This window comes from Vallitalea okinawensis (assembly GCF_002964605.1).
GTDB lineage: Bacteria > Bacillota > Clostridia > Lachnospirales > PQDH01 > Vallitalea_A > Vallitalea_A okinawensis.
Genome location: NZ_PQDH01000001.1, coordinates 865,073 through 980,415 on the forward strand (window position 1 = coordinate 865,073; position 115,343 = coordinate 980,415).

At 34.0% G+C, this 115,343-nt stretch carries 96 protein-coding genes (2 of these 96 running past the window's edge); 28 read left to right on the forward strand and 68 right to left on the reverse strand.

The annotated features are described in order from the left end of the window. The 13 genes from C1Y58_RS04050 to C1Y58_RS04110 all read right to left on the reverse strand — a co-directional run. Window positions 1-1,493, reverse strand: the 5' portion of a protein-coding gene (locus tag C1Y58_RS04050) for a sensor histidine kinase (RefSeq protein ID WP_105614693.1). It extends 307 nt beyond the left edge of the window; the window shows 1,493 of its 1,800 coding nt (coding positions 1-1,493); the start codon lies at window positions 1,491-1,493; the stop codon falls past the left edge of the window. Next, window positions 1,456-2,151 (reverse strand): response regulator transcription factor, encoded by a 696-nt coding sequence (locus C1Y58_RS04055; protein WP_170311509.1) that lies wholly within the window; start codon window positions 2,149-2,151, stop codon window positions 1,456-1,458. The genes C1Y58_RS04050 and C1Y58_RS04055 overlap by 38 nt, the downstream gene beginning before the upstream one ends. Before the next feature lie 135 nt (window positions 2,152-2,286). Beyond that, window positions 2,287-3,279: an AEC family transporter gene (locus C1Y58_RS04060; RefSeq protein WP_105614695.1), complete on the reverse strand. Its 993-nt coding sequence runs from the start codon at window positions 3,277-3,279 to the stop codon at window positions 2,287-2,289. Between the two features lie 27 nt (window positions 3,280-3,306). Continuing rightward, a complete protein-coding gene (locus tag C1Y58_RS04065; RefSeq protein WP_105614696.1) occupies window positions 3,307-4,335 on the reverse strand; it encodes a TRAP transporter substrate-binding protein in 1,029 nt (342 codons plus the stop codon). 156 nt (window positions 4,336-4,491) lie between these two features. Next, window positions 4,492-5,220: an SDR family NAD(P)-dependent oxidoreductase gene (locus C1Y58_RS04070; protein ID WP_157949939.1), complete on the reverse strand. Its 729-nt coding sequence runs from the start codon at window positions 5,218-5,220 to the stop codon at window positions 4,492-4,494. 12 nt (window positions 5,221-5,232) lie between these two features. After that, a complete protein-coding gene (gene kduD / locus C1Y58_RS04075) occupies window positions 5,233-5,994 on the reverse strand; it encodes a 2-dehydro-3-deoxy-D-gluconate 5-dehydrogenase KduD (RefSeq protein WP_105614698.1) in 762 nt (253 codons plus the stop codon). 9 nt (window positions 5,995-6,003) lie between these two features. After that, window positions 6,004-6,846, reverse strand: coding sequence for a 5-dehydro-4-deoxy-D-glucuronate isomerase (gene kduI, locus C1Y58_RS04080; RefSeq protein WP_105614699.1), 843 nt, complete (start codon window positions 6,844-6,846; stop codon window positions 6,004-6,006). After that, complete coding sequence (locus tag C1Y58_RS04085) at window positions 6,836-7,351, reverse strand: TRAP transporter small permease (protein WP_105614700.1); 516 nt, start codon at window positions 7,349-7,351, stop codon at window positions 6,836-6,838. The genes kduI and C1Y58_RS04085 overlap by 11 nt, the downstream gene beginning before the upstream one ends. Window positions 7,352-7,378: 27 nt before the next feature. Next, window positions 7,379-8,659, reverse strand: coding sequence for a TRAP transporter large permease (locus tag C1Y58_RS04090; protein WP_105614701.1), 1,281 nt, complete (start codon window positions 8,657-8,659; stop codon window positions 7,379-7,381). A 92-nt stretch (window positions 8,660-8,751) separates the two neighbouring features. Then, window positions 8,752-9,831 (reverse strand): TRAP transporter substrate-binding protein, encoded by a 1,080-nt coding sequence (locus tag C1Y58_RS04095; protein ID WP_207655700.1) that lies wholly within the window; start codon window positions 9,829-9,831, stop codon window positions 8,752-8,754. Between the two features lie 53 nt (window positions 9,832-9,884). Next, window positions 9,885-10,289: a cupin domain-containing protein gene (locus C1Y58_RS04100; RefSeq protein ID WP_157949940.1), complete on the reverse strand. Its 405-nt coding sequence runs from the start codon at window positions 10,287-10,289 to the stop codon at window positions 9,885-9,887. Window positions 10,290-10,678: 389 nt separating this feature from the next. Continuing rightward, the gene (locus tag C1Y58_RS04105) at window positions 10,679-13,012 is read right to left on the reverse strand and encodes an AraC family transcriptional regulator (protein WP_170311510.1); all 2,334 of its coding nucleotides are present in this window, start codon (window positions 13,010-13,012) and stop codon (window positions 10,679-10,681) included. A 138-nt stretch (window positions 13,013-13,150) separates the two neighbouring features. Next, entirely contained in the window at window positions 13,151-13,834 is a 684-nt protein-coding gene (locus C1Y58_RS04110) for an SIMPL domain-containing protein (protein ID WP_105614704.1), read from the reverse strand. Between the two features lie 195 nt (window positions 13,835-14,029). Between C1Y58_RS04110 and C1Y58_RS04115 the strand changes: the two genes are divergently transcribed. The 3 genes from C1Y58_RS04115 (at window position 14,030) to C1Y58_RS04125 (ending at window position 15,695) form a co-directional block, all read left to right on the forward strand. Then, entirely contained in the window at window positions 14,030-14,332 is a 303-nt protein-coding gene (locus C1Y58_RS04115) for a hypothetical protein (protein ID WP_105614705.1), read from the forward strand. 122 nt (window positions 14,333-14,454) lie between these two features. Further along, on the forward strand, window positions 14,455-15,249 hold the full coding sequence (locus C1Y58_RS04120) for a helix-turn-helix domain-containing protein (protein WP_105614706.1): 795 nt from the start codon (window positions 14,455-14,457) through the stop codon (window positions 15,247-15,249). Between the two features lie 83 nt (window positions 15,250-15,332). After that, window positions 15,333-15,695: an SHOCT domain-containing protein gene (locus tag C1Y58_RS04125; RefSeq protein WP_105614707.1), complete on the forward strand. Its 363-nt coding sequence runs from the start codon at window positions 15,333-15,335 to the stop codon at window positions 15,693-15,695. A 92-nt stretch (window positions 15,696-15,787) separates the two neighbouring features. Here the strand turns inward: C1Y58_RS04125 and C1Y58_RS04130 are convergent, their stop codons facing one another. Then, window positions 15,788-17,188, reverse strand: a complete 1,401-nt coding sequence (locus tag C1Y58_RS04130) for an aminotransferase-like domain-containing protein (RefSeq protein ID WP_105614708.1) — start codon at window positions 17,186-17,188, stop codon at window positions 15,788-15,790. Between the two features lie 128 nt (window positions 17,189-17,316). Here C1Y58_RS04130 and C1Y58_RS04135 point away from each other — a divergent pair, with 128 nt between their 5' ends. Both C1Y58_RS04135 and C1Y58_RS04140 read left to right on the forward strand, forming a co-directional pair. Next, the gene (locus C1Y58_RS04135) at window positions 17,317-18,720 is read left to right on the forward strand and encodes a pyridoxal phosphate-dependent decarboxylase family protein (RefSeq protein ID WP_105614709.1); all 1,404 of its coding nucleotides are present in this window, start codon (window positions 17,317-17,319) and stop codon (window positions 18,718-18,720) included. A gap of 103 nt (window positions 18,721-18,823) precedes the next feature. After that, entirely contained in the window at window positions 18,824-20,656 is a 1,833-nt protein-coding gene (locus C1Y58_RS04140; protein ID WP_105614710.1) for a glycoside hydrolase family 127 protein, read from the forward strand. A 73-nt stretch (window positions 20,657-20,729) separates the two neighbouring features. Here the strand turns inward: C1Y58_RS04140 and C1Y58_RS04145 are convergent, their stop codons facing one another. From C1Y58_RS04145 to C1Y58_RS04155, 3 genes are read right to left on the reverse strand one after another with little or no spacing between them, the layout of a single operon-like run. Further along, on the reverse strand, window positions 20,730-21,560 hold the full coding sequence (locus C1Y58_RS04145; protein WP_408646587.1) for a carbohydrate ABC transporter permease: 831 nt from the start codon (window positions 21,558-21,560) through the stop codon (window positions 20,730-20,732). Window positions 21,561-21,565: 5 nt separating this feature from the next. Beyond that, entirely contained in the window at window positions 21,566-22,462 is an 897-nt protein-coding gene (locus C1Y58_RS04150; protein ID WP_105614712.1) for a carbohydrate ABC transporter permease, read from the reverse strand. Window positions 22,463-22,520: 58 nt separating this feature from the next. Beyond that, the gene (locus C1Y58_RS04155) at window positions 22,521-23,861 is read right to left on the reverse strand and encodes an ABC transporter substrate-binding protein (protein WP_105614713.1); all 1,341 of its coding nucleotides are present in this window, start codon (window positions 23,859-23,861) and stop codon (window positions 22,521-22,523) included. 275 nt (window positions 23,862-24,136) lie between these two features. Here C1Y58_RS04155 and C1Y58_RS04160 point away from each other — a divergent pair, with 275 nt between their 5' ends. From C1Y58_RS04160 to C1Y58_RS04170, 3 genes are all read left to right on the forward strand, one after another. Beyond that, on the forward strand, window positions 24,137-24,874 hold the full coding sequence (locus C1Y58_RS04160) for a response regulator transcription factor (RefSeq protein ID WP_105614714.1): 738 nt from the start codon (window positions 24,137-24,139) through the stop codon (window positions 24,872-24,874). A gap of 2 nt (window positions 24,875-24,876) precedes the next feature. Next, complete coding sequence (locus tag C1Y58_RS04165) at window positions 24,877-26,655, forward strand: sensor histidine kinase (protein ID WP_170311511.1); 1,779 nt, start codon at window positions 24,877-24,879, stop codon at window positions 26,653-26,655. A 91-nt stretch (window positions 26,656-26,746) separates the two neighbouring features. Beyond that, window positions 26,747-27,253 carry a cupin domain-containing protein gene (locus tag C1Y58_RS04170; protein ID WP_105614716.1) on the forward strand — a complete coding sequence of 169 codons (507 nt, stop codon included), beginning with the start codon at window positions 26,747-26,749 and terminating at the stop codon, window positions 27,251-27,253. 102 nt (window positions 27,254-27,355) lie between these two features. Here C1Y58_RS04170 and C1Y58_RS04175 read toward each other — a convergent pair whose 3' ends face one another. Beyond that, on the reverse strand, window positions 27,356-28,657 hold the full coding sequence (locus tag C1Y58_RS04175) for a hypothetical protein (protein WP_105614717.1): 1,302 nt from the start codon (window positions 28,655-28,657) through the stop codon (window positions 27,356-27,358). A 135-nt stretch (window positions 28,658-28,792) separates the two neighbouring features. After that, window positions 28,793-29,767, reverse strand: coding sequence for an NAD-dependent epimerase/dehydratase family protein (locus C1Y58_RS04180; RefSeq protein ID WP_105614718.1), 975 nt, complete (start codon window positions 29,765-29,767; stop codon window positions 28,793-28,795). 236 nt (window positions 29,768-30,003) lie between these two features. Between C1Y58_RS04180 and C1Y58_RS04185 the strand changes: the two genes are divergently transcribed. Next, window positions 30,004-30,963 carry a tRNA dihydrouridine synthase gene (locus C1Y58_RS04185; protein ID WP_105614719.1) on the forward strand — a complete coding sequence of 320 codons (960 nt, stop codon included), beginning with the start codon at window positions 30,004-30,006 and terminating at the stop codon, window positions 30,961-30,963. A gap of 438 nt (window positions 30,964-31,401) precedes the next feature. Continuing rightward, complete coding sequence (locus C1Y58_RS04190; protein ID WP_105614720.1) at window positions 31,402-31,713, forward strand: DUF2958 domain-containing protein; 312 nt, start codon at window positions 31,402-31,404, stop codon at window positions 31,711-31,713. Window positions 31,714-31,806: 93 nt separating this feature from the next. Here the strand turns inward: C1Y58_RS04190 and C1Y58_RS04195 are convergent, their stop codons facing one another. The 14 genes from C1Y58_RS04195 to C1Y58_RS04260 all read right to left on the reverse strand — a co-directional run bounded on the left by C1Y58_RS04195 (window position 31,807) and on the right by C1Y58_RS04260 (window position 50,357). Beyond that, a complete protein-coding gene (locus C1Y58_RS04195) occupies window positions 31,807-34,725 on the reverse strand; it encodes a DEAD/DEAH box helicase (RefSeq protein WP_105614721.1) in 2,919 nt (972 codons plus the stop codon). 13 nt (window positions 34,726-34,738) lie between these two features. Further along, window positions 34,739-35,140 carry a (deoxy)nucleoside triphosphate pyrophosphohydrolase gene (locus C1Y58_RS04200; RefSeq protein ID WP_105614722.1) on the reverse strand — a complete coding sequence of 134 codons (402 nt, stop codon included), beginning with the start codon at window positions 35,138-35,140 and terminating at the stop codon, window positions 34,739-34,741. Window positions 35,141-35,336: 196 nt separating this feature from the next. After that, entirely contained in the window at window positions 35,337-36,323 is a 987-nt protein-coding gene (locus tag C1Y58_RS04205) for an HNH endonuclease (RefSeq protein ID WP_105614723.1), read from the reverse strand. A gap of 321 nt (window positions 36,324-36,644) precedes the next feature. Beyond that, the gene (locus C1Y58_RS04210; protein ID WP_105614724.1) at window positions 36,645-36,854 is read right to left on the reverse strand and encodes a hypothetical protein; all 210 of its coding nucleotides are present in this window, start codon (window positions 36,852-36,854) and stop codon (window positions 36,645-36,647) included. Between the two features lie 491 nt (window positions 36,855-37,345). Further along, a complete protein-coding gene (locus tag C1Y58_RS04215; protein ID WP_170311512.1) occupies window positions 37,346-38,770 on the reverse strand; it encodes a WG repeat-containing protein in 1,425 nt (474 codons plus the stop codon). A 560-nt stretch (window positions 38,771-39,330) separates the two neighbouring features. After that, window positions 39,331-40,101 carry a hypothetical protein gene (locus tag C1Y58_RS04220; RefSeq protein ID WP_105614726.1) on the reverse strand — a complete coding sequence of 257 codons (771 nt, stop codon included), beginning with the start codon at window positions 40,099-40,101 and terminating at the stop codon, window positions 39,331-39,333. 192 nt (window positions 40,102-40,293) lie between these two features. After that, window positions 40,294-41,067, reverse strand: coding sequence for a hypothetical protein (locus C1Y58_RS04225; RefSeq protein ID WP_105614727.1), 774 nt, complete (start codon window positions 41,065-41,067; stop codon window positions 40,294-40,296). Window positions 41,068-41,393: 326 nt separating this feature from the next. Continuing rightward, window positions 41,394-42,155: a hypothetical protein gene (locus C1Y58_RS04230; protein WP_105614728.1), complete on the reverse strand. Its 762-nt coding sequence runs from the start codon at window positions 42,153-42,155 to the stop codon at window positions 41,394-41,396. A gap of 494 nt (window positions 42,156-42,649) precedes the next feature. Further along, window positions 42,650-43,498: a ketose-bisphosphate aldolase gene (locus C1Y58_RS04235; protein ID WP_105614729.1), complete on the reverse strand. Its 849-nt coding sequence runs from the start codon at window positions 43,496-43,498 to the stop codon at window positions 42,650-42,652. Between the two features lie 121 nt (window positions 43,499-43,619). Beyond that, complete coding sequence (locus tag C1Y58_RS04240) at window positions 43,620-44,537, reverse strand: AraC family transcriptional regulator (RefSeq protein ID WP_170311513.1); 918 nt, start codon at window positions 44,535-44,537, stop codon at window positions 43,620-43,622. Window positions 44,538-44,633: 96 nt separating this feature from the next. After that, window positions 44,634-45,665: a TIM barrel protein gene (locus tag C1Y58_RS04245; protein WP_105614731.1), complete on the reverse strand. Its 1,032-nt coding sequence runs from the start codon at window positions 45,663-45,665 to the stop codon at window positions 44,634-44,636. Window positions 45,666-45,723: 58 nt separating this feature from the next. Beyond that, window positions 45,724-46,647, reverse strand: coding sequence for a carbohydrate kinase family protein (locus tag C1Y58_RS04250; protein WP_242985339.1), 924 nt, complete (start codon window positions 46,645-46,647; stop codon window positions 45,724-45,726). Between the two features lie 119 nt (window positions 46,648-46,766). Then, a complete protein-coding gene (locus C1Y58_RS04255) occupies window positions 46,767-49,004 on the reverse strand; it encodes a glycoside hydrolase family 3 C-terminal domain-containing protein (protein WP_105614733.1) in 2,238 nt (745 codons plus the stop codon). Window positions 49,005-49,028: 24 nt separating this feature from the next. Next, window positions 49,029-50,357: a glycoside-pentoside-hexuronide (GPH):cation symporter gene (locus C1Y58_RS04260; RefSeq protein ID WP_105614734.1), complete on the reverse strand. Its 1,329-nt coding sequence runs from the start codon at window positions 50,355-50,357 to the stop codon at window positions 49,029-49,031. 302 nt (window positions 50,358-50,659) lie between these two features. Between C1Y58_RS04260 and C1Y58_RS04265 the strand changes: the two genes are divergently transcribed. Next, on the forward strand, window positions 50,660-51,463 hold the full coding sequence (locus tag C1Y58_RS04265; RefSeq protein ID WP_170311514.1) for a helix-turn-helix domain-containing protein: 804 nt from the start codon (window positions 50,660-50,662) through the stop codon (window positions 51,461-51,463). Window positions 51,464-51,815: 352 nt separating this feature from the next. Here the strand turns inward: C1Y58_RS04265 and C1Y58_RS04270 are convergent, their stop codons facing one another. After that, a complete protein-coding gene (locus C1Y58_RS04270) occupies window positions 51,816-54,464 on the reverse strand; it encodes a PEP/pyruvate-binding domain-containing protein (protein ID WP_170311515.1) in 2,649 nt (882 codons plus the stop codon). 165 nt (window positions 54,465-54,629) lie between these two features. On the opposite strand from C1Y58_RS04270, the gene C1Y58_RS04275 reads away from it, so the two are divergent. Further along, window positions 54,630-55,256 carry a TetR/AcrR family transcriptional regulator gene (locus C1Y58_RS04275; protein WP_157949944.1) on the forward strand — a complete coding sequence of 209 codons (627 nt, stop codon included), beginning with the start codon at window positions 54,630-54,632 and terminating at the stop codon, window positions 55,254-55,256. Between the two features lie 82 nt (window positions 55,257-55,338). Continuing rightward, window positions 55,339-56,223: a GNAT family N-acetyltransferase gene (locus C1Y58_RS04280; protein WP_105614738.1), complete on the forward strand. Its 885-nt coding sequence runs from the start codon at window positions 55,339-55,341 to the stop codon at window positions 56,221-56,223. A gap of 1 nt (window position 56,224) precedes the next feature. Here C1Y58_RS04280 and C1Y58_RS04285 read toward each other — a convergent pair whose 3' ends face one another. Next, entirely contained in the window at window positions 56,225-56,557 is a 333-nt protein-coding gene (locus C1Y58_RS04285; RefSeq protein WP_105614739.1) for a winged helix-turn-helix transcriptional regulator, read from the reverse strand. A gap of 111 nt (window positions 56,558-56,668) precedes the next feature. Between C1Y58_RS04285 and C1Y58_RS04290 the strand changes: the two genes are divergently transcribed. Continuing rightward, complete coding sequence (locus C1Y58_RS04290; protein WP_105614740.1) at window positions 56,669-57,157, forward strand: lactoylglutathione lyase family protein; 489 nt, start codon at window positions 56,669-56,671, stop codon at window positions 57,155-57,157. A gap of 367 nt (window positions 57,158-57,524) precedes the next feature. Here C1Y58_RS04290 and C1Y58_RS04295 read toward each other — a convergent pair whose 3' ends face one another. Continuing rightward, window positions 57,525-57,893, reverse strand: coding sequence for a hypothetical protein (locus C1Y58_RS04295; protein WP_105614741.1), 369 nt, complete (start codon window positions 57,891-57,893; stop codon window positions 57,525-57,527). Between the two features lie 561 nt (window positions 57,894-58,454). Here C1Y58_RS04295 and C1Y58_RS04305 point away from each other — a divergent pair. Next, window positions 58,455-59,099 carry a hypothetical protein gene (locus tag C1Y58_RS04305; RefSeq protein ID WP_105614743.1) on the forward strand — a complete coding sequence of 215 codons (645 nt, stop codon included), beginning with the start codon at window positions 58,455-58,457 and terminating at the stop codon, window positions 59,097-59,099. A gap of 114 nt (window positions 59,100-59,213) precedes the next feature. Then, window positions 59,214-59,561 (forward strand): hypothetical protein, encoded by a 348-nt coding sequence (locus tag C1Y58_RS04310; RefSeq protein WP_105614744.1) that lies wholly within the window; start codon window positions 59,214-59,216, stop codon window positions 59,559-59,561. A 118-nt stretch (window positions 59,562-59,679) separates the two neighbouring features. On the opposite strand, the gene C1Y58_RS04315 is transcribed toward C1Y58_RS04310, so the two are convergent. The 3 genes from C1Y58_RS04315 to C1Y58_RS04325 form a co-directional block, all read right to left on the reverse strand. Beyond that, complete coding sequence (locus tag C1Y58_RS04315) at window positions 59,680-59,898, reverse strand: hypothetical protein (protein ID WP_105614745.1); 219 nt, start codon at window positions 59,896-59,898, stop codon at window positions 59,680-59,682. Window positions 59,899-59,913: 15 nt separating this feature from the next. After that, complete coding sequence (locus tag C1Y58_RS04320) at window positions 59,914-60,333, reverse strand: hypothetical protein (protein WP_105614746.1); 420 nt, start codon at window positions 60,331-60,333, stop codon at window positions 59,914-59,916. Between the two features lie 180 nt (window positions 60,334-60,513). Next, a complete protein-coding gene (locus C1Y58_RS04325; RefSeq protein ID WP_105614747.1) occupies window positions 60,514-62,520 on the reverse strand; it encodes a glycoside hydrolase family 36 protein in 2,007 nt (668 codons plus the stop codon). Window positions 62,521-62,671: 151 nt separating this feature from the next. On the opposite strand from C1Y58_RS04325, the gene C1Y58_RS04330 reads away from it, so the two are divergent. After that, window positions 62,672-63,508, forward strand: a complete 837-nt coding sequence (locus C1Y58_RS04330; RefSeq protein ID WP_105614748.1) for an AraC family transcriptional regulator — start codon at window positions 62,672-62,674, stop codon at window positions 63,506-63,508. A 345-nt stretch (window positions 63,509-63,853) separates the two neighbouring features. On the opposite strand, the gene C1Y58_RS04335 is transcribed toward C1Y58_RS04330, so the two are convergent. The 21 genes from C1Y58_RS04335 to dnaN all read right to left on the reverse strand — a co-directional run bounded on the left by C1Y58_RS04335 (window position 63,854) and on the right by dnaN (window position 92,542). Beyond that, the gene (locus C1Y58_RS04335) at window positions 63,854-64,639 is read right to left on the reverse strand and encodes a hypothetical protein (RefSeq protein ID WP_105614749.1); all 786 of its coding nucleotides are present in this window, start codon (window positions 64,637-64,639) and stop codon (window positions 63,854-63,856) included. Between the two features lie 179 nt (window positions 64,640-64,818). Next, window positions 64,819-66,447: an extracellular solute-binding protein gene (locus C1Y58_RS04340; RefSeq protein ID WP_105614750.1), complete on the reverse strand. Its 1,629-nt coding sequence runs from the start codon at window positions 66,445-66,447 to the stop codon at window positions 64,819-64,821. Between the two features lie 131 nt (window positions 66,448-66,578). After that, the gene (locus C1Y58_RS04345) at window positions 66,579-67,457 is read right to left on the reverse strand and encodes a carbohydrate ABC transporter permease (RefSeq protein WP_105614751.1); all 879 of its coding nucleotides are present in this window, start codon (window positions 67,455-67,457) and stop codon (window positions 66,579-66,581) included. A 34-nt stretch (window positions 67,458-67,491) separates the two neighbouring features. Next, window positions 67,492-68,400, reverse strand: a complete 909-nt coding sequence (locus C1Y58_RS04350) for an ABC transporter permease (RefSeq protein ID WP_242985323.1) — start codon at window positions 68,398-68,400, stop codon at window positions 67,492-67,494. 163 nt (window positions 68,401-68,563) lie between these two features. Beyond that, complete coding sequence (locus C1Y58_RS04355; RefSeq protein ID WP_105614753.1) at window positions 68,564-70,687, reverse strand: helix-turn-helix domain-containing protein; 2,124 nt, start codon at window positions 70,685-70,687, stop codon at window positions 68,564-68,566. Window positions 70,688-70,937: 250 nt separating this feature from the next. Then, the gene (locus C1Y58_RS04360) at window positions 70,938-71,474 is read right to left on the reverse strand and encodes an HAD family hydrolase (protein WP_105614754.1); all 537 of its coding nucleotides are present in this window, start codon (window positions 71,472-71,474) and stop codon (window positions 70,938-70,940) included. Between the two features lie 48 nt (window positions 71,475-71,522). After that, window positions 71,523-72,518 (reverse strand): ABC transporter ATP-binding protein, encoded by a 996-nt coding sequence (locus C1Y58_RS04365; RefSeq protein ID WP_105614755.1) that lies wholly within the window; start codon window positions 72,516-72,518, stop codon window positions 71,523-71,525. Window positions 72,519-72,533: 15 nt separating this feature from the next. Then, window positions 72,534-73,589 carry an ABC transporter ATP-binding protein gene (locus tag C1Y58_RS04370; RefSeq protein ID WP_105614756.1) on the reverse strand — a complete coding sequence of 352 codons (1,056 nt, stop codon included), beginning with the start codon at window positions 73,587-73,589 and terminating at the stop codon, window positions 72,534-72,536. Between the two features lie 13 nt (window positions 73,590-73,602). Further along, on the reverse strand, window positions 73,603-74,796 hold the full coding sequence (locus C1Y58_RS04375) for an ABC transporter permease (protein WP_105614757.1): 1,194 nt from the start codon (window positions 74,794-74,796) through the stop codon (window positions 73,603-73,605). Beyond that, window positions 74,796-75,782: an ABC transporter permease gene (locus C1Y58_RS04380; protein ID WP_105614758.1), complete on the reverse strand. Its 987-nt coding sequence runs from the start codon at window positions 75,780-75,782 to the stop codon at window positions 74,796-74,798. Before C1Y58_RS04380 ends, C1Y58_RS04375 begins: the two co-directional genes overlap by 1 nt. A gap of 91 nt (window positions 75,783-75,873) precedes the next feature. Further along, complete coding sequence (locus C1Y58_RS04385) at window positions 75,874-77,979, reverse strand: ABC transporter substrate-binding protein (RefSeq protein ID WP_157949945.1); 2,106 nt, start codon at window positions 77,977-77,979, stop codon at window positions 75,874-75,876. A gap of 304 nt (window positions 77,980-78,283) precedes the next feature. Next, complete coding sequence (locus tag C1Y58_RS04390) at window positions 78,284-79,165, reverse strand: AraC family transcriptional regulator (RefSeq protein ID WP_105614760.1); 882 nt, start codon at window positions 79,163-79,165, stop codon at window positions 78,284-78,286. A 159-nt stretch (window positions 79,166-79,324) separates the two neighbouring features. Beyond that, window positions 79,325-80,776, reverse strand: coding sequence for a DEAD/DEAH box helicase (locus tag C1Y58_RS04395; RefSeq protein WP_105614761.1), 1,452 nt, complete (start codon window positions 80,774-80,776; stop codon window positions 79,325-79,327). A 136-nt stretch (window positions 80,777-80,912) separates the two neighbouring features. Beyond that, window positions 80,913-82,490: a response regulator gene (locus tag C1Y58_RS04400; protein ID WP_170311516.1), complete on the reverse strand. Its 1,578-nt coding sequence runs from the start codon at window positions 82,488-82,490 to the stop codon at window positions 80,913-80,915. A 10-nt stretch (window positions 82,491-82,500) separates the two neighbouring features. Then, window positions 82,501-84,222, reverse strand: coding sequence for a sensor histidine kinase (locus tag C1Y58_RS04405; RefSeq protein ID WP_105614763.1), 1,722 nt, complete (start codon window positions 84,220-84,222; stop codon window positions 82,501-82,503). 34 nt (window positions 84,223-84,256) lie between these two features. Then, window positions 84,257-85,105, reverse strand: a complete 849-nt coding sequence (locus tag C1Y58_RS04410) for a carbohydrate ABC transporter permease (protein WP_105614764.1) — start codon at window positions 85,103-85,105, stop codon at window positions 84,257-84,259. An 18-nt stretch (window positions 85,106-85,123) separates the two neighbouring features. Then, window positions 85,124-86,011 (reverse strand): carbohydrate ABC transporter permease, encoded by an 888-nt coding sequence (locus C1Y58_RS04415; protein WP_105614765.1) that lies wholly within the window; start codon window positions 86,009-86,011, stop codon window positions 85,124-85,126. Between the two features lie 101 nt (window positions 86,012-86,112). Further along, complete coding sequence (locus C1Y58_RS04420; protein WP_105614766.1) at window positions 86,113-87,498, reverse strand: carbohydrate ABC transporter substrate-binding protein; 1,386 nt, start codon at window positions 87,496-87,498, stop codon at window positions 86,113-86,115. 208 nt (window positions 87,499-87,706) lie between these two features. After that, window positions 87,707-90,133, reverse strand: coding sequence for a GH116 family glycosyl-hydrolase (locus C1Y58_RS04425; protein WP_105614767.1), 2,427 nt, complete (start codon window positions 90,131-90,133; stop codon window positions 87,707-87,709). Window positions 90,134-90,445: 312 nt separating this feature from the next. Continuing rightward, entirely contained in the window at window positions 90,446-91,246 is an 801-nt protein-coding gene (locus C1Y58_RS04430; protein WP_105614768.1) for a MerR family transcriptional regulator, read from the reverse strand. A gap of 201 nt (window positions 91,247-91,447) precedes the next feature. Further along, complete coding sequence (dnaN, locus tag C1Y58_RS04435; RefSeq protein WP_105614769.1) at window positions 91,448-92,542, reverse strand: DNA polymerase III subunit beta; 1,095 nt, start codon at window positions 92,540-92,542, stop codon at window positions 91,448-91,450. Between the two features lie 296 nt (window positions 92,543-92,838). On the opposite strand from dnaN, the gene C1Y58_RS04440 reads away from it, so the two are divergent. The 5 genes from C1Y58_RS04440 to C1Y58_RS26770 all read left to right on the forward strand — a co-directional run bounded on the left by C1Y58_RS04440 (window position 92,839) and on the right by C1Y58_RS26770 (window position 96,690). Further along, entirely contained in the window at window positions 92,839-93,885 is a 1,047-nt protein-coding gene (locus C1Y58_RS04440) for a DUF2785 domain-containing protein (protein ID WP_105614770.1), read from the forward strand. A 28-nt stretch (window positions 93,886-93,913) separates the two neighbouring features. After that, window positions 93,914-94,246, forward strand: a complete 333-nt coding sequence (locus C1Y58_RS04445; protein WP_105614771.1) for a cupin domain-containing protein — start codon at window positions 93,914-93,916, stop codon at window positions 94,244-94,246. A gap of 131 nt (window positions 94,247-94,377) precedes the next feature. Continuing rightward, window positions 94,378-94,998: a TetR/AcrR family transcriptional regulator gene (locus tag C1Y58_RS04450; protein WP_157949946.1), complete on the forward strand. Its 621-nt coding sequence runs from the start codon at window positions 94,378-94,380 to the stop codon at window positions 94,996-94,998. 95 nt (window positions 94,999-95,093) lie between these two features. After that, window positions 95,094-95,897 (forward strand): alpha/beta fold hydrolase, encoded by an 804-nt coding sequence (locus C1Y58_RS04455; RefSeq protein ID WP_157949947.1) that lies wholly within the window; start codon window positions 95,094-95,096, stop codon window positions 95,895-95,897. A gap of 115 nt (window positions 95,898-96,012) precedes the next feature. After that, complete coding sequence (locus tag C1Y58_RS26770; protein ID WP_207655702.1) at window positions 96,013-96,690, forward strand: 4Fe-4S binding protein; 678 nt, start codon at window positions 96,013-96,015, stop codon at window positions 96,688-96,690. Window positions 96,691-96,762: 72 nt separating this feature from the next. Here C1Y58_RS26770 and C1Y58_RS04465 read toward each other — a convergent pair whose 3' ends face one another. Next, window positions 96,763-98,382 (reverse strand): vanadium-dependent haloperoxidase, encoded by a 1,620-nt coding sequence (locus C1Y58_RS04465; RefSeq protein WP_105614774.1) that lies wholly within the window; start codon window positions 98,380-98,382, stop codon window positions 96,763-96,765. Window positions 98,383-98,683: 301 nt separating this feature from the next. Between C1Y58_RS04465 and C1Y58_RS04470 the strand changes: the two genes are divergently transcribed. Together C1Y58_RS04470 and C1Y58_RS04475 are read left to right on the forward strand one after the other, a co-directional pair. After that, window positions 98,684-99,958, forward strand: coding sequence for an MFS transporter (locus C1Y58_RS04470; RefSeq protein ID WP_330404382.1), 1,275 nt, complete (start codon window positions 98,684-98,686; stop codon window positions 99,956-99,958). 2 nt (window positions 99,959-99,960) lie between these two features. After that, complete coding sequence (locus tag C1Y58_RS04475; protein WP_105614776.1) at window positions 99,961-102,534, forward strand: PEP/pyruvate-binding domain-containing protein; 2,574 nt, start codon at window positions 99,961-99,963, stop codon at window positions 102,532-102,534. 86 nt (window positions 102,535-102,620) lie between these two features. Here the strand turns inward: C1Y58_RS04475 and C1Y58_RS04480 are convergent, their stop codons facing one another. The 7 genes from C1Y58_RS04480 to C1Y58_RS04510 form a co-directional block, all read right to left on the reverse strand. Then, window positions 102,621-104,252: a type 2 periplasmic-binding domain-containing protein gene (locus tag C1Y58_RS04480; protein ID WP_105614777.1), complete on the reverse strand. Its 1,632-nt coding sequence runs from the start codon at window positions 104,250-104,252 to the stop codon at window positions 102,621-102,623. Window positions 104,253-104,293: 41 nt separating this feature from the next. Then, entirely contained in the window at window positions 104,294-105,172 is an 879-nt protein-coding gene (locus tag C1Y58_RS04485) for a carbohydrate ABC transporter permease (RefSeq protein ID WP_105614778.1), read from the reverse strand. 11 nt (window positions 105,173-105,183) lie between these two features. Beyond that, window positions 105,184-106,098, reverse strand: coding sequence for an ABC transporter permease (locus C1Y58_RS04490; RefSeq protein ID WP_105614779.1), 915 nt, complete (start codon window positions 106,096-106,098; stop codon window positions 105,184-105,186). 203 nt (window positions 106,099-106,301) lie between these two features. Beyond that, on the reverse strand, window positions 106,302-107,318 hold the full coding sequence (locus C1Y58_RS04495) for a Gfo/Idh/MocA family protein (RefSeq protein ID WP_105614780.1): 1,017 nt from the start codon (window positions 107,316-107,318) through the stop codon (window positions 106,302-106,304). A gap of 211 nt (window positions 107,319-107,529) precedes the next feature. Further along, window positions 107,530-108,030 (reverse strand): peptide-methionine (S)-S-oxide reductase, encoded by a 501-nt coding sequence (locus tag C1Y58_RS04500; RefSeq protein WP_105614781.1) that lies wholly within the window; start codon window positions 108,028-108,030, stop codon window positions 107,530-107,532. Between the two features lie 68 nt (window positions 108,031-108,098). After that, on the reverse strand, window positions 108,099-109,316 hold the full coding sequence (locus C1Y58_RS04505) for an FAD-dependent oxidoreductase (protein WP_157949948.1): 1,218 nt from the start codon (window positions 109,314-109,316) through the stop codon (window positions 108,099-108,101). A 10-nt stretch (window positions 109,317-109,326) separates the two neighbouring features. Then, window positions 109,327-110,313: a helix-turn-helix domain-containing protein gene (locus C1Y58_RS04510; protein ID WP_157949949.1), complete on the reverse strand. Its 987-nt coding sequence runs from the start codon at window positions 110,311-110,313 to the stop codon at window positions 109,327-109,329. Window positions 110,314-110,651: 338 nt separating this feature from the next. Between C1Y58_RS04510 and hypB the strand changes: the two genes are divergently transcribed. The 4 genes in view from hypB to C1Y58_RS04530 are tightly spaced (at most 54 nt apart) and all read left to right on the forward strand, a layout consistent with a single transcriptional unit that may run on beyond the window. Next, on the forward strand, window positions 110,652-111,317 hold the full coding sequence (gene hypB, locus C1Y58_RS04515) for a hydrogenase nickel incorporation protein HypB (protein ID WP_105614784.1): 666 nt from the start codon (window positions 110,652-110,654) through the stop codon (window positions 111,315-111,317). Between the two features lie 4 nt (window positions 111,318-111,321). Then, window positions 111,322-114,096 carry an FAD-dependent oxidoreductase gene (locus C1Y58_RS04520; RefSeq protein WP_105614785.1) on the forward strand — a complete coding sequence of 925 codons (2,775 nt, stop codon included), beginning with the start codon at window positions 111,322-111,324 and terminating at the stop codon, window positions 114,094-114,096. A gap of 30 nt (window positions 114,097-114,126) precedes the next feature. After that, entirely contained in the window at window positions 114,127-114,468 is a 342-nt protein-coding gene (locus C1Y58_RS04525) for a hydrogenase maturation nickel metallochaperone HypA/HybF (protein ID WP_105614786.1), read from the forward strand. Between the two features lie 54 nt (window positions 114,469-114,522). After that, window positions 114,523-115,343, forward strand: the 5' portion of a protein-coding gene (locus C1Y58_RS04530) for a DUF5692 family protein (RefSeq protein WP_105614787.1). Its footprint extends 106 nt past the window's final position; the window shows 821 of its 927 coding nt (coding positions 1-821); its start codon is at window positions 114,523-114,525; its stop codon lies off the right edge, out of view.

Sequence of the window (115,343 nt, forward strand, 5' to 3'; positions counted from 1 at the left end):
CTATAAAATTGAACAGGGTCCATTGGTAATAAAACATCTTCTTCATCCATCACAACACTGAAATCATACTTTTTCTCTTGATTATACACATCAAAATGATCCTTTAATCTTTCAAAACTATCATGAATGCTAGTAGTCATATCTTTTGACTTGGTAGCTCCTATCTTTAAATAGCTGTTTATATTCTCAGTCATTTTCTCCAATTCTTTAGTTGCTTCTAAGCCAGTCTTCATATATTTTTTTCTTTGCTCAAAAGGCATATCGTAATGCTCAATTATCTGGTTACTGCTCTTAATGACTGAAAGAGGTAACTTCAGATCATGGCTAATTCCCCTCAAAAGGGATATTCTTTCAAATTCATGCTCCTTTTCTTTGAGAGATTTGACTTGTTTCATATAACGTAAAAAGAAAATTAAAATAAAGCTAGCTAAATAAATAACTGCTCCAATATAGGTTATATGAAAGAGAAAATCGACGGTTCCTTTTGGCATTTGATTTGTATCCATAAAATCTTTATAAAAGGATGTTGAACTATAAATTACATTATTAAGCAGAATGATATGTCTAAATTCTTTTTTCATAACAATACCATAGAACTGAACAATAACTCCAATACAAGTGGTTCCCAATACGACTGTACCGAACCAATTAACATAGATCTCTAAGTCTAACATAGCCAAGGATATAGCTGCAAGAAAAATGTATACTGCTACCCTTTTTCTTCGTCCTAGTTTTATATCATATATATTCATGGTAATAAAAATAGGCAAGAAAATATTAAGCAAACTGGTGATATTATTAATAGACTGATAATTTTTTGATGTGACCTTAAAAATCTCAGTAATAAAAAATAATTCCCCAAGTACAATCACTTTAAAAGCAGACATGAAGCCAATGAATGCAAGTAATAAAAAGTATTTGGAATAACGGTTACTTAAATAGAATATTAGACTCGTTAATCCCATAGAAGCAAAGCATAAAAAAATAAAACAGTAGTTGATGGTTCTTACTTCAGTGTAATGATCCATATGCTTTTTCTCTGCTAGGTAAAAAGTTGTTAACTGCAGATTTTCACCTCTTAAAGTGAGTTTTACACTATCTGTAAAATCAAATAGCTTATAAGCAAAATCATCGTTAAAGGTCGCTTCTCCTCCAACAGTATTTTGAGAGACTAATACACCATCTATATAAATCTCATGTGGATATTTAAGATAGTCAAGTAATAGAGATAGTTCTTTTCCCTCTTGATTAAATATGTTAAGGACAATTTCATCATCTTGAATAGTCAAGTCTTCAATTGTATAAAGACCATCAGAAAAAGAGTTATTCACCGTTATTGTATTATTTGTAGTTCCTATGTAGTGACTAATATTTCTGTTGACTATATCGAGGGCTAGAATGATTAAGCCAATACTGAGAACAGCTATACTCAGTACTAAGATAGCTTTGATATATCTATTTACAGTCAATTTCATTTTTAAATTGTACAACATCTAACTGATAACCCTTTCCGTAGATAGTTTCAATATAAACCCTCTCGCTTCTTATGTATGCTAAATTATTTCGTAATCTTCCGATAAAAGTTTGAATGCGATGACTTTCATCTATATCTGTATCAAATATCTCTTTTTTATCAAGATAAGTCTTTTGTAGATATTTTTGATGAAGTAATTTAAATATCTTCACTTGACTTGGTGAAAGAGTAACTATCTTCTCCTTGCATCTGAGTTCACATAAATCTAAATCAAAGACTATATCACCAATATGATATACCCGCATGTTTGACATAACACGCCTTCTAATAGCATTGAGTTTATACACTAATTCCTTTAAATCAAAAGGCTTCGTTATGTAATCATCAGCACCATTTTCATAGCAGATGCGCTTACTTTCTATATCATTTAGTGCAGTTAACATCAAAATTCTTGCACATAAACTCTTTTCTCTGATTAAAGGGATTAACTGGTACCCACTGCCCCCTGGGAACATGATGTCTAGTAAAATAATATGAAATTGATCCGATTTAATCTTCTTCTTAGCTTCAGAGAAGTTTAATGCACTGACTGACTCATACCCCTCAAAACCTAGAACATCAACAATATTATCATTTAGTGCTTTATTATCCTCTACAACCAAAACTTTTAGTTCCATACCATTTCTCCTACTTTTTGAAAGCCTTTTCATGTATATCCATCTTACTACAAAACCTGTAATATTAAAAGGGATTCACTTAAAAAAAGCTACAAAACTCAGTTAAGTTTTGTAGCTTCAAATATTCATTACTCTCTAAGCCAGTATCACCTGATTAAAAATAAGGATGATGACAGGTATACTGATAATGGCTGCTACTGTTGTAACTACAGCTATTTCCAAAGCATACTGATAATCAGCTCCGTATTCAGAAGCAATTGCTACTGTTATGGTACTTGATGGCATGGCTGATTCTAAGAGAATAACTGTTATAGCTATAAGTGATATCTCCAAAGGAAGAAGTACAAGAAATCCCATCATAATAAAGGGAATAATTAATAGTTTTATCCCTACTAATATCCAAATAGATTTATCTTTTAGTATTTTAGTTAACTGTTTGAAATCAATATTAGCCATGGTTAATCCAATAAAGATCATGGATAAGGCTACCGTCATATCACCTACCGGTGAAAAAGTTAGATATATGTAATCATAAATACCCTTAACCTCAGGATTACTACTCATCAGTGAATCAATATCCAATACTATGGCTAAAATACCTATGGCAAAGGCAATTGTACAAGGATTGAGTAAAGACTTAAAAATCTCTCTCTTATTGGATATATGATGTTTATTAAATAGATAGACTCCCAATGTCCATATGAAGGTAGAGCTTACTAAATAATAAATTAAAGCATAAACCAATCCTGTATCACCAAAGAGTGATTGCATTAATGGAAAGGCTAAAAAAACTGTATTGCCTATAATCAGCTGCGCTAGGAATACATTTCTTTTCTTAGCTGTCAGTTGAAGTCTGGTCAAAGCTAAGACCCCAGTACTATAAGCTAATAGATGGATTGCAATTGCAAATCCAATAATGGCTAACCCATCTGTCCATATGGAACTAGGAAACTTATATTTAGTTAGTGATAGAACTGTTAGAATAGGAAGGGTTATATTCACTATTATTTTGGAAATCGTCTGGCTTGCGTTTTCAGGTAATATCTTTTTTTTCTTTGCATACATACCAATCAAAGTCAATAGAACTAACATGCCAATCTGTTCTATGATAATATTGACTTGTTCCATTTGTAAGCACCTCTATTTCAACCCTTTCTAGTTGGTTTCTTCCACCATCTCTAGAAAGGTCTCTACATTTTCTTTACCAGCGTAAACAGAAATAACATCATTCGCATATTGCATTTTTGCTTTAAATAACTCTCTGTCTGGATAGGTAATTTCCATACCTTCTTCTTCCAATTTTATAATAATTTCTGCTTCTTGTTTTTGCATTTCTTCTCGCATCCAATTGCCTGCTTTTATACTCTCTTCTCTAATGATAGTCTGTTGTTCTTTTGTTAATTGGTCCCAAACTTCCTTACTAATAATATGAACCATGGAATTATAAACGTGTTGAGTCAGGGCTAAATATGGTTGGACTTCGTATAAATTATTATGATATATAACTGCTACGGGATTTTCTTGTCCATCAACGACTCCTTGTTTAAGGGACATATAAGTTTCTGGGAAAGCGATCTTAGTTACATTAGCACCTAGAGCTTCCATAGCTGATTGCAGTTGAATTTCTGGTGGTGTTCGAAGTCTCATACCTTCAACATCCTCAGGCCTATTAATGGGTCTTAGATTGTTAGTAATATTTCTAAAACCGTACTCCCAATTAGACAAGAAAATAAGACCTTGCTTCTCTAGATCACCTTCAACCCATTCCTTAAATGGTCCATCTAGCACCTTATAAGCATGTTCATAATCTTTGAAAGCAAAGGGAATCATGACTGTAGAGAACTTTTTTGAATATTTATCTAGAGCCCCTTGTGTTGGTAAGCTCATGTCAATAGCTCCTACAATATTTTGTTCCAGCATTTCTGGTGGTGAACCTAATTGGTTGTCAGGAAATACAGTCACTTTGATGCTACCATTGGTTCTTGATTCAACAGCTTCTGCAAACTTCTGAGCAGCAATATTACCAGGATGGTCCTTAGCAGCATAATGACCTAATTTCATCTCTATAACTTCTATAGGCTCTTTTACCTGATCTATTTCAGATTCCTTTTCGGATACACATCCTCCCAGACTAAAGGTACTTATAATTGTCAACCAGCATAATACTAAGAATAATTTGTTCAAAATTATTCCACCCTCCCCCAAAATCTCTATCAATCCCCATTGAATAGTAACAAGTTATCATACCCTCTTCATACTTTTATCATATCATATTTACAATAATTAGACACGTTTTTCTAATGGAAATAAGACAGTAAACTACTGTCTCATTTCAGCTAATTACCTGATCCATGCACCACCATTAACATCAATGTTTTCCCCGTTTAAGAAATCATTTTCTATACACAGTTTAATTGCTGATACTATATGCTTTGGTTCACCGTTCTTCTTCAATGGGTTACCACTAGCCCAAGCATCCATTTGCTCAGGAGTGGATACTTTCTTATGGAATGGGGTATCAATGACTCCTGGCGATACAGTATTTGTTCTAATCTCAGGGGCTAATTCTTTAGAAAGCCCTCTTGTAAAGACATCAACAGCTCCTTTTGCTGCACCGTACATGGTTGCACCTGCAGCACCATGGCGAATAACAATGGAGGAAATGTTGACGATATTGGGATCTGTACCTTTTCTAAGTAATGGTATGGCTAATGATGTAATCTTAAATAGTGAAAAAGCATTCAACGTAAATACCTCTTCCATTAATGACCACTCTAATGCATCAGCTGCTTGTCGTCTAACTAATCCACCAGCATTGTTTATTAATACATCCAAATAATCCGTTTTTTCTTTTATAGCTTCTATCAAAGCCTGACAATTTTCCTCTGTAGTAATATCACACTGAATGATTTGTGCTGTTCCACCAAGTGCTTCTACCTCGTCTGCTACTTTCATTGCCGCTTCTTTGGATGAATTGTACACCAAAAACAACTCATTTCCTTTAGCCAGATCTCTTGCTGCTTCTGCACCAATACCAGTACTAGCCCCTGTTAATAAAATCTTCTTCAATTTGATAACCTCCTATCTTGCTAACCATCCACCATCAACAGCTACTGTATAACCGTTGATATAATTAGCTGCTTCTGATGCCAAAAATACGGCTGGTCCAGCTACATCTTTTGGATCTCCCCATCTATTTGCTGTTATTCTATCTAAAATTGCTTTATTTCTATCTACATCTGCTCTTAATGCAGCAGTATTATTGGTTGCCATATAACCTGGAGCGATAGCATTAATGTTAATGTTGTATTGAGCCCATTCATTGGCTAATGCTTTCGTAATTCCCATAACAGCACTTTTGCTAGCTGTATAGGATGGCACTCGAATGCCACCTTGGAAGGAAAGCATGGAAGCAATATTAATGATTTTGCCGCCAGTACCTTGCTTTATAAATTGTTTGGCAACTCTTTGTGAAAAGAAAAATAAGGTTTTTATATTGATGCTCATTACGTCATCCCAATCCTTTTCAGTAAAATCTATAGCATCTTCTCTTCGAATGATCCCTGCATTATTAATGAGAATATCAACCTTACCATACTTCTTTACAACTGCATCTATAATACTATCTATTGGCTCCGTGGTTAATAAGTTAGCCTTGATTCCTAAATAGCTTCTACCAAGCTTTTCTACTAATGCTTTTGTTTCATCTGCTTCAACATAGTCTACACCTACAATATCAGCTCCAGCTTCTGCAAGACCTACAGTCATCCCTTGACCAAGTCCAGTGCTGCAACCAGTTACGATAGCTACTTTACCTTCTAAACTAAACTGTTTTAAAATCATAATAGCCTCCTATCTCATGGTCTTCATATCCACATGATCCATATCGTCAAAAGTCTGATTCTCACCAACCATTCCCCAGATAAATGTATAAGCCTGGGTACCACATCCTGAATGAATGGACCAGCTAGGAGAAATAACCGCTTCTTCATTGCGAACAACAATATGTCTTGTCTCTGATGGTTCACCCATGTAATGGAATACAGCACTTTCTTCTGATAAATCACAGTACATATAAACTTCCATTCTTCTTTCATGAGTGTGACAAGGCATGGTATTCCATACATTACCTTCTTCTAACTTGGTTAATCCCATGGATAATTGGCAACTCTGCATTACTTCTGGATGAATGTATTGAAAAATAGTTCGCTTATTCGAATATTTCCTATCACCAATAAGTACTTGCTTCGCCTTCGTCATATCAATATGAACATTTGGATAGGTCCTATGAGCTGGAGCACTTAGAGCATAGAATTTAGCTGGATTACCACTGTCATCACTACCAAAGACGATATCTTTTGCACCCATTCCAATGTATAAACCATCTCTTGGATTCAACTCATACTCTGTCCCATCTACTGTAACAGTTCCCTTACCACCGATGTTGATCATACCTAACTCTCTTCGCTCTAAGAAATAAGTTGTTCCTAGATTTTTCATGGTATCTATGTCATCATGGATGGAAATCTCTTTATCTGCCGGACAGAAACCCATGGTTATAATGCGATCAATATGACTATATACTCTCTTGACAGTATCTTTCGTAAATAAACCGCTAATCAAAAACTCTTCTCTTAATCGATCCGTTGTATAATGCTTTGCATCTTTTGAATTTGATGGTTCTCTAATAATCATTGTAAGCCTCCTTACTTCTCAAGTCTTTTCCAAACAGCAATGCTGTATAAATGATGATATCCTTGAATGCATAGATAGCCATAACAGCTGCTGATAATGGAAGACATAAATAAAAAACTTTTCGTGATATTTTAAATATGGGCGACCACGCTGTAGCGCGTGCAATTAAATCCATACTGAACCAGAATAAGAATAATACAAAAATAAGACCTAGTATATTAATTCCCAGTTCAACAAAGTACTCTATTTTCGTATTAGAATACTTCTCTACTATAAAATCAATTCTTGAATGATCTCTCCTCTTCCATAGAAAAGCTGCACCAAAAAAGCTTAAATAAGCAAATGACAATTCTACAATCTCATCAAACCATCCCATGGAGTAAACAGGAACAAATCGAAAGAACACGTTAAGAGACAGAAGAATAAATAGAGTAATGAGACATATTAAAGTGATACTCTTCAGAGACGCATCGATTACTTTATCAATCTTTGCTAATATATTCATTTAAAATAACCTCCAACTGTCACACTACTAACCAAATATACTTGGTAGAATGAGAGAAATTTGTGGTATAAATGCTACTGATAATAACACTAAGAAGATTCCTAGCATATAAGGCAATACTTCTTTACTCAAAGCACCGACTTTCACATCACTGATACTAGCCACTGCATAAAGGCACATACCTACTGGTGGAGATAGCAACCCAATCATAGATGCAAGAATCATGATGACTCCAAATTGAATAGGGTCGACACCTAGTTGAAGAATAATAGGCATGAAAATCGGTATGGTAATCAGTAACACTGCAATGCCTTCCAAGAAACAACCTAGTACAACAAGGATCATAATGATGATTAATAAAATAATGTACTTATTATCACTAATAGAGGTAAGTCCTCGAATGATTCCTTCTGGTATCTTCAGATAGGTTAATAACCATCCAAAGAATCCTGCTGCTGATATGATAAACATGACCTTGACTGTATGTACCACAGTATTGGTAAGTATTTTTATTAAGTCCTTCAATTTTATTTCTTTATACACAAGCCCACCTAAGATCATGGCATAAATACAAGCTATAATAGCTGCTTCAGTTGCTGTAAACCAGCCACTTAAGATACCTCCAATGATAATGATGGGGGTCATCAAAGGTAGAATAGCCTTTTTAAAAGCCTCTAGACGAATTGATAAAGGCTTTTTTTCTTGCCTTGGATAATTTCTTTTACGGGATACAAAATAAACAGCAAAACACATGGTTACTGCCATTAAAATACCAGGTATAAAACCTGCTAAAAATAAGCTTCCTACGGAAACACCGGTCATTGCACCGTATATAACAAAAGGAATACTCGGTGGTATAACTGGTCCAATGGTGGATGACGCAGCTGTAATAGCTGCTGAAAATTGCTTGTCATAGCCGCTATCTGTCATGGCTTTTATTTCAATCATACCTAACCCTGCTGCATCTGCAACAGCAGCACCTGACATTCCCGAGAAGATAACACTGGCAAGTATATTAACCTGCCCAAGCCCTCCCCAAACATGCCCTACGCAGGACTCTGCAAAATCAAATATCTTCTTGGTTATGCCTCCAGTGTTCATTAGATTACCTGCTAAAATGAAAAAAGGTATGGCAAGTAACGTAAAACCAGTTGTAGAAGAATACATCCTTTGAGCCATCATGAGTAAATTCTGTCCTTCGCCTAATGCAATGAAAGCACCAATTGATGTAATTCCCAAACTTACTGCAATGGGTACACCCAGTAGTATCAATCCCACTAACACGATAAAAATTAAGAATGCTATCAATTATTTCACCTACTTGTTTGATCATTTAAGTTATTATTAATTGATCAATGCGACTAATTGTCGCATTGATCCGATTTATATCTTGATTCTATTTATTGATTGTCTTCGCACATTTTTAAGAATGCATCAACATTTTCTTGACCTGCATAATCAGCGATTGCATCATAAGCTGGTTGCATTTGATCTTTAAATAATGATCTGTCAGGATAAGTAACTTTCATACCTTCTGCTTCTAACTTGCTGATTAATTCTTGATCTTGTTCTTGCATCATGGTACGCATTTTATTACCTGCATTAATACTTTCTTCCTTCACAATGGCTTGTTGCTCTTCAGTTAGAGTATCCCATGTCTTTTTGCTCATAACGTTAACCATAGAGTTATAAACATGTTGTGTAATGGCTAAATTGTCTTGTGCTTCAAATAGATTATTGTAGTAGATAACGGATAATGGGTTTTCCTGTCCGTCAACAACACCTTGCTTCAAAGACATGATTAATTCACTGAATGCAATTTGTGTTACATTAGCACCTAAAGCTTCCATAGCTGCCTGTAATTGAACTTCTGGTGGTGTTCTAAGTTTAAGACCTACTACATCATCAGGTGAGTTAATCTCACGCTGATTATTGGTAATATTTCTAAATCCCCAATCCCAGTTAGATAAGAATACCAAACCTTGAGCTTCTAAATCTGGTGATGCCCATTCCATGAAAGGACCATCTAAAACTTTATAAACATGGTCATAATCATTGAATACAAATGGCATCATAACCGTTGCAAACTTTTGTGAATACTTGCTTAAATGACCTTGAGTTGGTAAGCTCATATCAAGGGCTCCAAGGATATTTTGCTCTAATACTTCATCTGGGCTTCCTAACATATTGGCTGGATAAACTTCGATAACAACTTGACCTTCTGTTCTCTCTTCAACCTTTTCAGCAAATTCATTAGCCGCGATATCAGCTGGGTGTCCTGCTTCTGCATAATGTGCTAACTTAATAATTATTGGATCTGATACTGGTTCAGCTGCTGGCTCTTCTGCTTTCTTTTCAGTTTCCTCTGTACTTGCTGCTGTTTTTTCTGATGCAGGCTTTTCTTCTGCACCACATCCAACAAAACTTATTAACATGACTACTGCTAATACTAAACTCATGATCTTTTTCATTTTTAACATTTTGTTTCTCCCCCTATATAAGTTTCTAAATTATATATAGCAAAATAAAATGATTACTTTTTCTTTGGATAAACCCCATTCTCATCTGGATAAGTACCTTGCTCCTTCATTAATTCAACATGTGATACGCGAGGTGGTGCAAATATATCAATTGCTTTAATACCTGTTGGTGTATGTCCTCCATGTGGTACTCCTGGTGGATGTACGCAAACGTCTCCAGCTGTCATCCTTATTTTCTTACCACCTACCTCATGCTCCTCAATACCTTCGAGAACGATCATAATTTGTTCTGCGTCATGGGTATGTATTGGAAAAGTTGCTCCCTCTGGTACTTCAATAAAACTCACCATTAGATTGTCACCAACTAAAAACTTAGTCGTAATATTTTCTTCAGGTACAATAACTGTATCTGGTAAATCCTCAATGCTGTATACATATTGTTTGTTGTTTTCTGACATGTTACATGCCCTCCTTTTTAAGTTGTTGCTTGGCATCTCAAGTGCCTTGCGTACTTTAATGCTGACATGATTTGAGCCCCTTTTCTAGCATCCCTTTTTATACAGTCATTGACCTTTTTTAATATGACAGCTTTAAAAAACCCTTGTTTTAAGGGCTTTCTATGGCTCAACCATCTTTTTTTGCAACACCCATCATTATTTATCATCTAGCCATTTACAAGAAAAGTATGGTTCCTTGCTTGATTATTTCGTGTAGCGAAATATATCAAAAGTAATGAGGTTCGATGCCTAATTACCTTTATAAGCAAAACGCAGTACTTTCCTACACTAAAATACAAAAAAGCTTTACTCTGCATTTATACAAAGTAAAGCTTTTGTTAGTTGATTATTTAATTTTTTTCCTGTGTCCGTCGATAAGCTGCAGGCGTTATATGCTCATATTTCTTAAACATCCTTGTAAACTGTAAGGAATTATTATAACCTACTAGTTCAGCTACTTCTTGAATAGTGTTACTAGAATGTAATAACAATTGCTTTGATTTTTCAATTTTATAAACTGTTAAATACTCTTTGAAATTAACTTTCATTTCTTCCTTAAATAATTTAGATAGATAGGGCACTGTTACACCCATTCTTTCCGATAGTTCTGTTAAACTTAAATCCTTCATATACCCTTCTTCAATGATTTTAAGAACATCCATGATCATTGGATTTGTCTCTTTTGCATTAGCAGATTGAAGGAAATTAAAGATATTGGTCATAAATCGAATAATCCAATTAGTGGCTTCATCAATATTCGTAAATTTGTGTTCAAACTCAGCGAAGCTGCCACTTAACTCCTCTAAGTCAGATGCATTCACATATTGAATTTCATATAAAAATCCAATGATAATATTCAAGACATCTTTATAATAATAGGCATAGTCTCTTACATAACCTAAATCACTTTTTATAACTTTTTGCAATTCCAATACAATGGTCTTACATTCTTCTAAGGAAAATGAACGCATACTGTTGTTTAAATACTTTCTATAGTCATAGGAAAGCCTTTTTGCTCCTGTTCCCTTTTCTAATTCTTTACTCTTAATAATCTGCTGACTGCCTAAAATTAAGTTGTATTTCAATGCTTCAAAACTTTCTTCATAAACTTGTTGTATATGATCAAAAGCAACCTCTTGACTTAATGCAATGGTCATCTTTCTATCAAACTTTGAAAGCATCGCTTTTTGTATTGTCTCAGCTTTCTGGTAATTCTTTTGACTATAGACTTCCTGACTATTTTCATGGTCAGTTCGCAATATTAGAATCAATCGATCATTCACTTCATAATAGTGTTCTACTATCTCATCTTTGGTAAATAGCTGATACACTTGGGCAATAAGATTTTGACGAACTTCATCATGTTTCTTCACTTCTTCATCTCTCATGACTTCTTTAAAACCTAAATCTATAAGTAAAATCTGATAATAATCATCTTTTGCTATATCATAACGCTTTAATTGAGTAGTCAATTCTGCCTCATCAATTTTTTCTCCTCTAATTAATCGATAGAAGAAATACTTTTTCAGTTTAGCTGCATTGGTTTCTTGTTGGATGCGTAATTCAGTAATTTCATTTTCAATCAATGATTTTAGCTGTTTTTGATCACTTAGCTCATCTCTTAAAGTATGGATGCTCAGATTAATATCAGCAAACTCATTCTCACCTAATAAGAAATAATTTAACTTGGCTTTTTCTTTTACTTCCTCTCCCATTAAAGCATGTTGAATCAACTTAATAGGATTATAGATACCTTTTGACATTGCTAGAGCTAAGAAAAATGCTACTACTAAGAACAAACCACTTAAGAAAAGTGTATTGTAGCGTATCACTGCCATCTTCTCATTGATTTCACTGGTATCCACTAAGGCTAAATACTTCCACTGATTATAATTAGAAGTCACCAAGGATAGTAAGTATTCTTTATCGTCAATTTCAACTTTCTGGTAGTTTTCATCCTCTTCGAACCAATCATAGTTAATGTTGAGATCTATAAGACTATGAAAACCCTTATCCGTATTTAAAATGATTTTTCCTGTTTGATCTGCAACTAGAATGAAGCCTGTTTTCTTAATATACATCTCATTAATGATACGATTGAAATCATCATTCTTTAGTTGTATAACAACAAAGCCCTCTAATTCATTACCATTGGTATAAATAAATCTTACAAACTGCAACCCATCAAATTGAGCCCAAAATACCCCTGTCGCATTGGGTTCTATCCACTTTTGATCAGAATATTGATCCGCCATTTTCTTTAAGTAATCAGGTGTCTTAACGGATACAGCAGGATGTTCTGTCTTTTTAGTTGATATTAATAAATCATTGGATATACTATAAATCGATATTTCTTCAATATAAGGTGTACCACCTAGGAAGTTCAGTGATACATCATAGACTTGATCAAGTACCTCATATTCTTCATATATATTAGGGTCAAGGTTACTATGAAAGAATTTCAGAACTTGATTATTGACACTAATCTGATAAGAAATATTCTCTGTCTGATGAATAATGGTATCCGAAGCCACTTTTGTTTGCTGCAAAATCTGATGATTAGCAAGCTTCGTTTCCTCTTCGATGAATTCTTTCGTTATATTATAATTAACTATCATGATAATTAATGCAGGTAACACGATAACAGCAAGTAACATGATAAATAGTCGTTTAAATAATCCCATTCCCCTTACCCCCAAATTATAGCCCGTCCTAGTTTTCATTATATTATCTAACTTTTTGATAGTCAATATAAGAAAGGACCACAAAACTCAGTTGGTTCTATGGTCTAAAATATAATCTTATATCTAACAGGTTTAGAATTATAATATTTGAAATTCTGTGCTTACTCTACCTTGAACTAGGACCGTACCAGTTTCTGTGGTCTCAGATTCTGATAGTACTAGAAAGCCGCCTCTATATCTCCCTTGCTGTAAAACACTACTAGTTTCTTGCAATTTAACAGGTTCTTCACTAATGACCATGCCATGTGATTCAGCAATATTCATAGCTTTTTCAAAACTGTCAGTTACAGCTAAGTCTAATGCTTCATCATAATATTCCTTATAGTTACTAACTCTAAACTGCATATCCTGCTGTATGTTGGCACCACTTTCAATGGCGTCATTAATGATCTTATCTGCATTTTCAATATCCCTTACGTTTATTTGAACTAATTGTCTCACTTCATAACCTTTAAATGTTTTTCCGCCCTGGGTATAATCATAATCAGGTCTCACCAGATAGGACACTGTTTTAATATCTTTATCTTCAACACCGTTAGCTTTAATACTACTAATCACTTTACTCATTATTTCTTGATTCTCGTTCTGTGCTACCTTTGCATCTTCCCCCATGGTTACTACTCCAGTTGATATTTGAACGATATCAGGCTCAACTGTCATACTTCCTATTCCTTCTACACTAATAACTCTCTCACAGTCATATCTACTCTCTTTGCCTCTTGGAGGTCGATATGGATTATAGTATGGCATATAAGGATTCAAGTTTCTCACCTCAAAAATTTCGTCATGATTATACTATATGAAATAGAATGATAAGTTGCCATTTTACATATCTCATTAATCCAACACGATATTAACACTATATAAATTTTTGAAAGCACTTTAAGTGTCGCATTTTTACAAGTATTACTTTATATCTTCATGTAGAATAAAATTATCAAATTTTGGAGGTGCTATATGAAAGAAAAAGGATGTATAGAAATAATAACATTTAAGCTCATTGATCATGTAAAGGACCAACAAGCTTTTGATGGATTTAAGGTGCTTGATGAATTCCAGAAGAAGTCTGCTGGTTCTGGATACTATGGAATGGATATTGCTAAGGTAGGTGAAGGTCAATGGACTTTAGTAATACACTGGCAATCGAAAGAACTTGAAAAAGAAGTAAGTTCAAAAATGCTGAAAAGTGATGAAACTAAGAGTTTTAAGATGTTGATTAATAATAAAACAGTTGTTAAAAATGTATATCCCTATTACTAAAAATGAAATAACTAAAGAGTATATTTTCTTATGAAATGTACTCTTTTAGTTGATATATGATAAAATAAATTATGTTTAATTAATACTATAAAAATGTGAGGTGAACAATAATTGGAGTAAAAATGCAATTCTTTAATAACGTTAATCCATTACTGGAGAAGTTTATTCGCCATTATTGGTATGTTTATGCTGAAGAGAATGAGTCATTTAAGCAAAAGTTGTTGTTGCCTATGGATCATGTTGATTTAATTATGACTCTGGGAGATTCATTTATTTATGCTAGAAATGAAGAAAAATATGAACCGGAAAGCATACATATTCATGGCATAAGAGAGAGTTCAGTACAAATAACTCAACCAAGAAAGATTCAAGCCTTAGGAATTAGTTTTACGCCATGGGGGTTTTATTTCTTGGCAAAACAACCAATGAACCAGTTTATTAATAAAATTGTAAATCTGAGTGTTATAAATCATTTGCTATGGAATGAGTTATTTGCTCATATGATGGAATTTAATAATCCTTCTGAATTCATAAAAACAATAGAGCAATCATTGATAAAGTACATTGAAACTAATGAACGAGAAGAACTTGACTGTAAAATCATTGAGGATTTTTTACAATGCTCAACTATAAAAGATTATTGCGAAATTAATGGAATATCAATACGGAGATTAGAACGTATTTTTACAAAATATATCGGCACAAGTCCCAAAAAGTTCATGGATATTATAAAATTTGAAGAATCAGCGAGAGGTGTTATGAATGACAAGGCATCTAGACTAACAGATCTTTCATATAAGTACGGGTACTATGATCAGCCCCACTTTACTAAAGTTTTTAAAGGTTATACTTATTATTCACCAAGAGATTTCCAGTCAAAAAAACCAGCATTAAAATCAGATTTGCATTATGAATAGCATCACTTTTTTTATGTTAGTGTGATATTCTGAAAATTTTATGATATAATTATTTCACTAAGATAAATAAAGGAGTTTTTAACATGCGTCACAAAATCAGACCCAGTAAACAAATGTCTAAGTTCACTTTCTTTATTGGTATCCTTTTTTGTATCATTGGTGTTATCTTTTTAGTTTTTGCAGCATCATCAGGTATCTTCATTGGTGTACCGTTCTTGTTAATATGGACAGGTATAGCTGTCTACATTACATATTATCATTATAGGAATGGCTTCACTGATAACCCTATTGGGCTCTATGATATAGATGTTGAAGAGAGTAACCCAAAGAAAGAAGAAAATTTCGGAGATAAGCTTAGAGAATTAGAACAATTAAAAGCTGATGGTCTCATTACAGAATCTGAATACAGAAAGAAACGTTCAGAAATAATGGATAAAGAATGGTAAGAGTAAAGATAAATGATATCTTAAGAGTGGAGTATGAAAATGATACCCCACTCTTTTTTATGTTCATACTGCATTACGCAGTTAAATTAAGACTACACGATAATACTTCTTTCATTTTGATGATTATCTAAAACTTCCTTAACTATTTGAAGTCCCTCATTCATCTCCTCTATGCTTTTAGGCGAACTTATAGCAATTCGTAAGGCATTATGTTCCGTGTTTAATCCTATAGAAAATCGTTTTGATGAAAAAACTTGAACACCCTTTTTGTAGCAATCATTTTCAATTATGATATCATCCAGCTGGCTAGGTAGCTTCACATATCGAAACATGCTGAACTGTGAGTGAAGTATATCATATCCTTTCATGGTTTCATTAAATATTGTATTTCTTTTCTTCAGTTCTTCTAATTTTATTTTAATAATTTTATCATACAAAGATGTCTTTATAAATAGAGATACAATTTCTGCATTCAATGGAGAAGCCATCCAAGTTAAACTATTAAGCACTTGTACAAGTTTTTTAACATAATGCTTTGGTGATCTTATATAGGAAATCCTTAGTGCAGGACTTAAGGCTTTAGAGGTGCCATGGATATAAAAACTTTGCTCTGGTAATAAGTCTGTTAGTGACGTAGTCAACTCTACCTCTGTAAAACTAAAGGTACCATCTTCTATCAAAAGCATATGATTCTTCTTGATGACTTCACTCAACGCTTCTCTTCTTTCAATAGGCATTGAAATACTGGTTGGATTATGACAGCTGGGTATAAGATATATTCCTTTTACCTTTTCACGTTGACAGATTTTATTTAGGTCATCCACATCCATACCATCCCTATCACTTTTCACAGGAATAAGTATAATACCAATAAGGGAAGTTATATTTTTAATCCCTGTGTAGGTAAAAGAATCTACAGCAATTCTATCACCTTTATTAAATAACCCCATTAATAAAACAGAGAGTGCATTTTGTGACCCAGATGTTATAAGTATATTATCAGGTTCTGTAAGGATACCATTCTTGGTAAGCCATTGTGAAGTAATATAACGGTGTTTACTATGACCTTCAGGTGGTGCATATTTTAATACTAACTTATAGTCAACTAATTCATTTATTCGTTTCATTTCTATTTCAATATGCTTGTTGATCTGGTATAAAGGTAGAACTGATCCCATCTCGATCACATGATCTTCCTCTTTAGATAATACATTATCTGGAATGCCTGCATTACTCGTTACAAATGTGCCACTACCTATTATTCCTTTTATCAAACCTCTTTCTTCACATCGTTTATAGGCTCTCGTAACTGTACTATGATTAATATTTAAGTAATTTGCAATAATTCTTTGTGGTGGTAATTTCGCTCCACTGCTCAAAACACCTTCTTCAATATCTTTTGCGATGCATTCTGCAATCTGTATATACAATGGGGTATTTGATTTTTCTATCTTTGGAACCCAAGTAATTTCATTCCCATAGTAATCGATCATTATTTAATCTCCTTTGTATTACATACAATTAAGTAATTGTACTAGTTAGAAAGATGCAATATACTGGTATTGTATCACACATTCATAAAAATTCTAGTCTATATATATTCAATTAAGGAGGTAATATCATGCAACATAGATATAGAAGTAAAATTCTAGACGAAATACGCAATCACTCATTGGATTCTGACCTAAAATTAGCTCACCAATTTGCCCTTGATTACATCAATAATGTAGATGATATGCCTGTTTTCCCAAAACCTAATGATTTAGACAGTCTTAAGGTATTTGATAGTCCATTAGGAGATGAACCAGAAAAAACAGAAGATATTCTAACTCAGCTACACCAATATGGAAGTCCAGCAACTGTTGCTCAGACAGGTGGACGTTACTTTGGTTTCGTCTGTGGTGGCATATTACCATCTGCTCTAGCTTCTAAATGGTTAACTGATGCTTGGGATCAAAATCCAGCTATGTATGTATTATCGCCGGTTGCATCAAAGATTGAGGCAGTAACAGAAAAGTGGTTAATTGGCTTGTTAGGATTGCCACCTGAAACAGTGGCTGGCTATGTCAGTGGCAGTTCAACTGCTACAATTATTGGATTAACTATAGGAAGGAATTATCTCTTAAAGAACCTAGGATATGATGTCTTTGGGCAAGGATTATTTAATGCTCCTGAGATAAAAGTTGTTCTTGGAGAAGGAGCCCACTCCACAATTTATAAAGCTCTCTCCATTATCGGTTTAGGTAATGAGCGGATTCACAAAGTACCATGCGATGACCAGGGGCGTATTCAAGTTGACCAAATGCCTCCTCTAGATCATAAAACCTTGTTAATCCTACAAGCTGGTCATGTGAATACTGGCAACTTTGATGACTTTCAAACTTTATGTACCATGGCAAAAGAAGCTGGAGCCTATGTCCATGTGGATGGTGCTTTTGGTCTATGGGCTGCTGCTAATCCTGAATTTAAACACCTAACAGATGGTGTTCAATTAGCTGACTCTTGGTCAGTTGATGGTCATAAGACATTAAATACCCCTTATGATAGTGGTATCATTCTATGCAGACACAGACAACTATTAATTAATTCCATGCATATGGTCGGGTCATATATTATCCTCAGTGAAGATCGAGACAACATGCTGTACACTTCTGAAATGTCCAGGAGAACAAGGGCAATCGATTTGTGGGCTACACTAAAAGGATTAGGAAGAAAAGGTGTTGCTGAACTTGTATGGGAACTTCACAAGAAAGCAGTCTACTTCGGTGATCTGCTTAAAGAAGGTGGTTTAGATATGCTCAATGACATTGTATTTAACCAAGTTCTTGTACGCTTTAAATCCGATGAAAAAACAGATACTCTTATTAAGATGGTCCAAGACTCTGGCGTCTGTTGGTTAGGCGGTGCTAAATGGCAAGGTCAATCTGTCATGCGCATTAGTGTAAGTTCCTATAAAACGACCTATGAAGATATAGATACATCTGCTGAAGATATTCTTAGACTGGCAAGAGAATTAGATAGTTAGAAGTATAAATAGTACACCTTTTATACCTCTATGTCTACTTACAATAGTTATCCAGAGTGCTATAATAATATCACGTTATAGAACTAATAAGGAGGATAATTAGATGACTGTAGATATAAAAGCTAATGGAAGCTGTAGACAGATTCCTTTTAATAAGGTACATATTACTGATGCATTCTGGACAGAGCGTATGAAAGTGCACCAAGATGTAACCCTTGATCTCTGTATTAAACGATGTGAAGAAACAGATCGTATTAAAAACTTCATAACTGCATCCAAAGGTGAGAACAAAGGTGCATATGTTGGCAGATTCTACAATGATTCAGACGTGTATAAGGTTCTTGAAGGTGCAGCCTACTCACTCATGCATCAGGAAAACAAAGAACTTGAGAAGAAAATAGATGAGATTATTGGCTACATAGGTAGCGCTCAAGAAGAAAATGGCTATCTTATGGCTTATTATACAGTGGAAGAGCCTGAGGGGCGTTGGACAAATCTAGACCGTCATGAAATGTATTGTGGCGGTCACCTAATAGAGGCAGCTGTAGCTTACTATCAAAGTACTGGTAAGAGAAATTTTTTAGATATCGCATGTAAGCTTGTTGATCACTATATGGACACTTTTGGTCCAGACAAACGCAACTGGGTGCCAGGTCATGAAGAAATCGAACTTGCTCTTGTTCGTTTATATGAAGTTACTGGTGAAGAGAAGCACTTAAGATTCGCATACTGGCTCTTAGAACAACGAGGAAAAGGTTATGGCAGTAATGAAGGGGATGTTAAGTTTGAACCAACAGCGGAACATATTTCTCACCCTGAATATTATCAAAACAATGTACCTGTTAAGGATATTGAAAAGGTTGTAGGTCATGCAGTTCGAGCAATGTACCTCTATACAGGTATGGCTGATGTGAGTAAATATGTGAATACTGACTATGAGCATGCTCTTCGTAGAGTTTGGGATAACGTGGTCAATAAAAACCTATACATTACAGGAGGTATCGGTCCATCTAAAAAAAATGAAGGTTTTACTGTGGATTATGATTTGCCTAACAAGACTGCTTATTGTGAGACATGTGCCGGTATTGGTTTAACACTATGGAACGCTCGTATGTCTTGGTTAGAAGGTCATGGTAAGTACATGGATGTTGTTGAGAGATCACTCTATAACAACATCATTGCAGGATGGGCTCTAGGCGGTGATACTTTCTTCTATGTCAATCCATTAGCAGCAGATGGTACACATAATCGCAAGCCATGGTATAATACAGCTTGCTGTCCAACTAACTTATGCCGTTTTATCCCTTCTATTGGACAATATATCTACTGCATAGACAATGATGAAGTTGTAGTGAATCTCTTCATTGATAGCGAAGTGGAAATGGCATATAAAGGTCATAACCTGCGTTTAATCCAAGAAACAACTTACCCGGTTAGCTCGGTTATCAAGTTAAGACCAGAGTATGAAGGTAAGGAACCTGTTCAATGTCGTTTAAGAGTACCTGAGTGGTGTAATAGCTTCACTGTTCAAGTGAATGATAAAGAGGTATTAGCACCTGTCACAAATGGCTATATCCAAGTAACATGTGAAAATGGCCAGACTATTGAGTTGAACATGGATATGCCTGTACGTCTTGTTCTTGCTAATGAGAAAGTAACAATGAATGAAGGAAAAGTTGCCATTGTAAGAGGTCCCATTGTGTATGCTCTTGAACAACAAGACCAAGATCAGCCACTAGCGGACATTAAAATACCATCTAATGCTCTATTCAGAGTAAGTAATGAATCTATAGGTGGTTTACCTAAAGTAATTTGTTACAGCCGCGATGGACAAAAGCTTGCTACTTGTATTCCTTACTTTACGTGGAACAATAGAGGCGAAGATGCTATGCAAGTATGGTGTGTTGAGGAGAAAGCAGAATCTCTCTATTATTAAGCATTAGAAAATATATGAATAAATGAAAAGGCTTATTTCAGTTCATGAAGTAAGCCTTTTGCATTTAATCTTCCTATCCTTTTAACCCAGATGTACTTACCCCTTCCACAAAGTGTTTTTGTAAGAAGAAGAAGATAAGTGTCGGTGGTATGATGGATACAAGTGACATTGCTATAACAGAATTCCAATTCGTTTGGGTTGTAATATCTAGTGACATACGTAAACCTAGTGGCAGAGTAAACTTCTCAACGCTATTGATGTAAACAAGAGAATTGAAGAAATCATTCCAACTCCAAATCAGTTCAAATAATCCAGCAGATATGATAGCAGGTTTACAGATTGGTACTAGTATTTGAGTTAATATCCTAAAGGAATTACAACCATCTATCTTAGCTGCCTCATCCAAATCCCTTGGTATGGATCGAATAAATTGTACTAACATAAAAACAAAAAAGGGCTTTGTTGCAAAGGCGGCTGGTACAATAAATACGCGATAAGAATCAATCCAACCTAAGTTTTTGAAAAGTAAGTACCTTGGTACCATAACTACTGCATTGGGTAACATGAGAGTTGATATAAGTATAATAAATAAAGTCTTCTTAAATGGAAATTGGAATCTTGCAAAACCATAAGCAACAAAAAGACTTGATACGATGGTACAAAGTACTGTAGGTGTTACAACTTTAAATGTGTTTAAGTAAAATGTTGAGAATGAAACTTGACCATTACCTTTCCATCCATTGATAAAACCTTCTAAAGTGAAACTCTTAGGAATTAAACTGAAAGAAGATAAAATCTCTTGATTATCTTTAAAAGCATTGGATATGAGTATTAATAATGGACTCATCATAATGAATGTAAATAGGATTAATAAGGTATAAGTAAAAATCTTTTTATGTCTCACAAGCATTAGAAATCACCTCCATCACCATAATGAACCCACATACTTGATTTCTTAAATAAAATGAATGTAAATATTAATATGATAGCAAATAATACCCATGATAACGCTGATGCATAACCCATCTTAAAAAATTTAAAAGCATTGTCATAGAGTAACATACCATAAAGGTAGGTTGACTTCATTGGACCACCATTGGTGATAATAGCTGCTGAAGTATATTCCTGTAAACAGTTAATCATCTGCATGATCAGATTAAAAAAGATAATTGGTGATAATAGTGGTAGTGTGATGTTAAAGAAACTTCTAATCTTACTAGCACCATCTATCTTGGCAGCCTCATAATAAACTTGTGGTATGTTTTTTAAACCTGCTAGAAATAAAACCATGGATGAACCAAACTGCCATACAGTCAATAAACCTATATTATAAATAGCTAGATCTGGATTTCCAATCCATTCCACAGGACTTATGTTAAATACTTCAAGAATCTGATTAATAATACCCGTATAGCCAAAAATAAAACGCCATACAATAGCTATCCCTACGCTACTACCTAAGATTGAGGGTAAATAAAACATGGTTCTAAAACCGTTAATAAATTTCAATTTCATATTAAGTATGAGTGCAACAAATAAAGCAAATCCCAACTTAAGTGGTAAGGCAAATAGTGCATATGAGAAGGTCACTTTGAGTGAATTGAGGAATTCACGGTCTTTAGTCAATATCTTGATATAGTTATCTAATCCAACAAATTCAGGTCTTGCAATAATCGGATACTCGGTAAAAGAATAAATAAAAGACGATACAATTGGATATAATTGAAAAACTAGAAAACCTATAATCCATGGCATTATGTATAGGAATGCTATATAGTCCCATCTCTTCTTGTTTGTTTTTAGCATAGCTACTCCTTTCTTAACAAAGCAGATAAATACTTTTATCTGCTTTGTTAATATCAATCTATTTAATTTCTTCTAATACAGTATTCAAATCTTCAACTAATTTGTTTGCAGCTTCTTCAGGTGTAAGATCTTTATAAGCAACACGTTGCACCATGTCTTTTAACATCTGTTTTACTTGTTGATTAGTCATTGGAACGCTTTCCTTAATGCCTGCCTTTTCTACAGATAGATCAATGGCTTTACTTTGAATTGGAGACAGTTCTTCAGCTTCTAATAATGCATCTTTCGCTAAATAACTTGATGGAATACCACGAATTGTTCCAAGAAGCAAAGCTGCATCTTTATTGTTAAAGAAGTATTCTACAAACTTAGCTGCTTCCTCTTTTTGATTACAATCATTATTGACCGCAATCAATTGAGATGGTCTAACGACAATCCCTGTGTTCGCAGTATTGTCCATAATAGGTATTAAGCTCGTATCATATTCAATATTTTCATCAACAATATAGGCAGATATTGTACTAGCCCAATTCACAGCAAGTCCAACTTTACCCTCTATCCAGTTTGGTGTCTCAAAATCTTTACCGCTATATGCTGCTAATTGTGATTCTGGAATAACAACATTGTTCTCTACTAATTGGTTATAGTACTCATATGCCTCTTGCAAATCAGCTACGTCAAAACCTAAAGTATAATCATCTTTGATAAATTTATCCCCAGCTTTTTGAACAACATATTTCTCAACTAGCACAAATCCATCAGTTAGTAAATAATAGTCGCCGCCTTGTTCATGAAACTTTTTGCCAAGTTCAAGAATATTATCCCAATTCCATTCTGTATTTGGATCAATGCCTGCTTTATTTAGTGCATCGTTATTTTGAATCATTATTGAGCCATTTATTCCTGTAGGAAGTCCTACAACTTGATCATTGATCATACAAAAATCTTCAATGAATTTTTGGTCAAAAGTATCCGTATTAATTGTATCCATAGTGTTCATGTCAACAAACATATCTTTATCCTTAGAAAATTCGTAAATCCAAGGTTGATCAATCTGCATAATATCTGGAGCAGTACCACCAGCAAGTTGAGTTGTTAACTTCTGATAATAACCATCCCAACCACTATACTCTGCCTTAATTTTTACATTTGGGTTTAATCTTTCATACTCTTCAATTAATGCTAGTGTTCCTTCATGCCGAGATTCTCCACCCCACCATGAGAATCTTAAAGTAATGGGTTCGTCTTCTTTTTCACCCTTGTCAGCTTTTTCTTCTGATTGTTGCTGATTGGTATTTTCATTTGAAGAACTGTCCTCAACTGTGTTATCTTTACTACAGCCAGCCAAAAAAGAAACCATTAACATAACAACACATAAAAAACTTAATATTCTTTTCATTTCATATCCCCTTTCCTTTTCGTAAAAATATGTCCTGAGATTCACATTCCCTCTGTGAACTCTTCATGTTAGGGAAATTCATTTGATCCTAACACAACTCTATTATAGTTAATTTTTATTTCAACTAGTATGACTCTTAGCTATAAAATGGTATCATATTTTAATTACTTTAAAAATATTTTTTCAGAAGGTATCATTTTCTACGATATTCTTCGTAGCTTATGTCCCTATCTTAAGATATCATACTTTGATATAATACAAATGAGGTGATATGGATGTACCGTTTACTTATTGTTGATGACGAATATGAAATACGCAATGGGCTTAAAAATTATTTTCCATGGGAAACCCTTGGGTTCCAAGTTGTCCAAGATTGTTCAAATGGAAAAGAAGCCCTTCAATACATCGATAATAATCCTGTTGATGTTTTATTATGCGATATTAAACTCCCCTTTATGTCTGGAATAGAAGTTGCCCAAACATTATATGAGCAGAAATCACCAATAACTGTTTTATTTTTGAGTGGCTATAGAGATTTTGAATATGCAAGGCAAGCGATTAAATACAATGTCAAACACTATCTTGTGAAACCTACCAAATATGATGAACTTGTCAACATTTTTACAGAGGTAAAGAAAGATTTAGATAAGGTCTATAGAGAAAAAGCTGAAAACGATTTTGCCTATTACGATGATCTTGTTATTAAAGTCAAACGCTATATCAATGATCAGCTGGACATTGCTAACCTAAATGAAGCATCTCATATTGTAGGGCTTACCCCTAACTACCTTTCAAAAATCTTCAAGGATATAACAGGTATCAATTTTTCTCATTATTTATTAGATGTGAAGATGCAGAAATCAAAAGAGTATCTGATGAGTACACAGCTTAAGACATATGAGATCAGTGATAAATTAGGATATGGTAACCCTAAGAATTTTACTCGTACATTCAAAAAACATTTTGGAATGTCTCCCAGAGAGTTTCGTAATAAAAAACAGCTGAGGTCATGAATATGAAAAAGAAATTTTTTATTAAAAATTTAATAACATTTATTATACCTATTATCATCCCTGTTATTGTATTGGGTACTTTAAGTATTACATTACTGACCATCTATAACTCCAAATCCATTAGTAATAATACCATCAACTCTTTGGAGAAAACGAAACAAAGTGCAGATATCATTTTTCAAGAATCTGATGGCATTTTATTAAATTTTACCCATAGCATTAAAATTGCTACTGCAACTAAGAACATACTGAATACGGACTCTTATTCCTTGTATGATATTCAATCTTTAGGTTTAATTAAAAATCTACTTTATTCAACCACCACAGCTAAACAATATATCCATTCCATTTACGTTTATATGAGTCAACCAGACAAATCTAACCCAAGAGTACTGACAACGACGGTAGATTTAGTTGTTCTGAATCAGATGGTAGATACAGATTGGTATGATACTTACAGAACTGAATTAGTTGACAAATCCCTTTACAGTGAATCACGGCCTATGATGTCCTACGCCTTTGAAACAGAGCCGGTACAAGTCCTTACCATCTATCGTAAACTTAATACTACCTATGCACCTAATGAGAATGGTGTTGTGGTATTAAATCTTAACCAAGATTATGTTGATCATCTATTGACCAATCAAAGCGCTTATAAAGAGCAAAAAGTATTGATTCTCAATGGTTCTAGGGAGGTCATCTCGAAAAGTGATAACGTGACTGATGAAGACATTCAATACTTTGAAAATAATGAGATCAATGATGATGCTCAGGAAGAAGTCAAAATCAATGGGGAAGATTACTTACTCTATCATGCTAAATCAGCTAATAAGAATTGGACCTATGTAACACTATCCCCTAAATCATTAGCATATAAATGGTCCTATCCTCTTTATGTTATCGTTATTTTGGTTATCCTCATTTCATTTTTTATCGCTCTCATCTTAACCTATCTCATAACGAAGAGAAATTATAACCACTTACTTAATATCGTTGATATGTTGGAATATGCAGGTTCTAAAAAAAAGCTTCCACCAATAAAAGATGCTAATAATGAGTATGAATTCATTACTCAGAACATCATCAAGACCTTCTTAGAGCAGCAGTATTTAAAAAGTGAACTAGCTACAAGGAAATATAAACTGAAAGCAATGGAACTATTAGCTTTGCAGTCTCAGATGAATCCACACTTTTTATTTAATACGCTTGAGACGATTAAATGGAAAACCATTCAGTTAACCGGCAGTAGTAATCAAGCCTCTAAAATGCTGGAGCATCTGTCGGATATTCTCAGTTATACGCTGGAATATACAGATGATATGACCACTTTAGATGAGGAGATCAAATACACCAAAGACTACCTCTCCATCATGAGAATACGATACCCTGATAAGTTCTTTGTGACTTGGGATTATGATGAAACATATAAAGACTTACCTATCATCAAGTTATTGTTGCAACCCTTAATTGAAAACAGCATCTATCACGGCATTAAAGAAAAAGAAGGTATCAGTGAGATTAAGATTAAAATCAAAGTAAGACAAGATTGTATAGTTGTTCATCTGTATGATAATGGATTAGGCATGACTGAAGAGAAGTTAGCCCACATAAGGCATATGATGAGGAATAAGCACCCCCTTCAATCCAAGCATGTTGGTCTCATTAATACTTGCAAACGCATACAACTGGCTTATAATGATCAAGCTACTATTTACATTTACAGTGAGTTGGGAGAAGGGACGCTTATTAGTATGAAGTTGCCTGTTCAAAAGAAAATCTAACAAGCATGTCATGAATGAAAAAATAGATTAGTTTCACTTTTCTCTTATATAAGACATATGATATTTTGAGACTTTGAAAGGATTTCATAATATGAGAAATAGAGTATTTCGACCATATCCTTATCCTTACTGGTTCTATAGACCAATGCATCAACAACATACAAAAAGACAAAATGCAGAACTTAAAGACTATGGACCTGAGCCATTTGTAATCGATATTGAAGAAGCTACTGTTCAAAACGATAACTATCGAACAGCTTTATGGACGGGTGATCATCTGCAGCTTACTTTAATGAGTATCGATGTGGATGATGATATCGGATTAGAGGTTCATCCTAATGTTGACCAATTTCTACGCATAGAAGAAGGTGAAGGGCTCGTTAAAATGGGGAATAGTAAAGATCAGTTAGATTTTGAAGAAGAGGTAGAAGACGATTTTGCTATTATTGTACCTGCTGGAACATGGCATAATGTCATCAATACAGGTGACAAACCACTTAAATTATACTCCATTTATGCACCACCTCAGCATCCATTTGGTACAGTTCACGAAACTAAAGCCGTTGCAGAAGCTGAAGAAGGAAATCATGGTTCATGATCATGACATCAGAATTATTGGGATAAGTCAATTGACTTATCCCAATATTATTTAGAATCTTTATGATTCTTCTTACTTCATTTAATTTAATTCCTATTTACTCTACTTAATATTAATCTCAAGGGACTTAAATGTACTTTCAATCTCTTTGTCAGCAGTTCCTTTATCACTGTAATATAATTTTTCTCCATCAATGATGAGCTCTACGCCATAGGTTTCACCAATAATCTGTACATTACCTTCTGAATCTCCTTGATAAATCATTGCTTTTATATGTTCTGAAGCATCCCAAATACCAAATTCATATATAGTATCATAAAATGCATCCGTAATTTCATCCGCAATAAAAAAGCAGTTATCATATATGACATTTAGACTTCTTATAAAATATTTCTTGTTCACATCAGGTGTGATCATGGTCACCTTTCCTGTAGCAATTTCGACTCTAGCAACCACATCACTTCCTAATCCAACCCTAAGATCCATTCTAGGATATAGTGAATTCAAAACGACATAAATATAGTCTTCTGTAACTTGAAAGGAACCTTTGGCTTTATAATCTTTAGTCAATTCATGTTGTTTCAGATCCATTAGCAACTTTGATTCTCCTGTTTGATGGCTAAGTTGATATATAACTCCATCCTTCAATGAGTACATATGATCTTTATTTGCTGATATTATATATACAACACTATCGTCATATACAGTAAGCTTTTCCTCCTCTAAATCATACCTAAGTAAATAATACCATACTCCGGTTTCAGATTCAGCATCCTCTGATTTACTCTTAAAATAAACAGCCCCCTCATGAACAATAGGTGTAAAATCTGTTACGATATCTGCTTCCACAAGAAGTGAAAATTGCTCAGTATTTATATTATAACTATACAGTCCTGCAGATGAATCTTCTGAATTATTACCTGCCTTAACTAAGATATTTGGATCAACAACGAGATAAACTGTACCATCTTCAGATAAAAATGGCGCGTATTCTACTAATGAAAAGCCTGGAAAACCCTTGGTAAAGTCTGAATGTTCTATTATTGCCTTAAACTCTTGGCTAACATTATCAAAAACACTGAATTCAAAAGGACTGCCTTTAGATCCAAATGCAGGTACAAAATTATCACCATACTTTGTTGCACCTATGTAGTATTTTGACAACATACACCTGACTACCATATCATAATTGGAATTGTAAAAATTATTGAAACTAAAGTCATACACTGCTTCATCATTTTCCAACAATATATCTTCTTTTGACTTAATGTTATTATTTTGTTTGATTGTTGATTGATAAGGGTCTTTTGCATCTATCTTTTCTTCAGTACTGGATGCATATATAATACCTGAAGACAGAAAAATTATTCCAACAAATATGTATAATAAGACTCTCTTTTTCATATTCCACCTCTTACATTTATTTATATTTATAAGATACTTTGCTATTATATCATACAGAAATACCATTGTAAAATTTCCCCACAATAAAAGAAACATGGTAACTCAAAGTACGGTTACCATGTTCTACTCACTGATCTATTTCATTAGTTTCATCATTTCTGTTGGATTTAATCCAACTGCTAAGTCATTGGCATCACCTTTATAAGCTTTATACCACTCTAAAGCTGAAAGAAGTGTTTCTTCAATAAGTCTTGTTTTCAATCCCGCTTTTAGAGCTTTAGTTATATCAACACAGTGAATACCAACAGCCATTGTCTCATCATAACATAATGGAAAGGCTTGGCTTTTCTCTATGCCATGTTCTAGAAGCCATTGTTCATTCACTTTCTTCAATTGGCACTCAGGATTAATGAACTTATGACAGTCTTGAATAAACTCTTTGAAAGTATAGGATTGTTCTGGACCTGTTAATAGATATATGCCATGTAATTCCTTTTCTAGCCCATGAATAATAAATGCTGCTAAATCCCTAACGTCGATAAATTGAAAACCTAAATCACCGGTTTCTGGTACAATCATCTCTTCCATGGCATCCATCATAACTGGCCAATAAGTAAATCTATCTGTATGGTCTCTCTCTCCAACAATAAAACCTGGCCGGATGATGAGACTGTTCTCATGCCCCAACATATCCGTCAATACCTTCTCACAGCCAACCTTCAACGGACCATATGTTCCTCCAGTAATCTCTTTTGAATCAAAATCAATGCCGCAAGTAGGATCTGTTTCTTTAAAGTGAGCTATGCTTAAATCACACGTAGAAATGGTAGAAACAAGTAAGTACTTTTTAATGCTGTCGCCTAGAGCTCTTACTGACTTTTCAACCTGATGAGGGAAATAAGCGCATGTATCGATAACTGCATCAAAATCCATTCCCTTTACTTTTTCCATATCTTCATTCCTATCACCAGTTATGCATGGAAATTGGGGCAATAGCTCTTTGTAGGTTTGACCTCTGTTAAAAAAGGTGACATCATGCCCTCTTTTTTCTGCTTCTAAGGCAATGTGATACCCAATAAATTTTTTACCACCAATAATAAGAATCTTCATGACTTCTCCTCCTCAACTTTTACCAAACTATATGCTTTTAAAATTTAAAGCATGCAATATTATATTTATTATAAAAGATTTTCCAAAGCATCACAACCAAGATTACTTACTTAAATATGTTTACATCTGTAAACTAATTCATATTTCCTGCTTACTCTATTTTCCCCTTTATTATTTATCTCGAATATGTTTTAATAAGGGGTAGTGATTGTTTAGAGAAATGGAGAAGAATTATTATGAAACTTTTTTTGGCACCTATACAGGGTTTAACTATTGCTTATTATAGAAATATATATGCCGATCTTTTCGGTGGAATAGATGCCTATTATGCACCCTTTATCACGACTACCAGTATGAGGAAAACCAACTCCTCACTTTTTAAAGATGTATTGCCAAGTGTCAATGATGATACGCTTACGGTAGTACCTCAACTCCTTGGTAATAATGGAGCTGATTTTCGATTTTTTGCTTCAACCATTGCCAAGATGGGTTATAACGAGATCAATTGGAACATTGGTTGCCCTTACCCAACAGTGACAAAAAAGAAAAAGGGGTCTGGTATCATGCCCTATCCAGATATGATCAAAGCCGTTCTGGATGAAGCTTGTTTAGATGATTCTTATCAAGTAAGTGTAAAAATGCGATTAGGCTTGCATGATCTTGAAGAAGGCATGGAGGTAATAGAACTACTCAACGACTATCCTCTGAAGGGTGTCATTATCCATGGACGTACAGGTGATCAAAAGTATGAAGGAACCGTTAATCTCGAAGGATTTGAAAAGCTGTATGCCGCCTGCAATCATAAGGTCACTTATAATGGAGATATCTTTACTTATGATGACTTCAAGAAGATCAGTAACCAATTCCCATCCATCGATAATTTCATGTTAGGTCGTGGTGCTCTTAGAGATCCTTTCTTACCATCCATCATTAAAAATAATGGTGTCTACGAAAAGAATGAAATAGAAAAAATAAAAGAGTTTCATGATTCTGTTTTTAACTATTATGAATCCATACTTTCAGGCGATAAACACCTATGTGATAAAATGAAAGAATTCTGGATTTATCTTTCCATACATCTTGATTCCAGTGGGAAGCTTTTCAAGAAGTTTAAGAAGTGTAAAACAAAGAAGGGTTATTTAGATGTTGTTGATCGAGTTTTTGATTCAACGATTACATGGAGAAAATCACTTTAAGATGAATACTCTATTATCATCACATCATAAATCAGTTGGATAAGCATTTATTGCTTATCCTCTATCATAGTTATTGGTATATTGTAATGTTAAATAACCTATAATAACTTCAACTTATTAGTAGATTGTAATCATCATTAGATGGTATAACCTGAATTAATCAAGATTACAGGTGAAGTACTTAATCACAAGGTAGACTTATGCTAAACGATTCTAAAAATATGTTAGCTAGATAAGAGTTGTATGGTATACTAAAAGAAGGTAGCAAATCACCATTCAGATATTAACCACTTCTTATAATACTCTTATAATATTTTTCTAAGATTCTACAATAACTTCTGTTAGATTATTCCCTACTTTTACGTTTATGTCCTTGAGAATGCACTACAAGTGAAATGTGTCTAAGATGTTATTCAAAAGATAATAGGAGGTAAACAGATGGAAGAACAATTATTCAGTGATAAAATAGCCGCGCAGAACAATGTTCCAAAGTTATTTTCCCAGGACGGTCATGAACCCCCTACTGCCTATCTCAAGTTCTTTGACGAACTTAGTTATTGGACATGGTATGTGCTAGAAGCTGAGAAGCAGGGAGATGGTGATTATATGTTTTATGGTTATGTCGAAGGATTGGTCAATGAATTAGGCTATTTTTCCTTAAGTGATTTGAACAGCATTAATGAAAAGTGTACTCGAGTAAGGCGCGATTATCATTTTAAGCCAACCCCTTTGGCACAAATAATAAAATAGTATTCTCAAAACGCAATTTAGCAAAAATTATATATAAAAAAAATTGCCCCTACATTGAAATTTTAGGAGCAACTTTTCTTGGCATCTGAATTACTAATGAATAATATAATGATAGATATCATCTCGTATAGGCGTGTGAAGCCGATAAGTGATTTCAACAGCGTTTTTACTTGTATTAGCCATTGTAAATTCCTCCGGCTCACCAACAGTGTTTATTCTTCCTAAGTAATAAAATTCCTTTGAAACTTTATCATCTTTGTTTTTTCGAACAAATAATAGCATGTTTACCTGATCTTCTTGTGCATTGTATGCTTGAACAACATCTGGTGAAGTTTTTGTTCTTCCCGACTTAGAAATAGCAATCAGTTGAGAAGGTGATAAGAACCTATCTTCATAATTAATTGTGGAACTAATATCATCTTCTTTATGGTAATTAATAAAAACTGGATATGTTTTCGTTTTTTTATGATATTTATAACCACCGATATTCGTAGCGACTTCACACTTTTCCCATTCTAATAGTCGACAGACATCTTCATAGGTGTATTTTTTATAGAGTACGAAATTCGTATTATTATGTCTATGAGAATAATCTCGTTCATAACGATTGATACCAAAAGTAATGAGTTTCTTTACGTGAGTAGCAAAGTAAGGATCACGTAACAACTCCTTAAAGATAGGTGAAATGCAATAGTCATCACCGTCATTAGTAATAAAAAGGCATTTTTCAAAAGTCTGTTTTCCCGTTCCTGAGGGGAACTCATTAGTAAGAACATTTACGATTGAGGTTTTTGTGTGTTCTGTGAAATCAATATTATAGTTATCTTTCATGACTTTCTCTAATCGTGAGAGAGCATGATAATCATTTTCCATAATGAGCTTAATTAAGTATAACTCGTGGATACGTTTCCCTGATGCCAGTTTACGACAAATGAATTCCATGAATAATTCTTGACATTCCGAAAAAGTCAAGTCATAATCTTTCTCGTACTTTTTTAGAAACATATGGTACGACCCTAGACTCTTGTTTTCAAAAATTCTTAAAGGATCAATGGATTCATAGCTATCAAAATCACTAAGTTCAGGTATGTGACCTAATTTATCTTTTAATTTTATGTAATTTTCCTTTATAAATTTAATTTGGTTAAACTTTACTTTATCCAAGGAATTAAAAATTCTTCTTTTTGATACTTTATCAAAATTAATGGTGGAACATCCCGGGATAACCCGATTACCTTCCACTACATATCTTCTATAGTTATCCTTGTTAAATGTTCTATCACCCGAAAGTGCTACTGGAATCAAAAAGTTATTATCATAATTTCCAACAAAATCAATAATAACAACGTAATCCTTACAGGGATGTTTTCTCAGACCACGTCCCAGTTGTTGAACAAATATGATAGCCGATTTAGTAGCTCTTAGCATGATAACTTGATTAACGCTCGGTATGTCCACACCTTCATTGAAAATATCTACGGTAAAAATATAATCCAAAGAGTTGTTAGTCTCATCTTGTTCAAGACGTCTTATTGCCTCTTTACGATCATCTTGGCTATGATCCCCTGTTAATGCAAGTGTCTTAAATCCTCGTTCATTAAATTTATGTGAGAGTTCTTTTGCTTCTGCTGTATTACTGCAAAAAACCAATCCTTTTACGCGATTGCCGGAATATCCATAGAAATGAGCTTTATCAATTATATGAGAAACCCGGTGGTTTTCAACAAGGTATTTAAATGCAGTATGTTCGTCTATGACCTTTCCGTTAACGTATACATCTTGGATTCCAAAATAATGAAATGGACAAAGAAGATCTTCTTCAAGTGCTTGTTGTAGTCTTATCTCATATGCAATGTTATAATCAAACAGTTCAAAGATATTAAAATCGTCGTTTCTTTCAGGAGTCGCTGTCATGCCAAGTAAAAACTTTGGCTGAAAGTAATCAATAATTTTATGATAACTTTTTGCTCCTGCCTTATGTACTTCATCAATAATAATATAATCAAATTGCAATTTATCAAAGAGAGAGAGAGTATTTTCTTTACATAAAGACTGAATCGTTGAAAATATAAATTCTTTGTGAATATCTTTTGAATTCCCGGTCAATAAGCCCATGGATTTGGTGTCTCCAAAAACATTTTTATAACTTTCTATTGCTTGCTTAGCAATTTGTTCACGATGGACAATGAACAACGCTCTGGAAGGATTGACATTTCTAAGATCAAAAGCGGATAAGTAGGTTTTACCAGTACCAGTTGCTGAAATTAACAAGGCTTTACTCTTTCCTTGAGTCCGCATTTTACCAAGGCAGGCAATGGCTTCTACTTGCATTTTATTAGGTTTAAGTTTGTACTGTGAAAGCGAAGGTACTTTACTTTTCCTAACATACTCACGTTGTTGAAGGTAGATTTTTTCATAAGCATTAATCCACTCCATCGTTAATTCCTTGGAATCTTCCCACATGAGTTGGAAGTCTTGAATAACTTCCTCGGTTAATGCACCTTCTTCTAAAGATGAGATACGTACATTCCATTCTTTATTTTTTGTTAAGGCAGTTTGAGTGAGGTTAGAGCTACCTATTATAATTTTATAACAATCTTCATGTTCAAATATATAGCCTTTTGTATGAAAAGCATCTCGGTCATACATTTTCACATTTAAGTTGGTAAAGGATAATAAACGTTTTAAAGCAGTAGGTTCACTAAAACTCAGATAATCTGTTGTTAAGATTTGTCCTTTTACACCTTTTTCTTCTAATTCTTTTAATGTTTGAAGAATGGGGGTAAGACCGCTATTTGTAATAAATGCCACAGAAATTCTAAAATGCTTACAATTCTCAAGTTCAGAGATAATATGGCTAAGAACTTTACTGCCATGTTTATAGTCATTTATGAGTAGACGGGGATTGAGTGCTAAATTTCCTTCTACAGTATTATCAATTAAACTATTTTTTGCAGATATCAAGATTTCTTCTTTAATGCTCAATGGAGCAGCAGTCGTATTAATGTTCATCTTTTATCACCTACTAATCTTTTACTTCACTTTTTAGATGTTCAATAAATGGAACATCTGCTGGTGCCCAATTTAGAGAAGTGAGATGTTCTCGTTTTAACCAGAGAAGAGTAGCATGCTCTTTGGCGATAGGCGTACCAGATGTAATTTTACATTTGATAGCTATTAAGTTTACTATAAAATTGTCATATTCGTGGGTATGCTCATTGTAAATATTGAAGGCTTCAATGGTACAATCCAGCTCTTCTTTGATTTCTCTTTCAATAGCTTGTTGAAGATTTTCTCCTTCTTCAACTTTACCGCCAGGAAATTCCCATGTATTTGGTAGTGGCATCTGCAAAGAACGAAGTGCACAAAGAATTTCTGTATGAGGGTTTTCAATTATTGCACAAACCACCTTTATTTTCTTTTTCATTTCGTATCACCTCATAACTATTTTAGCAGATATTTGATAAATATAATAGATCCTGTTCTAAATGGTCCTCTCAATGATGATGTCACATATTAAATAATACAAAAACGACTATCCTTAAAATCTTTCTTTAATTATATTTTTCATCAGAATCTCTAACTCATTTATTATATGTAGCTATACTTTTTCTCCAATTTTACTAACTTTGACATGCTATCCAAAACTTCTGAACATAATTATTATCTACTGCCAGTTGAAGCTCCTGAACAACTTTATTCCTTTTATGATTGGTAAAAGTTTGTAATAACTCCTTATTCCGTTCTTCTAATTTTCTTATAGAGTTCTCATTTGGGATAATATTGTTTTTCATAGAATTGCACCCTCTATGAGCGTATACCAAATTCCACAAATCATCTGAATATAAATATGACCATGGTATAACATGGTCTATAGACAATAATCCCTTTTCAATTTTCGTATCACATATAAAGCAAATATGATTTGGATTATACATATCAAGATACTTCATATATTGATTTAATGGTTTTCTTCTTATTTTAACATCGTCTATAATTCGTACCTTCTTACATATTCTTGGAGTACTATTAAATGTCTCCAGAATCAGCGACCATCTGTAGTTAATTGTATCAAATATCTGCAGAGCATTATCCTTTAGTGTTTTTAAATCTTTTGCTTGAATAAATAAACTAGCATCACCTTTCTCATATTGATATATATCTTCAAGTTTCTTCCCACCTAGGTTTAAAAACCTGTAACTCACATCAGCTTTTAAGACTGTAGTTATTTTCTTTATAGTACTTCGAAAGTGCTTATTTAAGGCTATGTCATTAACTAATACATGTTGTATTTTTTCAAATCTTATCGGTTGTTTTGTTTCTAGTGACTGATACTTATCTATAAGCACCTTCGTGAGAGTGAGAATCTTAGGTGGTCTTAATGGATTACTCCCTTGAATAAGGTTAAAAAAGATTATTTGATTCCAATAATATTTTATAACCTTATGGGCAATCGCTTCCAATGATATTTCGTACGTTTCACAAATATTACTATAGTCAGCTTCAAGTGCTATTTCAACTATTGCTTTTGCCCATGCCATTTTATATGTATTATCATAATTACAATTTCTTAAAATATCGTACCAACTGCTCAAAAAAGTACTATTCATTTCGTCTCCTCTTCAATTGATTGTATTCTTTAGACAATTCATCTTACTTACTACTAATATCCTTCCTTTATTATTTTAAAATTTCACCAATTAGTCGTAATATATTTATCCATATCATTATTAATATTTCTCTTAATCCTTAATTGTCTACTTCTATTACCAGTAGAACTGAATATATGTCTAGAGTCTCTTCAGAAACTTTAGATACCTACCAAGGAGTTATCCTTTCTAGGAGAAAACATTAAAATATAGGTATTAATTGCATTAACTATATTAAACCATTATATATATGATGTGTCTAGTTTTGATTAATGGGATTTTTTATGTATTTAAAAAAGCCTTACCTTCAATTGTATTATAAAAGGTAAGACTTATATTTATAATATGAATCTTTTTGGACCTATGATACTTGATTCTAGCTTCATAATCACTTGTGATCTTTTGAAACTCTTCAAAGCTGATTTCATCTTTTACAACAATCACATCTGTATGTGTTGTTCTTCTTGATGGAGTTGGTTTTACAAAAATCATCTTTCTTTGTCATATTGAAATTTCAGCCCTAATAGAATGTTAATTTTATCCATTTGCATTGCTCCTTTTTCCCATTTTTTAGTTAATTTGAACTTACCATAATTTACACTGTGATCACTTCAGTAAAATGGCTTAATCCTCATGAAATAAGCCTTCCAAGCATTTGTAAAAATCAGGTGAACATAGCTTAAATATGATCAGTTCTTTGGTTAATTGAAGTAATAAAAATCCACAACTCTCCTAATAGGGTCGTGATGGATTTTATATTAAAGCAACTATCTTGATTAAATTAATCTATAAGATACAACTTTAATTATCATATATATTTAAGTAACAGCATTGACTAATGTTTTGTTTACTAAAATACTATTATTCTTAGTTATTAACTTGTAAATTACTGAATAACAATTCATAATCTCATAAATCCTCCTTTTCATAAAAAAACGCCTAGGAGTATTTACCTAAGCGATCAATGATATTTATTAAGTCCTTTACTTACTAAGCTGAAATATCAGCTTACCGGTTGTATCAATGAAACCCCATATACCATCTTTTATTACAATAGCCCGTCCATTGTGAAAGTTCTCTACATCATCATATTCTATCTCTGTAATCAAATTACCATTCATGTCAATGAAGCCCCATTTACCTTCCACTTCTAAAACCTGAATAGGTTCTCCTGGGCTAGGAGCACCTGGGGGAATGCTGTTTGGATTAGCCTCTCGCCATTCATACCAATCCATGTAACCCCATTTCTCGCCATACCTTACAGCTGCCAGTCCCTCGTAGAAACCATATGTCCCATCCCACTGAGGTTCTGAAATTACCTTACCTGTTATATCAATAAATCCTACCCCGTCATCTGTAATTACAGTACTTACCCCTTTTTCAAAACTGCCTCCTACCCATGGAGACTCAAAAGGTACCTGACCATTCATATCGATGTAGAACTTTTTATCATCTTTCAATGCAACACCTATTCCATCTGAGAAATCACGAGCATAGTCGAGCTGGTCTATAATTACCTCACCTGTCATCGTATTTATGTAACCATAGTAGTCACCTTTCCTCACAATACTCGGCATCTCATAAGCCATATAATTCCGGTCTATCTGATCCCATTGTGGTTCTGAAATTATCTTACCAGTACTATCAATAAGACCATATTTACCATCCTTTGATATAACAGCTATTCCCTCATGAAAATCGCCAATATAATCCCACTGAGATTCAAAAAGCACCTTGCCGGTTATATCTATGACGAAAGTTTTATCATCCTTCTTTGCTAAAGCTATCCCATCAATGATGTCGTCAATATAATCCCACTGAGGTTCTACAATTACATTACTAGTTATATCAATGAGACCATATTTATCATTCACAACAATCGTACCTACTCCATTTGCGAATCCCTCGAGCACATAGTTTGATTCTAAAGTTATTGTTTTTCCACCACTAAGAGTGTAGATTTTTGAACCATCCTCCATCCTAACATATGGTATGGCGTATGCAGGCATTACGTACGCCCCCAAGGGAAATTCTGAAGATGAAACCTGTTTTCCAGTTGTTATATCATATATGTATATGTAGGTACCATCTGTTATAGGAATCCATTTCTCAGTTATAAAACCCATTATACTATTCCACTTAGGTTGAATAATCACCCTTCCTGTTGCTACTTCTAATAACCCTAGTCCCTTGCTACCCTTCATGGTCGCCAACTCCAATGACTTAAAATACACAGCCTCCCACTCAGGTTCAACAGTTATATTACCGTCTTTATCCACAATGCCATATTTACCGTCTTTTTCAAAGATGGCATAATCGCCGACGAAATTCTCAATAGAATCCGCATATACAGGTATTGTACCTAGAATTAATGTAACTAAAATCAACATCGAAATAATTCTTCTCATAATTTGTAACTCCTTTCTGTAATTGATCAAAGATGCTGCTGCTCCAGCAGTCGTCATAATAAGGCATTTTCGACCACATTACCTTCTTTTCCAATAATATACGATTATAGTATAGTATACTATAAAAAGGTCTGAGTAACAAGAATTCACCTTATTCTGGGAGTAAAAAATTAATATGATCCGACCATTGAGGTACATATAGATGTTGTATTTATTTACCTTAGCTCTTTGAGTATATTTTCAATATTGATAATCCCGTGACCGTATATAGGATCATAACCCTTATTGCCATAATCTATAGATGAGGTTATTAATAAATCGATAAATTGAGTTACGTCAACAATAAAAATCCACGACTTTCCTAAAGAATTGTCGTGGATTTTTAATTATTCTCTATACCCTCACTAAATGTTTAATTATATACTCTTTATAAATTGCATCATGCATCCAATTGCTTAACTAGCTGTTCTATCTGTTCCACATTCATTCCACCAAATATCAGCATTGTCCATAAGGGAATAGATGATGTTATTTATGCATTGATGTATCTACCTCTATTTTTATTCTGGACCATTACTATTAAAGTTAAATAGTAGTTCTTTACCTCTATAAAATACAGTATTAAGCCAATTACCTCTACAGCTGGTTAAAGTAAGGCATTCAATAGTAACCTTCCTTACATTTTTACTATAAAACCCTACATCATTAGATAGTCCAGAAGTTGGTCCTTTGACAAGGAATTTTAAGCAAGAGCAATTATCAAGTTCTACAATAATAGTCAAGAGGCATTCGTCAGTACTTGGCTCTAAATCTATATCCATTAAAAGTTCAGAAGGTTGGGCACTCTGGAATATTACCTGACTTTGGCCACCATTTATGGCGAATGATGAACTCTCTCTAAAAGAGGTTTCTACAGGACATTCACATTTACGATATTTTTCTGATCCTCTTAAAACGGGTACTACATTCCAAAATCCAAAACAAGTTCCTCCATCCAAGTTATCACTTTTACATTCTATCGTTACTTTTCGAGCTTGTTTAGCAATAGCAATAATTTCATTACTTACGCTAAATGTATCATTCTTAGGAATTTCAAACTCCAAATTCTCTTCATTTTGTAATTCAACACATACAAGTATATCGCAGTCATCTGAGGAAGTAGACTTTGCAACACTCAACCAAATTTCAAATGGTTCATCGCTCTCGAAAATTTTTAAGCATTCTCCACATTCTAAGTTAAAACTACCACCAGTCCCTCTCGTACTATTGACTGTACATTCGCATTCACGTTCACATATATTATCAGATTTGTGTCTATCTTTATACGACATAAAATCACCTCATCCATTATCGCTTAGTATAATATATGCTTGTACAATTCTGTTGGTGCAATGGGCTGGCTGAACAACAAAAACTAAACAGCTGCAACCTTGTTGAGTTTAGGGTATTAGCTGTTTAAAACTTTTTATTGTCATAGGTATCTACTTAACAGGGTGCAATTCAAATGATGATGTATCCTACTTCTAATTTGTTAAAAATTGATTACTAATGTCAAATATTAGTTCTTTACCTCTATAAAACACATAGTTAAGCCAATTACCTCTACAGCTGGTTAAAGTAAGGCATTCAACAGTAACCTTCCTTACATTTTTGCTATAAAACCCCACATCATTAGATTGTCCTGAAGTTGGTCCTTTGACAAGGAACTTTAAGCAAGAACAATTATCTAATTCTACAGTAATAGTCAAAAGGCATTCGTCTGCACTTGGCTCTAAATCTATCTCCATTAAGAGTTCAGAAGGTTCACCACTCTGGAATATTACCTGACTTTGGCCACCATTTATGGCGAATGATGAATTCCCTCTTAAAAAGGTTTCTACAGGACATTCACATTTATGGTATTTTTCAGAGCCTCTTAAGATGGGGGCTATAGCCCAAAATCCAGTACAAGTTCCTCCATCCAAGTTATCACTTTTACATTCTATCGTTACTTTTCGAGCTTGTTTAGCAGTGGCAATAATTTCATTAGCTGCGCCAAATGTATCATTCTTAGGAATTTCAAATACTAAACTTTCTCCATTTTGTAATTCAATACATACAAGTATATCGCAGTCATTTGAGCTAGTATCCTTTGATACACTCAACCAAATTTCAACTGGTTCATCGCTCTCGAAAATTTTTGAGCATTCTCCACATTCTAAGTTAAAACTACCACGAGCCTCTATCGTACTATTGACTGTACATTCGCATTCACGTTCACATATATTATCAGATTTGTGTCTATCTTTATACGACATAAAATCACCTCATCTATTATCACTTAATATAATATATGCTTGTACATTTCTGTTGGTGCAATGGACTGGCTATGCCAGAAATATCTTATTGTTAGTGACAAGACAATTACAAATTAGGCTAAACTGGTGCAAATATGTCTGTATTCCGTTCTGCAGCATTACATGATAATAGTTAGATGAGATAACGATAGATTACAACAAAAACTAAACAGCTACGGACCTGTTGAACTAGGCCATAAGCTGTTATAAAATTCTTTATTGTTTTAGATGTCTATTTGACAGGATGCAGTTTACTATAGAATATGATGTATCCTATCTCTAATTCGCTAAAATTGAGCATTAAAGTTAAGTAGTTCCTTACCTCTATATAATGCAAAGCTAGTCCAAACACCTCTACAGCTCGTTAAGGTAAGGCATTCGAGAGTAACCTTCTTAACATTTTTGCTGTAGAAAGCTATATCATTAGATTGTCCTGACGTTGGTCCTTGAACAAGGAATTTTAAGCAAGAGCAATTATCTAGTTCTACAATAATAGTCAAAAGGCATTCGTCAGTGTTTGCATCTAAATCTATCTCCATTAAAAGTTCAGAAGGTTCAGCACTCTGTAATATTGTCTGACTTTGGCCACCATTTATCGCGAAAGATGAACTCCCTCTTAAGAAAGTTTCTACTGGACATTCACATTTACGGTATTTTTCAGAACCTCTTAATATGGGGACTATAGACCAAAATCCATTACAAGTTCCTCCATCCAAGTTATTACTTATACATTCTATCGTTACTTTTCGAACTTGTTTAGAAGTAGCAATAATTTCATTGCTTACGTTAAATGTATCATTCTTAGGAATTTCAAACACCAAATTCTCTTCATTCTGTAATTCAACGCATACGAGTATATCACAGTCATTTGAGGTAGTGCTCTTTGATACACTCAACCAAATTTCAACCGGTTCATCACTCTCGAAAATTTTTAAGCATTCTCCACATTCAATGTTAAAACTACCACCAACATCTACCGTACCATTGATAGTACATTCGCATTCACGTTCACATATATTATCAGTTTTCTGTTTATCTTTATACGACATAAAATCACCTCATCCCATTATCACTTAGTATAATATATGCTTGTACAATTCTATTAGTGCAATGAGCTGTCTATGCAAAAAAGATTTTATAGTTAGTGACAAGGCAGTTGCAAATAAGGATAAACTAGTACAAATATGCCTGTATTTTATGATAATTACATAGGAATAGAGAAAAAGAAGTAACTAAAAATCCACGACTCTTCTAGGATTGTCGTGGATTTTTAGTATTCTCTTATACTATCTAAATGCTTTAATTTTATATACTGTTCAAAGCACTCTTTAAAAATCATTTCGCCTTGTCAGTTCTTTTTCATGTTCCAGTTATAGATCATGTCCTACAATTTTAAATTCATAAGCATCTGTACCACATTCTCCAGATTCTCAACCTTAATAGTATTTCATCCTCTTCAATCTCTGGATATCTACTCTTGAACTTCAAAATTTCTTAGAGCTGCCAACATTGCTACACTACCTTTATTCATCATCTAATTTCCTTATAGTCTACAATTACTCATAAAAGTAATTAAATGTTCTTTTACACTTTTATAAACTGCATTTTCAATTAAGTCATACATAACAGTATAGGTTAGTTTATTATCTAAATTAACAACCATATCAACGACATCACCAACAATTTGCTGCTGGATTGCTGTCGCAACGTTTATTTTCTGTATTCCAATTTTAATTGTTTTCCTAAAATCATCTTTTGATATGCCTGAGCCACCATGTAATACTAATGGCACTGAAGTCGCATTATCAATTTCAGCTAATCTACTAAATTGTAAATTAGGTTTATCTAGATAGGGACCATGTGCATTACCAATTGCAACAGCTAGAGCGTCTATATTAGTAGATTCAACAAACCTTCTAACAGCATCAACATCAGTTGACATCATTGCAATAGCTTCATTGCCATCTTCACTGCCACCCACTCGTCCAAGTTCAGCCTCACAAGTTGCATCATACATATCTGCTAATCGTTTTGCTTCAATGGATATTCTTATATTTTCTTCTAGACTAAGCGAAGCTCCATCAAACATCACTGATGAAAAACCAATTTCTAATGCTTGTCTAATGTGATCTAAATCTTCTCCATGATCAAAATGAACAGCAACAGGTACTTTAGAATTTCTTGCAGCTTCAATCATAGCTGGACCTAAAAGCTCAAGTGGAGATTGTTTAAGCTGAACTTGTGCTAATTGCAGTATAATTGGTGAATTCAACTCTTCCGCAGCTCTAATAGCACCTTTAACAGCATCAATACTTAAAGTATTAAAAGCTCCTACTCCATATCCATTTTCATCAGCATGTTTTAATATTGTACTCATATTTACTAATGGCATATTTATCTCCTTAAATTTTCGATTATTTCTACTTACTCTATACAATACTCCAAAAAAAAATCCTAATCCTTGACTATGCAGTCATTATTATATGACAATATTGCTAATCAGAATTAAGAAATTAGATGTAATTGTTAAGCAAATCAATTGCTTCTTTCCTATCGAAAGTTTTGTGTTTTGAATCTACAATATGGAATAATTGATATTTTTTATTTAAAGCATTCTTTCTGATACCAGTTGCTGTGAGAGAATATTCTTCTTTTAATAATTTATTCAAATACTTTATATCCGAGAATCCACATTTTTCTGATATCGCCAATATATTTTCGTCTGTTTTTAGAATAAGATTAATGGCCTTTTCCATTCTAATTTTATTAAGGAAGTTTTGAAAATTAATTCCCAATTTTTCTTTTATAAAATGTGACATTCTGTATCGGCTCAAGTATTCATGATCCGCTAAATCCTGTAATGTAATTTTTGTGCTATAGTTCATATAAACATATGAGATGATTCTCTGGACTCTTTCTAAATCGATATCTTTTAACTTCTTCTGATTTTTATCTAGTATTTGATATGGAAGTTCATTAAACATATCCGACATGAGTAGATTTAGATATCCTACAGATTTCATAAGTTCGTGTGAATCCCCTTTAAATACAGCAATCATGATAGATGCCATCTTACGTTTCATACGAACAGATAATTCATGATTCACACCGATATCCTTGATATTAAATTGAATTTGAGATAATCGTTTAAAATATTTACTCACAATATCTTCATTTATTTGAAGTGCTAAAATTAAGTTTTCTTCATTTGTCTCCTTCAAACAATGAACATCATTAGTATTTAGTATAAAAATTTCACCTTCTTGTAAAATTCGATCACCAATATCTAATTGTAAAATCACTGATCCTTTCAGTACCCACAAAATCTCTAATTCTGAATGCCAATGGTATTCTCTAAAACCAATATTTACGATAAAGGCTTTAAACGGTAATCCTTCGAAATGTTTTATAATCTCATATTCATATTGCATTAGTTGTCCCCCACATATTAAGAAAAATGACTGTTTAAAACCAGTCATTTTTACTTAATATTATATCATTTCTTTGCTTCATCAGCAATTTATGATCTACAAACCTAATAGTAATTCAATTACATACATTTCTAAAGCTTCATAGTTTCTTTCTTCAATATACTTCTTTTGAAGTTCATAATCAAATTGCTTAACTTTCTCTTCCATAAGCCTAACAACTCTCATACTGTTCTCTAAATGTCTATAACAATCTTCAATTTTTTGTGTTCTCATTGCTTTAACATCAAGACCAACATACTCACCATTCTTACCAAAGTCGTTTTCCACAAGCACTCTAACTTGATTAAAGGCTTGTCGCAAGTTTTCTGATCCAAATGACTTATCTTGATCATATTTCATTCCATTTTGATCATTTAGGTGAACACCCCAAAGTTTATCAAAAGATAATGCAAATGCCATTTCATTTGCTGGATCAATACCTGCAAGTATAGCATGTGCACTTTCTAATAAACCACCAACTCTGCTAGGATCATTCGTTCTTGAAGAAATACCCATTACATGACCTATTGTTGGACAGAAACTTCTATCGATGGGCTCGTTTGGTTTTGGTTCAATTAAAACCTTAATGTTATCGTCATAATCAAGCATTTTGTTGATTGAATCAACTAAGTGATTAACACCTACTACTGGGTCTTTACTCTCATAGCATAGTGTACCTTCTCTAGCTAACCATAGCACTATTTTGTCACAGTCCAATTCTTTAGCAATATCAATTGATCTATACGATCTCCACATAGCAAAATCTCGGTCTACCTGGCTCATAGATGTATATCCACCATCATGTGTATGATCATCTTCCCACAACCTAGGTGCAACAAATTCTGCTTTTAAACTATACTTATCTAATAAAGCTTTTACTTTTCTGGCTTCTGCTTTTATCTCATCTTCTGTTAATTCATTCATATTTGGTACTGCATCATCATCATGGAATTGAATAGCACTAAAACCCAATTCTGAAAATCTTTTAATTTTTTCCTCAAAAGAAATGCTATCTCTTACTGTTGGACCGAAAGCATCTCCTCCTTCATGTACATTCCATGGACCTACTGAAAACTTAAATTGACTCATATTTTCCTCCTGTTTTTATATTATATTTAAACACTTCGTTCTTTTAGATAATTAAGTTTTATCTGTAATTGGCTATAAATTGCTTTACTTTTGTTTTATGCTCAATACCCGTTGAAGCGCCTACTGACCTAACACAAAAGCTTCCAACTGCTAAAGCAAATTCTAATGACTCCTCAATACTCATATCTTCACATAACCCAGTTATAAAGCCAGCCACAAACGAGTCACCCGCACCATTGGTGTCTACGACATCAACTTTAAAAATTGGATACTCAAACACCTTATTGTTACAATTTGCATAACAACCATCACTACCACATTTAATAATTACATTTTTTGACCCCTTAGATTTAAATAAGTCTACAATATCCTCAAGTTTTTTAAATCCACTCAACATAACTGCTTCTTCATAACTTGGCATAAAATAATCAACATATTGCAAACATCCTTCAATTTTTTCAAACCATGCCCCTGTGGAATCCCATGCAGTGTCTAGAAGAGTTGTTTTGTTCATAGATTTTACTTTTTTTAAGAATTCAACTGTTTCTTGACCATCAAATTTTGTCATTAATAAAGATCCTGCTACGAAAATTATGTCACTTTCCTTTATAGTATCCCAATCAATATCTGACTTTCCAAAAATCCCATTAGCTCCAATATTGTGTAAAAAACTTCTTTCACCATTTTCTTGACTTAATACTATTGAAGATGATGTTGCTACTTTACTTTGAGTTTTAATCCCCTCAACACGCACACCAACTTCTTTTAATTTACTAACTAGAAAATCACCAAATGCATCTTCTCCAACCAATGAGCAAATAGTTGCATTTACACCTAATTGTGCTAAATCGATTGCTACATTTACTGCACAGCCGCCTGTATGCATCGTTACACTATCTATCAATTCGAGCTTTCCCGGTTCTGGTATTACTCGGATTGGTTTTACCACTACATCAGCTACAGCTATACCTACGCAACACACTCTACTCAAGTTCTCACCTCCTCTTCTCTCTAAATACAGTATAAAAAAAAAACACCTCCAAATCTTTGGAAGTGTTGTCATCATATTATGACAATATTGCTAATAATCTTACCCAACAATTATGCATTCAACTGCTCAACTAACTGCTCTATCTGCTCTTCTGTCATACCACCAAACATTAACATTGTTCTTAAGGTAAAGGATGAGGTCATTTCTTTGGCTCCTTCTGCATCGAATAGACCAGTGGATTCAAAGGCTTCTTTCATACCTGCTACAACTTGTTGTACAACAGTTGCTCCTATTGGATGTTCCATAAGATCATCTAGTGAAGAATTCATGGTATAAACTTTCTTTACTTTCACAGTGGATTCTACTTTGATTGTTGTACTTAAAGGTAACTCTACAGATGAAGTTCCTACGAGGATTTCAAAGTCTCCAGTTTCTACATGCCAGTCTTTGATAGCCACGTTATAATATGCAAAAGCTCGTTTTCCTAGAACAAAGGTCACCTCTTTTTCTTCACCTGGTGCTAATTCCACTTTTGCAAACTCTTTAAGTTCTTTGATTGGTCTTTTCAAAGTAGACTCTATATCCCTTACATAAAGCTGTATAACTTCTTTACCAGTTACTTTACCTGTATTCTCCACACTTACCTTTACAGTAACCTCGTCAGTATCTTTCATTTCTTTTCTGTCTACTTGGATGCCTTTGAATTCAAAGTTTGTATAGCTTAAGCCATGACCAAATGGGAATAATGGCTTCATTTTCTTAGCATCATAATAACGATAGCCTACGAATATGCCTTCATGATAAGTAACTTGATTAGCTTCTGTTGAGAAGAGTTCGCTTGGGTTATCTTCTAATTGCATTGGGAAGGTTTCAGCAAGTTTACCAGATGGATTTACTTTTCCATATAGAACGTCTACAACTGCACCGCCACTTGCTTGACCACCTAGATAACCTTCTAAGATAGCTTCAGTACTGTTAATCCATGGCATTTCAATAGCTCCACCGTTAGATAATACTACAACTACTTTTTGATTAGCTTTATAAAGTTCTTCTATTAAATGTACTTGATTATCGGGTATCCTTAAATGTTTTCTGTCGTAACCTTCTGATTCATAACGCTCAGGTAGACCTGCAAAGATCACCACTACATCATTTTCTTTGGCTAATTGAATGGCATCAGATTCTAAATCCTTATTTATATCATCAGATAGTAACTCATATCCTTGACTATAGCTAACATCCCCCATATCCTTTATTTCATCCCAAGTATTGTGTAAAAATGTTGGGTTGATATGAGAACTTCCACCACCTTGATATCGTGGATTTTTTGCTAGCTCGCCAATGACTGCTACTTTTTGCTCTTTCTTTAATGGCAATAACTCTTGGTCGTTCTTTAAGAGCACCATGCATTCACCAGCTACTTGACGTGCAAAGGCATCATGTTCTTCTTTATTGAAAGTCATCTCTTTTGCATTCTCAGTACCTTTTAGTGCTAATTCAATTACTCTTCGTACTACTTTATTTAAATCTTCTTCATCTAATCTTCCATCTTTAACGGCTTGAATAATCTTGGCATCATTACGACCACCATTGCCAGGCATTTCTAAGTCCATTCCTGCTTTGATACCTTCAATACGATTATTTTCAGCACCCCAATCGGATACCACTAAACCTTCATATCCCCATTCATCTCTTAGGATTTCAGTTAACAAGTTACGATTGTCTGCACAGAACTCACCATTAAGCTGGTTATAGGCACACATCACAGTCCAAGGTTCTGCTTCTTTTATAGCCGTCTCAAAACTAGCTAAGTAGATTTCTCTTAAAGTTCTTTCATCCACAATTGTGTCAACGCACATTCTTTTGAACTCTTGATTATTAGCTGCAAAGTGTTTGATGGATGTACCAACGCCTTGACTTTGTACACCTAATATATGATGCTTTGCCATCTGTGAAGATAGGTAAGGATCTTCTGAGAAGTACTCAAAGTTTCTTCCGCATAGTGGAGAACGTTTTATGTTGACACCAGGTCCTAATAAAACGGCAACATCTTCTGTTTGTGTTTCTATTCCTAACGCAACACCGACTTCTTCGATCAACTCCCTATCCCATGAAGATGCTAGCCCCGCACCTGAAGGAAAGCATGTTGCTGGAACTGATTCATTAAAACCAAGATGATCCGCATCTCCTGCTTGCTTTCTTAATCCATGTGGACCATCTGTTACCATCACAGATGGAATACCTAATCGTTCTATAGGTTGTGTTGTCCAGAAATCTTGACCTGAACATAGGGAAGCTTTTTCTTCTAATGTTAATTCTGCAATGAGTTGTTCAATTCTTTCTTTCATATTCTCTATACCTCCATACCTCTATTATGCATTCTTTACTTTCATTTCTTCAATCATTCTTCTTACATCAGATTCTTTTAGTTTATAGAATAACCCTACGATGATCACTGCTATTATAAGTCCAACTGCAGGATATATGGTCATCATTTTCCACAAACCATCAAGGGCTCTTTCACTTTGTTGTACATTAGGAACATACCCGTAATAACCTAATAGTACTGTACCAAAAAAGCCTGCAAAAGCTGTTCCTAGCTTTACTGAGAAAGTTTGCACTGAAAATGTAATACCTTCATTACGTCGTCCTGTAACATAGGCACCGTATTCTACACAATCAGCTGAGAATAGCCCCATCATAGTCCCTGGTATCATAAGACCAATACCTTTTATAGCGCTTAAGACTAAGAAGAGTGCAAAATTCTCGTAACCAATGAAGTATTGGGCAACACAGGTAACAATGCCTAATATAACTGCTGTCATGTAGATATTTTTCTTACCAAATTTTCTAACTAAAGCTGGAAGAATTACTGGTATAACAAGCATTGGGGACATACCTATAAAGCTTATAATCATAAATAATTCTAAACTACCTAAATTGTAAGTAGCAAAGTATATTCCTGCAACGCTTGAAGTATTCAAACTCCCCATTATAATAAAAGCTAAGTAAAATATCATTAAGTACTTATTGCTTGAAATTGCTTGAATCATACTTTTTAAGTTTACTGTCTCTTTACGTTCATAAACAATTCGTTCTCTAACTAAAAATCGAACAGGTAGCATAACAGCAAATGCTATAACCATTAACACAATCGTGGCTGTTGTCCATCCTAATGCTTCAATAATCGGTGCACCTAATGCAGCTGCTATAAGAGCTGCAATACCGGCTGCAAATCGACCTATGGAAATAAGACTAACACGTTCATCTATATTATCAGTCATAACTGTAGCAATTGCAAAGATTGGAACATCACTTATTGTATAGATCATGCCCCATAGTATATATGTGATATAGGCGTAAACCAAATTAGAAGTTGATCCCCCACCTACATTCCAAAAAACTGCTATAGTCGCTATAGGCATTAACACAATAACGGCATTAATCCATGGCTTAAACTTACCACTTTTAAAATTAGAGCGATCCACTATAGCTCCAAGAATAGGATCATTAACGGCATCCCATACTCTAGCAACTAAAAATAGTGTACCTACTGCCGCCGGTGCTAAGCCAACAATATCTGTATAAAACATGGTCAAATATTGTAATACGAATATAAATATGATGTTTTGCCCAACAAAAAATCCCCCATACGCCATACGTTCTGCTCTACTTGTGAGAAACTTCTCTTTGATACTCATCCCTACCACTCCCTGTATATAGTATATTGTTGTCCATCATGTACTCATCCAACTCGATCGAATTAGTTATATTGTACAACTTTTTTGAATTAAGTTATATCATACTGTTTACTATTTTTTGTTCTATATTTTACTTTAAAGATTCCACATTAAAACATGTGAAAATCATGAGTGTCTGATGTGTAGTATTATATAAATTGTACTATAGCATTAAATAAGGAATTTTTTAAGCTATTATACTTAGTCCAATCTGTGCTATACTAATGACAATAGATGAATTACATTCTTTAGGTGGTGATGGAGTGTTTATAGGCAATATTAATTTAAAGGAAATACAAGAATCTTTTAATATGACTGATATCATGAAGGAAAGTAAACAACTCGAAAAGGATGATACTCTACTTGATTCTCATCACCCTTATGCTTTAGAGAAAAGATTGAACCTTGCATTAATAGAAGGTAATATTGAAGAAGTTGAAAAGATAGCACGTGAATACAGCAGCTATCCAACACCAGTGCTGTGTCAAGGTAATCCTGTTCGTTCAAAGAAGAATAACATGATTTGCAGCTGTGCTCTTATTACAAGGGTTGCCATGAAAGCTGGATTAGAAGAGAAATACGCTTATTACTTAAGTGATCTATACATCAATAAGATTGAATCACTTGAAGATGAAGAAGCATTAAATTATTTAAATGCTGTTATGCTCATGGACTTCATGAGTCAAATTAAAAGTGGGATTGTTCATCGAAAGACACCTACATCTCCACTTATAAAGAATACCCTTCATTACATTGATCAGCATCTATATGATGACTTATCATTAACTCAAGTTGCTGAGGATCTTGATGTTAATAGTAGTTATCTATCAAGAATTTTTAAACAAGAAGTTGGGATTCCTTTTTCAGAATACATTCATCAGAGTCGTATCAAGAAGGCTCAACATCTCCTCTTGCTAACGGAACTCTCTATTGTGGAAATCTCTAATAAGCTTGGTTATACAACTCAAAGTCACTTTACTAAGATATTTAAGAAGATTTGTGGTATGACACCTAAGCAATATAAACAAGAACATGTGAAACAACTTTCACAGGAGAAAGATGATTAAAGTGAATTGACATCTCTTATCTTGAGATTTATAATAAAAGTATAAAGTGCCAACGATAAACGGTTGGTCCAATAGTGGTTATAATTTTTAACAACCGACTAATGGCAGTTAGCGGTTGTTATTTTTATGTAGAATCTGTTCTATTAGTATTAATAGTATTACCAATATAATCAAATACTCCATAATATGCACCCCCTTTTTATAAGGGAGTGACCAACCGCTTACCGTTATGTTAGCACTCATCAAATTATACTATACATATCCATTGTGTACAAATTATTAGTCATTATTATTTAAATCACTCAATAACAGAACTTCTTTTCCAAACCATCTATTATTAATTGAATGTACCTTAATCTTCAAGTATTTTTATCAATCCTCTACCACCGTCTATTTCCACCAATTGACCATCTTTTAATATATCCATGACATGATCGATACCTGCTATACAGGGCTTACCGTATTCTCTTGCCACTAAGGCTCCATGTTGTAGTAAACCGCCTACTTCAAGTAATATGGCGGAAGCATTGATGAATAGTGGTGTCCATCCTGGATCTGTTGCTCTTGTTACCATGATTTCTCCTGGTAGTAAAGGTTTTTCATCGGGTGTCTTTAGAACTTTCACGCGACCTACAACTACTCCTGGTGAAATAGGCTGACCTACTAATTCCCCTTCTTTTGGTTCTACCTGTGGAAGTCTTAATATCTTACCTCTTGAATCGATTAATTTAGGGAATTCATTAACTTGCGCTAATAATCGGTAATAAGGTTTCTTTTCATCAATTATTGCAGCTACATCTTCTTTACTCATATGGAATGCTTCATCTACCTCATGAAGTTTAAGCCAAAAGATATCTTCACTCTTATTAATCTTTCCTTCATACAATAATTGCTTACTTTTACGCATAACTACTTGACGTACTGCATCGATTGATCGGATATACCAGTATTTTAGTTCTTCACGTTTACCACCTAAGGCTACCAAGTTTCTATAATGTTTCTTAAGCTTTTTGCGATCTCTAGCACCTAATTGTTCTAGAATCTCTACATAGGTCTTTTCTCTTAATTCTTTAGCCTTATTATAGATTTCATATGGACTATCTTTTTGGTCTATAAAAGACATTCTTTTAATCTGTTCGAAGATACTTCTAGCATCTTCATAAGGTCTAGTTGTAGCAATGTCCAGTTCATTGGTTGTTCTTGAACCGTATAACTTAATATATTCATTCCACTTCTTTTCAAGTGTTTGCTCTAATTGATGATTGTCTAGCATCTTCTCAAACTCATGATATTCTAGGTTCTTTACTTGATCAAATTGGGAGATATCGTACATCATTAATCCCATGTCAATGGTGATATTATTAGGTAAGGATCTTTGTAATAAATGCATTTTCTCTTCATGATCTTGAAAGTTCTTTTTAAGGATTTTCTCAATTCTATTTCTAGCTATTTCAGCTGCAAATGTCATTGCCATCATTTTGTTCAATAGGACAAGGAATTCATTAAAGATTAAGGTTGGCGCATCCGATAGTTTCATTTCTTTATTCATAATGTCTTCAAGGTAATTCTCAAAGTCATCTTCATAAGTTTGATACCATGCTTTATATTGGGCAGGGTCTTTCGCTGCCTTCATGATGTATTTAACCGTACCAATATTATTCTTAATAGCACCCCATATAGTACCCTTCATGGCATCTGGCATCTTCTTAGGTATATACTCACTTATATCAAGGGCTCTGATCAGTTCAGCTGATCCTATATCAGAAAATCTTGCTCCTTTAATCACTTTTTCTTTACCTTGGAACTTAATCATGATGGAAAGATTAGCATACATCCTCCCCCCTAGCGTGCAAGCCATTCCAGATTTAGCATTTGTAACATCCGCTTTACCAACCATGTTCTTAAACATAACTCTTTGGGTTTTATCAATGCAGTCACACCCCATAACGGATATAGGCGTGGTAATACCTTGCTTGGTTAAGCTTCCATCGAGGTATAATAATTTTGGCTCTCCTGGTTCAGTTAACATTTCTTTTGGTAAAGGGATATAAGTGGTTATAGGTCTTGATTGCAGGATATAAAGCTCATTACCACTAAACGCCCACTCAATATCAACAGGAAAACCGTAGTAGTCTTCTATATCATTTATTAATTTCGTTATTCTTATTGCTTTCTGATCATCTATGGAATACATCTCTTGGCTTCCTGCAATTATTTTTGTTCCTTCTTGTTCACTTAGAATAATAGCCTGTTCTTTTGATCCCAATGTTTTTTCTATTATTTCTTCACGATACTTATCCACAATGAATTCATCAGGTGTGACTAATCCAGAAACAACACTTTCACCAAGACCGGTATTAGCATTAATCACTGCTTCATCATAACAGTTATTCAGTGGATTCAATGAAAATCCAACTCCTGATGAACTAGAATTGATTTGCTTTTGTATGATGACTGCTATTCTAAGGATGCTGGTATCAAATCCGTTTTGATGTTTGTAATGAAATACCCTTTCATCCATGCATGATATAAAAGCCTTTTTGATGCACTCATAGATGGTATCTTTTGTGGCACCAAGAAATGTCTCATAGCCACCTGCAAAAGAAGCTCCGCTTAAATCTTCCTCTGGTGATGATGATCTAACTGCATATCTGTCATCCATCCCTAGATCTTTTAATATTTCATCGATAACTTCCTTCTGCTCTTGGCTATACTCTAATGCCGTTGCGTATTCTTTTAATTCCACTGCCATTTCTTTAAAGGCTTTTGGATTATTGGCATTGCTCTGAAATGTCATTAGCTCAGTGATTTGTTCTAACCATTCCTCAAAAAACTTAACTGTTAAAACACTACCTCCTGGTACATTAAATCCACCTTGAGTCATTCTTATTAACGACCTAGCTTTTCCACCTACTTCAGATATTTTCACATCTTCCTTCGTTTCAAAACTATAATATAACTTTGCATTCTCCTGAGTAACAGAATTATAGTATATTGTCATCATGTAGCCTCCCCTCATGAATAACTACTCATAATTTGAGTATATGCTCATATTTTATTTTTGTCAACTGTTTCAGCAGAAATATCATATCTATATCTTTCTTGATTTTCTACTCCTATTATGATATTATGAGTGCAAACTCAAAATATGAGGAGCGAATCAAAAATGTCCACTATAGACTCCAGAAAAGCTAAACGAATACAAAGAATTCAAGAAGAAATTTTAGAAGCTGCTGCTACTGTTATCAGCCAGAAGGGCTTTAAAAGTGCTACAACAAAAGAAATTGCTAAAGAAGCTGATATGGCAGAAGGCACTCTTTATAATTATTTTAAAAATAAGAATGAAATTTTAATGACCATCGTTGAAAGATATGTGAATAATAAACGAGATTTTAATGTTTCTACAGAAGTTGAATCTGTTCAAGAATTTATTCTCAACATGTATAAACAAAATGCTGATATTGATCAAGAAGCTAAGGCTAGAGATCGAAAAATTATCAAGGCTCTTATTCCAGAACTGCTTACTGATAAGACATTAGGACCTATGTATTATGAGCGAATTGTAAAGCCATATCTTGAAACCCTCGAAGAAAAGTTAACGATTCTAAAGAGTAAGGGAATTGTTGAAGATTTTGATGTTAAAATACTTTCAAGATTACTTTATACATCACTTATTGGATATGCTATTCTTGAGATCAATGGTGATCCAGAGGTTGCTGAAGCTACTAATGAATTTAAAAGTGCTTTTGCTCATACCTATGTTGACGTGTTTGGTAGGGGGATGGGTAAGTGAGGCACTCATTCTATAATATCGAGTTTTAATCTATGATATATTAAGACATAAAGATAATTAATATTAGGCGGTGTTTAATGTTATGGATAAATGTACCTGCACTACAGTAAATAGCGAAAAATTTGCAATATATCATACTATTTATACAGATTCCAATATATTTTTGAGATTTGATTGGAACGAGCGCGTGAATGTATTTAAATCGAAGGTAAATAGCTATTTTGTTTTTTTAAAAGATAAATTAATTGGCGGATTTATATTATTAGATGATCAAGTAAGTTATCCTTTTATGTACCCACCATTTAACGACAGGATGTTATTTTGGAAAATCGTTTTGGACTTTGCTTATAAAACCTGTTCTAAAAATGAACTATATTTAACTAATATATCCGATCTGGATGTTAATCTATTAAATAAACAATTTTCAGTAACGATTAAAATGACTCAACGAAGAATGCTTCGACCAACAGAACAAAGCAATGTTGTTCTTTGTAAAAATTTCTATTTTGACGAACCAACCATAAAAGATATTCCTAATATTGTACAGACTGTTTTTGAAGCACATTCCTCTGGCTTTACCTCAAAATACAAAGCACCTGATAAATCGGAAATTGAGAAAGCAATTAATATGCGATTTCAAGCTTTTTTGCAGACTGAATCGTTGCACCTAAGTACAATTGTTAAAGATATTGATAATCATGACCTAGTAGGAGTATGTATTGCAGGGATATACCCTGACTCACCGAATAACTTTTCAACCATTCATCAAGTTTCTGTAATACCAGAATATCGTAGAAAAGGAATTGCAGAAGCTATGATGCTTAAAACAATAAACATTGCACACACGATCTCCCCTGTTATTACCTTAGGTGTTATGGTGGGAAATCCAGCAGAACAGTTATATACTAAACTTGGTTTTTCTTCTGGTCCAAGCTACAGTAATCTAACCTACACTTTTCAAGGATAATCTACTTTATATCTTTACCCCAAGTGTGCATCAACTGCAGTATAGGCATAACTGTTTGTCCTCTTTCAGTCAGAGAATATTCTACTTTAGGAGGTACTTCATTGTATTGCTTTCGAATTATTAAATTATCTTTTTCCAATTCTCTGAGTTGTTGACTCAACATTTTGTGAGCGATGCCAGGAAGCATCTTTCTTAACTGATTGTATCGTAGTGTTCCATCTGTACCAAGGTGCCACAATATAACAGGCTTCCACTTCCCACCTATAATGGACATGGTTCTTTCGATGGAACAATCTAATTTTCCTTTTTCATTAACTTCTATTTTATCTTTCATTTTCTCTGCTCCAACTAACTTTTTAGTTAGTATATAACTAAAAAGTGCATACTAGTATTGTATTTCTTTTAATGTTATACTTGCCTCATTAAAAATAAGGAGTGATTCTATATGTATCCTAGAACCTTTTCTCATATTGGATTATCTGTCCCTAACCTCGACGAAGCTGTTAAATTCTATAGTGAAGTAATGGGTTGGTATGTATTGATGGAACCAACAGAAATTACTAAAGATGATTCAGCTATTGGTATTATGTGCAACGACGTTTTCGGTGAGGATTGGGAAAGTTTCCGCATAGCCCATTTATCAACAGGTGATAAAATCGGTGTGGAGATCTTTGAATTCCCTCATAATGAAAAGCCAGAAAACCATTTCGAGTATTGGAAAACTGGACTTTTCCATTTTTCTGTTCAAGATCCTGATATTGAAGGACTTGTTGCAAAGATCGTTGAACATGGTGGTAAACAAAGAATGCCTATTCGTGAGTACTATCCTGGAGAGAAACCATTTAAAATGTGCTATGTTGAAGATCCCTTTGGTAACATCTTTGAAGTTTATAGCCACAGCTATGAGATGACATACTCTGCTGGTTCTTATTAATATATTCTTCATTCCATTACATTTTATCATATTAAGTTACAAAACAAAACAATCCATAGATATAGACTATTTTTCTATGGATTGTTATATCATAATACTTTACAAAATTTATACTATAACTAATAAATAAATTTTACCTACAAAAAAAATCTGGCCTATTTCAGGGTTATCACTAAATACATCAACGGCATTACAAAGTCTTTTAACTTGGTCGGTTACTTGTACAGGAACTTGGTCGGTTTTTGATAATTCCCTAACGCATCATGAATTGCCTGAAATTAAACAACTATATATATCAAATATGATATATATAGGATAATCTTTCTTTATTCACTACACTGATCATATCGTAGTTCTCACTATATGTTTATCTGGAAAAGTAACGTGCAACTAAATAAGTTATTAGTATTATAGGGCTAAAGACTAACAAAGGTGTTATGTCTTGCTCTTTTATAGCAATACCTATGAAGTTAATAATCATTATGATTATTATAAAATTGATGAACACTCTCACTTTGGGTTTTACATGTTCGACAGCATAATTTTGAATTACCTCATCAGTTACCTCTTTCTTTTCTAAATATCTGATCAATTTACCAAAAACAAATATAAGTACCAGAAGCAAAAAATATGCTGGTAACATAAGATTGTACGTAGCCTCTGTAAAAATCGGTAATAATACACTTCCTACTAACACAATTATAAAATATATACGAAAAACTTTTAACATTTTCATTCTACTCACCCCTAATATTATTTCACATTACCAAGTAGATCAATGTGATTTTTTGAATAATTGCTACATCTTATTTCAAATATCTATTAATAGTCTTTATAATCCTTTTTCCAATAAAAACTACTCCGCAAACTACAGCAAGTACATCAGTAATCTTATCTGGCAAAATAGATATTACTATAACACAAATAATCACTCCTAAAACTGTGTAACCAATATATTCAACTGTATATATCAATTTGTTCCACCATTTACCCACTCACATCTTCATCCTCGCTCATATATTCTTAATCACTTAAGATTATACTTTGATCTTGATTTTACTCCAAAGGTAATTTGTGGCAAGAGAATTACGTACTTGAAATTAATTATTAAATACTCTTAATATAAATAAGTAAGATCTATTTATATCCCCTAAATTAAAGCTACTTTTCTATTCAACTTCACAAATTCCAAATTCATGTATATTGTGATATAATTTGTACAAATAGGTCACGAATTCAAACTCAATTTGAGCCCTAAAAATAACTATATTAATTTCAAAATAAGGAGTGTTAAAAAGTGAATACAAAAGATATCATTAATAAGACTTTAGGTAGAATAGCATTAATAGTCGTACCATTATTCTTTGCATTATCAGAACTTACTCATCCAATAACACAGGATACAATACTAGGAGAAATAAATAGCGCTAAGGATAACAGTCTGAAGTGGCTGATATCTCATTTATTTGTCCTTGTAGCTATCATCTTTTTACCTTTTTTAATCAATAAATTAATTTCTTACATAGATGAAAAGAAAATAAAAACAACAATACTAGGTGTGTTTTTATCATATGCTGGAATTATTGGTGTGACTGGTCTACTAGCCTATGACTTTATACTTTGGGATGCTTGGAAAGTAGGTAATAACGAGGTGATTGGAGAATTCTTAGAAATACTTAATTCATCTACTTTTGGTATATTATTTTTAAGCTATGGACCAATCTTATTCATACTGGGCTTTATTATACTTGTTTTATTGATGATGTCATCTGCTAACGTTAAAAGGTGGAAAACAGTTTTGGTTCTAATTGGACTTTTAATTTACGGGTTAGCCGGTCCATTGGTACCAGTTCCTAATGGTCATATATTAGTATGTATTGGTGCTTTAATTATGTTAACAGGATTAATTGGTGTTCTAAAAGAAGACTTTTCACAAAGCTAAAGTACCAAATCTCCATGTAGTTATAGTCATGTTTTACAAAGTGAGTGGTTATACTACCTAAACCTTTTGGAATAAGATAAACTATAGAGTTAAATTATTTTTAGGAGGTATAACATGCAATATTCTTCTAGTATTAAGATTAATCTTTTAAAAGTTCATAGCAATGTAACCGTAGTTAACAGTTACATAAGTAATTATTTTGGTACTGAAATAAAGAAGTTTCTAAGTTCGGAAAATATTGCTTTCACTTTCACTAGAGATCACGTCGTTCCCTGCATTTGCTTTAACTTTCTTATAATCTCTCAAACAGAATATCTAGCACAAAATATCTTAAATAATATTCTCAATCAGATATCCGATATACCTCACATGCCATTCAAAAAAGAAAACTATAATTTAGAAATACATGAAACAGAATCCTCAAATCTCCATATTGTATTCAAAATCAAGAAGATAAGCTAAATGTGAAAAAAGAAATAGCTGGATTTAATCTAACTATTTCTTTAGCTCTACGGTTTGAAGGTTTGTCAAATTCTATACAGTTTAAAAGACCCCAACATTCTTATGATGTTAGAGTCCTTCATTTTGTACTGTTAAAATATTCTTCGGTTACTTTTAGCTGTCTTCTCAATATTTCTTCCCACAAATTCCGTGGTATTTCTTTTGACCCTCTTGATACTTTAGTTCTTTTTAACTCCCCATTAGACATTCGCTTTCTAAAAAAATAATGATCCGTATTTTTATAGAGTTCCCAATTATCTCTTTCATAAAATCTTTTTAGTTCTTTCCACGTTGGCATACGATTCCCCTCAATCTACTTTTCTTCTAAATTAAGTAGTTCGCTAATTTTGTCTTTTTCATGGGCGTGGGCTAGTGTTTTGTATATATAGGGGAAATGTTCTCTTCTATTAGATGAGTGATAATACAGTGAGAATTCTTCTATATATTCTTCTGCATACTCTAATAAATCATCAATCAATTTTTCTTTTACTCCATCTTTCGTTTCATCATTTGCAACAAGATCAATTTCATTAATAGTCGCTGTATAACTCCCATCTTCTTCTGCAATAATGTGACCGGACATTGAATACTTAGATAATATTAAGTCCAATTGCTCAATTGAAAGAACTGTAAATATATCTCTACTCCTTTTGACAAACGCTGGTTTCTTACGCATAACATCGTCTATGAAAGCTCCCCAATTTTTACGAACTTCTGTAGAACTTTGAATCATTTAGTACCACCTACCTATTCTACTTATAGTATACACAACGTACACTTTGTACGCAACCTATTATGCCCAATTTAACAATAATTTATAAAAGAATAGATGTTTTTATGCCAAAAGATAAATTATAGTCAACGACTTAAGGAACCCATCTAAATAAAATGATTTAGACGAGCTCTCTCTTATTTAAGCTATTGTAATAAGCAATTTGATACTACCATGTAGTGGTATATGACAAGCTGGAAGGGTATCAGTCACTTTAAATTCTCCTAGAACCTGACCAGTCTTTTGATTTGTAACCCTATAACTACTCTGATCATCCTGCTCTCCTATTAATTCAGATAACCTCCAACTCTCCTGAATACCTTCTGATTCCTCTCTCCAATTGACAATGGTTACTTCATGGGTTGTAGAATTAATTTTCTTCTCTAAAATATGTGGGTAAAGATTATTAAAGAGATCTCTTGGGACAGCTCCACTACTTTCTTTGTTGTAGTTCTTAAGAGCTTCTTTAATTATAATAAGTTTATCATCACTTAATTGGGAAAGATCATCCCCTAATAAAAAAGTACCGTTTAAGGCTTTGAAGAGATCGATAATTGTTTCTACTTCAAGGTTGTTGAAGCTTCCTCTTTCGTCCTTCTTATGACCAGCAATATAACCAGGTGTCCCTTCAGTTTCATCTCTGAGAATGATACAATCTGGATCATTGACCCACCATTTCTTATTCATCCAATACCTCAAGATATTTTTCTTGAATGTGTTTCTTACACTTGACCACTTAGCCGTTATGTCATTACTGGTCCGATTGATATCGGCTATGTCAAGGGTTGGACCATATTGTCCTCCACAGGCTATCATGGTTACATCATTACCTATCCCCCTTCGAATAGCTTCCATACCTAATCGTAAAGCCTCTGCCCGTGATACTGGATTCTTAAATTGAGCCTGTTCATAGATAGCTACAGCTCTTAAGAAATCTACCTTCACCACTTCAAATCCCCATTCCTTTGAGACTCTCTTAAATACATTAGTAATCCATTGATAAGCTTCTGGTATAGATGTATCTATGATATATCCATCAATATGACATCTGAATACAATGGGTTTATCACTAGAATCATGCAATAACCACTCAGGATGATTCAGGTGTATCTCACTTCGTGGCTCTACCCAAAAGGGCGATAACCATAAACCTGGTTTTAGCCCATAAGACTTAATCTGATCTGCCATCCATTTCATACCGTTACTAAATTTATGATTAGCATACCAATCTCCCAATCGTTGTTCCCATCCCATATCAATTAGCATCACTTCCAGCGGTAGATCGTACTGCTTTATTATTTCTGCATTTGCTAGTACTTTTTCTTGAGTGATGTTTTCATAAAAGAAGTACCAAGAGCACCAGCCTAGTTGAGGTAATTGCCTCCAATTTTTATCTAGACCTTGACTACTGATTTCGGCGTAGTGTTGTATAGCTTTAAAATCCTGTTCAAAGGAAATCATAACTGACCCAAGGTTATACTCTTCGTCACTAGACAGAGTCATATTATCTAATGGAACATTTATTGACAGTGACTCAAAGTTTTTTTCATCTCTAGAACATATGAAGTTATGGCTAGAGAATTCCTGAGTTGGTTCAATAGAGCCAAGAAGTATGGATTGACCAGTGCTTTCTGATTTTAATACAGTGAGGTATTGGCTATTAATAGATACCTGATCTTGTTGACTATCAATATAGGTTATTTTACCTAACTCATCACCTTGTCCTATGACTTCTTTCAAATCATAATCAGGATCTTGGAATTTATAAATGGATACTGTATCATTTTTCCTTATACCATTTTTATACAGTATCCAGTCATCAATACCTTCTCCAAGTACCATTGTCTCATTAGCGATACTGAGTGGTGATACTGATTGAATACATATATTCTTTTGGGATCTGTTAATAACGGTCATACTTAAATAGGCTATTGGATCTGTATGGTCTAACTTAACTGAATAGTTGACTCTTACCCCGTCTTCCCACTCAAATGTGTAGGTATCACCATTATGTTCTACTAAATAGGCATTTGAACTGCATAACAATTTATTTGCTAAGTGAATAGAAAAGCTGAACCCTTGAAAACCATAACCATTATTAAGAAGCGTCATTCTATTATTGTCTATTAATCCATGTTGTAGACTCAATGTACTACCTCCAATATCATCATTATTGAGTAAACGGCCATTTATCTACCATCATTATAATAATGGAACAGGCGGTAATCAATTGTATAATGACTGATGAACATGGTATAATGACTGTTAATGACAGGTTTTTAGAGGGAGGTTCTTATTCGTGTTTAAATCTAATGAAACAACTATTATTGATATGCAATTTGATAAGATACTTTCCTCAGATTTGGATTTATACTTTAGTGGCAAGCAAGCTTGTCCTCCTAATCATTATAGAAGGGGCGTAAGAAACTACTATATTATTCACTACATTGTAAAAGGTAATGGTATCTATAAAGTCGATAATCAAACATATCAACTACATGAAAATCAAGGTTTTCTCATTACCCCCAATACGCTGACAGAATATAAGGCTAGTGAAGCTAACCCTTGGGAATACAATTGGGTTGCATTTAATGGAACTAAGGCTAAAGAGTTTTTAGATGACGTGGGATTGAATCAAGAAAATCCTGTCTTTACTTATGACAAAGATATGCAGTTGCATGATTGCATGAATGCTCTTTATGATAGCTTTAACAACTATAGATCCAACTCTTACCATAATAAAAGTCTTCTCTATCAATTTTTTTACCTTTTATCAGCTGGAAAGAAGCATAACCCAGAAGAAAAAAACTCAAAAGCTTATCAACAAGATTATATCGAGCAATCTATCCAATATATCCATCAGAACTTTTCTAGGAAGTTGACCATTGATGAGGTAGCTCAATATGTTGGTATAAGTAGAAAGTATTTATATCAGTTATTTAGTACTCACCTGAATATATCACCACAGAAATATTTAATAGTGTATCGCTTAAATCATGCTTGTAATTTACTTGAAAAAACGTCTTTAACTATAACAGAAGTTGCAGACTCAGTTGGCTATAGTGATGGTTATTTATTTTCTCGCATGTTTAAGAAGTACATGAATCTATCACCTTCTAATTGGAGGAAGCATTAAACAGAATTTAAAGAGCTTCACAATTGAGGTATTAGAAAAATAATGTTATTCTATTATTATCTAGTTAATTATATAAGTGGATCTAGTCAGTATTAACTATTTTCAATAATAGCGTAATTACATTTGAATAAGATAAGGGTGAAGTAATTGAATAATAATAGCATCAATATAATCAGTATAGTATTAATTTCATTTTTAGTATTCATTGTTGCAGGTTCTATTTTCAAAACCGATACACCAGTAACAGATTTTATGTTATCCGTAATTGCTGTAACTTATTTATATAATACTTTTTATAAAGATAAAAAATAAATTCTAGTGCTCATTTAATCAATTAAAGACCTCTCAGTGAGAGGTCTTATTGCTTAAGAATTCGCTAAATTCTTCTGTTATTTTGTAGTGTGCCAAATAGCCATCCATATACCCTATCTCAGGATAAAAGCTTAACTTGATTCTCAGTCCATTGGTTAGATTCAAGTAGAAATCTCTTTGTCCTTCTAGGTATGCATCGTAGCCATTTTGCCATTGTTCTTCTGTTACGTCTCCAAATGCATCCTCTTCATATTGATCAGAACCTACATCCTTCATATCTTTATATTCTGAATAGAAGTGTTCAATATATTCTTTATCCTTAAAAATATTGACGGTTTGAGGTACAGTTATCCCTATCTTATTCACTGCATAAGGAGAAAACTCTTCGATGCAAACAATATCTTCTGGGCTGGTCACATTGTAGACTTCTAGAATTCTCTTAGCATCATTAGGTTGATCATCGATAAAGTTACAAAAACCGAATACTTGATACAGGCCTTTTTTATCCACCACTACAATCGCGTTACTATTAAAAGCTTTATATTCATATACTTTGGAATGATCGTATGCTGAATCATGACCTATGGTTCCTGAAGGTATTTCATAGATTTCATCACCTAAATCCTCTTGAGTAATTTCCCTATAGATATCATGCACTTCTAAATACTCATCATCTAGGTATTCATAATAGGCATTATTGTATTCAAATAGGGTTATAGGTTCAACTTCTCCCTTAGAGGTATCTTTTCTCATTATTCTTGAACAACCACTGACAATCGTACTAATTAACAGTAACATTAAGATTATCTTTACTTTCATTTATATCACCACCCATCTTTAGACGCTACGATTCAATCATTTGTTCCATAAACTGTATAATCAATTTAATTACTACCATTCTAACATAAGTGAGTACAAAGCCGCTATACTCCATCATAGGAACATAGCGGCTTAATACTTCATGGATTATAATACCAGATCACTAATTTTTTTACCTTCTAATTCATGAATCGATCATAAGCAGTCTGATAAATCTCCATTAAACGATCATAGCCCATTTTATTAATTTCTTTAATATAATCATCCCATTCTTCTTCAATGCCACCATTCATCATCCACTCAGCTGCTTTTCGATCGACATATGTATAGATATCACCATACAATGTTGACAATTCTGTAGATTCTTCTGGTGCCCAAGTCATCATTGGGAATGTATTTTCAATTGGTTCAATTAAGTCTCCGTATAGATCATCATAACTTGCTTTTAGCTTATGGAAATCAGCATCTAAAATTTTATCTTGTAGTTCTTCTGAGAAATAAACTGGTGCTGGGTCAGCAACACCCTTGATCCATTTCCATTCATCTGGATTTTTGGTATCATCAGCTGGTGGTAAAATGCTGTAGGTTCCGTCATCATTTTTCTTAGTACCTTCTCCAAATGAACCAAAGAAAGCTTGTACAGTCATGTCTTCACCATACCACTCATTAATCCAACGCATCGTTGCTTCAGGATTTTTATTTGTTCTTGGTATGACAAATGGATTCTTAACAACTGTTGTTTGCATTAACTCGTTTGTAATCCCTCTATGACCATTAGGTCCTTCAAGTGGTAATAATACTTCATATTGATCAGCCCATTGTCCTACCATTTGTGGCGCTGTCCAACTTGTGATAACTCCAACTTTTGCTCCACCGTTAGAATCGACTTGTCCGATAGTCCAAAAGTCAGTTGCTGTAAAGAGTTCAGGATTAATCAACTCTTCCTCCAGAAGACGGCGCATATATTTCATTGCTTCTTTGTATTCCTCTGTTATAGGTGTAAATCTTACTTTACCATCACGAATATCCATCTTTTCGTTAACAAAGTTTGCTGTATTTGTTATACCAAATGCATTAAATAAGTCTTGATAGCTGAACATTCCACTGGGATCAGTTGTAAATGGTAATTCATCATTTGGATCACCATTACCGTTGGCATCCTCTTCTTTAAATGCTTTAAGAACACTATAAAATTCTTCAGTTGTTGTTGGCATATCCAACCCTAAGTTATCTAACCATGTTGTATTAATAATCCATGCATTATTAACTTGAGGTCTAAATGGACGGTATGATGGTAAGCTGTATATATGTCCATCTGGAGCAGTTGCAATCTTCTTTAGAATTGGTACTTCTTCAAACATTTTTTGTACATTGGGAGCGTATTGAAGATAGTCATCTAATGGATAAAAATACTCTTTGTTATTTAAAATATCCACATCTTTAAGACCTTCACCACCCAATATAACGTCTGGTAAATCTCCACTGGCTAGTACAAGGTTAACCTTTGTTCTAAAATCATCACCTCCAATGAATTCTACATCGATTCCGATATTGGTTAATTCTTTTAAATTCTGAATTGAAGGCATAGACTCAAGTGACTCCGTTTGTGTTGCCCCTGCAAACATAACGCTTAATGTCATTTCTTCATCAACAATAGGGTAACCTGTCTCATTAAAATTAGCTGTTACCTGTATATTTTTGTCATCATTTGTTTCTGTATTACTATTCGTATCTGTTTCTCCAGAACAACCTGTGAATACTAAGGTTGCACCAAGGCATAACGCAATAATCTTTTTGTAGATTTTCATATGAATCTCTCTCCCTCTCCCTTTAATTTGGTATTAATATAATTGAAGATAAACAAAGTATATAAGCTTATCTATTATATTTCTTTTGTTTGATGTAAACCTATCCTCCAGTAAGCATTAATCTATTCCAATTATTCTTTTATTGCTCCAATCATAACGCCTTGTACAAAGTACTTTTGCATGAATGGATAGATGATAATAACAGGAAGTGATGCCAAAACAATTATTGAGTATTTCATGAGTCCTGCTATACGTTTTGCCTGAATGGCACTTTCACCACCACTATTGGATAAGGTTTCGCCTTCCAATAAGATTGATCGTAAAACTAATTGCAAAGTATTCAGTTCTTCATCACGTATATAAATGAGTGCTTTAAAATATTCATTCCATTGTGCAACCGCATAATATAATGTGATTACAGCAATAATTGCTTTCGATAGTGGCAATACAATGCTGATGAAGAATCTAAAATTACCACATCCATCTATTTTAGCAGCTTCTAGTAAGCTACTTGGTATACTTCTCGTAAAAAAGGTTCGCGTAATGATTAGATTATATATATTTAGACAAAATGGTAAGATCATTACCCATGGTGTGTTATATAAACCAATATTTTTTATTAACAAATAAGTAGGTATAAGTCCTCCATTAAAGAACATAGTAAAAGTCATAAAAAACATAAATATTTTCCCTGCTTTAAAGTCCTTACGTGATAAGGCATATGCAGCTGGTAATGTAAAAAGTAGACTGCAAGAAGTACCTGCTATTGTATAAAAAATTGTATTTCGATACCCTATCCACAATCTGGAGTCTTGAAAAACCCTTATGTATCCTTCCCAGGATAGATCCACTGGAAATAGATAGACCTGCCCGGCTTCAACTGCTACTGGTGAACTTATTGATGCAATGATAACAAAATATAGTGGATATAAAGACAGTATTAATGCAACCGCTGCAATGACATATATAACTACTGTAACTACTGTATCTTTCCTAGACTTCATATTCATGATCCCTCTCCTCTCTTAATTCAAATGCTTTCCATTAGAATAGATTCATACCACCTTTTTTCTTGGCAATTTGATTGAGGGTTACCAACAATATAAAGTTGACTATTGTATTAAATAGACCAATAGCTGCTGAATAACTATATTGAGCTTCTATCAATCCCACCTTATAAGTGTAAGTATTAATAATCTCTGATACGCCTACTGTTAAATCATTTTGCATGAGTAATACTTTCTCAAAGCCTACATTCATCAGATTACCGCTTGCTAAAATCAACAAAATAATCATGGTTGGTATAATGCTTGGTATATCAATATAGATAATTTTATGCCATTTGTTTGCTCCATCAATAGATGCTGCCTCATACAGGCTAGGATCAACGGATGACAAGGCTGCTAAATATATGATACTGTCCCAACCAGTTCTTTGCCAAATTCCAGAAAAAACATACAGGCTTTTAAACCATCCTGGTTCAGCCATAAAATTTACTGGATCGCCACCGAAAAACACAATAATATTATTAATAATTCCATTAGCTGGTGATGTAAATAATTGCATCATTGCTACAACTACAACAACAGAAATAAAATATGGCATATATGTTACTGTTTGAACTGTTTTTTTAAATTTAACAACTCGTATTTGATTCAATACTAAAGCTAATATAATTGGAAATGGGAAGCTGGCTATCAAAGAATAAACACTTAGTGAAAGTGTATTCCACAAAATCTCTGTAAACCTATAAGATTCAAAGAATTTTATAAAGTACTTAAGCCCTACCCATTCACTTCCCATAATTCCCTTTACTGGACTAAAATCTTTAAATGCTATTTGTAGTCCATACATTGGAAAATAGTGAAATACGAGTAACAGGATCACTGAAGGCAGTACTAAACAATAAAGTTCCCACTGGTTTTTGATATGTTGTGTAAGTTTAGTCAACATCATAACCTCCTTTGCAACTATCATACATCGCCGTTTATGTGATAACAACATCCATATTATTAATGACCTACAAATTATGAAAGTACACATGAAAAGAGATTAAAAACCCCAAATCATAGGGCTTCTAATCTCTTTCATATTTTGATTTATTCATAATTTGTCTTTAGTCAGTTATAAGTTTTTCTCTATGTTGAGTCGGTGTCATACCAATATATTGCTTAAAATTTCTAGTGAAGGTTGCTGTTGACGCAAAGCCAACTGCAACAGAAATCTCTTTAATGGACATAGAATCATTCCGTAATAATTCTTTTGAGTGATCAACCCTTAACTGATTGAGATATTCTTTAAAACCAAAATTTGTATGACTCTTGAAATAATGACTTAAATTCGATTGTGTCATATTAAACACTTCTGTTAACACAGATAGAGATAGAGTATCATCGTTATAGTGATTGTTGACATAAAATAGAATATCCTCGATTTTCCGGTATTCATTCTCTGTCGTAACATCTTCAGTTATTTTATGTTTATTGATAGTAGCATAGGCATCATCCAGTATTTTAATCATATCGCTTACTGCAGTATTCTTATCATAGAACTTTCTTGTATTTTCTATTTCTTTCTTGCTAAACTCACCAATGATACGATATAAATTGTATAAGATCATACGGGTCATCATTATACTGTTTTGCTTATAGGATGCAATGTTAATCAGATTCCTATACTCATTATTGGCTTCAGTCAATTCATTTCTTAATAACATTGTTCGGAAATAGAACATACTCTCCAATGGATAGGACTTTTTCGTATTCATCCGAGGTACTTTTTCATAAGACATAACGCCTTCTTCATCATTAAATATCTGATACTCTACTACCGATAAAGCCTCAATGTACGCATCATTCATATGTATTAAATCTGAATAAGTTTTGCTTTTACCAATATATATTTCGTACTTATTATCTAGTTTTACAATATCATATATTGTCTGCAATAAGGAGTCTAATGCGTTCTTATTCTTACTACCAGATAAAAATAAAACGGTATTTTCATTAAATCCATAAGTAAAATCTCCTGTGACCTGAGAATTCAAAGGAAATGCAATTTTATCCACACCTGGTATGTTATCAATTTGTTCTCGATCTCGTCGAGCAAATCTAAACATGGTAACATTAAAATATGGTCCATTAAGTTCAAGGTCGAAAGTTTTTGCTTTTAGATTAAATGCACTAACTGATTTTATTTTTCCATTAATAACATCCCTAATTAAATTATGCTTATATACATATTTATAGTCGTCCATCAGTTTATTGATATGGCTTTGTACCATTTGGAACTCATTTTCATTATATTCCCTATAATTATCACCAACTAGTGAGTATAGTAATTGTTTGACAGGTTTATAGTTATGACTAGCTAGGATATAAATTAAAAAAGCTTCTGCTAAAATAATTAAAACAATGAATAGTACTGTCATCTGATTTTCACCATTAATATGATTCACAATCTTACCGTATGGTGCTAAATAAATATAATGTAAGCTATTAACTTGTGACTGTTCTTTAAGTACTAAATATTCAATTCCCTCATAGGTCAAAGTCTCAGTCTGATTCTCTTCACTATGATAATAAATGTTTTCAATATTTACTATGTCGGCGTGTCTATTCTCAAACAATAAATTATTATCCTTATCTAAAATAAATAACATACCATCTAAGTTGTCAGTTGATGCAATATTAGCAATTGTTTTTGCTGTAACTGCTATTATAACCTTGCTGTCTTTAAGGCCAGGTAAAACAAAAAGAATCTGCTCTTCACCAGTAGGTTTCACATAAACCTTTTTAATATCACCAGTGTTTAAATCATTAATATCAATATATTTTTCCTCAAAATCTTCTCTACTGTGAACCCCCTCATCACTAACCAAGTAATTCTGTCCTTCATACCAAAGCAATAATTTTTCAACGGTTAGATTTGCAGAAACGTATTTTTTTATTTCTTCGACTCCCAAATAGCGACTATAGGGTTCCCTATTAAGGGCATAGTTCGTTAATTTAGGCTCTTGACTGATCACTACAGGCAGTTTGTTAAATTCTTCCATTTCTAAATCAAAGGATTGTCTGATATCCGATAACTTACTGTTTTCTCGACTCAAAGCCTCACTTTTTACTAAGTCATTTACTCGAGGATAAAGATAAAAGATAATAACACAAATGGGTATGATGCTGACCAAAACCAGCGAAAGAATAATTTGAATAAACGATGATTTCCCACTACTAAACCTCATTTCAGCACAGTCCTTTATTAGTCAAATTTAGTTTACCTACAAATTCAGTACTACAACGACATCATATTATTAGGATACTACAATACTCAACTAAAGTACACCCTGTCCTGCTTGATTGCTGCTAACTGGTGAAAATATTATTCGATTAAATAGATTTGAATCCGTTGCTAAGAAAATTAAAACAGGATTTTGAGCCCTTTATAAGAGAGGCCACTCTACTCCATCATCGGAATATAGCGGCCTACTATTATTATGCTTCTAATTGACTATTAAGTTTCTCTACTAAATCAATAAGTTCAATTGGATTCTCAATGAAGTAGTCTGGAATCTCGGAATCATCTTTTGGTTCTTGTCGGTATCTCTTGGACCAATCGATATGTATGCTGGTCATATTCATATCATTGGCTCCTTTTATGTCTCTCTCAATGTTATTACCAACCATTACTACCCGATGTACATCATCTTCTGTTAAGTCTGCGGCTTCAAGTGCAGCTTTGAACATTTTGGCATCAGGTTTATACACACCTATATCTTCTGAATAAATATGTCCATCATAATAGTCGTACATGTCATGCTGATGTTTATGAACATTGATGAATGACTGTCTCAATCCATCGGCTACCATAATGATTTTATAACCTCGTGTTTTTAATGTTTTGATGGTTTCTACTGCACCAGGAATAAACTCTGCTTCTTTAACAAGTTCTCCCTCAACATAAACTTCACTCGTTTCATCAATTAGAGTATCGCCACTATCTATAAAAATTACTAGTTGTTTCTCGTTCATTTATTATCTCCTCACATCTTGTTGTCCTTATAATTGCAGTATGCTTGATTACTTGCTAATAATACCATTCAGTTCTATGTCATTTACTCGATGACATCCTACAAAATGACCAGGTTCTTTCTCTATAAATTGAACCTCTTCAGTTTTACACTTATCTATACAATATTGACATCGTGTATGGAAGAAGCAACCTGATGGTGGATTTGCTGGATTAGGTATTTCACCATCTAATGGAATACGTTCAGTTTCATTTGTTGGATCAGCAATAGGCACTGCTGAGAGTAACGCTTCTGTGTAAGGATGAAGAGGATTAGAAAAGATCTCTTCTGTATTGCCGTACTCAACCATTTTACCTAGATACATAACACCTATCTTATCAGAAATATATTCCACTACCGATAGGTCATGACTGATAAAGAGATAGGTTAAGTTCAGTTCTGCTTGAAGCTCTTTTAAAAGGTTGATAACCTGAGCCTGCACGGATACATCTAGAGCGGATACAGACTCATCGCAAATAATAAGTTGTGGGTATAGAACAAGAGCACGTGCTATACCTATTCTTTGGCGTTGTCCACCTGAAAAAGCATGCGGATAACGCTTCAGATAACTTGGATTTAATCCTACTTTTTCTGCCATGAACTTAACTCTTTCTTCAATCTCTTCTCTTGACATGTCTTTAAAATTAACCTTCAGGGGCTCCGAAATAATATCAAAAACCGTCATACGTGGATTTAATGAAGAGTAGGGATCTTGAAAGATGAACTGGATTTCTTTACGCAATCCTCTTAATGCTTTTTTATCCAACTTAGCAAGGTTATATTCCTCACCATCTGATCCTTTATAGTAAATATCGCCGCTAGTAGGTTTGTGAGCATTAACAATACAACGACCTAGCGTTGATTTCCCACAACCTGACTCACCAACAATACCTATTGTTTCTCCTTTATTAACATCAAAGCTTATGTTATTAACTGCCTTAACATGTACATTTTTAGAGGAGAATATTTTACTTAATTCTTCGACCTTTAAAATTGTTTCAGACATATAACTCCTCCTTTTCTATTGATTACTTGCATTCTTCATATCATTAGCTCTAATCTGTTCTACATTGTAACACGCTACATAATGGTCCTTCTCAACCTCAACAAGGGTTGGTTCTACTCCTCCACACTTTTGCTTATCTTTATAAGTACATCGGTCATAGAATGAACACTTATCTTCAAGGTTCATTGCAAGTGGAACCGTACCTTCGATTGAAAATAGTTTCTCTTTAGCTGCTCCAATTGTATGCACTGATCCGATTAATCCTTTTGTATAGGGATGAATTGGATTTTTAAAAATATCATATACTGATGCATACTCTACAATTTTACCTAAGTACATAACTGCCACTTTATCACAAAGTTTAGCAACTGTACCTAAGTCATGGGTAATGTAGAGAATGGACATGCCGTAGTCCTTCTGTAATTCTTTCATCAATTCCAGTATTTGTGCCTGTATGGTTACATCCAAAGCAGTTGTTGGTTCATCGGCAATCAAGAGTCTAGGCTTGCAAATCAATGACATGGCAATAAGGGCTCTCTGTAACATACCACCTGAAAATTCATGAGGATATTGCTCAAAACGCTTCTCAGGATTAGCAATACCAACACGTTCCATCATCTTAATAGAGATGTCTCTAGCTTCTTCTTTATCTTTTGTAATGTGAAGACGTACTGCCTCTGATATCTGATTACCCACTGTATACAGTGGCGAAAAAGATGTCATCGGTTCTTGAAAAATCATGGAAATCTTACTTCCTCTAAGCTTTCTTAACTCTTTACTTTTATTTTTATATTGAAGTAGATTGGTGGTCTCACCATCCATATTGAAATTAATCTCGCCTGTGGTTTTGCATATTTTACCGTTGATACCTAGGATAGCTTTGGAGGTAAGGGATTTACCACATCCAGACTCACCTACTAATCCTAAGGTTTCCTTTTCACCTATGTTAAAACTTACACCTCGAACAGGTGTTAGTATACCTTCGTCTAACTTAATACTGACTTTAAGGTCCTTAACCTCAACAACATTTTGGTTATTAACCTTAGACTTATTATCCTTGTTTGAGTTCATCTCTTACACCTCACTACTTATATGGGTCAGCTGCATCACGTAATCCATCGCCTAAGAAGTTAAACGCTAATACTGTAACAATAACAAATATAACTGGGATCAACTTCCACGGATGATTCGCAATATTAGGGATACTTTGACATTCTTGTAGTAACACACCCCAACTAGTAGCTGGAGCACGCATACCTAAACCAAGGAAACTCATTGAAGTCTCTCCGAGAATCATGGCAGGAATACCAAGCGTCAAACTTACTATTAAGTAACTCATAAATCCTGGAATAAGGTGTTTTACAATAATCATAAAGTCACTTACACCAATTAGCCTTGCAGCCGTAATATAATCTTCATTTTTTAAAGATAAGAATTTACTTCTTACAACCCTCGCTAGTTTTGGCCAGCTTAATAGGGACATGATAATGGTTATATAAAGGTATACCTGCGGAATAGAAATTCCTGCTGGTATAGCTGCTGAGAGTGCCATCCATAATGGTAATGTCGGGAAGGATGTTAATACCTCAATGATTCTTTGAATAATCGTATCAACTATACCACCATAGTAACCAGATATTCCACCAATAACTAATGCTAGAACAAAGGAAATGATTGTACCAACTAGTGGAACTGTTAAGGATACTTGACTACCAATGAGTATTCTTGAGAACAAGTCTCGTCCTAATTGATCCGCTCCAAATAGCATAAGGCTGACAGGATCTTCTCCCTCTTCAAGATTGGAATTATCCACACCAAATAGGTGGGTGTTACTTTCAAACAAACCTAAAATTTTATATGAAGAACCTTCTACAAAAAACTCGATTTTATGAGGCTTCGTTTCATCTTCTTTAAATATTTTCATCTCATATTCATCATATTCATATTTAAATGCATACACAAAAGGTCCTATCCATTCTCCTTCATGAACAAAATGAACCTTCGTAGGAGGTGCATCTGAATATGTAGCTGAGTAATCTTCTAATCCTTGAGGAGCTAGAAACTCTGCAAAGATAGCACCAAAATACAAGATACCTAAAAGTATGAAGCTAATAACCGCTAACTTATGTTTGATCAGTTTACGGAACATTAATTGCCATTGTGATGCCATATAGTATTTTTCTTGTTTACGGATTTTCTTTTCTTCTTTACGTTGTGCACGTCTTTCCTTATCCAATAGATTGTGAAGGAAAGACTTATTAGATTCAACTGTTTTCATTATTTACTTTCCTCCATATGCTTAATTCTTGGGTCTAAAACTGCTAATAAAATGTCAGATATTAATGTACCAAATACAACCAAGGAAGCTGAAATTAAAAGTATGCCTCCTGATAGGTATACATCTTGTGACTGTAAGGCTTTCAGTAGTATTGGTCCTTGAGTAGGAAGCATCAATACAATTGCTGTAATTGTAGAACCTGTAAATACGCCTGATATCATGGGACCTAATCCACTAACGATAGGATTCAGCACGGATCTCATGGAGTATTTATAAGTAATTCTTTGCTCACTTACCCCTTTTGCTCTAGTACATAAAACGTATGGTTTCTCTAATTCATCTAGCATTTGCGCTCTTACTGTACGTATCAAACTACAAGTACCACCAGTACCTATTACGATAATCGGAATAACTAGTCTCGATAAGAAATCTACAAAGCTTGCCCATGAGGTAATACCGCCTTCTGGGAACAGACCCATTATTGGTGTGCCAAACCACTTATATGATATAAACATTAATACGATTGCAAATAAAAAGTTGGGTATGGCCATTCCTATAAAACCAATAAATGTGAATATATAATCCCCGATGGAGTACTGATGCTTTGCTGCATAGATTGCAATGGGTATGGACGTTAAATAAGTAAATAGCATGGTTAAAAAGGAGAGCATTAACGTATTCCCTAATACCTCACCAATCTTAGCTAATACACTTTGATCGTAATAAAAAGATACACCCCAATCACCTTTGAGTATTCCAAATAACCAGTCAAAATACTGCACTAATACTGGTCTATTCACACCATACATTTCTTTCATTAACATAACTTCCTCTTCAGTAACCGTTTCACCTTCAGCAATCATACTGGTTACGATGGTATCTACGAAATCACCTGGTGGAAGCTGTATAACGATAAATACAACAAATGTAATAATCAACAGTGTGACTAAGGCCATGGAAATTCTTTTTAATATAAATTCTTTCATTTCATCACCTTTAGCATTATAATAGTCATTTCATTTCTTAAAAGAATAGATTAATTAGCTGATCTCTCAACTAATTAATCTATTGTAATTACTACTCAGCCCAATAGAGCTGTTCAGGTCTCATCATACTTGCCCATCTGTATTCATCGCATTTTGCAATGTTATCTGGGAAGTTCATTAAGTTATTGTTAACTAACCATCTACCTGGTTCTGGTGATAAGTATCCAATAGACCAGATATTTTCCTTGTGTAAGTCATAAATCTTTTGTACATTTTCTTTTACGATTACATCACGGTCTGGACCAGTTGCACTTCTGATAGTATCATAAGCTTCAACAAGTGCTAACATATCACCTGTTGGTGCGATACCGCCATTAGCATCTGATTTGTTATCTTCATACCATTTACCATAAGCACCGTACCATGCTGAATAATTACGCATTGGTAACATGTTATCTGGTCTTAATACAGGTGTAACCCCACCTGGTGTTCCTATTACAACATCATGTTCATTAGCTAAGATCATCTTAGCATGCTCTGCTACTACTTTGTCTGATACTTTGATACCGACATTCTTATATGCTGTTTGTAATAAAGCTAAGAACTCACCATATTTATCAAGATCTTCTTCTCTTAAATGGAAGACCATTTCAATGTCATTATTTGTACCTTTATACTTACGATAAGTACCTTCTGCCTTATCCCATGGTTCAGTAATTTCATCTAATAATGCATTGGCTCCATCGACATCATAAGCTGTCCACTTCTCACTCCACTCTTCATCATGACCAAGGATACCTTCTACAGGAGATGACTGCCATGGCTTTAACTGATTCTTTGTAAGTGTAGCGCTTAATAATTCACGATCTACTGCGATAGATAATGCTTCTCTAAATTTTATATCTTGATATAGCGCTCTTTTATCTAAATCTTTATGAGTTTGGTTGAGTTCGATTCCATAAGAAGCCCAATCTGAAATACTCCAAGTTGTAAAACGGTGTGTATCTTTCGTTGAACTTGCAATAACAGAGAACTCACTTTGTACTAGCTCATGAACATCAAACTCACCTGCAACTGCTTTAAGAGTTCTTTGATCAAGCTCATTAATGATTTGAACTTTGATACTATCTAGGTAAGGTAATTGTCTTCCGGCACTATCCGTCTTAAAGAAGTATGGGTTACGAACAAGTTCATAAGTTTCTCCAACTTTGTCCCAGTTGTTTTTATCGACAGCTACAAAACTTCTTAATGAAGGAATTTGATAATAATCCCAGCTATAATAACCAACGCCTTTACCCATCTTAGAATAAGAATCCCATTGTCTATCAAGGAATTTATTCGCATTATCGATAGCTTGCTCTTCTGTAATAAGTGGGAAAGTAGGATCATCTGTAACACCGTCTTTACGAGCTACAAAATCTTTATAAATATGTTTTGGGGCAAACATCCACTTATTATCGATAGCAACACTTTCAGGGAAAAGTGGTTTAGGCGCTGCAAATGTTACTGTAATCTTATAATCATCAATCTTTTCAAATTCTGCCCAATAAGTTTGGCCATCTTTTTCTACATAGTAAGCTCTGTAAGGCTTAGTTGTAAATGAATTGTAGTATCCTGGATCATCTACTGGTACAGGCGTTCTATCTTCATTTAAAGCAGGAGTTGACATATGGTCATAATAGAAAATAACGTCATCAGCTGTAAATGGCTCACCATCTGACCATTTCATACCTTCACGAAGTTCAATAGTCCATACTGTACTGTCATCGTTTGCATAGAAATCTTTACATACGTTTGCTTCTACTTCACCAGAACCATCTTGTTTGAATCTAAACATACTTTGCTCTGTGTAAGGTCCCCATTTCCAGCGTGCATGGTCATCTTGAGTAATGGTAATACTTCCACCATAATTACCTAGTTCCATAACATCTGGCTCTATCATAATATCACTTGTAACAGGTAAACGCTCTTCAACAACAGGAAGTTCACCAGCTTTTACTTTCTCGGCTAACATAGGTGCTTCCATTTCCATTGTGGCTGGATCAGCAGCTTCCTTACCACCATCTTTGGCTTGGTCTGCCACTCCACTCTTTGAATCATTACTTTCACTACCAGCTGTTTCTTCTGAGCCACCACAACCTACAACGCTCATAGCAAGAACACACACTAGAATAAACGAAATAAATCTCTTAAACATCTTATAACCTCCCCTTACAATTTTGATAACCTCATGTATAAATACAAAATACATAATAAGTAATAATAGTTTTGTATCCTAATGACTCTTTTATCAGAATCCACCCATATCTCCAACATCCACCAAATGGTTGGTGAATTATTCAGCATTTTTATGGTAATAGTGATGTAATTCTATAGAGTCTTACCACATTTCGCTACATAAACACTATTATCAACTCGTTTATATTATCTATTTTATCTAATTACTAGTAAGGAGTAAATGTCTTCACGTCCTACAAACATATCCTAATGTCGTTTATAATTTAGGTTATATTATTCAGCGCTTTCCCCCAAGTTACCATATTATACTTAATAAATGTCGGATTTTCCCTGTACTCTTTCGGGGACATACCAAAGGTTTTTTTGAACATTTTTGAGAAGTTATGAGGATTTTCGTAACCAACTGTTTTTGCAATATCTGAGACAGATTTATTGGTATCTGATAGGAACGAACAAGCCCTTGTCATTCTGAAAATAATAATGTATTGTTGAGGACCAATGTCTATTTTCTCTTTGAAAATATGGTGTAGATATTTACGATCAATACCAACAAAATTGGCCACATCGGAGACTGTGATCTTATCTCCGTAATGGGTATTAATATACTGCATAGCTTTCTTGATATAATTTTCAATTAAGTTTTCTGTACGAAAGCTGAGAGCATGTACATCATCGATATCTAGAAGTCTTGAAAAAATCATATACATGGATGCTTGTACTTTACAGTATCTATTATGCTGGAGTCTGGAATCTGCTAAAATATCTACGAAATTTTTACGAATTCCCTCTTCATCATCATCTCTAAAAACAGGATTTTTGGGTGTTAAACCTGCTCTATCCAGATATGCATCGGCACCTAGTCCATAAAAACCAACCCAGGCAATCTCACTCATTTCACTTGTGGAGTGAAAAGTAACCGTCTCCTTTGGTTGAACTAAAAACCCTTCGTTGCTTTCTAAATCATACTCTGAATTACCAATACAAGCCTTACCACTACCACTAAAAATATAGAAGAGAGTATAATTGTCATCATATCTTGGCTCCCAAATTTCTTCTTTGCATATTTTTGAGCCACAATAATAAAGTGTTAAATTTAAATTTAGTGTATGTTGACTACAAATACTCATTTTATAATCAGCAATCATGTTATTTACCCCCGATTATCTTTAATCTTTAAATTTAAATATACCTTTAATAATTATAAAAATCAATGTCAAAGAATGTTTATGACATGCTAGTATGACAAGAAGACAAGAAAAGGTTACTTACAGATCTATATTTATCTATAAGTAACCTTATTTATTTTATCGTACTTTTTTAACTGTAACCGACTTTCCTTTGACCTTACTCTTACTGAGTTCTCTTGCCACCAACTGACCCTTATCATTAAATATTTCTACATAGGAACAAGTGTCTTGGATGTCTATAATACCTATATCTTCAGATTTAATACCAGGTAGATTACTTATAGCTCCTAATAGATCACCTGGGCGTATCTTTTTCTTCTTCCCTGCATTAATTCTTATTCTCGTAATATCTTTATACTGGGAATCCTTTTGTGCTTTTCTTCTTGGCTGCATCCTTTGTTGATTGTTCCCCTTCCCCTTACTAGTATTGTCATTAGTAAGGAGATCATCAGAGCCCTTTGGCACTTGATAACCAATATAATCTTGTATCTCTTGCCATCGTTTCTTATCATGAGGGGATACAAAGGAGATAGCCATACCTTTCTCTCCTACACGTCCTGTTCGTCCAATGCGGTGGACATAGCTTTCATCCTCTACAGGTATGTTATAGTTAATAACCAAATTCAGATTATCAATGTGTATACCTCTTCCTGCAAGATCAGTGGCTATCATAAATGGGTACTTACCATTTTTAAAATCAGATATAGCTCTAAGGCGATATTTCTGAGCCATCTTACCATGTAAAGCAGTACATGGGTACTTAGCTTGTGACAATCTTTTAGTCAATTGTTCAACTTTTGTTCTAGTATTACAAAAAATCATACAGCTTTCTGGCTTCAGCTCTTGAAGTACTCCAGTCAATAATTTGAACTTCCAGTCATCAGCTACTTCGTAGTATGTTTGTTTGATCTGATCGATAGGCGCTTCATCAGAAGCAATCTCAATCCTTTCAGGTTCCTGCATATAGGCTGTGCAAATTTCTTCAATCTTCGTAGGCATGGTTGCAGAGAATAGTAAAGTTGTTCGATCATCAGGTATTTTCTTGATGATACCTTCCACTTCCTCAATGAAGCCTCTCTTCAGTAACTCATCCGCCTCATCGATGACAAGATACTTGATAGCATCTAGCTTTAGATGCTTCTTCTTAATAAGATCACTGACTCGCCCTGGTGTACCAACAGCTACATGTACTCTTTGCTTGAGTTGTCTGAGCTGAATGTGAATAGGTTGTTTACCGTAAATCGGTAAACATCTTATTTTCTTATACTTACCAATGTTAGCTATCTCTTCACATACTTGTACAGCTAGTTCTCTTGTTGGTGTTAAGACCAGAACTTGTGGTAAATTTTCCTCTACTGTTAAGTGATCGACTATAGGTATACCAAAAGCTGCTGTCTTTCCACTTCCTGTCTTGGATTGAACAATTAAATCTTTACTATCCAAAACATGCTCAATTACTTCTTCTTGAACTGGCATAGGGTGATGGTAACCCATGATATCTAACCCTTTACACACATCTATATCAATGCCGTACTTGGTTCCAAATTCATTTGTTGTATTCTTTTCCATGTATTTACCTACCTTTTATCTAGGATATGTATCTAAGTACTTTATCCATTCTAGGACACATTATACCATAGTTATAACTAAAAGGTATACGAAAAGAAGACATCTATATTATCCTAGATGTCTTCTTTCATATCTCTTATTTTTGTCCCCATGCTTTTTTGTAGACAGAGGGACTTATTCCAACATATTTCTTGAATACCTTATTAAAATAATAAGGATCCTGGATACCTATAGCACGTCCTACCTGCTGAATCGAAATATCCTCCTGTTGTAGTATTTCTTTGGCTTTATCAATTTTTAATTGATTGGAATAATCAATGAGGCTGACGCCTTTAATCTGCTTAAACAATCGGCTAAGATAACTTGGATTAAGATGGACATATTCTGCTAACTTTTTTAAGGTAATTTTCTTATTCATATTGCCCAAGATATATTGCTCCACTTGCTCTATAACGCTGTCTTGATTATCAATTTTTTTATAGGATTGTTGTTCTAGTTTGTTAAGTAATTCCTTTATTTTATTGCTATACTCATCCATGAATTCTACGTGATGAAGCTCTTCCTCCAATTTTTCATAGCGCCATAAAGAGGGATCTTTTTGCACATTAACGATGTGATCTAAGAGTACTAGGCACACGTTCTTGATAATAACCGGGTATATGTTCTCCTTCTTACCCCTTTCCATCATCGACACAAAAATTTGATAAACCTGTGCCCACTCCTTATTATAAACGCGACCTCTGATGCTTCTAAGAAGCTTTTCATAATCCACGTCCAGTTCAAAATCAATGGATGAATCATTTAAATAGAGTATATTACTTGGACCGTGATAGAATTTACAGGATATATATTTTTGACTTTCTTTAAGAATTCTATGCAGCTCCATACCCTTACCTTTTGCTATCACAATACTCACAGACAGATTGATATACATGTTGAGCATATAAGCAATTCTTTTTGCCAAGGATAAAGGATCATCAATGGCATCTGATGGGGTGATCAGTACAAATTCTTTTGGGCTTAAATCAACAATCTCCCCAACAGTTCTACGATGTATTATCTCAGATATAATGTTTTTAATGCTAAAACTTAATAACTGAATGTCTTTTATCTTTTGACTATGGATAGCTCCTGCTAAGGCATCAATCTGTATATAAAACATGAGATTTGACTCCATCTGCACATGAATGCTTAAATCCTGAAGGAATTGGTGGAACTGTATAGGACATTGTGGTTCCTCATGCAAAATTGATCGCACCATCTTCTCACGATAAAGCTTCTCACCTCTTCTTGCCTGAATCTTATTATCAATACTTTTGGCTTTTTTCTCTTTATCTTCATCAAGCAATTGAATAACCTTTGTGATAGCTTCTTTAAGGTCATGTACCTTCATGGTTACTTTGAGTATATAATCTATTACACCTAACTGCATAGCCTTTTTCACTAATTTAAAATCATCATAATTACTGAGTACAAGTATTTTTCCTGTAAACTGTTGCTTTTTTAATTCCTGTATCAGTTGTATACCATCCATGTTGGGCATCTTAAGATCTGTGATGATAATATGAGCTCCATACTCTTCAATCATTTTAAGAGCTTCTAGTCCATCTTTGGCTTCCCCAATTAGTTCAACACCCATCTCTTCCCACTCAATCATATTATGGAGTGCCAAACGCACGACCCTTTCATCATCAACAATTAGTATTTTGTACATATGACCACCTCTATACATGATAAGGTATTTTGATTGATACTTTTGTTCCGTTTTTGTTACTGTCTATATTGATTCCATATTGTTGTCCATAATGCAGCTTGATACGTTGCTCTACATTATGGAGTCCAATACTGGATAGTTGATTCTTTGATTTGTAATGAACACTTTTAATCTTCTTTAGACTTGCTTTACTCAGACCTCTACCATTATCCAAAATATCCAAGATTATAGTTCCGTCCTCTAATCGCCCATTAATTGTAATTATACCAGTATAGTCAATGTCTTCAAAACCATGAATGATAGAGTTTTCTACAATGGGTTGTAGCAACAACTTGGGTATGCAACATGATAATATTTCTTCTGTCAGCTCATGGTGTAACTGAAAACTCTCACCATATCGAATCCGTTGTATAACAATATAATGCTGGATATTCTCTATTTCTTTTCTAAGAGTAATGAACTCATTTTTATCGTTGATGGTATCACGTAACAAACTGGCCAAAGCATCAATACCATCGGATACACTATAGGATTGACTCATCATGGCAGTAAACTTCAATGAGTTTAGTACATTGAACAAGAAATGAGGGTTAATTTGGGCCTGAAGCATATTGAGTTCAGCTTCTCTCTTTTCTTTTTCTTCCTCTTCCAATTGAATGATGAGATGCTGAATACGTTTTAGCATACGGTTAAAGTTTTCAGTAAGATAACCAATCTCATCCTTTTTATGATAATCTAATTGGATGGATAAATCCCCTTGTTCAGCATGTTTCATGACATCCACTAATTGATTAAGAGGTCTAAAGATTGCCTTGGTCAATATAAGAGCTAGGACAAAAGCTATCGCAATACAACTTATAACCACTATAATAAATAATCGATCTAATTGATAGGTCTCTTCATTTAAATAAGAATAGGGTATTAGACATACGAGATAATAATCTGTTTTATCGATTGGTGCATAGGTTGCAACATACCATTCATCCTCCAGTTCAATTGAAAAATAAGCATCCTCTTCTGTCTTCATGTTATGTAATATCATGGACTGGCTGTCTATCTGACCTCTTAGATCATACTGATTACTACTGATAATCCAACCTTCACCATCAAGAATCATGGCTTTTATCCCCTGATCAATATTGATCAAACCTTCATAGACTTCTGAGAAAAACTCCTCTTGAATGGACATGATCATGTAGCCCATAGGTTGCAAAGTAAACCCCTTGTTAATGGCTCGTGTTATAATAATTGCATCTTGTTCACTATTGGCATCAAAATAAGATTTTCCTCCATATTCATAAGCCTTCTGACGAACATAAGGATAATGAGATTTGTCCAAGATTTTATAGCCATAATTAAAGAAGTAAACATTGTCATCGGTTAGTATTTCAAAATAGTTCATATAATTTCCCATGACATAATTATTGAAAATAATATCTTCAATAGCTGTAGAAATGGTAATACGCTCCAACTCACCGTATGTTTCGTATTGATAGAGATTATTTTGAACCTCATCCAGAACCATGACACCATCAAGGGTGGCTTCTATATTCTCAAAGTGATTGGCTAAATGATTGGCTGTTTCTATCACTGTCTTACTTGCAAATAAACTTATTTTAGACATAATATCTTTTCTGCTTTGAATATTAAAAATAAGACCAACTATGATTATGGGTATAATCGATATGCTAATAAGAGATAGTAATAATTTATGTTTAATCGTTAAGGTCATCACCTATCACCTTCATCCTAAAAGTAGTTCTATTCTATCCTTTAAGTCCTCCTATTGTCAATCCTGATGTAATACGCTTTTGAAGTAAAGCATAAACAATAATCGTTGGTAGCATGACTATAACGAGACCTGCAAAGAGAGCACCCCAGTCAGTTGAATATCGTTGGACCTCCATAAGATTAATTAATCCAATAGGTAATGTTCTTTTTGACTCGGAAGCAATATAGGTTAAGGAATAGCCGTATTCGTTCCAGAAACCCATGAAGTTAAATATGGTAATTGTAATAATAGCAGGTTTAGCCATAGGTACCATGATACGCCATAAAATACCGTAATAAGAACATCCGTCTACGATGGCTGCTTCTTCAAATTCTTTAGGTATACTACCAAAGAAACCTGATAAAATAAATATGGTATAGGGGAATGCAGTAAAAGCATATACCATACTCAGACCGATACGTGTATCATAAAGATTCATTTGTTGAAGAATCATGAACAATGGCACGATACCAAGAATCGGTGGCAAAAATAAACCAATCAGATATATTTGCTTAAATAAAGATCGGAATTTGAACTCATAACGGGTGAGAACATAGGCTGAACCTATACTCATAGTAATGCAAATCAATAGTCCTAAAACTGTTACAAAGATAGAATTAAAGAAATAATCCCCCATATTGGCTTTCTCAATAGCGTTTATATAATTGATTAAGTTAAGACTACCTGGTAATTTCCATGGATTTTCGTAAAACTCAGTACTTGTTTTAAAGGACGTCAAGATGGTCCATATAAGAGGGAATATAACAACTATTGTATTGATGACCAAGATTATACGAATCAATAACTTACTCATACTCCATCTTGTTTCTTCTTTCTTCTTCATCGCTGTACTCCTTTCATTCTAGTATTGTACAACCTCTTTTTTAGTCAAACGATTGGCAATGTAGGCTAGAAGTAAAGAGATTACTAGAACAAGAATACCTACACACATAGCATAACCAAAGTTACCATTAGCAAATGCTTGCTTATACATATAGACAGATAAAATGTTGGAGGCATCATCAGGTCCTCCCTTTGTCATTATGTTGACATAAGCAAAACTTCCGTTAAACACACCAAGAATATTAAATATGATAGTAACACGTACCACTTCCCAAATTAGAGGAAAGGTTATGTTTCTAAACTGCTGCCACTGACTTGCTCCGTCAATGATGGCTGCTTCATAGAGATAAGTAGGTACCCCTTCCATGGATGCCATATAGAGAACCATATAATACCCAACTGCTTGCCATACCATGGTGATTGCTAATGACCATAGAACTGTATTCGCATCTCCCAGCCATACTCGAGTAAGATTTTCTAATCCCACAAATTCCAAAAAGGAGTTGAGAATACCTAAGCTAGGATGATAAATAAACATAAAAAGAATAGAAATGACAACCAGAGATAGTACATTAGGGAAGAAAAAGACAACTCTATAGAATCCCTTTTCCTTAAACTTCATTTTAGTTATGCTAAAAGCAAAAAGTAAAGCTAAGGTCATCGTCATAAGTGGTACAACTGCTAATAAAAACAAGTTATTCCCTAAAGCTCCCCATACTTTTGCATCATTGATCAGAGTAACAAAATTATTAAAACCTATAAACTCTGCTTGACCAGAAATACCGCTCCACCTATAAAAAGCCATGATTATGGACCTTACACATGGATAAAACCCAAATATCATGTAGCAAATAAATGTGGGTAAGACACATAATGAGATAAATAAACTTCTCTTTTTTGATTTCATATTTCAGCACCTTCTTCATCATCACTTTTCAATCTTGATTTATTATCTGAGGTAAAATAGGGGTCATTTGTCTGATGACAATCAACCCCTAATGAACTTCATTATTGTTCTAACATGGTTTTACGTACACTTGCATTAGCCTCTTTTACACGTTCTAACCAACCGTCTACATCAATATCACCATTCATTAAACTATTAATAGCGTTCCAGAACTCTTCTTGAACTTTTACCTCTACATAAGGTACTACCTTCCAATCAAAGTTAAGTGCCTGTGCGTCATATTTATCAAAGACGGAATAACAGTTATACATAGCTTCTGATATATATTCTTTTGCTAGCTCTACACCACCTACAACTGGCATGACAGCAGTTGTTAGTTCAGCCTTAAGTGCAATGTTTTCTGCTTTATATTGATACTTCATGAATTCTTTTGCCATTTCAATGTTTTTAGCATTCTTAGGTATGTAATGTCTTTCAAACCCAGAATTGACATAAGGTTTGTCTTCTGCATTTAACCTGGGTGCAGGTATAAAGCCATATTTAAACCCTTCTTCTGGGGTTACATCTTTCATTTCATTTTCCATCCATGTTCCACTAGGGATAAAAAGTGCTTGACCTTGTAAGAAGGCAGTTTGTGCCTGAGTATGATTCATAGCTACTGTACCCTCTAGTAAAAGATTTTCACTAGCTATCTTGCCATAGACATCTAACACTTCTTTTACCTTTGGATCTTCCCATGCATCTTCTGCGTAATTGAGAATTTTATCAACTTCTTCTTTACCAGCACCTGATGCCAACATAGAACCTAGGATAAATTCATTGTATACTGGGTAAATGCCCTGATAAGTGAATAAAGCACGATCTGTTTCTTCTGCTTTCTCAGCAAAGGCAAAGAACTCATCCCATGTCTGTGGTTCTTCCCAACCTTTTTCATCGAATAATCCCTTGTTATAAAATAAACCAAGAACAGACATATTCACAGGTGCAAAGTAAATGTTGCCATCATCTAATGGACTACAGTAATCCAAGAATCCAGGTATTATTTTATCCTTTAGAAGAACACCATCCCCATCAAGAGATTCTGATTCAAAAACATCGTTAAGGGGTAATAAAGCCCCGTCACCTAACATAAGTGTATCCAGTTCTCCAGCATAAATATAATCAGGTGGGTCACCAGCTACAAGGCGTGGTCTTATTATATCAACAATCTTTGGGCTAATAGTTAACTCAACTTCGACATTGGGGTGATCTTCTTCAAATTGCTCAATAACTGCATCCCAATACCCTCTTCCGTATCCACCTTCAAAAGCTGCTACATCTAAAACTTGTTTTTCTTCAGGCTCGCCTTTCTGATCATTAGAAGCCCCTTTTTCTTCTACTGTTTTATTTGTATCTGTATTTTCCTTAACCTCATTGCTACATCCTGCTAACGTACTAAAAACTAAGATTAAAGCTAATAGTAATGTTAATATTCTTCTTACTTCCATTCATTTTTCCTCCCTCTAATATTTTCACTTGTTGACAAGCTACTCATTCATCTTACCTGTATATATAAATGATTAAAATGTCTTATTTTTACTTCCATTAGTCTAAATTTTACATAGATACTGATAGTCTTATTATATCAAAGTAATGTAACTAAAATAAACCGTGAGATTCAATCATCCCACGGCTTATCTTGTCTATAATATTAAATTATTTTGTATAGAGTGTTTGTATCTCTTTCTCAATCTCTCCTTGCTCGTTGACGGTTTGAGTGTAAGTTCCCCATGCTTTTCCTGTACTCCAGAAAGTTTTAAAATTGTCTTGATTAATTTTAGGGGCAAAATCCATTTCATCTTTTGTCATATCATAAGTGAAACCACTTAATGCAATAAGCAATCCCCAACTTGCTAATGATCTGGCATAATGGTGTCCGCACTCTATATCGCTCCATGGATTTCTTTTTATACCATCATAACGGTCCCGACATGCCTTAGTTATGGTCAGTGCTTCATCAATATAGCCTTCATAAATCAAATGAGTTGCCACCTGATACTCAATTCCAGACCATACCTCATCGGAGTAAACAAAAGGTAACTTTGGTCTGCCTCCCTTTGGCCATGTACATAATAGCAAGCCAGCTTCATCATTAAGGGCATAGGTTCTCTGAACATTGACGTGATCTTCCATTGAAGATTTGAAGTTATAATCAAAAATAGATTTAACAGCTTTTTTAACATGTTCTCTTGGTAAGACATAACCCAGGCCTGCCACATGAGCTAAAGTCTGACCAAATAATTGATCTGATAGACATCCTTTACCATACTGATATTTGTATTGATTAACATCTTCAATCTGTTGAACATAGTATTCCTCATCCCACAGTATTGAATTCATACGGAGATTTCCCTCTTCAAAAGCTTTCTGATACTTTTTTGCATTATCCGTATCACCAAAATATCTGGCTATTTCAGAACCTGCTTTTAAAGCACCATAAAACATAGAATTAACCAAAGCATTAGGGCCATAAAACTCAATATCATATGTATTATGTTGTTGGCTATCCAGTACATAATCACCATCTTGATCCCAGTGAACAAATGCATAGTCCAAAGCTTTCTTCGCCTTTTCCCATACACTTCTTAAGAATTCATCATCACCAGATAACTTCCACTCTCGATATAAGCGTATAACGGTACCTAACTGACCGTCAGCAGCTGGATGTACTTGGAAGTCCCAAGGAAATGGTTTTCCAAACAATTTATCTGTTCTGAAATTCATTCTACCATTTTCATCTGTCTCTAAATTGAATTCTGTGTTTCTCGCTGACTGTTCTAGTGTTGGGAATAAAAATGCTAGTGTTTGTGCGTAATTCCATACATGGGTACATGTACCATGACAAGATCCAAACTGATCATGGCTGCCTTCCCAAGCCATAAAATGTCCACCTTCTATTCTAAAACAAGTGGTACTGCGAATAACAGTAATGTTGTTTGCAATGGCTTCGATTACATGACTTGGTAAAGTTGTAGAATACAGCGCTTCAGTGAATTTTCTTGATTCACACTCTAATCGATCCATGTTTTTAATTAAATACTCTCCAGCATTCCAAGAATCTGTGAACTGACTTGCATAATGGTTTTTCATAGTATTTTCTTCATCACTATTATAATCATACACATCAACTGACCATTCATTTGGTCGATTAGGCATAAACCATGTTAGAATGAATTCGAAGATTTTTTCTTCTTTCGGTTGAATATGTTTTTTAACACTTAGTGCGCCTACTTTATGTGTTTTATGTCCTTTTTGACTTTCAAGTCCTATTTTTTCAATTTCTTCATTCAATTCACCATCTTCTGAGAAATCATCCCAGTACTCATGGATACCATCCCACCACGCACCATTATACCAGTTAGGCTTCATTGAAACATTTTCCTCATTTGTCATTAGTGAAAGATTACCGTATTTAACACTTGATTCTTTTAGCTTGTTACATCCCATGAAGATTCCTTTAATCCCATCATTATCTCTTTTCTCGTTATAAGTTTCCCCTACAACATCCGTAAAACCCCATATTGAATTTCTTACAAATCCAACTGAATTTGTGAGTGATCCTGCAATTGCTACCTCTTGGGGTTGATCACTGGTATTTTTAACTTTATAACGAATGACTGTACCAGGAATACCTGAATCATCTGCATTAAGAGGTATAAAGGGTGTAAAAGCTTCCATGGTCACTTCAACTGGCATACTATCATCTTCTAATTCAACAGTTACAAAAGGATATTCACTGCTCATTTTGCTACTTTCGAATCGAGGTAATCCTGCACATTTCTCAGCGGAATAACCGATGGACATATTTAAATAAGGTGGTTGAAGTTTAGATTCTAAAACTTTAGCTTTCTTTTCTTTACCTTCTTCCTTAGTCCATATTGAAAAGAATGTATAATTTGATGTATTACCTTTACCAGGACTATTATAGATTTCCCAATCTCTAAATTCTCCCCTTGCACCAACTGATATATTTCCTGTCCCAATACCTCCGAGAAGAAAAGCTGCCTGAGTATGCTTCTCTGTGTATTTTTTCTTTTCATAGGGCGCGTATAATACGTCATTCGAGTAGATTAATTTGTCCATTGTTCATCCCCCTTGTGCTCGTGCACGTTTTTGAATTCATTATACCATAACATATAATTTTTACAATGCTATTCTTAAAATTTTCACTAGTTTAATAATATTTATTGAGGCACTACACATCATATACTAATCTTCAAACAAGATATAGTAAATAGATTTTTTTTACTTGTAACCCTCTTTACCCCGATTATTTTTACATTTTAATCATCACTATTCACAGTATATATAATTGGCAAATACAAGAAACAACCTTTTAACTATTGATAATAGCTAAAAGGTTGTTAAAGATAACTTAAATCATAAACTTGATCATTATTCAGATACTGGAAAATAAACTTCTGTTACAAAATCTTTCGGTGTTACATCACTACCCGGTCCTTTTAAATACTTCTCATATGGAGCTGCAGCTGTCTTTAAGTTATTTTCTTTCATATAGTCTATAATCACCGCATAGGCTTCTGATATCTCGCTGTAAGGACCAACAAATTCTGTATAGACGCACAACTTACCTTGATGTCTTTTTGTTATCCCTTCTAATTCTTTGTTCACAGGTACACAGACTTCTATATCTGTATAGTTTCTATCAAAATCTTCATCATAATACTTTGTTATAATAGGACCTGCTTGTTCTAATTGATTACGATAGACATTTTCCATCACTTGACTCATCAAACGACCAATCTCATCCATTGATATTTTTTCTCTAGCTGTAACTAGAATCATATCCTCTTGCTCTTGTTTCATAATCTTAAACTCTCTCGCCATAATCATTGGACCTCCTTGTTCTAAGTGATCAATCTCTTCTACCATTTGCTCCGCTAGCAATTGATATTGCAACATCTCTTTTTGGATTTCTTTTAATTTTTGCTTCATGGCATGTTGCAGTATATGGTTATCTTTCTTCACCATTAAGTCTCCGATTTCTTTTAGAGAAAACTTATATCTTTTCAGTTTGTTAATCATAATGATATCTTTTACTTGGTTATGAGAATAGTAGCGATAACCATTTTCATCATTTATTTTCTCTGGCAACAATAGACCGATCTTATCATAGTGTCTTAGCATCTTTGTTGATACTTTTCCGATCTTGGAGAATTCACCAATCGTATACATAGAAGCACTCCTTTTATAACGCGTTCTTTATCATTTCACCGGTATGAGTTCATTATAAACCTTTCCATAATGGGAAGGTCAACACTTACTTGAAAATATTTTTAGCGAGATTGTAAAAGCTTATAAAATACTGAAAACGATACCTATAGAGATATCGTTTATCAAAAAATTACTTACATATCCTTTAAATTCTTTCGTCTATTAAATAATCACTGGTGCTGTTATATAGACATATGTTTCACCTTCCATTGGTGTAACCATGCAATGAGTTCGATTATCTTTAAAGAAAAGGGTAATAAACTCTGTATCACAGGCACGAATGGTCTCTAATAAGTAGCGATAATTAAACCCAATTTTCAAAGGTTGTCCATAAGCCTTACATCCAATATAATCCTCTATATTACCAAATACACTTTGACATTTTACCCATATCCGTTGGTCCTTTATCTCCAAGACCAATGGTACATTAGTGTTTTGACCATTCAATATAAATGCGGAAGCAGTTTCGATTAAGTTGACTAAATCATTTGCTGCAACTGTAACCTTTGTGAGAGGATCATCAAAGATAAATTGCTTATAATCAACAGAATTAACTTCTAATAATCTTGACGTTAATGTTAACTTGGCTGTTTTAAAGATGACCTGTTTAAGGGTACTGTATATCTGGATATCTCCTTCTTCTTCAAGAATCTTCAATAATTCTATTAAGGTTCGACCAGGTACAATGAATTCTTTTTCTCCTTCAAAATCGCTATTCTCTTTACGAATAGCAATCTTGTAACCATCCATAGCAAGTACGGTTAATAGATGATCACTTAATAAAAATTTAACTCCTGTGAAAACTGGACGCATTTCGTTGATGCCTAGTGCAAATAGCGATCCTTTTAATGCTCTTTTCAATTGTGCTTGCTCTAAAGTTACTAAACAATCTTCCAATGTATATTCAAGCTTTGGGTATTGTTCCGCAGGCATGGTTTGTAGCTGTAAATTGGTGTTACCACTGCTGATGAATGCCCTATCCCCTTCTACATTGATATGTACTTCATCAGCTCTTAGTTTTCTAACAATATCTGTAAAGATTTTTGCATGTAGGCACAGTTCACCATATCGCTTCACTACACCTTTAATTTTGTACATACAACCCATTTCTAAATCGTTGCCAAGAAGGGTGATTCCTTCTTCATTTCCTTGAATATAAACCCCTTCAAGAATATTCAATGTGGATTTTTTTGTAATGGCTTTTTGTGCCACATTCAACCCATTTAATAGATCATCTCTATTACAAATAAACTCCATATGTATGTTATCTCCTTATCATTTTATTCGAACAAACATTACATGTTCTAACTAAATCTGCCATTATCATCTAACTTTCATTATACCAAGAAGACTAGTAATTGTAAATTAATCCTCCAGTTTCAATAAAATAAATAGTATTGTTATGATTACAGTTATAAGTTATAATATGGTTATGTATAATATTGTAATTTAATCCTTGTTACTACATCATTAACAGATATATTACTCTTAACTTACTATCAACATATATAACCTGTCTTAATAATAAATACATATAAAACGGAGGAAAACAAATGAAAAATATGATGGAAGGTTTCTTTATAACCCTTGTATTAGTCACTTTCATAGTATCTCTAACCAGTTGTGGTGCATCAGTATCACAGGATGTGTATGGTGAATCATCTATTGATACTACTGTGAAAAGTGTTAGTGAAGAAGAAACATCTGGAGAATCTTCAGAATCAGAAGCTAACAGTGAGAATGGTACTAATGATAAACAAAAAATTGATAACTATGCTAACCGAGAAGCTAAACTTAAGGAGAATCTGATTACTATCAAGCAAAACAGTTATGCTATCGACGATGATATGGATGAAGATTTTATCATTGCAGAAATGATAGAATTTATTGGATCCACTGACAGCGAATTAAGAGATGATTTAATCTATATGACATTTCGAACATGGATAGAATCAGGAAAATTAGAGACTTCCAAGACGAAAGGCATATTGGAAGCATTGTTATCTGATGAAAGATTGAAGTATCATATAGGGGAAGCTGGAACTGATAGTGTGTTTACTAGAAGTTTTTCTGTCCTAATCATCTATTCTGTCCTGTTCTACGATGATTTTAAAGAAAAGATTTTAACTGATGAAGAGATTATGCATACCTATGATCAGTTAATCACCTATTTGGATGAAGAAAAAGATTGTAGAGGATTTGTAGAGGAAAAGGGATGGGCACATGCCATGGCACACTCTGGGGATACATTTAGTCTATTAGCCAAATATGAGGTCCTTGGTGAAGAAGAATTACTCAATATCCTTCATGTCATAGGGAGTAAAATTGTTACTGGTGAACATGAATATGTTGATGGTGAAGAACTCAGGCTAATGGCAGCTGTAGAAACAGTTTTACGGAGAGAACTAGTAGATGATGCTAGTTTAGAGGAATGGGTGAAAGGTATGATTGATTATCCACAAACAGGTAATGAAGATGTGGATCGTATTACCCACTCTAATGTTAAAGAATTCTTGAACTATCTAAAGAGTTCGGTTAAAATGACAAAAAGAGGTTCAGTAATGCTACCTTATCTTGAAGAATTTTTAGAAGAAAATTAACTTGAACTACTAAAGGAGTTGTATTTAGATGGCAACAATTTTTCCTGAAGCAATCTTAGATCTACCAAAGGCAAATATTCCACTGGAGGGGCTAACTGCCTACTTATCTCAAGGTGAAAATCATCAAATTCTCTTCATGGAGTTTGATGAAGATGTTGAGTTAGTTGAACATTCCCATGATAGTCAGTATGGCATCGTATTAGAAGGTAAAATAGAATTAACTATCGATGGGGTAAAGAATACTTACGCGAAAGGTGATCGCTACTATATCCCAAAAGGTGTAAAACATTCAGGGAAAATTTATGCTGGATATGCTGATATTACCTTCTTTAATGAAAAAGATAGATATAACAAGAAATAGAGGTACTAAAGACTATCAATGCAAATGTGTTGATAGTTTTTTAGTAGTTGACAAATTACACATTTATGATTATAATTTATTTACATTGACCACATGGTCACCTTACTGATTTTTATATGGAGGTAAGTAACATGAGCTATAAAACCTTCGAAGCATTACCAAAGCCAAAAAAAGAACTTATACTAAATGTCTGCATTGAAGAGTTTGCAGAATACGGGTATGAAAATGCTTCCACTAATAGAATAGTCAAAAAAATTAATATGTCAAAAGGTAGTCTATTTAAATATTTTAATACGAAAGAAGAACTGTATTTTTATGTGTTAGAACATGTCGTTAAAAGTATTACCTCGGAAATGTCACAAGATATGGTAGAGTTGCCAAAGGACATTTTTGATCGAGTTTATAAGCTTGCAGCAATAGAGCTTAATTTATATATAAAGAAACCTATACTCTATCAATTATTTAAAGAGGCCTTTAATGGGAAATCTGAAATATCTCAAAAACTGACAGAGAAATATACCGTTCAAGCAGGAAGTTTCTTTGTTAACATTTTTCAGGATGCAGATTTTAGCCAGACTAAGTATGATAAGGAACATGTCTTAAAGCTACTGAAGTGGATCTTAATTGGATATAACGAGTATTTTATGGAGGCAAACTCTAGTCATATTGGAGATATAGATCAATATAAAGAAGATTATTTGAAGGAATTACAGATGTACATGACAATGATTAAGTTAGGTCTAGATAAGTAGCAATGCTTATCTATTTTTTCACTCGAATAGTGACCATGTGGTCATTCAAAAAAAATAGTTAGTACCACAAATATAAATTAATGGAGGGTTTAGAGATGATGGAAAAAATTCAAAGAATCAGGTGTTCAGAAGTAGAATTGGAATATTTACTTACAGGCCAAGAAAATGGTGAAACGCTTATGCTTATGCATGGTGCAGGGGCAAATTTAAGACAATTTATACCTCAGCATCAATACTTCTCTAAGAATTATCGAGTCCTCTCTGTTTCTTTAAGGGGTCATGGTGAATCAAGCAATCCTAGAATTTGTCACGCCTCCCAATACACATTGGAAAAGCATCGTGACGATCTCTTAGAAGTACTTCACCATCTTAAAATTGACAGCCTCCACTATGTTGGCAACTCTGCTGGGGGTATGATTGGATTTGAGTTAATTCAAGCAATGCCTTCACTTTTTAAGAGTCTTGTTACTTTTGGAACCGCACCTGAATTAAGATTCTCAAAATTAACTACTTACTTAATTGCCAAAACAGATCAAATGATGCTCAAAATAAATCCTACTGAGTACTGTCGCTTCATAAGCAAATATAGTAGTCAATACGAAGCAGTACGTCAAGAATTATTTGCTCAATTTTCAATGGCTATTGAAGCAATCCCCTATATTCGAAGAAATCTTGGTAATTACACTTATTTAAAGACTTTGGAGAATATACAGATCCCCTATCTCTTGATACAAGGTGAAACAGATCATGATATAAACAAAAATTTATCTTCTGCATTAAATATCATTGAGAAAAATGAGAATACTTCTGTTATAAAACTAGATAAAGCAGGTCATATAGCTAATCTAGACCAACCTGAGTCTTTTAATAAAATTATAGAAACATTTATCAATCAATGATGATGCTGTATATAATACAGCTCTCTTTACTCATATTCTCTTGACATTACTTGGATATCCAAGTATCATGTAAGTAGTTGGATGTCCAAGTAATTCATTTCAAGGAGGATAAATAATGAACATAGAACAAGTTTATGCATACGCAGATAAAATAGGTGTCTTAGTCTTTTCTACCATCCATGGTGATGAAGTTCATTCAAGAGTTGCTCACTTTAATGGATATGATGAAGAAGGCATATATTTTAGAACCATGAAGAATAAACCTTTTGGTAGACAACTTATGGCTACTAAAAAAGTTACTATATGTGGCTGTACAGATACCAGTATTATTGGTCATGAGGCTGATGGTACACCTATCTTCCCACCCAGTTATTCATTTCGTTTAATCGGTGACGTAAGAATGGTGACAGAGGAAGTAATAAGAGAAAAAGCTAAGACCAATAAAGACTTTTTAACTGCAGTCAATGATATGGATAAATATCCAGCTATGAAGGAAGGGAACTACGTCATTTATAAAGCTAAAGGCGAAATATTTGATGTAGATTTTGATGAAAAATTCAGAGATCATAAACTATTGCGAACAAGATTTTCATATGGTGGTGTAGCTTATAATCAAGCCGGTCCAAGAATAACTGATTCTTGCATTGCTTGTGGCAAATGCAAAAAAGTTTGTACTTTTAAGGCTATAAAAAAAGGTAGCCCTTATACGGTTATTCCAGATCGCTGCGATGATTGCGGCAGTTGCATACTTACTTGTCCAGTTGATGCTATTCAAGAGTCAATAGCCTTTTAATGCATATAAGTAACTTTTAAATACCTCAATGTCAACTTATGGATATATTAAGCTGACATTGGGGTTAATTATTTAGCCGACTACTATAGTTGTTCCATCAAATTTAGTAAGTGTAAAACCATTAAAGTCTTCATTATAGGTATCTTTGTAGTCTTGTAAGATTTGAATAGCTACAGTTTCACCTAATGTTAAACCTTCGCTGGAGTCTGAACGCCAATGGACACCTGCTAAATCTCGCCCAATAGCAATATTGGATGCCATTTTATTTAATTCTCCTCCAATGGTTAAATCTTGTCCAGAATAAGGTAGTAAGGATAGACCATCTGGACTAGCTACCACTGGATCTGGAATGACGAAATCTTCATTGAAGAATGCTTTTAGCATTGTGGCACAAGCACCTGCAACACAAGCATGTCCAGCTGGATAAGCTGGATGAGTAGGACTACCTTCTGGATAAGCCATGGGTAACAGATAAGTACCATACTTACTGAAAATCTTAGGTAGAACACTTGAATCAAATAATTCTTGGTTGATAGGATAGTTCGTTGCTCCAGTCATATTGTTTTGAACACATCCACCAAAGGCTTCAGGTCGAAGTACACGCTGAACTAAGAATTTTTGGTACCATGCAGCTTCCAGAGCTACTCTCGCAGCTTTTGCTACAAAATCCAAAATGAAGGCTGCTCCAAAAGTGACAAAGCCACCTTGAGTTCTAGAATTCAAATAAGGATTTTGTTGATCTAAGGCTAATGGACCAAAGCCTAAAAGAATCAAGCAAGCTGTCAGCATACCTTGATAAGTGAAATCTACATGTACCCATTGTCCCAAATCTCTGCCATTACGAATATAACGTGGCGTTGACAAAAAGCTTATGGATGAACTTGGCTCGTCCCCATTTTGAATACTCAACCACTCATCATAAGATGTCATAAAGTCATCTCCTACTACAGGACTGTTATACTGTTGAAGGAGGGTCTTATTTCCAAATGTAACGTCTTTATAGAACAATTGTGATACGTATGGACCTACTAAATCACCTGGAGTATCTCCCCTAAACAAAGTCTGTGTAGTGACGACTCCATTTTCTTTAGGTCCTCTAAAATCAGAAAACTTTGAAAGATCTGCTGCGGCTTGAATAGTAAGACAGCTTGTATCATAATTAGTAAAAGCTATATCCCTTGTTAAGGCACTCCAATAGTCTTCTGCCATTTCACCAACTCGCCAAGCACTGTTAAAAGTTGGAGGTATCATCATAGTTAAGTGATGAGAATCAGGTCCCATTAAATCATATGCGTAGGATGCTTGAGGATTAGCTAGCTTCCGACTACCACCTAATGGAATAGTCTCAAAAATGTCAGGGTTACCAGTGGTTAGAGCGTTAATATAGACATTATATGCATTGATGTCTACTTCTCCTAGTTCGTTATGTGGTAATGTCTTAGTGAAGTTACCAATTTTATTTGAATATAAGTTTTCATCTCCATTACAGGGATGGTTAGGGAGAGGAAGATCTCTCTGATACTGAGCTGCATTCTCACGAATTTCATAAGCCTCGTCCCTTCGCTGGAATGGAGTTAATGGTCCAATAGGATTGCACTTTGGTGGAGTTGAATTTAAACATTCAGTTTCTTTTTTTTCAACTTTCTTGCTAGGAGATTCTTTTTTTTCTTTCAATTCACTCTTTGCAATCATAGTTATTCACCTCATTTATTCAATTTATATGTTTTTAAGAAAAATTCTTATATTATATCTTATATTTTTTGGATCTAAAAAGTTACAGTTATATTGGTTTTGTTATACAATTATTAAACCAGTAACCTCATTGACAACTTCTGTCTATAGTAGTATACTAATAGTAGACAAAAGTTGTCTGTTGATTTAAATGGTAATTCTTCCTGAGAGCATAAATGAATACATTAGTATTAGAAATAGATATTCTTTAACTTACTTAGCATTTGAAATATAAAACTTACACTAGAATGAGGTGAGGAAATTGAATAAGAAAAAATTGAATAAGAATTTAGTGCTCCTTTTATTTGGTAGGGTCATATCAGATATTGGATCAAGTATACAAATGTTGATTATGCCCCTCTACATCATTGATGTTGGTGGCTCAGCCGCAACTATTGGATTATTTTCGTTTCTCTCACTGATGCCCATTTTAATAGTATATCCATTTGCAGGTGTCATTGGAGATCGTCTCAATAGAAAACGCATTATGGTCATTGCAGATGTTGTAAGTGCAGTAGTTGTATTATTATTGGCCTATGTATCTTCGATTGATCAGATGAGTATAGCTCTTTTACTGATGATACAAGTTATTGTGGCATTGATGTATGGTTTCTTTGATCCTGCAACGAAGGGAATGATTCCACAACTTGTACCTGAAGATGAGCTGAATAAAACTAATTCAAAAGTCGCAACCTTACGGATTCTATCTGGTTTGGTTGCCCCACTTATTGCTGTCGCTCTTTATACCAGTTATGGTATTACTCTACTTTTTATCATAAACGGTATTTCATTCTTAATCTCTGGTAGTAGTGAAATGTTGATTAGATATCAGCATACCAAAAAGGTATCCATAGAAGGCTTTAAAGGTATATTGCATGATATGACTGAAGGTGCTAAGTTTATTAAGCATAACGCCGTCATTAGGCGATTAAGCACCTATTTCTTAGTTATATTTGCCTTCATACACCCTGTATTTAGTATTGTTCTTCCTTTATTCTTTAGAACACAGCTTAACTATACAGACACACAATACGGCTATATACAAGTCATTTTATTTTCTGGTGCCATGTTAGGAAGTATACTTGTTGGACGTTTGGGTAAAGACATTGATTTAAAAAAACCCATGTTTATGGGGATTATATCTATGTCAGTCACCATGATTGTTTTTGGATGCATCATCATTCCAAGCCTTGTCACATCCCTTGGCAATAGTACCTTAACTTATTTCATACTCTTTTCTTCAGTACTGTTTTTATTATATACATCCATCATGTTTATCAATATACCTGTACAGACATTTATTCAGAAAGTAACACCTAATGAATACATGTCTAGAGTATTTTCTATTGTTGGGCTTATCAGCAAAGGCGGAATGCCTCTTGGTGCTTTGATATATGGTATGGTACTGGATAAAGTAGATATACACATAACTGTTATTGTTGTTGCTATTATTATCATGATTGTTTCTATTAGATTTATTGCATCCTTTACTACAGAACAAAGATTATCTGAAATAAAAAGTAATGAGGAGGTTTAGTTATGAGAGATATGATTTATGATTTTCTAACCAAGAAGAGTCCAAAACTATCTGAAGTTGGGGGTAAGGCAAAAGCACTTATAGAAACCACAAAAGCTGGTTTTCCTGTTCCAGAAGGTATAGCTTTGACAGTTGAATTCTTCTCACCATGGCTTGACACTATTAAGTCTACTCATGAGTGGACAGAATTACTTTTGGACGTTACAAAAGAAAACTGTGATGGCATCAAGGCAAAAGCAACTGTCCTAAAATTTACAGAGATTCAAAAAGTAGAGTTTGAAAAGCATCTATGTCAATTGCATACAGAGTCAATCTTTGCAGTTCGCTCATCATCACCTGAAGAAGATTTAGAAGGCACTAGTTTTGCAGGTATGTATGAAACTTATTTAGGTATAACAATCGGGGAACTAGAGAGTTATGTTGCTAAAGCTTTTGCTTCTATGTTTGACTATCGTGTTATGGCATACAAAGAACAAAATGGTATTAACATCGAAAATACACGTATAGCAGTTATCATACAAAAACAGATTGCATCTGATGTGAGCGGCGTAGGTTTTTCCTTAAATCCAAATAATAATTGCTATGATGAAGTCATGATCAATGCGGCATTTGGTCTTGGAGAAACTATTGTGTCAGGTACCGTATCACCAGATACTTATATCGTCAATAAAGTAAATAATCAAGTACTTGAGAAAAAAGTTAACGAAAAAAAACATGCATTATACCTACTAAAAGATGGGGGAACAATTGAAAAATCCATTGAAAATCCACTGCAGCAAGCTTTGAGAGACAATCAAATTATCGAATTGACAAAACTCATTACGAAGTGTGAATCCCACTACGGCATGCCAATGGATACTGAATGGGCTTACGAAAATGGAAAACTCTATCTTTTGCAATCTAGGCCTATCACCACCTACTTCCCATTGTATGAAGAGTATCAAACAAAGCCTAGTGAAACAAGGCATTTATATATAGACATGATTAAACTCACTCAAGGTTTTGAATATTCCATGTCTGAATTAGGTAATGAAATGTTTACAAAGATGATTGTAAATGCTAAACAAGGCATTATGCCTGAAGGTAAAGATGGAGCATTTTATTCTGTCAACGGCAGAATGTATATGGACTTAACCAATATGGAAAAGGCACTTGGCGAAAAGATGATTAACCGCACAATAGGAAGCTACGATGTACCTACTAAAGAGACTTTGAAAAATTTTAACTTTAAAAATGGTTACCATATCAATGAGAAGCCTGCAAAGCTTAAAGGCATAACATCAGCTAGTATTAAAATGGCTCTTGGAATAATTCCAACATTAGTCAAAACATTAAAGGATCCGATGGCTCAATACGATTTATATTTCGAGCATGCTGAGCGAGGTTTTAAAGAAATTGATCGTATTATGGATACCAATATAGACTTTAATAAAAAAGCAGATGCTATCATGAAGATGTTTTATGAAATGATGATTCATGCAATGCCCATGGCTGCTTGTTTAATCGCTGAAACAAAGATAAAAAAAATGTTTAAAGATCAAAATCTCGATACAGAAATCCTAGCCCTTAGTATCGATCTTTCTGGTAATCCAACAAGTCAAATGGGCTATAGTCTTGTTCATTTAGCCTCCTTTGATGAGGTTCAAAAGACTGAGTTCAGTAAAGTCTTTGCTAAAGGTATTCAAGAAAGAACCTTCTCTAAGGAGTTTTTAAAAGCTTACGATGAGCATATGCAAAAATTTGGTTGCCGTTGTGTTGGAGAAATTGATACAGCTGCTGTGAGACCTTATGAAAATATAGAAGACTTCTTTAGGCAACTTAAACTCATTAATATTCATGATAATGCTATGCAGACTTCTAAGCAGAAAAAAGAAAAAGCATATCAAAAGTTATTAGAAACTGCTAGATACATGAAAAAAGAAAAGAAATTTATAAAATACGCCAAAGCTTACAATATATTAGGAATACGCGAACACCCAAAATACATGTACGTTTATGCTAATGATAAGCTAAGACAGGTTGCATTAAAACTAGCTAAACAGTTTGTTAAAGAAGGAAGATTGGATGTAATTGATGATATTTTTATGCTAACCTCTAATGAGATAACAGAGGGACAACATAATCCACATTTCGATTTGAAATCCATCGTAACTGAGAAGAAAAAAGTTAGAGGGATAACCAAGCATGTGAAAAGCTGGCCAACAATCATTGATTCTAGGGGTAAAATCTTCAGATATATTCGACAAAGTGAATCTGGCGATTTAGTCGGTGATGCTGTCTCACCAGGTATCATCAAAGGTAGAGCTAAAGTACTATTAACACCATTTGAAAAGCCTCTCCATAAAGGTGAAATTCTTGTAGCAAAAGCAACTGAACCTACATGGACGCCGATTTTCATTAATGCAGCAGCAGTTGTCATGGAAGTAGGTGGTCCTCTTCAACACGGTGCCATTATCGCCAGAGAATATGGTATTCCTTGTGTAACAGGTATCGATGGTGCTACTACTACAATTAAGGATGGAGATCTGTTAGAAGTCGATGGTTCCAGTGGAATTGTTAAGATCATCAAAGATTAAGATCAATCCTATTTTATCTGGCAGATTAATGTATAGTAATTTAAAAGGGCTGTCACTGACAGCCCTTTCTTTTCATTGTAGCACTATTAATTATACATTTTATAGAATGCATCTGCTTCTTCTAAGACTTCCTGTCCTCCAGCATTTAACCATTCTTGTACGTAATCATCAAACTCATCTAATGAACGGTCTCCAATAATGAACTTAATATAATTCTCAAGTGTCATTTGAGTTAGATGATCTTCGTTTTCAGACCATACAGGTTTGATAACAGATGCTAATTGATCGTATTTACCAGTAGCTAATGCTTCTGCTGCTGCACGATCATCTAAATACCTAGGTAATGTGTTGATAGGCTTTTGTAACTCATAATCATTGAAACATCCACCTATTGTAACACCTGCTGTTAACTCTATACCAAACTCTCGACGTTTTACTTGATCATCATAAGGTGGTATCCATACAAAACCATCTTCCTCATCATAATTATAAGTTATGCCTTCTTCACCTTTTAACAATGTAATAAATGTTTCTTGGTTAAAGGCAGAATCATTGATAACTTGTAAAATACGCACCATTTCAGCATCTGTTGTATTTTTACCAAATACAAAACCTGCATTGAATAATGGGTTGGTTTGCATCAAACCGCTATCTCCATTAGGTCCTTCAGGTGCAGCAATGATTTCCCACTGTGCTTCAGTACCTTTCATGTTTTCTACATAATATCCTCCGTAAAAAGCTTCTGGTGGTAAGAAATGGTACCAACCGTCAACCAAGGAGCCAACCCGCTCACTTACAACACTCTTACGCATATTCTCTTTCTTATAGACCATGAACTCTGGATCAATAAGACCATTTTCATACCAACGATTAAGTACCGTTAAAGCTTCTTTAGCCTCAGGTAAGATTTCACCCCTTACATAAGTTCCATCCTTCACTTGATATGTATTAGGAAATACGTCAAAGGCACCAAACACCATACCAAATGATTCAAAGAACATCTTATCTTCATCATCACTACCTATTGCTGTGAAAGCATAAGTATCTTTTTCACCATTTTGGTCTGGATCATTATCTCTGAACTTTGTGTATAATGCTTCTAATTCTTCTAAAGTCTCTGGTGTTTCACTAACACCTACATTCTCCATCCAATCTTTACGTATACCAATTACTTTATTATAAGCTCCCAAAGTCCATGGCGAAGGCATCGAATATATTTTACCATCCTGACGGTAGTATTGCCATGGGTCATCAAAGAAAGTATAAATCCATTCTAAATATTTTGGGGCATATTTTTCAATGTACTCCATTGGTATTTCTCGAATAACTTCTTCATCCACATAGTTTTGGTAATCGGTTAAGGTTACATTTTGCCACCATTGTGGGATTTCATCTGTAGCAATCATAAGACGAATTTGCTCATCTGTCGGCCAATCTTTGTAAGTAATCTCAATGTTATGGCGTTCTTCAAGCCAATTTTTAGCAAAAGTATCATCGTTCATATACTCTAGGTTACCTGTCCAGATATCTAAGGCGATGGTTTCACTTTTATCACCAATATCAACAGTAACTTCATCATTGCTAGTTTGATTATCAGTACTGGTTGCTTTTTCTGATCCCTCTACACTAGCTGAATTTTCCTCTGCTTTTTCACTACATCCCCCTAGTAGTGATACACTTAAGCTGAGTACTAATATAGTTGCAAATAATTTTTTCATACTGCACCTCCATAATTATATGATTGTTTATCAATAAAGGATTAACCTTTTACTGAACCTACAAAAACACCTTTAACAAAATATTTTTGAATAAATGGATAGAAAATCATCATGGGTAAAATAGCTAGCATGGTCATTGTAGCTTCAAGCTGTTCTCCTGAAAAAATGTCTTCTTTTCTCAATGACCCTGTTTTCTTAATCATATTGAGTTCAGATTCATTGTTTTCGATAACTATTTTACGCAATACTGTTTGCAAGACCTGTTTATTCGTATCTCGAATATATAAATAGGGAGCAAACCAATCATTCCAATGAGATACCAAAATCCATAATGTTACGGTTGCTAACACTGGTTTTGATAAAGGAAGTATAATACTCCAAAAAATCCCAAATGGACCTGCTCCATCAATATGAGCTGATTCCTCCATGCTTATAGGAATTTGCATAAAGAAGTTTCTCATGATAAGAACGTTAAAAGCAGAAACAGCAGTGGGTAAAACCAATGCCCAATATGTATCCATAAGATTTAGCTTCTTAATCAGCATATATGTGGGAATTAAACCACCATTAAATATCATCGTGAATAGAAATAACCCTGTTAAAACTCTTTTAAAAGGAAGGTCCTTTTTAGATAGTGGGTAAGCTACCAATGCTGTTAAAGATACACCAATTACAACTCCCATAACAGTTCTGATAATTGTGTTTCTGTAACCTGACCATAAAAGCTTATACTCAAAAGCTAGTTTATAGCTTGCTAGTGTCAATTCTTTAGGCCAGAGCAATAGCTTACTAGCAGCGAGGGCTTCTGCTGATGAAAGTGATACAACTACCTGATTCCAAAATGGATATAATGTAACAAATGCAAGTAAAATCATAAACACAATATTAAAATAATCAAAAGTTTGTAACTTCTTCTTCATCCTATCCCCCCCTACCACAACGTATGTTCTTCATCAACAAATTTAGCAATTCTATTGACAGTCAGCACCATACCTAATGCGATTATAGACTTAAACAAATTAACTGCTGTAGAAAAACTATATTGCATCTTCTCTAAGCCTACTCGATAAACATAAGTATCAATGATATCTGAAACAGAATAAACGCTTGGATTATACATATTAAATACTTGATCAAAACCTGCGTTAAGAATATTACCCATGTTAAGTATTAACATTATAATCACAACAGATGAAATACACGGAATTGATATGTACCATGCCTTTTGGAATCGATTAGCCCCATCAATAGTTGCTGCTTCATAAAGTGATGGGTCTACACCTGATAAGGCTGCAAAATAAATTATAGATCCCCATCCAAAAGATTTCCAAATAGATGTAATAATTAAGATACTTCTGAAATGTTCTTCTCTAGCCATATAAATAATAGGCTCTAATCCAATTAACTGTCGAATTTCATTTACTGGACCTGTTAAACTTAAAAGGTTAATAAAAATACCACCTAATACAACCCATGATACGAAATGTGGTAAATAACTAACTGTTTGGATAACTTTCTTAAATTTCATCCCCTTAATCTCATTGAGCAACAAGGCAAATATTACAGGTACAGGAAAACCAAATAAAAGTTTTGAAAAACTTATGATAATCGTATTCCATAATACATTTATAAACTGTGGTCTCTTAAACATTTGCATAAAATACTTAAGACCTACCCAATCACTACCTAAAATACCTTTTGTCATCTTATAATCTTTAAAAGCAATTAGAACCCCATACATAGGACCATAACAAAATAATAGAACAACTATTAATCCAGGTAATAGCATAAGTATGTGTACATAGTGTTTCTTCAAACTTTTCGTCAAAGAATTATTTTGTGCCATCCTCTTACCTCTCTTCCTTTCTTCAACTCTAAATCAAGTATAGCACCAACAGTTATCAGCTTAAATTTCACATTCTTATGAAATCTTTCACTCTCTTACACATTTACTGTATCCGAATCTATCTATTCTAAAGACATCATAATAACATTTGAAACTAAAAAAGAACTAAAAATCTCATTACGAGATTGTTAGTTCTTTGATTATTACAATCTTACCAGTTTATCTTCTCGATATGATTGAATACAACCATATGCGATTTCAGTAGATTTAACACCATCTAATACTCCAACACTTGGGTCCCTTTGATCAATGACACAATTAACAAACTCCTGCAATTCATTACAATAAGCATCTTGAAAACGATCCATGAAATAATCTTTAAATCCTAGGGTAGCACCTAATTCATTGTATAAAACCACTTCATTCTTATTTGGATTACTACCTACTCTTAAGCTTCCCTTTGTTCCTACAATCTCTGTTTCTATATGATACCCATGAAAACAAGTACGGCTTGTAAAGAACAATGCCATTCCACCATTGCGAAACCGCATCAGGGCTGTCCCATTATCGATATCATCATATCTTCTAAATCCTTCTTCAACAAAACAGTCACCAGCCGCATAAATACTATTAACCTCATCATTCATAAACCATCTCGCTAAATCTATATCATGAATCATCATATCCAAAAAGAGACCTCCACTACTTTGGGAGAAAGGTACTGCAGTCTTAACATATTTTATAGGGTCCAAGCCATAACACCGTACCATAAAAGGCTTACCAATTGCCCCTTCATCAATGAGTCGTTTAGCATCTGTGTAGGATGGGTCAAATCGTCTCATAAATCCTAACATAAAAGGTCTTTCATATTCATTCTCAGATAAAATGTTCTGAATCTTATAGATTTGTGATAAGCTCGTTCCAAGTGGTTTTTCGCAGAATATTGGTATATTGTGTTTAACTGCGATCTCAATATGGTCATAATGAAATGTACTTGGAGATACAATGCATACAGCTTCAATACATCCATCTGTTATCATTTTTTCATAATCTCGATAGACGCGTTCCACACCAAGTTCCCATTTAGCTTTATCTAATGATTCTTGACTTCTGTTACATACAGCTACCAATTTTGCATTATGTATGTTCCTTGATACGTTCTTTGCATGTAAATATCCCAGCTTACCTAATCCAACTACCCCGACTTTTAGTTTATTCATTTTACATCTCCTTTTGGTTTTATTTAATTGCTAATTATTATATTTCATTATACTATAAAACCAAAACAGTTTTAAATAGTTTTTTATCTTTTTTTGTAGCTATGTTCTCATCCACTTGAAGCTATCTTTAGAAGAAAGAATTCATTACAAAACAAAAGGTGCTGTCTCAACTTATGAGACAGCACCTTTCATCAACCTCTAACAATGTATATTAATTCGGTTCTAAGTTATCGTTATTCATATTCTTATATTTTTCTAATTTCTTTTTAGGGATATGACAGTAATCGTTTGGGAATTTAGCCAATCTATCTTGGTGTTCTTCAGCACTTTTCACATAGTTTGTTAGAGGTAACACCTCTACAGCAATTCTATCACAATCCCTCCTTTTATTAATATATACCTTTGCTTCCTCTAAATGTTTTGGATTGTTACTGTATACACCAGTACGGTATTTTTCACCAATATCTTCTCCCTGCCTATTTAAACTATAGGGATCGATTATTTCAAAGAAATAATCCATGAGTTGTTCAATGGCTACTATACTTGGATCAAATTCAGTTTTAACACACTCCGCATAACCATCATATTCACTCTCCAGTGTGTTTGTTTTTCCATTTGCTCTTCCTGCTTCTGTAGTAGCTACCCCAGGCAAAGTCTTGCTGAATGCTTGTACACCCCAAAGGCATCCACCTGCAAAATAAACTACTTCCATAAAACACCTCCAATTAATGATAACAGTTGTACCGATATGACAATGTTGTTTGGAAGATAAAACATTAATCATTTAGTATTGCAATCCTCTAATATGTCACTAACAGAATTCTTAACTGATAGATATAAATTGGCTATTGCAGGTTCAGATACCAGCGAACCGATTAAGCAAATATTACTAATCTTTTGTCTTTCATTAATGTCCTTATAAAAATTTTGTGTCAGATGACGTTCCTTTAAGTGAGGAAATATGTACCATTGTTTAGCTGTTATCAAATGTTTTACATGAATTCCTGATCTTTGAATATCATCTGTTATGCCTGTGACTAAATCCCTTTGGACGGTTCCATACGCATAAGCAACAAGTATGGTTCTATTGTTTTGTTTAAAAGTATGGAAAAACTGTATTTTATCTTTTTTACCCAGGTTGGCTTTATAGTATGTTGTTACTAAGTTTTTGTTGCTTACTTCGTAGGCACATGTGATAAATGGATTTGTATCAATTTTTTTCATTAATTGATTATATAAATCATCCTTAATGACGTCTCTAGGCAGTTTTGTAGTAATAAGTACTTTGTCGTAATGGTCAGAACCAAAGGTTGTTTCTACTTTTACTTTGTTACCAACGACTTCTACATTATTAACTTCTATAGAATATCTTATATCCGTTATGTTTTGACTAAACTTTTTAATGAGCTCTGAGGTGCCTCTGTTAATGAACAAAAGCTTATCTCCTCGAATAAAAGAGTATATGGTATCTACGCTAAATACCTTAAATGCATAATAAGCCTGTGTACTACATATATTTCCAAATCCATAGGATGAAAGGTGAGGTGCTATGACTTGAGATATAATCTTTAGATCATGTTTTCTGAGAAATTTGCTTAATGGAATCAGTAAATCTTCATGAATATAGCTGTAATTAACTGTATGAAGTGATGTAGAATATTTTTCTAAAATCTTTTGAAGTTTAGTCATTTCTTTCATTAGTAAAATCACATCTTCTCTAGACATGTGTTCTACATTATTAAAATTTTCATCAACAAAGTTTCTGTAAGTGAAACGTTCTGTATAGTCAACTTGCAGTTCAATTAATAATTCTTTGATTTGCTGAGTGAAGGAGAAAACTGTTCCAAGCTCAGTGTATACATCTTTACTTGCAAATGTTCTACAATGACCACCTATATGTTCCTGTTTTTCATAAACTGTAACCTCTATTCCTTCTTTTTCTAATAAATAGGCTGCAAGCATGCCGCTAAAACCCGCTCCAATAATGGCTACTTTCATAAAACCCCCTCTAGTACTGCCTATCAATATATGCCCATAAAGGCAAAATAAGCTGATTATCCGATAATTTATTATAGTATTCAATAGGAGAACATATCTCATTTTCGTATGTTACTTTGTTGCTTATATTGTATGCTCGTATGTTTTTTTGAAATCGGATTTTAAGATCATTAAATGACAAACCTTCATAAATAAGTGGCATCAGAAATGTTAGGCAACTTTCTGTATATTGCTTTCTTAATCCATCGATTTCTCCCATGGCATCATTGGAATTTAGAATATGTATTTTTACATCAAGTCCATTATCTTGAACAATTTTACTTATCATTGAATTCATGATGTTTCTGCTTTGTTTTATGATCTTTGAATCTTGAAAAAAACATAAATATTTTATAGTAAAGTTCAGCGTTTGTGCCACTGGTATTGCTACAGCAGTTAACAGATTTTCAAAATTATCAAAGGACATATCTTGATACAGTCTAGAACATGCTATCCTACTCTTCACATCTAATATAGTATATTCATAGATGTTACCAACGTTTTCAAAATTCCCATAATACGTTGTCCATAATAGCCAGCATTCTCCGCTATTTAGCTCACTTAAAGGCGGAAGAATATTAGTAATATTACTCTCCTTCTTTTTTGCGAATCTAATTCTACTCTCCTTATTCGTTAGATTATGTCTTTTCATAACATTAAAAACTGCTGATTCACTGATGTTATATCCTATTTCTTCCAACAGATACTTAATCGCCTTAGGTCCATAACGCGGATATGTCTTAAATAGATTAAGCAATGCATTCTCTATCTTAGTGCTTGTTTTATTTATAGGTACAAAATCTTTCTTAATATCGTCTAAACCGTCAATACCTCCAGCTTTATATCTTTTTAACCAACGATAATAAATGGTTCTTGAAATATTATATTTTCGACAAGTCGCACTTACTCCATTAATTTGGCCTTCTGATAGGATATTAAACTTAAGATTTTTGTGCATAACAATCACCATTATTTGAGAATTGTATATTTTTATAGAGAAAATATACAATTACATTTTACCATCCTAAATGTGTTCTTTCAATCATTAAAATAATAACTAAAAACGAATCCAACTATCAAATGCTGATTATAAAAAAATTTAGTTTGGTATTCTGTTTACAATTTGTTCATATAAAAATGTCAAAATTAATCTGATTATTTAGAGATTACAATCATTTATGATATGTAAACACTTCGGCAAAGTAAATGCCTTAAAAATTCGCAAAAAACATCGTCATTGTTGAGGCTTTTATCTCTTGCTATAATCAAGATATAATCAGTTGGTGGAGGTCTAAAATGAATGAATTAAAAGTTTTTACAATCAAAAAAAATATCCACGAAGATAATGCAAAAGTTGCTGAAACGACAAGAAATGACTTGAAGAAATTAGATACTTATCTCATTAATATCATGTCATCACCAGGCAGTGGAAAGACAACGACACTTGTGAGTACGATTAAAGCATTAAAGGATGAGATGAAAATAGGTGTTATGGAAGCGGATGTGGACTCAGATGTGGATGCTAAAGCTGTTCAAGAAGCAGGAGCAAAAGCTATTCAATTGCACACAGGGGGATTGTGCCATCTAGACGCTACGATGACAAAACAAGGTATTCATGAATTAGGTGTAGAAGAATTAGATCTTGTTTTTTTAGAAAACATCGGTAATTTAATCTGTCCAGCAGGATATGATACTGGAGCAATGAAAAATGTAGCCATATTAAGTGTTCCAGAAGGCGATGATAAACCTTTAAAATATCCTAAAATCTTTGGAAAAGTGGATGTACTAATCGTCAATAAAATCGATGCTATGGAACACTTTGATTTCAGAATGGATTTACTTGAAGAAAGAGTAAGAAAACTCAACAAAGATATTGTGATTTTTCCTATCTCAGCTAAAACTGGCGAAGGTGTTGGAGAGTGGGCAGATTGGATAAGAGAAGAGCTAAAAAAATGGGGGTAAATCAATGGGGAAAAAGAAAGGAAAAACTAATTTTAATAAGTCACAACGTTTTAATTTTGCTTTAACTTGGGGAGATGTGGATGGTAGAGAGTACAGACAAGAAATCCTAGATCTTGCAAACAAAATCGGAAGAACAAAGGCTGGAACGGGCAGGGAGGCAATTCCTTTTGGTCCTGAATACTATGCACTTGCTCCTATACTTAATGAATATCAAGCGAAAATTGCATTGCATTTGGAATTCCGTCAAAAACTGAGTGCAGAAGATGTTGTCAACACATCAGGTGAGCCATACGATAAGGTAAAAGAAGCATTGGATTATATCGCTTGGGCTGGTGTTGCCTTTGTTAATACAATCGAAGGAGTCGATATGTATTGGCAAGATATCTTTGTCCCAGGTCACTTGGAAATGATTAATAACAACAAAGAACTGGTTGCCAAACATCCAGAAGTGGCTGAAGCCTTCTACTATTTTGGAAGTAAAAGAGGTCCTATGGCAGCTGGCATCATGCCCGTTGGTGCAGGTCCCATGCGTGTACTGCCTATTGAAAGGTCTATTGATGGAAATTCGAGAAAAGCTACCTATGAAGAATTGTCAAAACATTTAAACGAAGCTAATGTTTTTTCTGTATCTGATTGTTCCTGTAGAACCTCTCGTGAAGAGATGGGAGAAGGTTGCGGCCACTTAAAAGAAGAAATGTGTATTCAATTAGGTCATGCTGCTGAGTACTACATCAAAACAGGACGTGGACGGGAAATCACTAGAGATGAAGCTTTTGAGATTATAAAAAGAGCTGAAGATAATGGTTTGATGCACTCTATTCCAAATTTAGATGAGCCGGGACACACCCATGCCATTTGTAACTGCTGTGGATGTGGTTGCTATGCTATGAGACTTGCCAATGAGTATGTCAATAATGATATTGTAAGATCCAATTATAAATCAGTCGTAGATGAGTCTAAATGTGTTGCTTGTGGCGAGTGCGTAGATGTTTGTCCAACAAATGCTTTAAGACTTGGACAAAAACTATGCTCCAAAGAACCAATCGATGAAAAGATAATTAAAGTAACACCTAGAAATACAGAGTGGTCAGAAGATAGATGGAACAGGGATTACAGAGTTAACAGAAAGAATACTTTAGACTCTGGAACAGCCCCATGTATTACCAATTGCCCTGCACACATTCCTGTACAAGGTTATGTTAAGCTAGCTTCTCAAGGCAAATATACGGAAGCCTTAGAATTGATTAAAAAGCATAATCCACTTCCAGCAGTTTGTGGACGTGTTTGCCCAAGATTATGTGAGGAAGACTGTACTCGTGGTGATATTGATGAAGCAGTTGCCGTTGATGATATCAAGAAGTTTATCGCAGAACAGGATTTAAACCAAAATATTCGTTACATACCGAGAAAAAGGCATGACTACAGTGACAAAAAGATTGCCATTATCGGAGGAGGTCCATCTGGGTTAACATGTGCATATGATCTGTCCATTGATGGGTACGATGTCACCGTATTCGAAAAAGAAAATAAACCAGGTGGCATGTTAGCATTTGGAATACCATCCTATAGACTGGAAAAAGATGTGATAGAAGCAGAAATTGATGTACTAAGGGAAATGGGTGTTAAGTTCAAAACTGGTGTTGAAGTTGGAAAAGATGTGTCCATTAGGGAACTTAGAGACAAAGGTTTTAATGCATTCTATGTTGCTATAGGTGCCGGGTCAGGTAGAAAACTAGGGCTAGAAGGCGAAGATGCCAGTGAAGTAATAAGCGGAGTGGATTTTCTTCGAACAATTAACTTATCAGAAGCAACCAAGGTGGAAGGTAAAGTAGCTGTCATCGGTGGAGGTAACGTTGCTATTGATGTTGCCAGATCTGCTGCTAGGCTAAAGAGTGTTGTACAAACAGATATTTATTGCTTGGAAGCAAGAGAGAATATGCCTGCTCATGCTGAGGAAGTCAAAGAGGCATTAGAGGAAGATGTGATCATCAACAATTCCTGGGGTCCAACAAGGATTATAACAGAAAAAGGTCAGGTCACAGGTGTTGAATTCAAACGTTGTCTTTCAGTATTCGATACTGATGGCAAATTCAATCCACAGTTTGATGAAACAGATAAGAAAATCATTACATGTGACTATGTGTTATTATCAGTAGGTCAAACTTTCAATTACGGAAATCTGCTAGAAGGTGAAGATGTAAAACTAACCAATCGGAATACCATTGACGTTAATACCGTTACACTTCAAAGTTCAAAAACTGATATTTTTGCAGGTGGAGATGTCGCCAGTGGTCCAAGACTTGCCATTGATGCCATAGCAGCAGGTAAAGAGGCTGCCGTCTCTATTCACAGATTTGTGCAAAAAGGTCAGTCACTGATATTTGGTAGAGATACACATTCTTATAAGGTTTTTGATAAAGATAACCTAGCTGAACCCCAAGGATATGATGGTGCCGTAAGACAAAGAATTGGTCATGTAGATGGTAATGTATCAAGAACAACTTTTAAGGACTTAAGAGGTATCTTAACTGAAGAACAAATTAAGAAAGAAACCGCAAGATGCCTAGGTTGTGGTGCCACTAAAACGGATGAATACTTATGTGTTGGATGTGGTGCATGTACACTGAAGTGTAAATTTGATGCGATAAAGCTTGAAAAAGTTCATGATGTAAAAGGCTTTGAAATTGAAAACTTGCCGAAGGCTGTCATCAAGAAAGCTGTAGGTAGAAAAGTCAAAATTATGGTCAACAAAATCAATCCTTTTACAGAAACAAGATGATATAATCCAAAGAAATTGAGGTATCGTGTCATGCATGAATTAGGTATCGTTTACGAAGTTATTAACATCGTTGATCGCTTCGTACAGGAAAATCAACTAATAAAAGTCGATAAAATCGTATTGGAGGTTGGACAATTATCTCAGGCTATTCCTAGATTTCTTGAAGAATGCTATCCAGCAGCAGTTAGTGAAACTGCCTATGAAGACACAAAGTTGGAGATCATTGTCCTTCCAGCCAATGCAAAATGTAAAACTTGCAATGAAGTCTATAATATCATAGAACATCGAAAAATCTGTCCTGAATGTCGTGGGGATGATTATGAGTTAATCTCAGGACAAGAATTTAACATCAAAGAAATTGTAGCATGTTAACAAAATTACGACGTGCTTAATCAATAAGAGGGGTTTGAAAAAGGAGGTTTTATCATGGGGTTAGTACCTGAAGGTTTAACAGTAGGTAGTGTTGTTATATTTATTTTATTTGTAGCCGTATTGTTAGGAGTAAATGAGGTTACCAGAAGATCAAAAGTACTATCCATAGCGGTGTACTGTGTCCTCCCTGTAGTATTGGCAGTATTGGTATTCATTGGTGTACTGGGTTCACCAACGGGAAGAACATGGTTTGGTTGGGTTAAGGTCGTATCTGCATTAATAGGTGTTTACGGCTTTTTGCTAATCCGATTCACCAGACTGGGCAAAAGAAAATTTGCTGCTATATTTCCTGTAACCATTTTATCACTGAACATTGCAGAAGCGGTATATAGAGAATTTGAAGTATTTGCAACCTATAAAATATTGGAAGTCGATGCGGGAGGAATCCTTATCCAAGGTGGCGTCTGGAATATTCTGAATGCAGTAGCAGGAATTCTATGTATTGTGACCTTAACAGGATTTGTAGGTATCAAAGTATCACGAGATCAATCAAGAGATATGGTTTGGCCAGATATGACCTGGATGTATATTATCGGTTATACATTATGGAATCTTGCTTATGTTTACAATTGTATTTCAACACGGTCAATGTATGCTGGGTTTGGTATCTTATTAGCTGCACTCATTGCAGAATATATATTTAAAAGAGGGGTGTGGCTTCAGCACAGAGCTCAAATTCTATCCTTTTATGCCATGTTCTCTTTGTCCATTGATTATCAACAAAATGAGCTATTTCAAATACTGCCTGCATATAACGTAAGTGGCTTGATGACCATAAGTATTATAGCATTTATATTTAATGTAGGCGTATTCGC

Bases quoted from the DNA above. Each gene is read 5' to 3' on its own strand.
- C1Y58_RS04055 (WP_170311509.1), bottom strand. From the start codon at position 2,151: ATGGAACTAAAAGTTTTGGTTGTAGAGGATAATAAAGCACTAAATGAT.
- C1Y58_RS04060 (WP_105614695.1), bottom strand. From the start codon at position 3,279: ATGGAACAAGTCAATATTATCATAGAACAGATTGGCATGTTAGTTCTA.
- kduD (WP_105614698.1), bottom strand. From the start codon at position 5,994: ATGATTTTAAAACAGTTTAGTTTAGAAGGTAAAGTAGCTATCGTAACT.
- kduI (WP_105614699.1), bottom strand. From the start codon at position 6,846: ATGATTATTAGAGAACCATCAAATTCAAAAGATGCAAAGCATTATACA.
- C1Y58_RS04085 (WP_105614700.1), bottom strand. From the start codon at position 7,351: ATGAATATATTAGCAAAGATTGATAAAGTAATCGATGCGTCTCTGAAG.
- C1Y58_RS04095 (WP_207655700.1), bottom strand. From the start codon at position 9,831: ATGTTAAAAATGAAAAAGATCATGAGTTTAGTATTAGCAGTAGTCATG.
- C1Y58_RS04100 (WP_157949940.1), bottom strand. From the start codon at position 10,289: ATGTCAGAAAACAACAAACAATATGTATACAGCATTGAGGATTTACCA.
- C1Y58_RS04105 (WP_170311510.1), bottom strand. From the start codon at position 13,012: ATGGGATTATTTAAACGACTATTTATCATGTTACTTGCTGTTATCGTG.
- C1Y58_RS04115 (WP_105614705.1), top strand. From the start codon at position 14,030: ATGAAAGAAAAAGGATGTATAGAAATAATAACATTTAAGCTCATTGAT.
- C1Y58_RS04120 (WP_105614706.1), top strand. From the start codon at position 14,455: ATGCAATTCTTTAATAACGTTAATCCATTACTGGAGAAGTTTATTCGC.
- C1Y58_RS04125 (WP_105614707.1), top strand. From the start codon at position 15,333: ATGCGTCACAAAATCAGACCCAGTAAACAAATGTCTAAGTTCACTTTC.
- C1Y58_RS04130 (WP_105614708.1), bottom strand. From the start codon at position 17,188: ATGATCGATTACTATGGGAATGAAATTACTTGGGTTCCAAAGATAGAA.
- C1Y58_RS04135 (WP_105614709.1), top strand. From the start codon at position 17,317: ATGCAACATAGATATAGAAGTAAAATTCTAGACGAAATACGCAATCAC.
- C1Y58_RS04140 (WP_105614710.1), top strand. From the start codon at position 18,824: ATGACTGTAGATATAAAAGCTAATGGAAGCTGTAGACAGATTCCTTTT.
- C1Y58_RS04150 (WP_105614712.1), bottom strand. From the start codon at position 22,462: ATGCTAAAAACAAACAAGAAGAGATGGGACTATATAGCATTCCTATAC.
- C1Y58_RS04155 (WP_105614713.1), bottom strand. From the start codon at position 23,861: ATGAAAAGAATATTAAGTTTTTTATGTGTTGTTATGTTAATGGTTTCT.
- C1Y58_RS04160 (WP_105614714.1), top strand. From the start codon at position 24,137: ATGTACCGTTTACTTATTGTTGATGACGAATATGAAATACGCAATGGG.
- C1Y58_RS04165 (WP_170311511.1), top strand. From the start codon at position 24,877: ATGAAAAAGAAATTTTTTATTAAAAATTTAATAACATTTATTATACCT.
- C1Y58_RS04170 (WP_105614716.1), top strand. From the start codon at position 26,747: ATGAGAAATAGAGTATTTCGACCATATCCTTATCCTTACTGGTTCTAT.
- C1Y58_RS04175 (WP_105614717.1), bottom strand. From the start codon at position 28,657: ATGAAAAAGAGAGTCTTATTATACATATTTGTTGGAATAATTTTTCTG.
- C1Y58_RS04180 (WP_105614718.1), bottom strand. From the start codon at position 29,767: ATGAAGATTCTTATTATTGGTGGTAAAAAATTTATTGGGTATCACATT.
- C1Y58_RS04185 (WP_105614719.1), top strand. From the start codon at position 30,004: ATGAAACTTTTTTTGGCACCTATACAGGGTTTAACTATTGCTTATTAT.
- C1Y58_RS04190 (WP_105614720.1), top strand. From the start codon at position 31,402: ATGGAAGAACAATTATTCAGTGATAAAATAGCCGCGCAGAACAATGTT.
- C1Y58_RS04195 (WP_105614721.1), bottom strand. From the start codon at position 34,725: ATGAACATTAATACGACTGCTGCTCCATTGAGCATTAAAGAAGAAATC.
- C1Y58_RS04200 (WP_105614722.1), bottom strand. From the start codon at position 35,140: ATGAAAAAGAAAATAAAGGTGGTTTGTGCAATAATTGAAAACCCTCAT.
- C1Y58_RS04205 (WP_105614723.1), bottom strand. From the start codon at position 36,323: ATGAATAGTACTTTTTTGAGCAGTTGGTACGATATTTTAAGAAATTGT.
- C1Y58_RS04210 (WP_105614724.1), bottom strand. From the start codon at position 36,854: ATGATTTTTGTAAAACCAACTCCATCAAGAAGAACAACACATACAGAT.
- C1Y58_RS04215 (WP_170311512.1), bottom strand. From the start codon at position 38,770: ATGAGAAGAATTATTTCGATGTTGATTTTAGTTACATTAATTCTAGGT.
- C1Y58_RS04220 (WP_105614726.1), bottom strand. From the start codon at position 40,101: ATGTCGTATAAAGATAGACACAAATCTGATAATATATGTGAACGTGAA.
- C1Y58_RS04225 (WP_105614727.1), bottom strand. From the start codon at position 41,067: ATGTCGTATAAAGATAGACACAAATCTGATAATATATGTGAACGTGAA.
- C1Y58_RS04230 (WP_105614728.1), bottom strand. From the start codon at position 42,155: ATGTCGTATAAAGATAAACAGAAAACTGATAATATATGTGAACGTGAA.
- C1Y58_RS04235 (WP_105614729.1), bottom strand. From the start codon at position 43,498: ATGCCATTAGTAAATATGAGTACAATATTAAAACATGCTGATGAAAAT.
- C1Y58_RS04240 (WP_170311513.1), bottom strand. From the start codon at position 44,537: ATGCAATATGAATATGAGATTATAAAACATTTCGAAGGATTACCGTTT.
- C1Y58_RS04245 (WP_105614731.1), bottom strand. From the start codon at position 45,665: ATGAGTCAATTTAAGTTTTCAGTAGGTCCATGGAATGTACATGAAGGA.
- C1Y58_RS04255 (WP_105614733.1), bottom strand. From the start codon at position 49,004: ATGAAAGAAAGAATTGAACAACTCATTGCAGAATTAACATTAGAAGAA.
- C1Y58_RS04260 (WP_105614734.1), bottom strand. From the start codon at position 50,357: ATGAGTATCAAAGAGAAGTTTCTCACAAGTAGAGCAGAACGTATGGCG.
- C1Y58_RS04270 (WP_170311515.1), bottom strand. From the start codon at position 54,464: ATGACAATATACTATAATTCTGTTACTCAGGAGAATGCAAAGTTATAT.
- C1Y58_RS04275 (WP_157949944.1), top strand. From the start codon at position 54,630: ATGTCCACTATAGACTCCAGAAAAGCTAAACGAATACAAAGAATTCAA.
- C1Y58_RS04280 (WP_105614738.1), top strand. From the start codon at position 55,339: ATGGATAAATGTACCTGCACTACAGTAAATAGCGAAAAATTTGCAATA.
- C1Y58_RS04285 (WP_105614739.1), bottom strand. From the start codon at position 56,557: ATGAAAGATAAAATAGAAGTTAATGAAAAAGGAAAATTAGATTGTTCC.
- C1Y58_RS04290 (WP_105614740.1), top strand. From the start codon at position 56,669: ATGTATCCTAGAACCTTTTCTCATATTGGATTATCTGTCCCTAACCTC.
- C1Y58_RS04295 (WP_105614741.1), bottom strand. From the start codon at position 57,893: ATGAAAATGTTAAAAGTTTTTCGTATATATTTTATAATTGTGTTAGTA.
- C1Y58_RS04310 (WP_105614744.1), top strand. From the start codon at position 59,214: ATGCAATATTCTTCTAGTATTAAGATTAATCTTTTAAAAGTTCATAGC.
- C1Y58_RS04315 (WP_105614745.1), bottom strand. From the start codon at position 59,898: ATGCCAACGTGGAAAGAACTAAAAAGATTTTATGAAAGAGATAATTGG.
- C1Y58_RS04320 (WP_105614746.1), bottom strand. From the start codon at position 60,333: ATGATTCAAAGTTCTACAGAAGTTCGTAAAAATTGGGGAGCTTTCATA.
- C1Y58_RS04335 (WP_105614749.1), bottom strand. From the start codon at position 64,639: ATGAAAGTAAAGATAATCTTAATGTTACTGTTAATTAGTACGATTGTC.
- C1Y58_RS04340 (WP_105614750.1), bottom strand. From the start codon at position 66,447: ATGAAAATCTACAAAAAGATTATTGCGTTATGCCTTGGTGCAACCTTA.
- C1Y58_RS04345 (WP_105614751.1), bottom strand. From the start codon at position 67,457: ATGAATATGAAGTCTAGGAAAGATACAGTAGTTACAGTAGTTATATAT.
- C1Y58_RS04350 (WP_242985323.1), bottom strand. From the start codon at position 68,400: ATGTTGACTAAACTTACACAACATATCAAAAACCAGTGGGAACTTTAT.
- C1Y58_RS04355 (WP_105614753.1), bottom strand. From the start codon at position 70,687: ATGAGGTTTAGTAGTGGGAAATCATCGTTTATTCAAATTATTCTTTCG.
- C1Y58_RS04360 (WP_105614754.1), bottom strand. From the start codon at position 71,474: ATGAACGAGAAACAACTAGTAATTTTTATAGATAGTGGCGATACTCTA.
- C1Y58_RS04365 (WP_105614755.1), bottom strand. From the start codon at position 72,518: ATGTCTGAAACAATTTTAAAGGTCGAAGAATTAAGTAAAATATTCTCC.
- C1Y58_RS04370 (WP_105614756.1), bottom strand. From the start codon at position 73,589: ATGAACTCAAACAAGGATAATAAGTCTAAGGTTAATAACCAAAATGTT.
- C1Y58_RS04375 (WP_105614757.1), bottom strand. From the start codon at position 74,796: ATGAAAACAGTTGAATCTAATAAGTCTTTCCTTCACAATCTATTGGAT.
- C1Y58_RS04380 (WP_105614758.1), bottom strand. From the start codon at position 75,782: ATGAAAGAATTTATATTAAAAAGAATTTCCATGGCCTTAGTCACACTG.
- C1Y58_RS04385 (WP_157949945.1), bottom strand. From the start codon at position 77,979: ATGTTTAAGAGATTTATTTCGTTTATTCTAGTGTGTGTTCTTGCTATG.
- C1Y58_RS04390 (WP_105614760.1), bottom strand. From the start codon at position 79,165: ATGATTGCTGATTATAAAATGAGTATTTGTAGTCAACATACACTAAAT.
- C1Y58_RS04395 (WP_105614761.1), bottom strand. From the start codon at position 80,776: ATGGAAAAGAATACAACAAATGAATTTGGAACCAAGTACGGCATTGAT.
- C1Y58_RS04400 (WP_170311516.1), bottom strand. From the start codon at position 82,490: ATGTACAAAATACTAATTGTTGATGATGAAAGGGTCGTGCGTTTGGCA.
- C1Y58_RS04405 (WP_105614763.1), bottom strand. From the start codon at position 84,222: ATGACCTTAACGATTAAACATAAATTATTACTATCTCTTATTAGCATA.
- C1Y58_RS04410 (WP_105614764.1), bottom strand. From the start codon at position 85,105: ATGAAGAAGAAAGAAGAAACAAGATGGAGTATGAGTAAGTTATTGATT.
- C1Y58_RS04415 (WP_105614765.1), bottom strand. From the start codon at position 86,011: ATGAAATCAAAAAAGAGAAGTTTATTTATCTCATTATGTGTCTTACCC.
- C1Y58_RS04420 (WP_105614766.1), bottom strand. From the start codon at position 87,498: ATGGAAGTAAGAAGAATATTAACATTACTATTAGCTTTAATCTTAGTT.
- C1Y58_RS04425 (WP_105614767.1), bottom strand. From the start codon at position 90,133: ATGGACAAATTAATCTACTCGAATGACGTATTATACGCGCCCTATGAA.
- C1Y58_RS04430 (WP_105614768.1), bottom strand. From the start codon at position 91,246: ATGTATACGATTGGTGAATTCTCCAAGATCGGAAAAGTATCAACAAAG.
- dnaN (WP_105614769.1), bottom strand. From the start codon at position 92,542: ATGGAGTTTATTTGTAATAGAGATGATCTATTAAATGGGTTGAATGTG.
- C1Y58_RS04440 (WP_105614770.1), top strand. From the start codon at position 92,839: ATGAAAAATATGATGGAAGGTTTCTTTATAACCCTTGTATTAGTCACT.
- C1Y58_RS04445 (WP_105614771.1), top strand. From the start codon at position 93,914: ATGGCAACAATTTTTCCTGAAGCAATCTTAGATCTACCAAAGGCAAAT.
- C1Y58_RS04450 (WP_157949946.1), top strand. From the start codon at position 94,378: ATGAGCTATAAAACCTTCGAAGCATTACCAAAGCCAAAAAAAGAACTT.
- C1Y58_RS04455 (WP_157949947.1), top strand. From the start codon at position 95,094: ATGATGGAAAAAATTCAAAGAATCAGGTGTTCAGAAGTAGAATTGGAA.
- C1Y58_RS26770 (WP_207655702.1), top strand. From the start codon at position 96,013: ATGAACATAGAACAAGTTTATGCATACGCAGATAAAATAGGTGTCTTA.
- C1Y58_RS04465 (WP_105614774.1), bottom strand. From the start codon at position 98,382: ATGATTGCAAAGAGTGAATTGAAAGAAAAAAAAGAATCTCCTAGCAAG.
- C1Y58_RS04475 (WP_105614776.1), top strand. From the start codon at position 99,961: ATGAGAGATATGATTTATGATTTTCTAACCAAGAAGAGTCCAAAACTA.
- C1Y58_RS04480 (WP_105614777.1), bottom strand. From the start codon at position 104,252: ATGAAAAAATTATTTGCAACTATATTAGTACTCAGCTTAAGTGTATCA.
- C1Y58_RS04485 (WP_105614778.1), bottom strand. From the start codon at position 105,172: ATGAAGAAGAAGTTACAAACTTTTGATTATTTTAATATTGTGTTTATG.
- C1Y58_RS04490 (WP_105614779.1), bottom strand. From the start codon at position 106,098: ATGGCACAAAATAATTCTTTGACGAAAAGTTTGAAGAAACACTATGTA.
- C1Y58_RS04495 (WP_105614780.1), bottom strand. From the start codon at position 107,318: ATGAATAAACTAAAAGTCGGGGTAGTTGGATTAGGTAAGCTGGGATAT.
- C1Y58_RS04500 (WP_105614781.1), bottom strand. From the start codon at position 108,030: ATGGAAGTAGTTTATTTTGCAGGTGGATGCCTTTGGGGTGTACAAGCA.
- C1Y58_RS04505 (WP_157949948.1), bottom strand. From the start codon at position 109,316: ATGAAAGTAGCCATTATTGGAGCGGGTTTTAGCGGCATGCTTGCAGCC.
- C1Y58_RS04510 (WP_157949949.1), bottom strand. From the start codon at position 110,313: ATGCACAAAAATCTTAAGTTTAATATCCTATCAGAAGGCCAAATTAAT.
- hypB (WP_105614784.1), top strand. From the start codon at position 110,652: ATGAATGAATTAAAAGTTTTTACAATCAAAAAAAATATCCACGAAGAT.
- C1Y58_RS04520 (WP_105614785.1), top strand. From the start codon at position 111,322: ATGGGGAAAAAGAAAGGAAAAACTAATTTTAATAAGTCACAACGTTTT.
- C1Y58_RS04525 (WP_105614786.1), top strand. From the start codon at position 114,127: ATGCATGAATTAGGTATCGTTTACGAAGTTATTAACATCGTTGATCGC.